Origin of the sequence: Maribacter aquimaris (genome assembly GCF_014596745.1) — a bacterium.
Taxonomy (GTDB): Bacteria; Bacteroidota; Bacteroidia; order Flavobacteriales; family Flavobacteriaceae; genus Maribacter_A; species Maribacter_A aquimaris.
In genome coordinates, this window is the sequence record NZ_JABTCF010000009.1 from 57672 (window position 1) to 173014 (window position 115343).

At 39.8% G+C, this 115343-nt stretch carries 105 protein-coding genes and 1 pseudogene (2 of these 106 cut by a window edge); 49 read left to right on the forward strand and 57 right to left on the reverse strand.

The window, feature by feature from the left end; genetic code table 11:
* A protein-coding gene (glgB, locus tag HPE56_RS13885; protein ID WP_188244359.1) for a 1,4-alpha-glucan branching protein GlgB crosses the window boundary here: on the reverse strand, positions 1-348 show its beginning. Its footprint begins 1548 nt before the window's first position; 348 of the gene's 1896 nt are visible here — the first part of the coding sequence; the start codon lies at positions 346-348; its stop codon lies beyond the left edge, outside the window.
* Positions 349-527: 179 nt separating this feature from the next.
* Between glgB and HPE56_RS13890 the strand changes: the two genes are divergently transcribed.
* The 5 genes from HPE56_RS13890 to HPE56_RS13910 all read left to right on the forward strand — a co-directional run bounded on the left by HPE56_RS13890 (position 528) and on the right by HPE56_RS13910 (position 4298).
* A complete protein-coding gene (locus HPE56_RS13890; protein ID WP_188244360.1) occupies positions 528-1106 on the forward strand; it encodes a collagen-like protein in 579 nt (192 codons plus the stop codon).
* 161 nt (positions 1107-1267) lie between these two features.
* The gene (gene msrB, locus HPE56_RS13895; protein ID WP_188244361.1) at positions 1268-1774 is read left to right on the forward strand and encodes a peptide-methionine (R)-S-oxide reductase MsrB; all 507 of its coding nucleotides are present in this window, start codon (positions 1268-1270) and stop codon (positions 1772-1774) included.
* Between the two features lie 22 nt (positions 1775-1796).
* Positions 1797-2324, forward strand: coding sequence for a DUF1572 family protein (locus tag HPE56_RS13900; RefSeq protein WP_188244362.1), 528 nt, complete (start codon positions 1797-1799; stop codon positions 2322-2324).
* 158 nt (positions 2325-2482) lie between these two features.
* Positions 2483-3874, forward strand: a complete 1392-nt coding sequence (lpdA, locus tag HPE56_RS13905) for a dihydrolipoyl dehydrogenase (RefSeq protein ID WP_188244363.1) — start codon at positions 2483-2485, stop codon at positions 3872-3874.
* 148 nt (positions 3875-4022) lie between these two features.
* Positions 4023-4298, forward strand: a complete 276-nt coding sequence (locus tag HPE56_RS13910; protein WP_188244364.1) for a DUF3817 domain-containing protein — start codon at positions 4023-4025, stop codon at positions 4296-4298.
* Positions 4299-4438: 140 nt separating this feature from the next.
* On the opposite strand, the gene HPE56_RS13915 is transcribed toward HPE56_RS13910, so the two are convergent.
* The 10 genes from HPE56_RS13915 to HPE56_RS13960 all read right to left on the reverse strand — a co-directional run bounded on the left by HPE56_RS13915 (position 4439) and on the right by HPE56_RS13960 (position 12918).
* A complete protein-coding gene (locus tag HPE56_RS13915) occupies positions 4439-6127 on the reverse strand; it encodes an FAD-dependent oxidoreductase (protein ID WP_188244365.1) in 1689 nt (562 codons plus the stop codon).
* Positions 6128-6207: 80 nt separating this feature from the next.
* The gene (locus tag HPE56_RS13920) at positions 6208-6990 is read right to left on the reverse strand and encodes an MBL fold metallo-hydrolase (RefSeq protein ID WP_188244366.1); all 783 of its coding nucleotides are present in this window, start codon (positions 6988-6990) and stop codon (positions 6208-6210) included.
* A gap of 49 nt (positions 6991-7039) precedes the next feature.
* Positions 7040-7657: a GTP cyclohydrolase II gene (gene ribA / locus HPE56_RS13925; protein WP_188244367.1), complete on the reverse strand. Its 618-nt coding sequence runs from the start codon at positions 7655-7657 to the stop codon at positions 7040-7042.
* 47 nt (positions 7658-7704) lie between these two features.
* Positions 7705-8592, reverse strand: a complete 888-nt coding sequence (locus HPE56_RS13930) for an ATP-binding protein (protein ID WP_188244368.1) — start codon at positions 8590-8592, stop codon at positions 7705-7707.
* Entirely contained in the window at positions 8564-9463 is a 900-nt protein-coding gene (locus HPE56_RS13935; protein WP_188244369.1) for an ATP-binding protein, read from the reverse strand. The genes HPE56_RS13930 and HPE56_RS13935 overlap by 29 nt, the downstream gene beginning before the upstream one ends.
* A gap of 95 nt (positions 9464-9558) precedes the next feature.
* The gene (locus HPE56_RS13940) at positions 9559-9924 is read right to left on the reverse strand and encodes a NifB/NifX family molybdenum-iron cluster-binding protein (RefSeq protein ID WP_188244370.1); all 366 of its coding nucleotides are present in this window, start codon (positions 9922-9924) and stop codon (positions 9559-9561) included.
* A gap of 105 nt (positions 9925-10029) precedes the next feature.
* A complete protein-coding gene (locus HPE56_RS13945) occupies positions 10030-10263 on the reverse strand; it encodes a DUF5320 domain-containing protein (protein WP_188244371.1) in 234 nt (77 codons plus the stop codon).
* 5 nt (positions 10264-10268) lie between these two features.
* Complete coding sequence (locus HPE56_RS13950; RefSeq protein WP_188244372.1) at positions 10269-10586, reverse strand: NifB/NifX family molybdenum-iron cluster-binding protein; 318 nt, start codon at positions 10584-10586, stop codon at positions 10269-10271.
* 42 nt (positions 10587-10628) lie between these two features.
* On the reverse strand, positions 10629-11033 hold the full coding sequence (locus tag HPE56_RS13955; RefSeq protein ID WP_188244373.1) for a DUF134 domain-containing protein: 405 nt from the start codon (positions 11031-11033) through the stop codon (positions 10629-10631).
* A 349-nt stretch (positions 11034-11382) separates the two neighbouring features.
* Positions 11383-12918: a serine hydrolase gene (locus tag HPE56_RS13960; RefSeq protein ID WP_188244374.1), complete on the reverse strand. Its 1536-nt coding sequence runs from the start codon at positions 12916-12918 to the stop codon at positions 11383-11385.
* Positions 12919-13183: 265 nt separating this feature from the next.
* On the opposite strand from HPE56_RS13960, the gene HPE56_RS13965 reads away from it, so the two are divergent.
* Positions 13184-13660: a Dps family protein gene (locus HPE56_RS13965; RefSeq protein WP_188244375.1), complete on the forward strand. Its 477-nt coding sequence runs from the start codon at positions 13184-13186 to the stop codon at positions 13658-13660.
* Positions 13661-13794: 134 nt separating this feature from the next.
* Here HPE56_RS13965 and HPE56_RS13970 read toward each other — a convergent pair whose 3' ends face one another.
* Entirely contained in the window at positions 13795-14796 is a 1002-nt protein-coding gene (locus HPE56_RS13970) for a YhdH/YhfP family quinone oxidoreductase (protein ID WP_188244376.1), read from the reverse strand.
* A gap of 138 nt (positions 14797-14934) precedes the next feature.
* Here HPE56_RS13970 and HPE56_RS13975 point away from each other — a divergent pair, with 138 nt between their 5' ends.
* Positions 14935-15255 (forward strand): winged helix-turn-helix transcriptional regulator, encoded by a 321-nt coding sequence (locus HPE56_RS13975; protein WP_188244377.1) that lies wholly within the window; start codon positions 14935-14937, stop codon positions 15253-15255.
* Positions 15256-15309: 54 nt separating this feature from the next.
* Here the strand turns inward: HPE56_RS13975 and HPE56_RS13980 are convergent, their stop codons facing one another.
* The 13 genes and pseudogenes from HPE56_RS13980 to HPE56_RS14040 all read right to left on the reverse strand — a co-directional run bounded on the left by HPE56_RS13980 (position 15310) and on the right by HPE56_RS14040 (position 34453).
* Positions 15310-16404, reverse strand: coding sequence for an SGNH/GDSL hydrolase family protein (locus HPE56_RS13980; RefSeq protein ID WP_188244378.1), 1095 nt, complete (start codon positions 16402-16404; stop codon positions 15310-15312).
* A gap of 70 nt (positions 16405-16474) precedes the next feature.
* The gene (locus HPE56_RS13985) at positions 16475-17689 is read right to left on the reverse strand and encodes a winged helix-turn-helix domain-containing protein (protein WP_188244379.1); all 1215 of its coding nucleotides are present in this window, start codon (positions 17687-17689) and stop codon (positions 16475-16477) included.
* A gap of 74 nt (positions 17690-17763) precedes the next feature.
* Positions 17764-20022 (reverse strand): heparinase II/III family protein, encoded by a 2259-nt coding sequence (locus tag HPE56_RS13990; protein WP_188244380.1) that lies wholly within the window; start codon positions 20020-20022, stop codon positions 17764-17766.
* Between the two features lies 1 nt (position 20023).
* Entirely contained in the window at positions 20024-22339 is a 2316-nt protein-coding gene (locus HPE56_RS13995) for a chondroitinase-B domain-containing protein (protein WP_188244381.1), read from the reverse strand.
* 584 nt (positions 22340-22923) lie between these two features.
* The gene (gene yiaK, locus HPE56_RS14000; protein WP_223170317.1) at positions 22924-23943 is read right to left on the reverse strand and encodes a 3-dehydro-L-gulonate 2-dehydrogenase; all 1020 of its coding nucleotides are present in this window, start codon (positions 23941-23943) and stop codon (positions 22924-22926) included.
* Positions 23944-23945: 2 nt separating this feature from the next.
* On the reverse strand, positions 23946-24611 hold the full coding sequence (locus tag HPE56_RS14005) for an HAD family hydrolase (RefSeq protein ID WP_188244382.1): 666 nt from the start codon (positions 24609-24611) through the stop codon (positions 23946-23948).
* Positions 24612-24829: 218 nt separating this feature from the next.
* Positions 24830-25048, reverse strand: a complete 219-nt coding sequence (locus HPE56_RS14010; RefSeq protein WP_188244383.1) for a dihydrofolate reductase family protein — start codon at positions 25046-25048, stop codon at positions 24830-24832.
* A gap of 82 nt (positions 25049-25130) precedes the next feature.
* Positions 25131-25985: a mechanosensitive ion channel family protein gene (locus HPE56_RS14015; RefSeq protein ID WP_188244384.1), complete on the reverse strand. Its 855-nt coding sequence runs from the start codon at positions 25983-25985 to the stop codon at positions 25131-25133.
* Positions 25986-26244: 259 nt separating this feature from the next.
* The gene (locus HPE56_RS14020) at positions 26245-27108 is read right to left on the reverse strand and encodes an alpha/beta hydrolase family esterase (protein ID WP_317173210.1); all 864 of its coding nucleotides are present in this window, start codon (positions 27106-27108) and stop codon (positions 26245-26247) included.
* Between the two features lie 81 nt (positions 27109-27189).
* Positions 27190-27597 (reverse strand): annotated as a pseudogene (locus tag HPE56_RS14025) (3-hydroxyacyl-CoA dehydrogenase NAD-binding domain-containing protein); the annotation flags it as partial.
* Positions 27598-27805: 208 nt separating this feature from the next.
* Positions 27806-28828, reverse strand: coding sequence for a YeeE/YedE thiosulfate transporter family protein (locus tag HPE56_RS14030; protein WP_188244386.1), 1023 nt, complete (start codon positions 28826-28828; stop codon positions 27806-27808).
* Between the two features lie 176 nt (positions 28829-29004).
* Complete coding sequence (locus HPE56_RS14035; protein ID WP_188244387.1) at positions 29005-33198, reverse strand: phosphodiester glycosidase family protein; 4194 nt, start codon at positions 33196-33198, stop codon at positions 29005-29007.
* A gap of 10 nt (positions 33199-33208) precedes the next feature.
* Positions 33209-34453, reverse strand: coding sequence for a glycosyltransferase (locus HPE56_RS14040; RefSeq protein WP_188244388.1), 1245 nt, complete (start codon positions 34451-34453; stop codon positions 33209-33211).
* Positions 34454-35060: 607 nt separating this feature from the next.
* Here HPE56_RS14040 and HPE56_RS14045 point away from each other — a divergent pair.
* Entirely contained in the window at positions 35061-38540 is a 3480-nt protein-coding gene (locus HPE56_RS14045) for a hypothetical protein (protein WP_188244389.1), read from the forward strand.
* Between the two features lie 239 nt (positions 38541-38779).
* On the opposite strand, the gene HPE56_RS14050 is transcribed toward HPE56_RS14045, so the two are convergent.
* Positions 38780-39547: a DeoR/GlpR family DNA-binding transcription regulator gene (locus HPE56_RS14050; protein WP_188244390.1), complete on the reverse strand. Its 768-nt coding sequence runs from the start codon at positions 39545-39547 to the stop codon at positions 38780-38782.
* 316 nt (positions 39548-39863) lie between these two features.
* Between HPE56_RS14050 and HPE56_RS14055 the strand changes: the two genes are divergently transcribed.
* From HPE56_RS14055 to HPE56_RS14070, 4 genes are read left to right on the forward strand one after another with little or no spacing between them, the layout of a single operon-like run.
* On the forward strand, positions 39864-41423 hold the full coding sequence (locus HPE56_RS14055; RefSeq protein WP_188244391.1) for a glycerol-3-phosphate dehydrogenase/oxidase: 1560 nt from the start codon (positions 39864-39866) through the stop codon (positions 41421-41423).
* 54 nt (positions 41424-41477) lie between these two features.
* Positions 41478-42974 (forward strand): glycerol kinase GlpK, encoded by a 1497-nt coding sequence (gene glpK, locus HPE56_RS14060; RefSeq protein ID WP_188244392.1) that lies wholly within the window; start codon positions 41478-41480, stop codon positions 42972-42974.
* 32 nt (positions 42975-43006) lie between these two features.
* Entirely contained in the window at positions 43007-43744 is a 738-nt protein-coding gene (locus HPE56_RS14065) for an MIP/aquaporin family protein (protein WP_188244393.1), read from the forward strand.
* A 25-nt stretch (positions 43745-43769) separates the two neighbouring features.
* Positions 43770-44537 carry a hypothetical protein gene (locus HPE56_RS14070; RefSeq protein WP_188244394.1) on the forward strand — a complete coding sequence of 256 codons (768 nt, stop codon included), beginning with the start codon at positions 43770-43772 and terminating at the stop codon, positions 44535-44537.
* 180 nt (positions 44538-44717) lie between these two features.
* Here HPE56_RS14070 and HPE56_RS14075 read toward each other — a convergent pair whose 3' ends face one another.
* The 6 genes from HPE56_RS14075 to HPE56_RS14100 form a co-directional block, all read right to left on the reverse strand.
* Complete coding sequence (locus HPE56_RS14075; protein WP_188244395.1) at positions 44718-45566, reverse strand: SDR family oxidoreductase; 849 nt, start codon at positions 45564-45566, stop codon at positions 44718-44720.
* A gap of 5 nt (positions 45567-45571) precedes the next feature.
* A complete protein-coding gene (locus HPE56_RS14080) occupies positions 45572-45772 on the reverse strand; it encodes a hypothetical protein (protein ID WP_188244396.1) in 201 nt (66 codons plus the stop codon).
* A 287-nt stretch (positions 45773-46059) separates the two neighbouring features.
* On the reverse strand, positions 46060-46236 hold the full coding sequence (locus HPE56_RS14085) for a hypothetical protein (RefSeq protein ID WP_188244397.1): 177 nt from the start codon (positions 46234-46236) through the stop codon (positions 46060-46062).
* A gap of 179 nt (positions 46237-46415) precedes the next feature.
* Positions 46416-47702, reverse strand: coding sequence for an alkaline phosphatase family protein (locus HPE56_RS14090; RefSeq protein WP_188244398.1), 1287 nt, complete (start codon positions 47700-47702; stop codon positions 46416-46418).
* 165 nt (positions 47703-47867) lie between these two features.
* Complete coding sequence (locus HPE56_RS14095; protein ID WP_188244399.1) at positions 47868-48713, reverse strand: hypothetical protein; 846 nt, start codon at positions 48711-48713, stop codon at positions 47868-47870.
* 239 nt (positions 48714-48952) lie between these two features.
* Positions 48953-50443 (reverse strand): ArnT family glycosyltransferase, encoded by a 1491-nt coding sequence (locus HPE56_RS14100; RefSeq protein ID WP_188244400.1) that lies wholly within the window; start codon positions 50441-50443, stop codon positions 48953-48955.
* A 526-nt stretch (positions 50444-50969) separates the two neighbouring features.
* On the opposite strand from HPE56_RS14100, the gene HPE56_RS14105 reads away from it, so the two are divergent.
* Positions 50970-52124, forward strand: a complete 1155-nt coding sequence (locus tag HPE56_RS14105) for a N(5)-(carboxyethyl)ornithine synthase (protein WP_188244401.1) — start codon at positions 50970-50972, stop codon at positions 52122-52124.
* Between the two features lie 16 nt (positions 52125-52140).
* Here HPE56_RS14105 and HPE56_RS14110 read toward each other — a convergent pair whose 3' ends face one another.
* From HPE56_RS14110 to HPE56_RS14155, 11 genes are all read right to left on the reverse strand, one after another.
* Complete coding sequence (locus tag HPE56_RS14110) at positions 52141-52458, reverse strand: cob(I)yrinic acid a,c-diamide adenosyltransferase (protein WP_223170318.1); 318 nt, start codon at positions 52456-52458, stop codon at positions 52141-52143.
* Positions 52459-52464: 6 nt separating this feature from the next.
* Positions 52465-52584, reverse strand: a complete 120-nt coding sequence (locus tag HPE56_RS20670; protein WP_394355056.1) for a cob(I)yrinic acid a,c-diamide adenosyltransferase — start codon at positions 52582-52584, stop codon at positions 52465-52467.
* A gap of 64 nt (positions 52585-52648) precedes the next feature.
* Positions 52649-52975 carry a DMT family transporter gene (locus HPE56_RS14115; RefSeq protein WP_188244402.1) on the reverse strand — a complete coding sequence of 109 codons (327 nt, stop codon included), beginning with the start codon at positions 52973-52975 and terminating at the stop codon, positions 52649-52651.
* Between the two features lie 168 nt (positions 52976-53143).
* Positions 53144-53311: a hypothetical protein gene (locus HPE56_RS14120; RefSeq protein ID WP_188244403.1), complete on the reverse strand. Its 168-nt coding sequence runs from the start codon at positions 53309-53311 to the stop codon at positions 53144-53146.
* Positions 53312-53468: 157 nt separating this feature from the next.
* The gene (locus HPE56_RS20675; protein WP_188244404.1) at positions 53469-53804 is read right to left on the reverse strand and encodes a hypothetical protein; all 336 of its coding nucleotides are present in this window, start codon (positions 53802-53804) and stop codon (positions 53469-53471) included.
* Between the two features lie 156 nt (positions 53805-53960).
* Positions 53961-54713, reverse strand: a complete 753-nt coding sequence (locus HPE56_RS14130) for a hypothetical protein (protein WP_188244405.1) — start codon at positions 54711-54713, stop codon at positions 53961-53963.
* 307 nt (positions 54714-55020) lie between these two features.
* On the reverse strand, positions 55021-55434 hold the full coding sequence (gene aroQ, locus HPE56_RS14135) for a type II 3-dehydroquinate dehydratase (protein WP_188244406.1): 414 nt from the start codon (positions 55432-55434) through the stop codon (positions 55021-55023).
* 193 nt (positions 55435-55627) lie between these two features.
* On the reverse strand, positions 55628-56140 hold the full coding sequence (locus HPE56_RS14140; protein WP_188244407.1) for a hypothetical protein: 513 nt from the start codon (positions 56138-56140) through the stop codon (positions 55628-55630).
* 215 nt (positions 56141-56355) lie between these two features.
* Complete coding sequence (locus HPE56_RS14145; protein ID WP_188244408.1) at positions 56356-56514, reverse strand: hypothetical protein; 159 nt, start codon at positions 56512-56514, stop codon at positions 56356-56358.
* Entirely contained in the window at positions 56505-56834 is a 330-nt protein-coding gene (locus HPE56_RS14150; RefSeq protein WP_188244409.1) for a porin family protein, read from the reverse strand. Before HPE56_RS14150 ends, HPE56_RS14145 begins: the two co-directional genes overlap by 10 nt.
* A gap of 164 nt (positions 56835-56998) precedes the next feature.
* Positions 56999-57493, reverse strand: a complete 495-nt coding sequence (locus tag HPE56_RS14155) for an outer membrane beta-barrel protein (protein ID WP_188244410.1) — start codon at positions 57491-57493, stop codon at positions 56999-57001.
* Between the two features lie 149 nt (positions 57494-57642).
* On the opposite strand from HPE56_RS14155, the gene xerD reads away from it, so the two are divergent.
* The 3 genes from xerD (at position 57643) to HPE56_RS14170 (ending at position 61136) form a co-directional block, all read left to right on the forward strand.
* Positions 57643-58539 carry a site-specific tyrosine recombinase XerD gene (xerD, locus tag HPE56_RS14160; RefSeq protein ID WP_188244411.1) on the forward strand — a complete coding sequence of 299 codons (897 nt, stop codon included), beginning with the start codon at positions 57643-57645 and terminating at the stop codon, positions 58537-58539.
* 1445 nt (positions 58540-59984) lie between these two features.
* Positions 59985-60479: an RNA polymerase sigma factor gene (locus HPE56_RS14165; protein WP_188244412.1), complete on the forward strand. Its 495-nt coding sequence runs from the start codon at positions 59985-59987 to the stop codon at positions 60477-60479.
* A 6-nt stretch (positions 60480-60485) separates the two neighbouring features.
* The gene (locus HPE56_RS14170) at positions 60486-61136 is read left to right on the forward strand and encodes a hypothetical protein (protein WP_188244413.1); all 651 of its coding nucleotides are present in this window, start codon (positions 60486-60488) and stop codon (positions 61134-61136) included.
* On the opposite strand, the gene HPE56_RS14175 is transcribed toward HPE56_RS14170, so the two are convergent.
* Together HPE56_RS14175 and HPE56_RS14180 are read right to left on the reverse strand one after the other, a co-directional pair.
* Entirely contained in the window at positions 61133-61948 is an 816-nt protein-coding gene (locus HPE56_RS14175; protein WP_188244414.1) for a lysophospholipid acyltransferase family protein, read from the reverse strand. The genes HPE56_RS14170 and HPE56_RS14175 overlap by 4 nt on opposite strands.
* Before the next feature lie 24 nt (positions 61949-61972).
* The gene (locus HPE56_RS14180; protein ID WP_188244415.1) at positions 61973-62614 is read right to left on the reverse strand and encodes an NUDIX hydrolase; all 642 of its coding nucleotides are present in this window, start codon (positions 62612-62614) and stop codon (positions 61973-61975) included.
* Here HPE56_RS14180 and HPE56_RS14185 point away from each other — a divergent pair.
* Positions 62613-63317, forward strand: coding sequence for a peptidylprolyl isomerase (locus HPE56_RS14185; RefSeq protein ID WP_188244416.1), 705 nt, complete (start codon positions 62613-62615; stop codon positions 63315-63317). The two genes, HPE56_RS14180 and HPE56_RS14185, sit on opposite strands and share 2 nt — an antisense overlap.
* A gap of 893 nt (positions 63318-64210) precedes the next feature.
* Here HPE56_RS14185 and HPE56_RS14190 read toward each other — a convergent pair.
* Positions 64211-64822, reverse strand: coding sequence for a trimeric intracellular cation channel family protein (locus tag HPE56_RS14190; RefSeq protein ID WP_188244417.1), 612 nt, complete (start codon positions 64820-64822; stop codon positions 64211-64213).
* 121 nt (positions 64823-64943) lie between these two features.
* Positions 64944-65660, reverse strand: a complete 717-nt coding sequence (locus HPE56_RS14195; RefSeq protein WP_188244418.1) for an RDD family protein — start codon at positions 65658-65660, stop codon at positions 64944-64946.
* Positions 65661-65693: 33 nt separating this feature from the next.
* Between HPE56_RS14195 and HPE56_RS14200 the strand changes: the two genes are divergently transcribed.
* The 6 genes from HPE56_RS14200 (at position 65694) to HPE56_RS14225 (ending at position 71868) form a co-directional block, all read left to right on the forward strand.
* A complete protein-coding gene (locus HPE56_RS14200; RefSeq protein WP_188244419.1) occupies positions 65694-66659 on the forward strand; it encodes a stage II sporulation protein M in 966 nt (321 codons plus the stop codon).
* Positions 66652-67527 carry a hypothetical protein gene (locus HPE56_RS14205; protein ID WP_188244420.1) on the forward strand — a complete coding sequence of 292 codons (876 nt, stop codon included), beginning with the start codon at positions 66652-66654 and terminating at the stop codon, positions 67525-67527. Before HPE56_RS14200 ends, HPE56_RS14205 begins: the two co-directional genes overlap by 8 nt.
* 69 nt (positions 67528-67596) lie before the next feature.
* Positions 67597-68334: a DUF4129 domain-containing protein gene (locus tag HPE56_RS14210; RefSeq protein ID WP_188244421.1), complete on the forward strand. Its 738-nt coding sequence runs from the start codon at positions 67597-67599 to the stop codon at positions 68332-68334.
* Positions 68327-69544: a DUF4350 domain-containing protein gene (locus HPE56_RS14215; RefSeq protein WP_188244422.1), complete on the forward strand. Its 1218-nt coding sequence runs from the start codon at positions 68327-68329 to the stop codon at positions 69542-69544. Before HPE56_RS14210 ends, HPE56_RS14215 begins: the two co-directional genes overlap by 8 nt.
* Positions 69534-70532, forward strand: a complete 999-nt coding sequence (locus HPE56_RS14220) for an AAA family ATPase (RefSeq protein ID WP_188244423.1) — start codon at positions 69534-69536, stop codon at positions 70530-70532. Before HPE56_RS14215 ends, HPE56_RS14220 begins: the two co-directional genes overlap by 11 nt.
* 4 nt (positions 70533-70536) lie before the next feature.
* The gene (locus tag HPE56_RS14225; protein ID WP_188244424.1) at positions 70537-71868 is read left to right on the forward strand and encodes a DUF58 domain-containing protein; all 1332 of its coding nucleotides are present in this window, start codon (positions 70537-70539) and stop codon (positions 71866-71868) included.
* Here HPE56_RS14225 and HPE56_RS14230 read toward each other — a convergent pair whose 3' ends face one another.
* Together HPE56_RS14230 and pafA are read right to left on the reverse strand one after the other, a co-directional pair.
* Complete coding sequence (locus HPE56_RS14230) at positions 71869-72540, reverse strand: hypothetical protein (RefSeq protein WP_188244425.1); 672 nt, start codon at positions 72538-72540, stop codon at positions 71869-71871.
* A 260-nt stretch (positions 72541-72800) separates the two neighbouring features.
* Entirely contained in the window at positions 72801-74396 is a 1596-nt protein-coding gene (gene pafA / locus HPE56_RS14235; RefSeq protein WP_188244426.1) for an alkaline phosphatase PafA, read from the reverse strand.
* Positions 74397-75828: 1432 nt separating this feature from the next.
* Here pafA and HPE56_RS14240 point away from each other — a divergent pair.
* The 25 genes from HPE56_RS14240 (at position 75829) to HPE56_RS14360 (ending at position 105505) form a co-directional block, all read left to right on the forward strand.
* Positions 75829-76524, forward strand: a complete 696-nt coding sequence (locus tag HPE56_RS14240) for a Crp/Fnr family transcriptional regulator (protein ID WP_188244427.1) — start codon at positions 75829-75831, stop codon at positions 76522-76524.
* A 383-nt stretch (positions 76525-76907) separates the two neighbouring features.
* Positions 76908-77381, forward strand: coding sequence for a DsrE family protein (locus tag HPE56_RS14245; protein WP_223170319.1), 474 nt, complete (start codon positions 76908-76910; stop codon positions 77379-77381).
* A gap of 207 nt (positions 77382-77588) precedes the next feature.
* A complete protein-coding gene (locus HPE56_RS14250; protein ID WP_188244428.1) occupies positions 77589-78809 on the forward strand; it encodes an MFS transporter in 1221 nt (406 codons plus the stop codon).
* Positions 78810-79012: 203 nt separating this feature from the next.
* Positions 79013-79459, forward strand: a complete 447-nt coding sequence (locus HPE56_RS14255; RefSeq protein WP_188244429.1) for an OsmC family protein — start codon at positions 79013-79015, stop codon at positions 79457-79459.
* A gap of 1232 nt (positions 79460-80691) precedes the next feature.
* Positions 80692-81705 carry a sugar phosphate isomerase/epimerase family protein gene (locus HPE56_RS14260; RefSeq protein WP_188244430.1) on the forward strand — a complete coding sequence of 338 codons (1014 nt, stop codon included), beginning with the start codon at positions 80692-80694 and terminating at the stop codon, positions 81703-81705.
* A 172-nt stretch (positions 81706-81877) separates the two neighbouring features.
* Positions 81878-82249 carry a VOC family protein gene (locus tag HPE56_RS14265; protein WP_188244431.1) on the forward strand — a complete coding sequence of 124 codons (372 nt, stop codon included), beginning with the start codon at positions 81878-81880 and terminating at the stop codon, positions 82247-82249.
* Positions 82250-82267: 18 nt separating this feature from the next.
* Complete coding sequence (locus HPE56_RS20570) at positions 82268-82987, forward strand: helix-turn-helix transcriptional regulator (protein WP_317173211.1); 720 nt, start codon at positions 82268-82270, stop codon at positions 82985-82987.
* 46 nt (positions 82988-83033) lie between these two features.
* Positions 83034-83468, forward strand: coding sequence for a PaaI family thioesterase (locus HPE56_RS14275; protein WP_188244432.1), 435 nt, complete (start codon positions 83034-83036; stop codon positions 83466-83468).
* Positions 83469-83769: 301 nt separating this feature from the next.
* Positions 83770-85005 carry a sensor histidine kinase gene (locus tag HPE56_RS14280; protein WP_188244433.1) on the forward strand — a complete coding sequence of 412 codons (1236 nt, stop codon included), beginning with the start codon at positions 83770-83772 and terminating at the stop codon, positions 85003-85005.
* A 264-nt stretch (positions 85006-85269) separates the two neighbouring features.
* A complete protein-coding gene (locus tag HPE56_RS14285; protein ID WP_188244434.1) occupies positions 85270-85494 on the forward strand; it encodes a putative signal transducing protein in 225 nt (74 codons plus the stop codon).
* A 199-nt stretch (positions 85495-85693) separates the two neighbouring features.
* On the forward strand, positions 85694-89767 hold the full coding sequence (locus HPE56_RS14290; protein WP_188244435.1) for a hybrid sensor histidine kinase/response regulator transcription factor: 4074 nt from the start codon (positions 85694-85696) through the stop codon (positions 89765-89767).
* Between the two features lie 159 nt (positions 89768-89926).
* Positions 89927-90532 (forward strand): hypothetical protein, encoded by a 606-nt coding sequence (locus HPE56_RS14295; protein WP_188244436.1) that lies wholly within the window; start codon positions 89927-89929, stop codon positions 90530-90532.
* Positions 90533-90612: 80 nt separating this feature from the next.
* Complete coding sequence (locus HPE56_RS14300) at positions 90613-90768, forward strand: hypothetical protein (protein WP_188244437.1); 156 nt, start codon at positions 90613-90615, stop codon at positions 90766-90768.
* 206 nt (positions 90769-90974) lie between these two features.
* Entirely contained in the window at positions 90975-91457 is a 483-nt protein-coding gene (locus tag HPE56_RS14305) for a YybH family protein (protein WP_188244438.1), read from the forward strand.
* A gap of 191 nt (positions 91458-91648) precedes the next feature.
* On the forward strand, positions 91649-93352 hold the full coding sequence (locus HPE56_RS14310; RefSeq protein ID WP_188244439.1) for a leucine-rich repeat domain-containing protein: 1704 nt from the start codon (positions 91649-91651) through the stop codon (positions 93350-93352).
* Positions 93353-93394: 42 nt separating this feature from the next.
* Entirely contained in the window at positions 93395-95119 is a 1725-nt protein-coding gene (locus HPE56_RS14315) for a leucine-rich repeat domain-containing protein (protein ID WP_188244440.1), read from the forward strand.
* Between the two features lie 60 nt (positions 95120-95179).
* Positions 95180-95797, forward strand: a complete 618-nt coding sequence (locus tag HPE56_RS14320) for a hypothetical protein (RefSeq protein WP_188244441.1) — start codon at positions 95180-95182, stop codon at positions 95795-95797.
* Between the two features lie 81 nt (positions 95798-95878).
* The gene (locus tag HPE56_RS14325) at positions 95879-97483 is read left to right on the forward strand and encodes a hypothetical protein (protein ID WP_188244442.1); all 1605 of its coding nucleotides are present in this window, start codon (positions 95879-95881) and stop codon (positions 97481-97483) included.
* A gap of 34 nt (positions 97484-97517) precedes the next feature.
* A complete protein-coding gene (locus HPE56_RS14330; protein ID WP_188244443.1) occupies positions 97518-99344 on the forward strand; it encodes a M12 family metallopeptidase in 1827 nt (608 codons plus the stop codon).
* A gap of 289 nt (positions 99345-99633) precedes the next feature.
* Positions 99634-100398, forward strand: coding sequence for a methanethiol S-methyltransferase (gene mddA / locus HPE56_RS14335; RefSeq protein WP_188244444.1), 765 nt, complete (start codon positions 99634-99636; stop codon positions 100396-100398).
* A gap of 161 nt (positions 100399-100559) precedes the next feature.
* On the forward strand, positions 100560-100832 hold the full coding sequence (locus HPE56_RS14340) for a DUF4242 domain-containing protein (RefSeq protein WP_188244445.1): 273 nt from the start codon (positions 100560-100562) through the stop codon (positions 100830-100832).
* 73 nt (positions 100833-100905) lie between these two features.
* The gene (locus HPE56_RS14345) at positions 100906-101283 is read left to right on the forward strand and encodes a cupin domain-containing protein (protein WP_188244446.1); all 378 of its coding nucleotides are present in this window, start codon (positions 100906-100908) and stop codon (positions 101281-101283) included.
* 235 nt (positions 101284-101518) lie between these two features.
* Positions 101519-103018, forward strand: a complete 1500-nt coding sequence (locus HPE56_RS14350; protein ID WP_188244447.1) for a pyridoxal phosphate-dependent decarboxylase family protein — start codon at positions 101519-101521, stop codon at positions 103016-103018.
* Positions 103019-103028: 10 nt separating this feature from the next.
* Positions 103029-104693 carry a tetratricopeptide repeat protein gene (locus HPE56_RS14355; RefSeq protein ID WP_188244448.1) on the forward strand — a complete coding sequence of 555 codons (1665 nt, stop codon included), beginning with the start codon at positions 103029-103031 and terminating at the stop codon, positions 104691-104693.
* A 164-nt stretch (positions 104694-104857) separates the two neighbouring features.
* Positions 104858-105505: an SCO family protein gene (locus HPE56_RS14360; protein ID WP_188244449.1), complete on the forward strand. Its 648-nt coding sequence runs from the start codon at positions 104858-104860 to the stop codon at positions 105503-105505.
* A 10-nt stretch (positions 105506-105515) separates the two neighbouring features.
* Here the strand turns inward: HPE56_RS14360 and HPE56_RS14365 are convergent, their stop codons facing one another.
* Positions 105516-106457, reverse strand: a complete 942-nt coding sequence (locus HPE56_RS14365; RefSeq protein ID WP_188244450.1) for an NAD(P)H-dependent flavin oxidoreductase — start codon at positions 106455-106457, stop codon at positions 105516-105518.
* 51 nt (positions 106458-106508) lie between these two features.
* A complete protein-coding gene (gene mnmA / locus HPE56_RS14370) occupies positions 106509-107699 on the reverse strand; it encodes a tRNA 2-thiouridine(34) synthase MnmA (protein ID WP_188244451.1) in 1191 nt (396 codons plus the stop codon).
* 199 nt (positions 107700-107898) lie between these two features.
* Between mnmA and HPE56_RS14375 the strand changes: the two genes are divergently transcribed.
* Complete coding sequence (locus tag HPE56_RS14375) at positions 107899-109806, forward strand: fasciclin domain-containing protein (RefSeq protein ID WP_188244452.1); 1908 nt, start codon at positions 107899-107901, stop codon at positions 109804-109806.
* Positions 109807-110378: 572 nt separating this feature from the next.
* Here HPE56_RS14375 and yidC read toward each other — a convergent pair.
* From yidC to HPE56_RS14405, 6 genes are all read right to left on the reverse strand, one after another.
* Positions 110379-112241 carry a membrane protein insertase YidC gene (gene yidC / locus HPE56_RS14380; RefSeq protein ID WP_188244453.1) on the reverse strand — a complete coding sequence of 621 codons (1863 nt, stop codon included), beginning with the start codon at positions 112239-112241 and terminating at the stop codon, positions 110379-110381.
* Positions 112242-112356: 115 nt separating this feature from the next.
* Positions 112357-113994 carry a CTP synthase gene (locus HPE56_RS14385; RefSeq protein WP_188244454.1) on the reverse strand — a complete coding sequence of 546 codons (1638 nt, stop codon included), beginning with the start codon at positions 113992-113994 and terminating at the stop codon, positions 112357-112359.
* Positions 113995-114057: 63 nt separating this feature from the next.
* On the reverse strand, positions 114058-114291 hold the full coding sequence (locus HPE56_RS14390; RefSeq protein ID WP_109649738.1) for a DUF3820 family protein: 234 nt from the start codon (positions 114289-114291) through the stop codon (positions 114058-114060).
* Positions 114292-114376: 85 nt separating this feature from the next.
* A complete protein-coding gene (locus tag HPE56_RS14395; protein WP_317173212.1) occupies positions 114377-114871 on the reverse strand; it encodes a DUF922 domain-containing protein in 495 nt (164 codons plus the stop codon).
* Positions 114872-114888: 17 nt separating this feature from the next.
* On the reverse strand, positions 114889-115293 hold the full coding sequence (locus tag HPE56_RS14400; protein ID WP_188244455.1) for an OsmC family protein: 405 nt from the start codon (positions 115291-115293) through the stop codon (positions 114889-114891).
* Between the two features lie 2 nt (positions 115294-115295).
* Positions 115296-115343: the 3' end of a LysM peptidoglycan-binding domain-containing protein gene (locus HPE56_RS14405; RefSeq protein WP_223170321.1), read on the reverse strand. Its footprint extends 2145 nt past the window's final position; only the last 48 of its 2193 coding nucleotides appear in the window; the start codon falls outside the window, past its right edge; it ends in the stop codon at positions 115296-115298.

Below are 115343 nucleotides of genomic sequence, written 5' to 3' on the forward strand. Positions count from 1 at the left end.
ATACTTGGCGAAAGGATCTGCCTTTTCAGTGACTATTCCAAAATTATTGGAATGTATATTATATTTATAAAGGGTCCCAGATTCAATTCCGGGTATGAATCCTTCCCAGATACCACTACCATCCCAACGCACGTTAAGCGGATGTTCCAAATCCCTCCAATCATTGAAATCCCCTACCACGGAAACGGAATTGGCCGTTGGTGCCCAAACAGCAAAATAGGTACCTTGTACCCCGTCCAATTCGATTGGGTGCGACCCCAATTTCTCATACAGTTTAAAATGCTTACCCGATTTGAAAAGATCAATATCAAAATCAGAAAAAAGAGAATGTACAATAACTTTAGACATAACCAGGTTATATTTTAATACAAAGCTAATCAACTTTGTATAAAGTGTGTGGGATTAAAGTATTTACTTTGGACCACGATTGATTCGTAAATATAAAAATAAGAAGAATTATAAAAATGGAACACTTTTTGAAGAAATACCAATAAGACTATTGAAACAAACAATTAAAACCAGAATTTATGAAAAAATTTAGCTTAGTACTTGGAGCCTTTTTAACACTATTTATTGTTGCTTGCGAAGGTCCCCAAGGCCCTCCCGGGTATGACGGACTTGATGGATATGACGGATTGGACGGCGAGGACGGAATCCAGGGCCAGGTTTTACAGATTGATGGGGTGGATTTTGAATATGACCCAGATGCGAACTTATATTCAAGCCTTTTAACTTTCTCGGATTATACTGATTTCGAAATATTTGAATCTGATGCTGTTTTGGTCTACAGGTTCGATGGCCTTGTCGATTTCCAAGATGGAAGCGATGCCGATGCATGGAGTTTGATACCCCAAAACTTCTTTTTGCCAGAAGGAATCATACAATACAGTACGGCACACACCTTTATTGATATGGAACTATTTATCGATGGTGATTTTAATTTGGCAAATTTAAACCAGAATTTTACCGATAATCAGTTTTTTAGAATTGTTATTGTTCCGAGTGTATTTTTAGATGGTTCCGATGTGGATAAGTCAAACTTTGGAGCCGTAATGAACTCCCTTCAGATTTCAGATAAGGAGATAAAAGAGATTAGCATAGATTAACGGAAAATTGTGTATCGACAAAAACCTGCCCTGATAAGGCAGGTTTTTTTATTCCTGAATCCTAAAGCCCCATTAACAAAGCGTTAATGCTTTTATACCTTGCATTTGATTATATTTGAAAGGATGGTCGCCTTTCATCGACCTAAGACCAAAAAGAATAGATGATCAAGAAAATGTTTTTTGCATTATGCCTCGTCCTAATGGGGTGCAAAGGTAACTCCCAGGATAATCCGAGTACCCAGGAACCCAATACTTCAGGGGAACCCACTTACCAAGTGACCAAAAGTGATACGGAATGGCGTAAACAACTTTCGGACCTACAGTATTATGTATTACGAAAGGCTGGTACCGAACCAGCGGGCACCAGCGATATTTTAAAGAACAAGAGGAAAGGGGTTTATGTCTGTGCAGCCTGTAATACCGAACTTTTCAAAAGTGAGTACAAATATGATTCCGGTTCGGGGTGGCCCAGTTTTGACCGCGAAATCAAAGGTAATGTCGCCTTCGATGTCGATTACAAAATTGGCTATAAACGCACAGAGGAACATTGTGCCGTCTGTGGAGGGCACTTAGGCCACGTTTTTAATGATGGCCCGCAAAAAACCACAGGGCAAAGACATTGTGTCAATGGGGCCGCACTCAAGTTCATCCCTTCAAACGACCGGTAGCTACAATATAATTGTTTTTGGTATGGAGTTTATCGATCATTATTTAAAGAGCGTACGTTTTGAATTTCACAAGTACAAACAAATGGGTGATAAGACATTTTCCCAACTGTCCAACGATGAAATTCTATGGAAATACAATGACGACGACAACAGTGTTTCCCAAATCGTGAAACATATTTCCGGAAACCTATTGAGTCGGTGGACCAACATTTTTACAGAAGATGGTGAAAAACCATGGCGGGATAGGGATCAAGAGTTCGAAGATCCCTTTACCTCAAAGGAAGACATGATCGGTTCCTGGGAAAATGCTTGGCAATGCCTGTTCAACACATTGGCAACCATTAATGCCACAAATTTTCACGAACAAATAAAAATCAGGGATGAAGAACATTCATTGATAGAGGCCATAAATCGTCAAATGACCCATTACGCAGTCCATGTCGGACAAATCGTGTTTCTGGGTAAGATGATCAAGGGTCAGGAATGGATATCCCTATCGATTCCCAAAGGTCAATCAGAAACCTTTAACAAAAGGAAATTCAACCGTTAATCGCTTTGAGCCAAAACTTTACTTATTTACCGATTTACCAATCCCATTTCAATTTGTTATTTTAAAATGCAATTTTTAAATACCTCGATTTGGTTTTGTATTTTTGCACCTGCTTGTCGGCAGGCAAGCCTCTAATTAAAAAATCAAAGACTATAAATATGAGCAATTTTGATGTTATTGTTTTGGGGAGTGGCCCAGGAGGATATGTTACTGCGATACGTGCCTCACAACTTGGATTGAAAACCGCAATTATCGAAAAGGAAAAATTAGGTGGTATTTGTTTAAATTGGGGCTGTATACCTACAAAAGCATTATTGAAATCGGCCCAGGTTTTTGAATACTTGCAGCATGCCGGTGATTACGGACTTTCCGCTGAAGGTGTTGACAAGGATTTCAATGCCGTGGTCAAAAGAAGTCGTAATGTTGCCGAGGGCATGAGCAAAGGGGTTCAGTTTTTGATGAAAAAAAACAAGATTGAGGTTATCAATGGATACGGTACCCTTAAACCCGGTAAAAAAGTTACGGTAAAGGATGCCGAAGGCAAGGAAACCGAATATAGCGCCGATCATATTGTGATTGCGACCGGAGCCCGTAGTAGGGAATTGCCAAGTTTGCCCCAGGATGGCAAAAAAATCATTGGGTATAGAGAGGCTATGACCTTAGAGAAACAACCCAAGAAAATGATTGTTGTGGGTAGTGGTGCCATTGGTATCGAATTCGCCTACTTCTATAATGCCATGGGTACTGAGGTAACCGTAGTGGAATATTTACCAAGAATTGTTCCTGTTGAGGATATCGATGTCTCAAAACAATTGGAACGTAGCTTTAAGAAAATCGGGGTAACAATAAAAACATCCGCGGAGGTTACTGGCGTAGACACTTCCGGAGAGGGAGTAAAAGCTACAGTTAAGACCGCCAAAGGGGAAGAAGTACTAGAAGCTGACATTGTACTTTCCGCAGTAGGTATCAAAACAAATATCGAAAATATCGGTCTTGAGGATGTAGGTATTGCTACCGATCGCGATAAGATCTTGGTCAACGATTACTACCAAACCAATATACCGGGTTATTACGCCATTGGGGATGTAACCCCAGGACAAGCCTTGGCGCATGTTGCCTCAGCAGAAGGCATTCTTTGTGTTGAAAAAATTGCAGGAATGCATGTTGAACCATTGGATTATGGCAATATACCAGGTTGTACCTATTGTACACCGGAAATTGCCTCCGTTGGTCTTACCGAACAACAGGCTATAGATGCCGGTCACGAAATAAAAGTTGGTAAATTTCCTTTTTCAGCAAGTGGAAAAGCAAAAGCATCCGGCAATTCAGATGGATTCGTTAAGGTAATCTTCGATGCCAAATATGGGGAATGGTTGGGTTGCCATATGATTGGTGCCGGCGTAACCGATATGATCGCAGAGGCTGTTGTGGCCCGTAAATTGGAAACCACAGGTCACGAAATCCTTAAAGCCGTACACCCTCACCCCACTATGAGTGAGGCGGTTATGGAAGCTGTTGCCGATGCCTATGATGAAGTTATCCATCTATAAGATCAACCATTAACGTAAGCCCCAAATGATTTGGGTAGTGATTCCGTATTTTTTCAGGGAAGGTACGGTTGACTTCAAATCATTTGGGGAACGTTGGTTTTAAGATTCCAAAACCAGCAAAAAAATCCAATTGGATATCATCTAAGCTATGCTAAAAACCTTCAGATATACTGCCATTTTAGAGGGCATATCGTACTTGTCCCTATTCGCTATAAGCATGCCTTTGAAATACTTGGCAGGACTTGGTGAGCCCAACAAATACATAGGGTACGCCCATGGTTTCTTATTCATTGCCTATATTATTTTGGCTGTGGTATTGACACAGTCCCAAAAGTGGGGATTTAAAAGATTGATGGTACTTTTCGCGGCTTCACTCCTACCCTTTGCCACATTTTATATTGATAAAAAATACCTTAGGGAGTAAGGAAATAGCCCCCTTACCCATAGTGGGTTTATGTAAGACTTCCTTTCAAAGCAATTAAAGTTGCCATTTTACTAAAGAAAAAGTGGATGGCCAAGAGTTATAAACCCGTAAACCATCCACTCCTTAACAAACAACCACTATTATTTTTCCTTATCAAAAGGCCAAGCCGTAATTCCACCTTCCAGCACTTTTACCTTTGTATATCCATGGGCTTTCAATAGAACAGCCGCCTCATACCCCCGTAAGGATATTTTACAATACGTGATGATTTCCATATTTTTATCTTGAGGCATTTCATCGAGTCGCATTCTCAAGGTCCCCAAGGGTATAAGGGTCTCACCCAAACCTAGGCGTGTTTGTTCATATTCATCCGGACCACGTACATCCAATAAGAAAATATCCTCCTTATTATTTAATTTCTCCATTAAATCGACCCCGGAAATTCCCTCAAAAACACCATTCATCTTATTCTGTAAAATATGCGCAGAGGCTATACTATGGTCAATGGCCAAAGAAAACGGTGGTGCATAAGGAAGATCGGCATTTACCATATCCTCAACGTTTAAATTCCCTTTTATGGCTGTAGCCCAAATGGCCAATTGTTTACTTACATCGCCCGGACCAATACATTGCGCCCCTAAGATCTTCCCTGAATCCTTTTCCGCAATAAGTTTGGTAATAAGCATTTTACCCTCCATAAACCCAGGTTTATCCGGACTCGCATTGATTACTTTCACAAAATCGAAACCAGCTTCCTTTGCCTTGGTTTCCGATAAACCCGTAATACCGATTCCGTAATCGAACAATTTGCATATACCGGTTTGAATCGTACCTGGAAAGGAGGCCACATTCCCCTTGATCACATTTTCCCCTGCGACACGTCCTTCAAGATTGGCCAAGTCACCATAGGGTGCAAGGACATTCTTACCCGTTATGATATTCTTTATCTCACAACAATCCCCCACGGCATATATATCGGGATCCGAGGTTTGCATGTATTCATTTACGGTAATACCCCCAAGGCTACCTATATCGAGGAGCGCTTCTTTGGCAAGTCCAATATTTGGGCGAACCCCAATGGCGACCACTGCCAATTCACAGGGGATTTCAGTTCCATTTTGAAGTTTTACGCCGGTAATTTTCCCGTTTTCCCCTTTAAATTCGGCTACTCCATTTTTGGTAATAACGTTAGCTTTGGTTTTTAGATAATTCTGGACAAGTTTGGCCATTTTCCAATCCAGAAAAGTCAATAATTGCGGTAGAAGTTCAACCATGGTCAACTCAATTCCCGCCAAATGAAGTGCTTCAAGGGTTTCGATGCCGATGAGTCCACCCCCAATAACCACTGCTTTTTTAATTTTGCCTTCATCCCTTATTTTTCTCAAATAGTCAGCATCTTGCATGGATTGCAGGTTGGTGATACCGTCTAAATCCGAGCCGGGTATTGGAGGCATATTGGCAGTTGCCCCTGTGGAAATAATCAACTTGTCATAGGATTGACTCCCTTTCTTTCCAGTCACCAAATCCGTGAATTCAACTTTTTTATGTTGCCTATCTATTCGGGTGACCTCAGTGTTCACTTTGGCTACAATACCTTTGGCATTCCAATAGAACTTAGGATCGCGGACCGCTCCGGCCGGTGTACATAGCAGTTTATTTCGGTCATCAAAAAAACCACCTATGAAATATGGGAAGCCACATGAGGCCATAGAGAGATCCGGGCCTTTTTGAAACATGGTTATTTCGGCGAATTCATCCATGCGGCGAGCCTTTGCTGCCGCTTTAGGCCCCGCGGCGGAACCACCTATCACAATTATTTTTTTACTCATTAGATCAACCTATTATGTTCACATTTTGTTTGAATACACTCCTTTCAATTTATTTTTACACAATGAATTATCTTCCTTGCTTATAGTGTCAAAACCATACCGGTTTTAAGCTGGGAAATTGAAAAATCCTTGGAAAATGCCAGTAAGGCAGGCAGTTCCGTACAGTGGGAGGGAAAAACACTTTGGATATGCAACTTCTTAAAACACCGAATGGCCGCTTCTGTCTGCTTGTTGTCTTTTTTTAAATGAAAACCACCAATGACGGTTTTTACATTATGTACCCCTGTTACTTGAATTGCATAATTAACTATGTTGCATATGCCCGCATGGGAACAACCGGTCACTACATGCAACACATCATCCTCTACTATGGCCAAAGCTGAATCATCAGGGACAAAATCAAGTGCTCCTTCCTCATTAATATGTTCGGACGTTTTAGCCTCAAAATCGGTCAGTCGCGGTATTTCCCCTAGAAATATGATATGTTCATTTATCTTATATGGTTTTTTGGAAGTGATGACCTTGAACTTTTCTGACAGCTCTTCCTTGGACAATTGCAACCCTATCGCCGAATGGTCTTTTTTTCGATATCGTTTCATAAAGGAATCGGGATGGGTTATCAATGTTTTATTACCGATAAACCGAAGTCCATTTCCATGGTCCCAATGCCCATGACTAAGGACAATCGTATTGACCACCTTATCGACATCAATACCAAGTCGTTTCCCATTTTCTAAAAAAACATCGCTACTCCCTGTATCGAATAAAATGGTTTCCCCTTTAACCTCAATTAAATAAGACAGTCCGTGTTCAGCCAAAAAACCAGGTCCGGCAACATTCTCTGTCAAGACGGTGAGTTTCATATTCCCTATTATTTTATTATGTCCTAACTCGTTTCACTAACGTGTCAAATTAACTATGTTTCAAATGATTCAACAGATGGTTCATTCTCCCCTGCTTGGTCGTTAAATAATCCACATTGAATTTATTTTGCTTTATTTCCAGTGGAATACGTTCTTCCACCGTAATTCCGGCCAATTCCATTCCTGATATCTTATCGGGATTATTGGTCATTAGCCGCACTTTACAAACCCCAAGTGCTTTCAAAATATCAGCCCCTATGGTATAGTTCCGCTCATCGGGCTTAAAGCCCAAATGTATATTGGCATCTACGGTGTCATACCCCTCTTGTTGTAGTTTGTAAGCCTTGATTTTATTCATTAACCCGATGCCCCTACCTTCTTGTTGCAGATAAACCAAAAGCCCTTTTCCTTCCGCTTCAATGCGTTGAAGGGCCATTTCCAACTGTTCTCCACAATCACATCGCAACGAACCGAACAAATCCCCTGTGGCACAGGCGGAATGTATGCGGGTCAGTATCGCTTCATTGGGGGTGAAATTACCTTTCACCAATGCGATATGCTCCTCATTGCTATCCTTTTCCAAAAAAGGGATGATTTCAAAATAACCATATTTCGTAGGGAGTCCCACTCTTTCACCTTGTTTGATCTTTCTATTATCAGCGCTCATCTATTCCCTTTTTATTCCATTTCATTTTTTACACCCACCACCGTACCTTATTGAAGTACAACATCTTGACTTACTTTAATCTTATTCCAAATCTCCTGTATCTGTCCCGATATTATTGAAGTTGGATTGTACTCAATAATGGTTTTGCCCAAAGTCATTGATTTTACCATCTCAACATCGAAAGGAATCTTGGCCAACAGGTCTATATTTTCAAAAATCAGATATTCCTCAATGTTCTTGGTCATGGTCAGGTTAATATCATATTTATTGATAACGGCATATGTGGGGATATTGAAAAGCCGAATCAATTCCACCAACCGCTGGGCATCATTAAATCCCGATATCGTGGGCTCTATAATAACAAGCACGGCATTGCTTCCCGAAATTGAGGAAATGGTTGCACAGCCAATCCCTGGAGGGCCATCATTGATTATGTAATCCGATTGGGTGTTTTTAGCTATTTCCATAGCTTTTTTTCGTATCTGGCTTACCAATTTTCCTGAATTCTCTTCCCCCGGGCCCATCTCGGCATGCACAAAATCACCAAAGCGGGAAGTGGATACAAACCATTGATTGTTAGTGTTCTCCACTGCACTTATGGCTTCCTCTGGACATACCCGTTCGCAAAGCCTACACCCTTCACATTGATAAGGATCGATGACCAAGGTACCCTCATTGTTATAATCAATAGCATCAAAACGACAATGATCCATACAAATACCACAATTTGTACATTCCATTGAGTTGATCGAGGCCTTAGTACCACTACTAAAAGGAAATACTTCCTGTATATCTGGCTGAAAAATCAAATGGAGGTCCGCCGCATCCACATCATTATCGCAAAAAACGGCCTTCCCTGCTATGGAGGCTAGTGCCGCGGTAATTGAAGTTTTACCTGTACCCCCTTTACCACTTAATACGGTTATTTCCTTCATGATGCGTTATTTTTTGATTCAGTACGTCGAGTATTTCCGTATAACTTTGGTGAATAGCATCCGGAATAATCCCTGTTATTTCCCCTACTGCATAGAGACTTGCATATTCTTTATCAAAGGGTATTTTCCCCAATACTTCAATGCGTTCTTTATCCAAATAATCATAAATAGCATTGTCTCCCAACCCTACTTTATTAATTACCACACCGAATTCCAATCCCAATTCCCTAACCAAGGCAACCATTAATTTTAAATCGTGCAGACCGAACAGAGTGGGCTCGGCAACCAATATTAAGTAATTGACATCATGAATGGTCTCTACCACTGGACAACTGGTACCTGGAGGGGCATCATAGATTATGATATCGTTTATACCCGGAATGGCTTTCTTGAGTTCCCGGATGAGCATGGTCTGCATCGTAGAACCTATCTTTAATTTACCTTCCACCAACCCATTATTTTCATCGGTTTTGTAAAAATTCAACGTACCGATGGGTTTAGGGTGCTCTGTAATGGCCCCATCCTCACAAGCTACTGAACAGGCTCCGCAGGAATGACACAAACTAGGGTTTATCTCAGCAAAAGGAACTGGCGGTAAGACCACGATTGCATTGAACTCACAGTACTCCACACACTTTCTGCAAAAAGTACATTTTTCACTATCAATAACAGGAACCATTTGCGACACTTCCTGTACATCAACAACTTCTGCATCACAGAAGAATAAGGCATCATTAGGCTCCTCAACATCGCAATCCACCAGTTGCACCTTTTTTCCACGAAGCTCATTGAAGCCCTTAAAAAGATTTACGGAAACCGTCGTTTTACCGGTACCACCTTTACCACTTGCTATGGCAATTTTATAGGACATACTTTAAATGCTTATGGAAGTTCATCTGTTTTAAAAACCAGGGAGTTCATCACAAAATCCCTGGTGGTTACGCTTTGGGGTTGTAGTATTTACGATCAGTGGCCACTACAGCCTTCCTCGTGTTCATGGTCACAATAATTGGCTGTAAGACTCAATGTATTGCCCATAAAACCCTGTACCAATTCGAAGGATGATTTTTGTGGTGCCCCGACAAAAGCATTTACTCCTCTTTGATTGAATAAATCCAAGGCCATTTTCCCCATACCTCCGGTAATAATGTCGGTAACGCCCTTATCCGAAAGCCATTTAGGCAATACCCCAGGTTCGTGGGGTGGGGGTATTATTCTGTCTTGGGCAATAATTTGCCCATTTTCCTCGGTAAAAACCATAAAGAACTTGCAATGCCCAAAATGAGCATCAAGCATTCCTTCCCCATCAACTGGTATTGCGATTTTTTTCATTGTTTACATTTTAATCCCCAAATTGTATTCAGGGTTTGGTTTATCGATTTATTTTATTGTGATTGATTTATCACCGTATTCACTTTTTAAGGGATAAAAGGAAAACTACCCTTCATTGTCGATCGAACTACTTTTATGCTGTCCGCATCCACAGCCGCGACCTTGTCCTCTTCCGCGACCTTGTCCTCTTCCGTGTCCTTGTCCCCTTCCTGAGGTACTAAGACCATCTTCGGCCAAATTGTCGGCATCATTGTTCCTGTTTTTGGAATTGCATTTCCCTAATCCCTTGCCCGTACGTGGACCTTGTCCCTGTGGGCCTTTTCTATTTAATCCTGACATCGTTTTTACTTTGTTAATTTTTCAATAATCCCTTGGACGGTTATATCATTATCCTGAATAATGACCATTTGCACATTAAACTTGTCCAAAAGGTCTTTGGCCTTAGGACCAAAATCACCGGAAATGACTTTTTGGACATTCATGGAGACGATTTGTTCCGCGGCCATTGTGCCTGCCCCGTTGCTTGAATTGATATTCTTGTTCTTTATGAAAATGGTCTGCTTTGTTTCCTCATCAAAAACACAGAACCAAGCGGCCCTTCCAAATCTTTTGTCGAATTGGGCCAAATTATTCTCACCTGAAGATGTTATTACTGTTTTCATCTATTTAAATTTTATTCACCTGAATATGAGGGTGATTTTATATTATGTATTTAAAAGTTCAATTTGCTCCGATTTACACATCGGACATTGATGTTCTTCTATGGTCTTCGGTATGGTAAACCTAGTTTGGCAATCATCACACACATACCAATGTTTATCCAACAGCGCATCCCCGTAAACGGTCTTGATTTCAATGGCCTCGACAAAAGCCTTGGCGATCTTCCTTCTTGCCGTTTCATAAATCCTTGCAAAAGTCGGTCTTGATATTCCCATCAATTTCGAAGCTTCCAAGTGATTCATCAAATCATAATCAGCCAGTTTAATAGCTTCATACTCCTCATATAACAATTCTACGGAATCCTTGGTCCCCGTATGGGTTCCATAGGGCTTATATCCTTTAAAATTGGGTGGTGCGACTACTTTACGTAATGTTTTTGGTCTTGACATACTGTCAATTGGATTATTGATTCAAATTATTGACACAACAAAAGTAATGAGAATATTCTCATAATACCGAAAAAAATAAGAATATTATTGCATTCCTATTTTCCCACATGGGTGTCTGGCATTTTAAAAATCCATGGAACCGGAAGCATGGACAGGATTGATTTTGGAAATAGGGGTTTGTTTCACCAACAGCACCAAAACAACACCCTATTGATAAACAGGGGTTACCCTTGTTATTTGGCAGAATGGCACTTTAGGAATTCAAGCGTCCATTCGAGCATTACCGACAATATTATCCTCCTTGACTATGGTAAAAACATGAAGTATTGTATGGATAAACATTTTCTGTTTATCGTTTATAGGGTTTTAATTCCTCAAAAAAGAAATCATCATTCGGTACGTCAAAATCAAAACCGAGTACCTTTAAATTATTGTCGGTCCTTAATTTGATGGTACCAAAACCAAACCATGCCTGGGGGTGGTCCCAATGTATTTCCCAGACATCATAATGCCAATGGGTGAGTTTTGCGGACAATAAGGGATGATCATCAAAGACCAATCCCAACTCCCCATTGTTTTCTTCAATACTGATCTTGCCACATAAATCAGAAATGTAATCCCCTACCATTTTATCTAACGCTACGGAAGGTTTGGTGTCAAGGACCCTTTTTGCCTTACGGTCGGCAATACGGGTATCGGAGGCTGCATGTTTATTGGTCCTTTCCAGTAAGTCGGTAGACCAATCCTTGCCATTTTCGATACCTAAAAAGGTATCCAAGGCATAATAGGATGCCGCCATGATCGGACTTTTCACTCCGTTCGTTAATACAACCACGCCCAAATTTTCATCAGGAATCAAATTAATGGCAGTGATAAATCCATCATATCCCCCAGTATGACCTACCCGCATTCTCCCATGATAATCGCTAAGGCCCCATCCCAGTCCGTAACCACTAAAATGCCTATCGAAGTCGTTATCGGAAGTATGGTCCACTTTAAAATTGTTGTGGGGTGTCCATACCATATTCCGGGTGGCCTTGGACAAAAGGGTATCGCCGTTATGAACACCATTGTCCAAATTAAAGATCATCCATTTTGAAATATCCTCGACGCTCGAAATGAGTCCGCCAGTAGCCCCCACATTTTCCCAATCTACCCAAGGAATCACATAATTTTCATCATTCTTTCTGGCATGTGGTTGGGCATAGTTGCCCTTACTATCCAGATCTTTCAGGGAATAGATGCTACGATCCATCCCTAGGGGTTCTAAAATGCGTTCTTTTACATTTTGCCCCCAACTTTTACCCGTTATGGTCTTAATGATTTCACCAGCCGTAATATACATTAGGTTGGAATACCCATAACCCGACCTAAATTCGTAGGCCTGTGGCACATATTGGATCCGTTCTATGATTTCTTTGGCTGTAAAGTTCGACTTATACCAAATATTATCACCACTGAAAGTACCCAAACCCACACGATGGCTTAGAATATCCCGAATGGTGATATGTTCGCTCACCCAAGGATCGTACATGGCAAAATAAGGCAAGTATTTTTTTACCTTATCATTCCAGTCCAATTTACCTTCCTGTACCAACATCCCTATAATGGCCGAGGTAAATGCCTTGGAGTTGGAAGCAATGGCATACAGGGTCTTGGCATTGGGCTTTCCTTTCTTCCCTTTTTCCAAAACACCATAGTTCCCGGTAAAAATAAGATTCCCATCCTTTACCACACCTATTGATGCTCCCGGCACATCCCAATCCTTGACCATTTTGGCAAAATAATTGTCAAGGGCCTTAAGATCTACTTGCTTTTCTTCCTGTCCTTGAATACCTATCGAAATAAACAAAGAGAAAATAAAGAGATAAATAAACTTTTTCATGGTATAAAAATTTAGGTATTGTTATTATGGTGACCGCCCTATGGCCCACTACAAGGGTAAACCTATTCCAACCCTTTAAAGTTAACTTATTAGAACGAAATTGGGAACATAACAGAAAATAGGATGTATAGAAATAGATTATACTATTTTCCGTTTACATAGATTTTACAAATACCTAGATAACCAATAATGATGACCTAGGTAACCAAGGTTACACTTGAACATGAGGCTTGAAAGTACCTTTACACCTATAAAACATAAACATATGGAAACCTTGGAAGTAACATCAGTAAAAACACAGGATTATAAAACTACAATATCCAAAGCCCTAAATGCACTCTTATCCGATGCACAAATCTACAATATGAATTTGAGGGGATTGCATTGGAATATAAAAGGAAGAAACTTCTTCTTATTACATGAAAAATATGAGGAATTGTACAATGAGGCTGACGAAATGATCGATGAAATCGCAGAACGTATTTTGGCCGTTGGCTCAAGCCCCCTGCATACCTATGAGGATTATTTAGCCAACAAAACCCTTGAGGTCGCAAAGCACGTGTCCGATGGGGAAGAGGGTGCTGCATTGGTATTGGGAAATTTGAAATTGCTATTGCGAAAAGAGCGGGAAATATTGGAAAAAGCCTCTGAAAGTTCCGATGAAGCCACTGCCAATTTGGTAAGTGATTTCATTTCCACACAAGAGAAACACATTTGGATGCTCGAGTCCTTCTTAAGTTAAGTTAGGAGCGCATCCATAAAAAAAAGCAAGAACAGATTGTTCTTGCTTTTTTTGTTATTTACCTAAGTGCTTCTTAAAAAATTGGGGGGCTAACTCCTAGGTCTTCTTCATTGGTCATTTACATGACTGCCCATCTACACTCCCATATTGATCACCGTTCTTCCCTTTAATTTTCCAGCAAGCATTAGGTCGATCTTTTCATCCAATTCTTTCAATGTTATTTCAGTACTGGTATCCGCCAATGTTTCGGGTTTCCAATCCTTGGCCAATTTTTTCCACACTTGTTCCCGATAAGCCATTGGATAATCCTGAGAATCTATCCCAATCAATGTTACCCCCCTTAAAATAAATGGAAACACTGTCAGTTCAAGCTTGGGCGAAGCCACATTACCGCAGGAAGTAACCACTCCCATCGGTTGGGTCGCTTTGATAATATTCTCTAAAATAACACCGCCCACCGTATCTATACCACCCGCAAACAAAGGTCTTAACAATGGTTTTTTATCAAAATTCTCAATTTCGTTACGCAATAGTATTTCTTTGGCCCCCAATTTATGGAGGTAATCACGTTCCGCTTCCTTTCCGGTAATCGCTACTACGGTATATCCCAATTTACTCAAAATGGAAACACTTAAAGCTCCAACGCCACCCGTAGCTCCAGAAACAACGATTTTACCATCTTCCGGTTTGACCAATTGCGAAAGTCTTAAAACTGACATTCCCGCAGTCAAACCCGCCGTACCAATGATCATCGCCTCTTTCATGTCCAAATTTTCAGGCAGTTTAACCACCCAATCTTCAGGAACTCTAATATACTCCCCAAAACCGCCATCGGTATTCATTCCCAAATCATAACTGGTAACAATGACCTTATCCCCAGGCTTAAAACTTTCGGAGTTAGAAGTTACAACCGTTCCTACCGCATCTACGCCAGGTGTATGCGGATAGTTTCTTGTTACCCCTTTGTTACCACTAGCCGACAAGGCATCCTTATAATTAAGGGCAGAATAATGTACTTTTATCAACACATCCCCTTCTGGCAAATCATCTACTGTCCTCATTTTTATTTCCCGTACATAGGCTCCATCTTTCTCTTCAACTACAAACGCTTTGAACGTAATGGTGTTTAGCTTCATCTTTAGTATATTTAAAAACCCTTATATTTGGCAAATATCAACATAAAAGCATTAATTGTCAACAACTTACAAATTATACACTTACGAACATTTAGTTCCGAATTGAACATTTTCAACGCTTTGAAGACAGAAAAAAAAATGGAAAAAAGTTATTGCCCGATCGATACGTTTGTAAATGTGGTTAAAGGAAAAAGAAAAGCTACCATTATTCTTCACCTTTTTCAAGGCAACAAAAGATATAATGAATTGGCTAAATTGTTGACCGATATTAGTGAACGAATGCTCACCAAACAGCTTAAGGAATTGGAAGAGGATGGTTTAATAGACCGAAAAGCATATCCCGAAGTCCCACCACGTGTGGAATATAGCTTAACGGACCTGGGCAGGGAGATCCACCCGGTTCTAAAAGGAATGTACAAGGGCGGAATCCTTTTTGAAAAAAGTATTGAAAATTCCTGAATCGTTACCTTCGTACTACACGAAAGGTTAGGCAACTTCTTTTTCTAGCCGTACCTACCATTCTATATTTTCATCGATAAACTGAATAAGGCCTTGGGACAACTCCTTCTGCTCGGCTATATTCGGATGCCCGGAAGTATCTTTATATGGTGCAAAATGGGTGTATATCATCGGATCATTCATCATGTCAACAGCCCGTTCAACATATCCGGGCCATTTAGAGCCTTCTTTGGTAGCATCCATACTTCCCAACATACAGATAATATGTGCCTTGGGATATACTTTTCGGATGTTACGTACAAATTGTGCATACGCATCCACTATAAACTCCTCGGAGGGCGGTTGGGTGCCAAATTTAGCCTTGAATTCCGCATGATCAGGCATCCCTACCAACCAGGAATCGTTCTGCATCAAATTGATTACTACAATATCGGGAGTGTAATTTGAAAAATCCCATGTACTTGTCGGGTCTTCGGGATCCAACCTATCATAGATTTCAGGCATTATCAATGGAAACCAACTGATGGTAATCCCAATACCACTTCTGCATATGCAGCTATATTCCGCATCAAAATATTTTGCCGTTAATCGTGCATAACTACGATAATTGTTGGTATACGTACTATCTGGGGAATCCGAACCCGAAGTATCCTCAACAGCATAGCCCGCCGTAATGGAATTACCGTAAAATTCGATTTTTCTTTTCTTGGGTACTGGTTTGGGTAATACGGCCGCTTTCCCTTCTATACTAAAACCATAAAATAGGGTCTTTCCCCGATTCCATTCGGTTCTTTTAAAAATCTCTATGGTATGTTTCCCTTTTGATAATCCAGATGCCAAAGGATAGGGTCTTTTAATCGTATCGGGACGCAAAATAAATGGCGCCTCATCATCAATGATCACGTTGTAATAATTATCCCCTTCTTCATCTTGCATGATCGCTTCGATCGATCTCCCCTCAAAATTCATTTTCATCGAAGTTCCTGACCAATACAATACCGCAGCCCCACTTTTTGTCGTATCGATCCTCCCTTCGTACTGTATTTTTGAATGGGAGTAATCCACTACCTCTACTTTCTTAGTACTCGAACAAGCCGCAATGACCCATAGTCCCAATAATACGAAAATGCTTCTTTTTCTTGCCAACATCCTTTTTGTATGCGTATTTAATTCAATAATCCATTCTTGGAAATCCGTTGTACTCCCTAAAAAAAGCAAGTTACTCCAAAGAAACCATTTGGTCAATCGATTTTTGGAATATGCGTTTAAAATTAGTCGGACTAACGGCGTAAAGCTGTATGGTTTTACATTCATTGAATTGCTTAAAAGCCGTCAACTCCTTAATAAATGCCGCTACAAAATCTTCAATATCAGTAAGTTCTGGCTCTAAAAAAATCGAATGGATATGGAGTACGGAACTTTTCCTGTCCGCCTTACAGTCCATACGGGCCATCAACCTACCCTTCCACAGTATCGGAAGAACAAAATATCCGAATTTTCGTTTTGGTCCGGGCACATAACATTCGAGTAAATAGTCGAAACCAAACAGCTGCTTTGTGCGTTTACGCTGAATAAGAAGATTATCAAAAGGTGATAATATTTTGAGTTTACTTTGACCCAAGGGTCTGTTCAAGAGCTCTAGTGATGTTGCTAAGGCATAGTAAACGGTATTGTTGACCATAATTTGGAGTACTTCCCCATTCAAGGTCATTTCTTCCAAGGTATGGCACACCTGCTGCTTGGTGTTCTTTAACAAATAGGTTATTTCAGAAGCTAGTCCCAAACCGTTTGCCCCAAGGAATCGGGTAATCAAAAAACGTGCATATTCGGCTTCACCCGGCATGGTCGTATCTACATGTTCGGGCAATACCCGTTCGGTCAGGTCATAGATTTTGTGAAAATTATTTCTGGATGAAACCATGAGCTCGCCTTGCATATACAAATTCTCTAAGGCCTGTTTGGCCAACTTAGTCTCCCAAGCCCCTAATTTATTGCCTTTGTGACTAAAGTCCTTGGCCATCAAAGGTCCTTCATCAGCTATTCTACGAAGTATCGACTGCATTAACCGTTCGTTACGTTTATACCAATGGTTCTCCTTTCCCGTTGCAATAGCCTGTTTTCTTGGCAAGCTAAAACGAAAATCCTTCATTGGTAAATAGGCCGCCGCATGGGACCAATATTCGAAAATCCGTTTTTGCCCCATCAACGTTTCAAGGTGGGTTGTTTTATATCGAGGGTTACGACTATACAGGGTATGGTGATGTGCCCGTTGAACGGCCGATATTGTGTCGATCTGTATATACCCAAGATGCTCAATGGCATTTAAGGTTGCATCCAAGGCATTCCCTTGGTGTTTTATCGGTGGGACCCTTTGGGACAGTAACACCAATTTTCTCGCTTGTTGAATCGTAAGTGCTTCCAAATTCTTGGTCATTGAATACTTCTTGCAGTAGCAATATAATGATTGTTATTGCTTCCCGCTACAACTCCAGGCACTTAAACTTGCCTCTAATCCAAATCAACAAAACAATGCTCCCCTGGCACAAGCTCAACGGTAGTCATGTTTTTATTTCTTTTCTTTCCTTTTTTAAAGGTTAGGGTTGTTTTTGAATCCCCCAGCAACCGCGCTTCCAGTTTGTTCCCTTGTAATGAAATATAGAGGTCCGTTTCTTGGGAAGCCTGAATGGTAAGCTGCTCAAGTTTTACTTCCCTTATTCCGAAGAGGAAGGCTTCATCCCCTTTATGGATGACATTTGCACTTGATCCTTCCAGCTGCCATTTACCATCATTCACCACCCAATCATTGAGCAAGACCTGCTGCTTGGTTTCATCAATACGATTACTATAACCTTTGTATGGAAAAATTAGGGTCAGGAAGTTGAAATCCCCTTTCTTAGCTTTGGAGACCACTGTCCAATTCTTACCACGGGCCCCTAAGGTCATTGCCGTATCCACCCCATTCAATTGAAGTATATCACAACCTGCCGCATCCGGAAAAGAGGCCCGTAAGATTTTTGGGGCCAATTCGGTAGTATAATGTCCCTGCCAGATTTGTTTGTAATCGTGGGCTCCATTCGATTGGAAATTGTCCTTGACAATCCAGAATTCATCCTTACAATAAACAACCTGCCTTGTATAGGCAACATCCTTTGTTTCGAACCCATCATGACTTCCCACAAAGAGATCGAACGATTCATTACTTTCCCATGCGATTACTTTCGGATGCGGTAATTCCTTAAACTTACCAAATCCACTCCCTCCTTTATTGGAAGTCCATTGCTTACCCTGTAATTCATCATCAATAAGGGCCACATTTTTCACCATTGAATTTTTGAACAGTTCAAAATCTTCAAGGGAGTAACGTACCTGGTAGTTGGGCAAAACAACCTGACCGTTGGCAATCGCCTGTATTCCCAACATATCGCCATGTTGGTGGTCCGGTTTATCAGCATCCAATCCGGCACTGACCACCATCATTTTATCATTGGGCTCCCACCCTTGCCTCATGATGTAATAGTGGGTATCCTCTAAAGCAAGTGAACCGTAGGATGGTCGATTTTTCCCAATATCCCTTAATTGTTCTACTTGCTGATTACTTAAAAACCAATACATGCCTTCATCGACCTTATCTGTCGCAAAGTATCCGAATTCAGGATCGTTGAACAAAACATACCCGAGTGTCATTGCCCCTGAGATATCATTTTTTTCCGCCCATGGAATTTCAGTATCATCCTGAAGTACAGGAGCACTCTTGTCCGGATACGCAATTTTTACAAGGGTACTGAACAGGGACTTGAGTTTTTGCTCCCAAGTTTCAGCAACGGTTATCTTATTGATTTGAGCCAATTGATACACATAGAAATAATTGTTGATATCGCTCATATGATAATGTACTGACCTTTCGAACTGGAATCCATCCGGATTGATCTCTTTATCCAAATGCTCGCTTAACCTCAACATTGCCCTATCGTACCATTTATCGGTACCTTCAAAATCACGAAACAGAATCGACAAAACGGCTAAACCTGACATTCCCTTGGTTTGGTGATTGCCTGGCACAAACCCTTCATTACGTTCGTATAAATGTTGGCCATGTTGCAATAAGGTCGCAACCGTCTGTAACTGGTCTGCATCGGTATATGCTGGTTCACTTAAGAACATATTATGGATCCAAAGCCAATTCGAGATCCGATAACCAGAACGAAAGGCTTCATAAATGCCATTTCCATCTTCGATTTTTTCATAATCGCCCGACTCCAACGCCGTATTCATGGACTTCATCTGATTCACAAAATACTTGATGTATTTGGGATCCCTACCCTCATTAAAATACAGCAAAGCTAGGTCTACCATTTTATGCTGCCTTGCCAAATGACGTAACGCATACGCATTTACAGGCTCCCCATTCAAATAATCAAAAGGCAATACCCACTGGGTGACGGCAGGGTATTTATTAAAGTGATCCATGGCCCTGGCTTTATGCGCAGCTTCATTCCCATAAAGCGTATTGTAGGTCTCAAGACGACCATCAAACCCTTTGTAATCATAAAAGAAACGTTCCGAAAAACGTTCCCGAAAATATGCGGCCAGCGATTCCGTTGTTATTTCCCCGTTTGCCTGTAATTGTCCACGCGTCTCGGGTTTCAAATAATCGGCAAGCGTTTCGATGTCCAATACCCGTTGATCAGGTAGTACCTGCGCCTTGACTTCTGAATGAACAAGAGTCAAAAAAAGAAGTAAAAGACCTAGTCGTTGATAGCACTTCATATTAATAGAGTAAATTGAGTTTCAGGTTTTCTTCTACCGATATTTTTCCTGAGTTATTGATTTTATTGTTGGACTGCGTATTGTTCTTCGCTCCCCAAAGTTGGGCTATCAGTTTAACATTATTGTCGACAAATGTGTTTCCTGAAATATCCACATTGACGATACCGTAGGTATTCAATAAAATGCCATTTTTCTGCTCTGCCCCACAATTTGAAAACGTACTGTTGTTGACCAACAACGTTCCTCCTACGGTAGACTCATCATAACCTCCCCGGTAATAATCTATTACATTTTCTTTTACCCCATCGAAATAACAATTCTTAATCGTGATATTTTCCGCATTGTATTCTCCCTTATCCTCCGTTTCCTCGGATAATTCCATTCCGTTTTGGCAATTCTTAAAGATGGTGTTGTTAAAGGTAATATTTTCCGCAAAGGAGTATTTATACGCTTTTAGGATATAATCAAACGTTTCGATGTTACAATTTTCAACCGTTAAATCGTATTTGCTGGACATGTTTTCTTTTAGACTGGCAAATGCATATTGTTCCATATCCCCGCTAAGGCTCACTCCTTTAAGTGTAAGGTTTCCTTTAGGATTCATTTGGAACAAGGGTGTTCTCATAGCTCCTTTATACAAAAGTGTGGCACCTCCGTCGGATATACCTGATTGAATGATCAAGGTTTTATCAATATTCAACGAAGAACCGATTTCATAATCACCTGTTTCAAGAGTTATAATATCACCATCTTGGGCATTTGAAATAACATCTGCCAAGTTCATTGAAGGATTCACCACATGTGTTTTTGGCTCCGCTTTAGACGGATTTGCATCATACCACGTTGGACCATAATTGCCATTATCAAAGATAGATGGGGCTTCATTGGGTTTTCCTACGATTGCTCCCACAGCATTATTGTCCTTTCTAGAGACCCCGAACAGGTCTTTTTCGAATTCATCAAATCCAAAACCATTATAGACGGGTACGTCTGGAAAATCCGTACTAGGCACCCAAATATTTTCACTTAATTCAGTTAAAACAAAGGATTTTGCCTCAAGTGCATCACTAGGCTCAAAAGCCACACCCTGATTGTTGATGATATTATTTTTGAATTCGATACCATCAAGAAGGTCATGGGCGACAATCGGGGCTTTGTCCCCTTTCGAATTATAGATAAGGTTATTGGCCACTAGAGTCCTAATTGGTCGGGCAGAACGGATCTCGGAAGCAGGCAATACATCTTTCTGGCTCACATTGGTTCCAACACCAAATTGCCATGGCGAAGTACAATCGACCCATGAATTATAAGCAACAACGACATCGGTCACTTGTATATACCTGTTTAATGGCGACTTGGGTATTCCGTTCATTACAGCCAATGGACTCCTAAAATTTTGCCCTCTTAGATTATAGAAATAATTATTGGTCGCTGTATGCCCAGTACCTATTAACCTAATTCCACCATAATTCGGGGACACTCCGTCTCCAATGAAGTAATTACCATCGATGGTACAGTAATTTCCATGTCTGGTGACCAAAGAGCCTTCGCTCTTATAAAATACGTTGTTCCTAAATTCATTGAAGTTTGTTTTACTGGATATAATCTCAACCTCACCGTTACACTTTTCAAACAAATTATTCGCTACCAGCGTATAACTGGGACACATGGAGGTAAAACTATTACCCAGTTGAATACTCTCGGCGCTGGGTCCTCCTTTCGGTGGTCGTGGACCAAAATGGTTGTTAATGATCTTGTGATGGTTGTTTATATTCTGGTTACCGGCCAAATCTACACGTACCGTTGGCCCTCCATTGGACTTACCTGCCAAATAACTATGGTCCAATTGGTTGTTTCTCCCCTTGAACAAGACCCATAGATCCTTCAGGTTTCGTTGTGGTTTATTAAAGTCTTTGATTACACAATTGGTGACTATGCTATGATTGGCCACGCTGTCTTTACTCACTGCGTACTCTATTACCGCATTGGAGGGGGAATGACCATTGACAAAGTACAATCCGTCAACGATAAGATAATCGCCCCCTAATTTGAGGTCAGACTCTCCTTGAATCAAGACTTGTCCCGATGTTTCGGCCCTTAAGGCAATTGGTTTATCCTTTGTGCCACTGGACGTCATGCGGATTTCAACGTCTTCCCAAACCCCATTGGCGAGTACTATTTCATCACCGGGCTTGGCGTTCGTCAGCGCATTATGCAGCTCGTCTTTGGTAGTGACCATCGAGGAAGATTGGGTTCCTGAATCTTTACAACTGCTGATTAGAAGAAAAACAAGAGAGAGGATTAAAGAATATTTCATGAATTTATATAATTGATTTGTTATGTTTCTTTTTGATGATCGGTGACCGCCATTTAAAGCTAGATGAACAACATTAAAGTCGTAACACCTTCTTTTTAAACCAATAGCTGGTATGGGGCTGCTCGGCAACCGCAAGGGAATGGACTTTAAAACCGATTTATTTACTACGGATATTCTAGAATAAAACATAGGTTTATACGATACACGAAAATTGGTTAACCAATTTTTATTTTATAAATGTACAAACATTATTCAGTTAGCCCAATCATTGGCTAATTATCTTGTCAATTATATTAGAATGTTTATAGGTCGGCACCAAACACCGGTGTACCCTGTGTCCGAAGTTGGCAAAAAGTGAAGTCCAAGTATTAAAAGGCGCGTAGTATAGCTTATCAAAACCCACTTGTTTCCTAATACCCACTTGTTGATTATTGAATTACTTTGCAGTTACAATACTGATGCATGACTGGTTTAAAAAAACATTTAAAACAGAAAAAAACATGTTTCAAAACCCTGGAACAGGTTTTTACATATCACTGTTTACGAATTGTATTCTTGTTTGATATATGATCCGAAAAGTTTTTTTACGCTGACAACTCCATTATCTTTTTCCAAATACTGTTGTTGACAGGGATTCCCTCCTTTAGATTCCGTGTTCGGGTCATTGCACTCCGCTCTCCTGGATAATAGATTTTATCCCCGGGATTCATGGGCGCTACATCATGGGTATATGCTATGATTTCGTCGATGAGCTTTTGCTGTAGGTTTTTATCGCCAAAAACCGCAGGGTAGATACAGAGATACACCTGGGAAATCCCTGTTTCAAATTCCCTTGTCCCGATTTTACTTGTAGAGTCACCTGCTGATAATAAAGTGGCCAGCATATCCAAAACTATGGAAAGGGCGGAACCTTTCCAATAGCCAATGGGCAAACCACGTTCTTTTGTCAGAATCTTTTCCGGATCATTGGAAAGTTCATCGTTGGCATCCCAACCTCCAGGGAAAGGCAGTTTTTCACCCTTTAACCTATAGTCGTTGATCTTACCGAATGCAAATTGTGAAATCGACATATCCAACACCACATGCCCCTGTTCCCTGGGTATAGATACGACAAGAGGATTATTGCCAATACGGCTGTCCTTTCCTCCCCAAGGCGGCATGTTTGGTTGCGTATTTGTAAAAAGGATCGAAATACAATCGGCATCTGCTGCCTGCCTTCCGTATGTACCTCCCCTCATCCAGTGATTGGTATTGCGTAATGCCACCAATCCCATTCCGTTTGATTTTGCCAATGTTATGGCTCTATCGGTACATATCGTTGCATTGACAATGCCTGGGCCAAGATTACCATCCCAGCGTTCCAAACTACCAAAAGTCGCCACCTTTTCCGCTTCGGCATCAATTTTTACCAGCCCTTTTTCGACATAATCAATAAATAGGGGTAGCCTATTGATTCCATGGGAATTTACGCCAACCAAAGTGCTCTCCGTGAAGACCTTGGCCAGCAATTTGGCTTTCCCTTCCGCGAATTCATATTTTACAAACAGTTTGTAAAACACATCCTGCATTTGTTCGGATGTAATTCGCATGGCTTCCTCGGTCATCCTTAAATAGTTTTCAACGTATCTGTATAAAAATAGTTCGTCAATTCATCAAATGAATCAAATCGTAAATTATAATCCTCCGTGTCCCCAAAGCCATAGCTTACAAATCCAAAGGGGATATCCAACAGGTCACATTGCTTTCTGTCCGAATCGGTATCACCAATATATATCGGTGCCTGTAAATGATATTTATCGATGAGGTATTTTATATTTTCATGCTTTGGTCTGTAATTCATACCATGGGCCATGGTATCCGTAATATATGCTCCAATATGGGCCCAATCCATAAAGTATTGGATTGTAAATTCCGGACAATTACTAACTATAAATAGTTTGTGTTTTTCTGCCAGTTTTGATAATCCCGCCTTTACACCCCCATACAATTTACCCCCATCGATTTCAATACGTTTATATTGTAATTCGATTATTTCTTGGTAGACAGCTTTTCTTTCAATGGCTGTGAATTCTGGAAGGATCATCGCCAAAAAGGGTTCTTCTTCCATCCCCATATATTTGAACAAATCCTTTTTTGTGACTGTTCGGTTAATTTTATGGGCCTCAAAGAAATCATTGAATCCTTGTGCATAAGCATTTACACCATCCCATAATGTCCCATCCATATCGAATAGTAAAGCATCAGGTTTCATTATTGTACTCCGTTCATCCATTTCTTTTGTTCGTTATAAATACACAGCCAAGATCACGTACTGCGTATACGATCGGTACGGCTTTGAAAGTAAGGATTCCCCCTTCCAAGAAACAGCCATAACACAAAGTAAGCACAGCGCTGCGAATAAACAATATCCCAACAATAATTTTATTCCTTATTGTGGCCAGGGCTATTTTTCAGGTTTTAGGTTGGGATCTCAAGACCACAATCAAACGATTACTTTTCGATCAGATATCCGACCCATGAGGATTTCGCGTTTCCAAAAAGGGAAATTCCATCCCCGAGTATAATCGGAATCATTTTTAGCTTCAATATATCGATCAATCCAGGGTCTAAAAGCCATCCCGCAAATTGACCACCACCACATAGGGAAACAAATTTGCGTATATCATCATTAATAATACCAGCAATACCCATCCAGGGAGCCCGCCACATAATAAATTACCTTTTGCATCATTTTCCCCGTTTTGATATGAACATTCCCATTTTTATTATAAAGGTACCGGACCAAGGCGTATTACCCTTTGGGGTTATTCTTTTCAGCATAACTTGATTTCACATGTAAATCCACTTGGGGGAAGGGTATTTCGATATGGTGATCCGTGAATTTCCTGCTAATACTTCTTCGTATATCACTTTTCACCTTACCTATTCGGAATATACTTTGGCTAAAAAACAAAACCTGAAAATCCAACGATGAATTTCCGAAATTCACTAATCGCGCCTCTGTTGATTCCCTATCATATACGTCTGGATGTTCAAATGCACTTTCCTCCAGAATCTTTATGACCAGATCAATATCACTACCGTATGCCACGCCTACGTCAATTCTAAAACGTGCCTTCATTGTCTGATGGCTCCAGTTGATAACCTTATTGGTCGTAATCAATGAATTTGGAATAATTATGGAAACATCATCGGTATTTAAAGCCTTGGAGGTTCGCAGTCCAATACTTTCGATCTTTACGATATCCCCATCTATTTCCAAGACATCCTCTATTTTTATGGACTTTTCCGAAAGCAGGATTATCCCCGACAGGATATCGTTGAAAGTTTGCTGTAATCCCAAACCTATACCTACAAGTAAGGCTGCAGACCCAGCTATCAATACTGTTAATTTAATTCCAAGGGTTTCTAAAACAAGGGCAAGGGCAATCACCCACAACACATATTTAATAATCTGAAATAAGGCATAACTGGATCCCTTGTCAAGTTTCCCATACCTACTTCTGAAAAGTGTTTTCTTAATTAGGGATAATAGCAATCTAGTCATTAGAAAAATCATCAAAATGGTTACGAGTGTATACACCCGTAGATTGAATTTCCCTATATGAATCAACTCCAATTCTAAAAAATCCTTTATTGTTTCCATATTGTATTTTGCTAAAGCCCTATCCTGTCCGGGAAAAAACAAATTTATTTCGTTTTACCCCTTGGAAGGATTTTTATTAGGAGTTACCAATGTACTTTAATCGCGCCTATAATCATCTTTTAATCAGAAAAAATCCCTTCCTGAATCAACAGGATGATTCGGGGAAAATACCCGTACCCATACCCCTATTTGCAACACCTCCCATTTCAACGACCCAAAGGTATTCCCTTCTATTTTTAAAAACTGTTGTTGTATAAGATTAAAATCTGCTGAAAAATTGCCATATCAATTCATTTGAATTTAATCCCGAATTATCCATTGTTGGTAAATCATGGCCAAAATCCTCTAATTTATAATACCACACTTCGTTATCGTTTAAACCATTGGTGTAATGATAAGCGTGTATGTTGGGTGAAATCGATAACGTATCCACTTGGCTACACCCATTGAATCGCCCCCAATAATCCATTATGGTATCCATATGCGGTGCCCCACCCCAACCGTATTCCGTTGACATGCTTCCATCTATGGGGACAATGGTATCGGTCATTCCGGATATTTGCAGAACGGGTATGGGGTGAGGTGTTGAATTTCGGTTTTCCCAAATATGACCGGTCATCGTTCCCGTAACGGAAGCGAGTGCCTTAAATACATCCGGGGACTCACAAGCCAAGGTATAGCCCATAAAACCACCATTGGAAATACCACAGACGAAAGTCCTGTTGGAATCAAGGTTATACTTGGTTTGCAAATGCTTTGCCAAATCTGTCAAGAATCCCACATCATCAATTCCGGAAGAAGGCAAACCGCCGGTCCAATATGGTTTTCCTGTATTGACATCAATTGTCCCTTGGGGATAGCACACCGCAAATTTGTTTACCTCAGCGATGCTATCAAGTTGTAAACTTTGCATATGGTCCTTTGCATAACGCCCATAACTATGAAGAACAAAAACCAAAGGTGCGTTCTCCGGCAAATTGACCGGTTTATACAGAAAGTACGTTCTGTCCAAATCATCATGATTGTAAATAGCATGATACACGCGCTTATTGCAAGAATAAAAAAATATCATTACAAAAGCGATACCATAAAGAAACTTCGGTATCAATTGGCCCTTTAACATTATGATTGACAATTTGTGTACAAAACACTGATTATAAGGTATGTTGTATTATAAAACCAAACCACTTCGTTTGTATTAAATTTACTTATTTTTAAATAAACACACCTGTCCAATGCCCTTATTTATAGTTGTGGTCCGCTCTTTATGCAATGGTAGGGTCGACATTCCTATTGCTTTAGCAAAGGTAATAACATCTTCAAAAACCTTAGGATCTGTAACCGGGTACCCCATAATTTCCCCCGTATTATGAATCCAAATACCATTGGCAAAGTGCAATGCTAAAAATTTTGTGGCTCTTCCGGTTACTTGGACAAACTCACTTGGTAAGAGAGCTGAAGAATTGGTAGCGAAAATGGTTTTTTCAGGGGCGACTTTTGCTGATTGTTCATAAAAACTATTTTTTATTTGTGGGTTTTCAGGAACAGCTTCAATCCGTACGTCAGCATTTTTTAAGGTTTCCTTTAAGTTTGAAGTGTAACTTAAATTCGAGAATGTTTGATCTAATTACTTTGTCATTTCTGTACATAATGTTTAAAATTATGTAGCCTTTATTCAGGACGGGTCATTTTATTAGACAACGTTAAATAGTATGTTCAGTGACGGATGGCGTGGTATTTACCTGCGGAAACCCGAAGTAGCTTTAGCGGGCTAAAATATTTTATGTTTGTCACTTTACTCCCTTTACGAATTCAAAGTGCTAACTGTTTTTGTTTAAGTTTGATTTATAAAAAAGCTTACCAGTAACCAAAAGACCCACAAAAGTAAAAACAGCAAAAAACAAACTGCTATACGCCAATTGCATTCCACCAGATAATATATGTCCACTGGTGCAACCTCCTGCCATTCTTGCTCCAAATATTAAAATAAACCCACCAACAAAAGACCAAATAATTCTTTTAAGTTTTGAATCCCCTTTATATCTTCTCCAATTATCATGAATAAGGACAAGTTTAAAGTCTTTTTTAATTACAGAAATAGATAGGGCGGCAATAAATGCTCCTGCTAAAAATATCATTTCCCAGTTCCCTGCACTCTCTATTTTTGTAAAGTAATTATTATGGGTAAGTCCTAAAAGTAAATCGCCAACATATGGAAAAGCTGTAGATGCCCCTATTGGTCTGTTTGTAAGTACTGAAGAAAAAACAATACTATTAAGAATAGCCAATACTATACCCGAGAATATCCATTTTTTACCTTTTACCTTATCTACCTTTTGTAACCAAAATGATGCGGCAATAAAAACAATTGCAAAAATTGAACTTAATATGTAATACATTGTGGTTGAACCAAGTGTTGTGTTTAATGATAGCGCACCCAAATCCGGACCAAGAATTGGCTGAATAAAAGGTAAAACCAAGGAGTAAATAAGTCCTCCTGACAATCCACCAATTATTCCGATTAACGCATCTATAGAACCTTCCCCCAATGATATTGCCAAAGTACCAGGGCAATATCCTAAAATTGCCATACCCATGCCGAAAATCAACCCTCCCAAAATCAATCCACCAACAACAAAAGGTTTTATATGAAAGGATGCAAATCCAAATGCTATTTCAAAATTTAGTAGTATAATCCCAACTCCAATTGCTAATGCTATTGCTTTTACAACTGATAAGTTTTCAAGAATCGCTAAACCACTAATCACATTAAATTTATTCAAACTTGCATATTGTAATGTTAAACCGAATAAAATCCCTAAAACAAAAATCATTATCATCATCGTAATCTCATTTTAAATATTTAACATCATGTTAGTTTCAATCAGCCTTAATAGCAAACAACAAAGTTATATTTATACTTGACCTCCACCTATTAAACCGGACATATAAAAGTAAGATATATCAGGTTTCTTGAATGTTTAACATTACTACCCTTATTTGCCTGAAAAAATCCAACTTATTCTTCAATCCAGCCCATAATGGCATTGGCTACAAAACGAGGTTCTGGTGGCAATGAGTAAATGTCTTTCTCATAATTCTTATTGTAAGGTGATATATTCAAGATCTTACCATCAACGACTAAAGTGCTACTTCCTCCTGGATCAAACCCCATGGCTTTATCCATACCATATTTTAAAAGAATGTCTACCATATCAAAATGGGTCGCACCTACAGATTCCCTAATTCTACCATTCACCATAAGCACCATAAGTTTGCCTTCTTTGGTAATTCCTACTGCTATTTTTGGCCCACGCATATCTGTAAAATCCAAACGTGCAGCTTGTGTTTTAATAGAGTTTGATGTTTTCCAACCTTCATCTTCCATATTCAAAGCTTGTTGTCCTTTATCTATTAACATAGGACCCGCTTCAATAGCATAGGATATCCCATCCCAATTGTAAGGGTTGGTTTTTGGTTCTAATAATTGTATATCTAATTGTATACCTTCTTTAAATATGTCGTTAGAAAATAAATCAGAAGGAATAGACAGGGTAATACCAACGGGAATAACCGGTACAACCTCTTTATCCTTTGTTTTAATAATTTGTTTTACCGTATTTCCTGCTATTCTTATAATCACATTGCCATGACCTATAAGCGTGTCTTTAGAATAAGATAAATCGTAAAAGCAGGGTTCGGAATCACTATGTTTGTTATAGTTGTCCGCATTAAAAACAATATGCTCTTGTTTACCCTTTATGATCAAACCTGCTTCACTGTTTACCTTTCTTATATCCACATTACCATTTTTATAAATTATAAAGGCTGGTTTATTGAATAACGGTGGACAAAAGACCTTATTATTCATAATCAACAAACCCAAAGGCGAGCCAATATATGTTTCAGGCAAACCTAATTTACCGACTAACTCGGGATTTAATATGTAACCACCATTCCAAGCTAATTCAATTTTATTAGGGTTATTACTTTTCTTCTTATACTCCTTAACGAGTGCAGGTACATTTTTCGGTTCCTTATTCGCAATATGTGCTGCAAACTTCCATTGGTGCTTTTTGGTGTCTATTTCAGCCAATACACCACCCCAAGGTAAACCATCATCATAGACGCCTCCAGCAAAGGATGCTTTTACTTTTTTAATAGTCTTGGTTTCTTTTAAACTTTCTTTTATCTGTTCTAAAAGCTTACTAATTGGAGTACCATTTTCAATGGCATCTTTAGAAATAATATGCAACAATTCCTTTTCTCCAATCGTGTTTTTCAATTGCCTATATAAATCGCCTTTCAAAGCCAAATCAAAATCCTTTGCTGTTTGAATAGGTGTTGGATATGCCAAAGTTGTACGAACACCTGCGGGAACAAACTGAATGAAACCACTATCTTTTGGAATCCCCATAATTTTTGCCGTCATTTCATACAAAACCTTACCAATATGGAAATGATCGATTTCGATAATATCCGTCATCATTGCAGCATACTCTCCATTGGTGATTATAAAGCCATTAGACTCTTTTATTCTTCGTAAGATCTTAATTGCCTTGGCTCCCATTTGTGGAAAATGAACGCCTTCCGACCATTGCTTGGTTTCTACTATTTGAACCACACCAGCTTTATAGAGCAATCCTAATTCAGGTTCTTTCCCACTCTCTAGATATTCCTTGATATTAGCACTTGAAAACCATTTTGTTATTCTTGGCTCATGAATGAAAATATATACTTTTTCCAATTCCTGACCTCTTGTATCGAGTACCTCTGCTGTAAGTTCCTCTTCTATTGTAAGTTTCAATTGGGCACGAATAGGTTGTAAAACAAAGTATTCCAACTCGTGTTTTATATAACGCCCAGGAAAATAACCTTTAGGCACATTCTTCTTTAAATTTGTAGTTAATATTTTTCTGTCATCAATACCTAAAAATTTACTGTTGGTCAATTGAAATAAAGCCAATTCCCAATCAGCGAAAAATTGTGGTGCTAATGTTAAATCGGTTAAATATTTTGGTTTGAAAATATCATTGTAAATCATATTAACCAGACCTGTAACTTCCTGGAAAGTAAAGGCTTGATACGCATATGATTTTTTATTCCTATGTCGATATGTGAGCGCATGATCATGTCGGATTGAAATCTCCCCATCAACATATTTAAAAATATCATCAATGGCATTGTAATATTTATGAATGAGTTCTAAATTGGTATTTACCAAATCAGGAATGTCATTTTCCATCATCCTGGCATAACGCATTACTTTTCCTTTAACCAATTGTTCTTCAACCCTGAAAAAGCTTGGATCTATTAAAGATTTCAAGTACAGCATAAAAGACAAACGACCGTAACCTGGTAAGTAATGTCTTGTTTTCTTATTAAGAATCGCATCTAGGTCGTCATTTTCAAAATTTACAGATACTTTGTACTTTTTTAATAGATCGACCACCTGTGGATTATCTTCAACGGTGGCAGAAACCAACTGAAAATACAACCGTTTTAGAATATATTGCATATTTTTTTGCAACGATTCTATGCTGTAACGTTTGTTAATAACACTTCTGTTATGTGTCACATCAACCATTCTATTTTGAGGATAAAATACATGATCACATATTTTTTCAGCCAATTGTTTTGGTACTTTGGAGCCCTTGAACTCTAAAACATTGAGACGAAGGGATTCATCCAAATGGCGACCAATAACTTGGTCATAAACCTCTCTTGGTTCATATTGTCTACAAAATATCGGTGTGCCACAGGCTGCGGCTTCTATAATAGGTAAACCTCGCCCTTCGGTTTGACTTGGCAATAAGATCAGGGAAGCGACGTCGTAAAGTTGTTCAATATCTAATGGTTTCTTATATTTTTTCTTAAACTCATTTTTATCAAACTCACTAAACAAAAACCCAAGAAGTACACTTGACCTAAACTCTTTTGGAAGCTCCTTAAGGAAATTTGAAAAGTCAGTTTTTAAATCACAATAATAATTTTGTTGCCCATGAGGTATTGGGCCGGAAACGATTAAGGATAATGTCAACTGTGGATTTGTACTGAATTTTTCAGCAAATGAGTCATAAGAAAACAATCGTTTTATAAGCTTAAAGTTAAGTTCAATGGACTTTCTGCTAATTACCCTTGTAGGCTGTAAAAAAACAATGTTATTGTTTACAAAATCAAACTGTTCAATTCTTTTATAACCTAATAATATAGGTTTTAAAGAACGCTCACTATCTTTATGATTGGCAGCAGTGTGTACTGTAATCGTATCTTTTTTATTTGCAAATATGGTAGACACTTGCATAAACGCTTTTATAATATCGCGCTTACTCATTTGATGCATTTTGGTATCTACAGCTGTACCTAACAAAGCTACATTCGCCGGATTATGCCCATTGATATTTATAAGGTGGTTTTGTTGAATCTTATTAATATTCACATTCATCCAAGAGCGACTTTCCCATGGGTACACCGTTTCAATAATTGAGAAAAATTCGCCAACATGGGCATTATGAAAAAAGAAATCCCTCGGTCCTTTTTTTAGGCCCTTCTTTTTAATTTCTTCCTTTCTATTACCACCTTCCCAATAAAAATCATGATTATTATTTATAACCGGAATTCCTAAATATTCAGAAATTAAAACCGTAGCCAAAGCCAATGAAACATTCCCTGGATTAGAGCAAACATTAATAAGGTACAACAGGGAAATATCATTTTCTTCAATATAACCCCCTAACTTTTCTACAAGAACCAAAACCTCTTTCCAGAACTTACCAATTAAATCATTATAAGCATTACTCCCTCGTTCCATTTTGATATTAAAGAAGTCATTGTATAATGGCCAGGCATCAAAAGCTTCCATTTCTGGTATTACTTTTTTAATGACATCCTTAGGGATGAGTTCATCAGCCTCCTCTTTGATTTCCCCCGCTACAAAGTGTATAGGGATATTTGGGTATATGTTTTTAAAGGTTTTGGCATACTTTTCTGTTTCTACAGTGATCCCATCTATGGTAAAATAGAATGTAAGGAAGGCTATACCTCCTTTTTCTATTTGCTTATCAAAAGACTGCGCATCACCTTTAAAGGCTGATTTTGAATTTTTATCCTTGAATTTATCGATAAATAACCCTAGATCAAACCAAGTGTTTATTTTTTCGTTTTTCAGTTCCGTTAAAATAGTTGTGATTTTCGCCGTCTTAGTTTTAGTCATTTATGGTTTCTTAAAATGTAAATAGGCTATTTAATTTTTCTTCAAGTACATCAAATGAAAAATATTTTTTACCAAGGTTAAAGTTATATTCGCCAATCTCTAAACATCGTTTTGGGTTATAAATGATGTCGGACATTTGTTGAACTTTTTTGTTTGTGAGAATACCATCCTCTGTCATAACGGTTTCAAACCCTTTATTGCCTATATCTTGCATATACACAGGTTTGTAGTTGTTTACAAATATTGGTTTTTTAGCAAGAACGCATTCTACAAAAGCGTTCCCAAAGCCTTCATAAGTACTAAAATAAGTACAAGCCCTACCGTGTGCATAAATATCAGATAAATCCTTGTGGTCCAAAACTTTATCCGCAGCAAAAATAATTTGACTCGATAGATTCAAATTATGGATTTGATCGATTAATTCATTATAATACTCTTTGTTTTCATCATCATTATTATTTCCCGTAATAACAAGTTTCAACTTTTTATCATCTAGCTTATCAATTAAGGAAATAGCGGTTTCAATACCTTTACGCCTTACAATTCGGGTCACTTGTAATAATGCGATTTCATCTTTTGTTACTCCGATATCTCTCAGGAAAAACTGATTTTCTGCAGTTGGAACACCATAAATGCGATTAAAATCCATAACGTTTGGTACCAAGGTCGCCTCTATGTCAAATCGCTTTTTAAAGGTTTCTACTCCAAAAGTGTTAATGACGGCATGTTTAACGTTAGGCAGTAATAATGGAAAATTGTCATCTACATATTGGTTTATTTCTTTGTGAGTAGAAACATAACGCTTACCGCGTTCCCAATGAAAATCGTGATCATGGGTTACGATTGGTAATCCTGTAGTTTTAATTAACTTTTTAATGGCAACACCCATAGACAGGTGGCAAGGTAATGCTGAAGCGTTTTCTGAAAGTATAACGTCAATTTTCTTTTGTGCAACCCATTGCTGCATAGCCTCAAATATGATATTGGAAGCATTCTCAACATGCTCAAGTAAAGGACCTGGATCTTTGTCGGGTTCATGAAAAGCTTTACGTTGTTCCCACTCTGCTTCTACCGCAAAAAAAGACAATTCAGGAAACAGATAGTCATGTTCATCATCCATATTCCAAGACTCAAATTCCCCAGACATGATAAACACTTCATGACCTAACTTTTTTAAAACATCTATCCATTTCTCCGTTTCAAGGGCTACACCATCAACGCCACCGATTCTTCCAATAATAATACCTATTCGCATGTTTAATATATAAAAGGTTGTATCCTCCACAAGATACATTATTCAAGAAAAGATTAGATTGGTTTTGTAAGAATGTGTTTAATAAATTATATCTACGGAATTATAAGCAAGAATAAATTATGTGTTATAAAATTTAAGACCCTAATCTTGATAAAATGATAATTGTACTTTTAAATTTAATAATAGAATAAGGCTATTTTTCTAAGTATTTTATAAGTTTGATACCTAATTGAAATTTTCTAGCCAAAAAAATATTTTTATTTTGAAATCTCTACATTGAAAATTCATTTAAAATCAACCGTACGTATTAAGTAGGTAATTTGTCATAATTCCTGTTTTTTTGATTCAATTTCATTTACTATTTCAAATTAAAGAATAAAAAGCAGGAGACCTGATGTAAACCCAAATACCGCGCCTCAATTTTGGATCCTTCATTAAACTTTAAAAATCGCACTAAGACTTATCTTTTATAAATACTGTTGGTTAAGGTTATTTTTGTAATTTTAAAAATTGGTTAACCAATTTAGGTGATCAGGTTAAAGATAAGAAGGGTTGTGCATGTTCTTATTTTAACAATCAGTGTAATGCACAATTCAAATCTTAAAAAATGAGTAAAGAAGGCAAATCGAATCCTGAACAGAGCAAACAGAGTAGAAAAGATACCATACAATATATTAACCTACAATTATCGGCACTTGGGCAACCCATTTACCAAGACGACGATAATTCAGAAGAAAAGTTCTGTAATCCGAAATTCCAAGAGTTGACGAACGGATTGATCCAGAATTTTCGCGAAAAATCAAGATTGTTATCAACCCATCTTTCCCCTGCAGATTCCAGGATCCAACAATTCCTGAATGATTATTTGGCCGACGTATTGGTGGGAGACACCCTACGCTTACCCAATAACACCCTGGTTTTAAACCAAAAAGGGCATGCCAGGGAAGTAAGTCTACCTCCTAATGGCACCACGTTTATCAGTGACGATATTTCATCTTACCGTATAAAACAGGGTATTTTAAATAACCCGGTCAATGACAAAAGGACCACCAAAGGAACGTTCCATATCGTTGAAGGTGCACTTCCTGTTCCATTAGACAAAAAGGAAGTGCCCAAAGTAGCCTTCATGCATTTTTTGAAGGCGGCCTTCAACCCCTCGGATAAACTAAAAATATTGCCTTTTACCGCTAATCAAGAAGATCGGGCCAAATTGATGGTTTCACTTTTAATGCGCCCTATGGTATGTCCCGAAGTCAAGGGTGTTATTTCTAAAAAGAGTTTAGAGGTTCGTTTTTTTGCCCCAGGAAGCCTGGTCAGTAATTTGGATTTTGTGGAATCCATTTTCGGAAATGCCGGCGACCCTTATTTGGCAGAGAATGATGCGGCATTGGATACCGAACATTGGACCGGACACACCGGTTGCATCGTACTTGCCCCCCAATTAAAGACCCTGACCAAGAAAGAAGTAGGCTTACCCCATTTTGATGATGCGACGGAGCGTCAAAAAAATGACGGAATGTGTTGGAAGGATGAAAAAGAGTTGTACAACGATGGCAGTGCCTTTAAAATAACATGTAGGGATGATCGAGGTGTGGTCGTTACGCTCATTGCCGACAATTATTTTGGGTATTCCAAAAAGGAAATCAAAACCCAGATCAGCTATTCGGCAAATTTATTCGGTTTGGTCGAAGAAGAACATTCCGGTGGGGCAATAGCCTACCCAAGGGGGGTTATGGGCGACATTGTCGATGGCAGTGCCTTCTCGGAAAAATTCGGGAACAAGTTCAGTTTTGAGGATGTTAAAACATTATTGGGTGATAGGATCGAGGTTAAACCTTCGAATTATGCGATTGACAGGAAATATCCAAACCTGATCTATATCCCTGAAGATGCTTATATCAACACTAATACCAATAGCATTACCTGGACGTACAACAACAAGACCCAAAAACTGATCTTATCACCGCTTAAAACATATATACACCCCACAGGCAATAAATTCAGATTAGAGAAGCACAAGGCAATTTCATTATGGCGAATTGTCAACACCTCTCCCGAAGGGGTCTTTTGCCACAAGCCCTGTACGGTTTCCGGAGGAGGGAAATCAGAGATCTCCAAATCGATGTTGAATGCCATAACCTATAATTCGTTCAATGTCATAAATATAGAGGAGGACTTTAAAAAGGCTGATGAGATCATTGAATATGATTATTCAACACGCTGGAAAGATTACGACCCTACACTTCCTCCTTCCAGATCTTTTTTGGATAAAGGAAGAACCTTGGGGTCCGCCGTTAAATTATTGACACCATCGGATAAGAACAATGATGAGTACAATGCATTCATATCCAATATTCCAGTGCATATCAGGTCCTTGGTCTTATTTGTAAAAAGGCTATATCGACAGGATCACGATGAGTTGAACTGGAAAGACTGCATGTCCGTTCAAATCATTAACGGACAAAAAGGGACCGAACTATGGTATTACAACAATCCGGTTGTCGGTAGCTATGTGCGTATAGGATTCAACCAAGAAGGAAGTTGGATGCTGAACAAACTACGGTCCGACTTCTCCGCTTCAACGAAAATCCAAATGGAGGACGACATCTCGGCCTCGATTACCCTACCTAGGAATCAGCTTAAAAATTTAAATCCGTTATATCCGAACAAAAGTCTTAAAGTCGTTGCCAACTGTGAATCCTATTTGTTTCAACGACCGGATGAGGCTATTGTAAGGGGTTATGATGAGGGTGCGGAACGCGATTTGGTTTCCGACAATGTATTCTTGACCAACTATGAGTTGTTGACTAAAAAAGATGCGATTGAAATTTACGAGGACACGATCAATTTTGACAAATACACCCAACCTGTAAAAGACTTGATTGTAAGCGTTGTAAATAGTCCGAATGAAGAGGAATATTTCGCATTGCCCTCCCATACAAGGATCGTTAATGGCGAACCTACCAAAAACCCCCGGTATTTAGAACCCAATATTTTTATAGATGAAACCGAGGATAGTTATTTAGGCGAAATAGGCGTGCGTTTATACCGAAAAGTAAAATCGGAAGATCCCGTGACCCATGTCGTAAATGCGGTTTTGCCAGGAAGAAGGAACAATCCTGTGGATAAAAAAGCGGGTATACGTCCTTTAGCCGTCTACAACCCCATCCATTACCAGGAAACACCGGAGTTGTTCATGGACTTCATTTGTAGTCTAACCGGTAAATCTCCCTCAACCACTGGTGCAGGCTCCGAAGGTGCCTTAACGAAAGGACCATTTAATATGCTCACCCCTACAAGTGATTTGAACAATGCCCTATTATCCCATATTTTAACGGAGTCCAATGCATTTAGTACGGCCGCCGGTTATGTGGGGGGACAAAATAAGGTAGATCATGACATCAGTCTTTTGATCCCTGAAATCTGGGCGCGCCTAGAAGCCAAGGATAGGGACCCCAAGGCTTTGATTGCGAATGGTTCACTGGAAAAATTGGAGGACTTTGAGTATAACGGTAAAAAAGTATTGGCCAGTAGATTAGGGTACCGCATTACAAGTACCTTCTCTTTACGCTGTTTAAATCGATTGTTCGATGAACCCAATGCCGTGTTCAACGAAAAGATGCTGAAACCTGAATTACAAGGCATGGAAGACTTTGTTGACGGTATTGCCAACATTGTAGAAGCGCAACAGAAAGTTGCACTGCGGTATTTTGAGGATGGCAGTATCGAGGCCGCGATACCTCCCTTGAAAATAGTATTGCATGTCATGGCTTATGGCCATTATGAAGGTAAGGACATGAGTGACCCTGAATTACGGGGATATTTTGAAAGGGAGTATATCATCCATAGCGATTGGTATGCCGAACGGTTAAAGCTAAAACAACAGAAGGACATCCAATTTTATACCAAACAAATCAATTATATAAAAGATTTTATCTCCGACCCCAACAATGAGGTATTGGTTGCGAAGATGGATTTGAACACCCGTTTACAGCATGTAGAAGAATCGCTTAAGGAAGTCAGTTCCCCCACCTACCTGAAAAGCCTGGAAGGTACTATTGGCGCCGATCCTTTATACAGAAAATAGGTTTTTTTTAATAGCATAGGTAGCAAATAGCCCCTTTTCCGGGCATTGTACGCATTAAGCTTAAACGGGGGTTTGACGTTATTAGGGTCAAACCCCCGTTTTATTTATAATAAAAACAATTGAAGTGGATCTTCCTTTGGTTCCTGTATGGGACAATTTAGGCTCCCTACCAATGCTACCCCTACTTTTAAGGCCATAGGCCTACATGTCGCGAGAGTGTGCCTGTATTGGTATTTGGTTTAAACAATCGTTAACTCAACACCCAATTCGACCAATCTGTTCTTTGTTTTCTCATCAATACCATCATCTGTTATGATCTGATCTACCTCATCCAGTCCACAAATCCTTCCAAACCCCTTTTTGTTGAATTTTGAGGAATCGGCCAAGACAATGATCTTATGTGCCGCTTTTATCATTTCCTTATTTAAGGAAGCCTCCATAGAACTTGTGGTCGTGAGTCCATATTCGAGATCAATCCCATCAACCCCTAGAAACAATTTGGTAAACGTAAATTCGGCCAACATTTTTTCACCAATAGGCCCCACAACGGAGGAGGAACTCGATCGAACAATGCCTCCCAATTGCATAACATCAATCTCTTTATGCTCGGCCAAGATGATGGCTGTGTTCAAAGAAGCGGTTAGCACAGTCAATCCCTCAATAGGCCTAATATGCCTGGCAAATTCGATGACCGAGGTTCCAGATGCAATAATAATACTGTCATACGGTTCTAGGGCTAGGGCAGCAGCTATCGCAATCTTGTTTTTTTCCTTGGTATGTATTTTTTCCTTGATATTTACGGGGTGTTCCGTAATGTATGGATTTACCGGAATAGCTTTCCCGTGCGACCTGAACAACAGCTTCCTCTCTTCAAGTAACTTTAAGTCCTTTCGAATTGTCACCAAAGAAACATTAAACTCCTTACTCAATTCGTTAACGTTTACAAAGCCATCCTCTTCAAGCTTCTCCAGGATAAGCCTGTGGCGATCGATAATATTCAATGACATTTTGTTTCGTTTTATACAAAGGTACAACATCAAGTAATCAAAATAAAGCTTGGATATCACTTTTGACCGAACTATCCGTAATCAAAACGAAACCACTATACCTCATATTTCCCTAAAAAAGAAACAATAAATAATACAAAAATTGAAATATTTCGATGAAATACCCATTTTTGGAACATTTGGCTTCGATTTTATGACAAAAATCATGGTTCATAAAAAATAACAATTAATAACTAATAAGAGGTTTTGTTTTGTTTCGTTTTATTGTATATTTATATCCAATTAGAAAGCAATATCAAAAAATAAAAGAGGAATCATGAACAGAAAAGCAATGATCGATAGGTTAAAAGAGGAATCTAAAACGTACGATTTCATAGTTATAGGAGGCGGGGCAACAGGCATCGGCATTGCTCTTGAGGCATCTGCCAGAGGGTACTCCGTTGTATTATTGGAAAAATCGGATTTCACAAAATCCACATCAAGTAAGGCAACCAAACTGGTACACGGTGGTGTGCGATATTTGGCACAAGGTGATATAGGTTTGGTTAGGGAGGCCGTAGTAGAAAGAGGGCTAATGTTGAAAAACGCCCCCCACATCACTAAAAGTCAATCCTTTATAATTCCAACACATGGATTATATGACGAAATATTATATACCGTTGGATTAACTTTTTATGATCTATTGGCCGGAAAATTGAGCCTTGGACGATCTAGACGTATCTCAAAATCCAAAACCTTAAAACGTATTTCGTTGATCAACCCGGATAAAATTTCAGCTGGTGTGGTTTATTATGATGGTCAATTCGATGATTCACGAATGGCAATTAATACCTTGCAGAGCGCTGTTGAGATGGGAGCGATAGTATTGAATTATTGTGCCGTTGATGGTTTGGTCAAAGATAACGATGGCAACCTAACGGGTGTTAAGGTACATGATGAGGAAGAAGATGTATCATTCGAAATCAAAGGAAAGCAGGTTGTCAATGCTACCGGTGTTTTTGCGGATGATGTTTTACAAATGGATTCCCCAGGGGCTGAAAAAACCATTGCCCCAAGCCAAGGGGTACATTTAATATTGGATAAATCCTTTTTACCAGGGGATGATGCGATTACGATTCCAAAAACAGATGATGGCAGGGTCTTGTTTTTAGTACCATGGCATAATAAGGTAATTGTCGGTACTACAGATACCCCGATCGAAAAAGAATCATTGGAGCCCGTGGCACTGGAAGAAGAGATAGGTTTTATCCTTAGTACGGCAAGTAGGTATCTAACCAAGGCACCGAAAAGAAGCGATGTATTAAGCGTATTTGCAGGTTTGCGACCTTTGGCGGCTACGAAAGGCAAAGGAAACAAAACGAAAGAGATTTCCCGAAGCCATAAAATCTATACATCCAAATCCGGACTACTGACTATCGTGGGGGGTAAATGGACAACTTTTAGGAGAATGGGTCAAGATTTGGTGGATAAGGCTGAGAAGAACCACGAATGGAAACACATTCCCACAAAAACAAGACACCTTAAGATCCATGGTTACAAAGAAAATGTAAACTTTGACAACCCTTTATATTTCTATGGCAGTGACGAAGAAGCCATAGTCGATCTTGCCAAAGTGAACGGGTGGAACAAAACCTTAAGTACCTCCTTGGGGGTTATAGAGGCCCAAGTGGTTTGGGCCGTAAGAAATGAAATGGCACGTACTGTGGAAGATTTTCTTGCACGTAGAACCCGTTGTCAACTCTTAGATGCCAAAGAGAGTGTTAGAATGGCTCCTGAAGTAGCCAAAATTATGGCGAAGGAACTTGGAAAGGATGCCGATTGGCAAACCAAGCAAGTTGCTGACTATATTGAAGTAACCACTAACTATATTTTATAAACCACGGTTTTAATTGTCCCCTAGAAACAATTAAAACTACTTAATCAATTAAACATGAAGAACAAACTGATTTTAGCACTTGATCAAGGGACGACCTCCTCCCGTGCGATTTTATTCAATCACGACGGTGAGATTGTTCGAGTTTCCCAAAAACCGTTTGAACAGATTTTTCCTAAACCGGGATGGGTAGAACACAACCCCAATGATATTTGGTCTTCCCAAATTTCCGTTGCGGCCGAGGTAGTGGCCCAGCAAGGTATTTCAGGCGATGGTATTGCGGCCATAGGTATTACCAACCAAAGGGAAACCGTCGTTGTCTGGGACCGTGAAACCAGCGAACCCATATACAATGCGATCGTATGGCAAGACAGAAGAACCTCGCGATATTGCGATGAGTTAAAGGATGCCGGTCATATCGATATGATCAAGAAGAAAACAGGATTGGTGATCGATGCCTATTTTTCAGCAACCAAACTTAAATGGATCTTGGACAATGTAGAAGGTGCCAGGAAAAAAGCGGAAGCAGGGAAACTTTGTTTTGGGACCATTGACACGTGGCTTATCTGGAAACTTTCAAGGGGAAAAATGTTCATTACCGATGTATCCAACGCAAGTAGGACTATGTTGTTCAACATACATACCATGGCGTGGGACAATGAATTGATGGAGTTGTTCAACATACCAAAAGCCATGTTACCCGAGGTTAAAGAAAGTAGTGAGATTTATGGTACTACGGCTACCACCCTATTCTCCTCCAAAATTCCGATTGCGGGAATTGCAGGGGATCAACAAGCAGCCTTGTTCGGTCAAATGTGTACCAAACCGGGAATGGTTAAAAATACGTACGGCACAGGATGTTTCCTATTAATGAATACCGGTGATAAAGCGGTGTACTCAGAAAACAATCTTTTAACCACCGTTGCTTGGAAAATCAACGGTAAAACCACCTATGCCCTTGAAGGAAGTGTTTTTGTTGGTGGAGCCGCTATCCAATGGTTACGCGACGGCGCAAAAATGGTGAAAACAGCCCCAGGCATCAACCATTTGGCAGAAACCGTGGAAGATAACGGAGGTGTTTATTTTGTACCGGCCCTAACGGGATTGGGAGCACCTTATTGGGACCAATATGCCCGCGGTGCCATGTTGGGTATCACCCGGGGTACCACAGATGCCCATATAGCAAGGGCAACGATAGAGGGTATAGCATTTCAAGTATACGACATCGTAAGGGCCATGGAAGCCGATGCAGGTGAAAAAAGTATTGAACTACGCGTAGATGGTGGTGCAAGTGCCAGCGATTTATTAATGCAGATCCAAGCCGATTTGTTCGGATTTAAGATCATACGGCCCAAAACTTTGGAAACAACAGTTATGGGCGCCGCCTATTTGGCAGGTTTGGCCGTTGGTTACTGGGACAGTATCGATGATATCCAATCCCAATGGGTTGTTGATAAGGAATTCTATCCAGAAGCTCCTAAAGAAAAAGTCGACAATATGTTGCATTACTGGCATAAAGCCGTTAAGTGTGCACAGCATTGGATCGAAGAGTAATTAGTCATCAACAACTATAAAAACAGAAAATCATGTCAATTTTAGTAGCAGAAATATTAGGCACCATGCTTCTTATGCTTATGGGTAACGGAGTTGTGGCCAATGCAGTATTGAAGGGCACCAAGGGTAATGGTGCTGGATGGATCGAAATCACCACAGCCTGGGCTCTGGGTGTCTTTATAGGAGTAGTCGTGGCAGGCCCCTATAGTGGCGCGCACTTGAACCCAGCGGTAACCATAGGTTTGGCAACTGCAGGTAAGATTTCTTGGACTGTCGTCCCTGAATATTTAGCGGGTGAAATGATCGGGGCCATGTTAGGAGCGTTTTTAGTGTGGTTCTTCTATAAGGATCACTATAAAATCACTGATGATGAGGAAGGTATGTTAGCTTCTTTTTGTACGGGACCGGCCATTAAGAACACTTTTTCCAACTTAATGAGTGAGATTATAGGAACCTTCGTTTTGGTCTTTGTAATATTCTATTTAGCTGGTCCGGAATTAGATATCACAGGAGATGTAGAAGCTCGTGCCATCATAGGTTTAGGCTCTATTGGGGCAGTACCCGTAGCCTTTCTTGTATGGGTCATTGGTTTGTCCTTGGGAGGAACAACAGGCTATGCCATTAATCCTGCCCGGGATCTAGGGCCCAGGATCATGCATTCCATTTTACCCGTAAAAGGTAAAAGTAATTGGGGTTATGCTTGGATACCCGTAGTGGGTCCTATCATCGGATGTGTAATTGCAGCCTACTTATATATGGCCTTAATGTAGCATATTCCCCTTATAGTAAACTACAATGAAAAAAATACTTATAGTATTCGTAGCGCTGATCACAGTGCAAATGGGCTATGCCCAAAAAACAGAATCGAAAGACAGTCCGATAGACTTTAATGTTGATGTAAAAACGAACCATTTATGGAGGGGTTTGGTCATTACCGATAAACCCATGGCCGCTGTTTTCTCTCAATTGAGATTGAATGAATCGGGTAGTTTCACCACTGGTTTTTGGGGTGGAATGTCGTTCTCCAATGATGCCGACGGTACTTATTACAAAGAAATAAACTACTATATCCAATATGCCGAAAATGGCTTTTCCATTGGTCTGTGGGATTTATTCAATACCCGTAACGTAGCTACCCCTGATGTGTGGAATTACGATAAGAACACCACCACGCATTTATTGGATCTACGCACCTCTTATACCTTCAACGAAAGTTTCCCTTTACGTTTGGAAGCCGATGTGTTATTGTATGGTAGTGGCGATGCCCAATTGAATGATGATGGTGATCTAGAACAGCGCTATTCTACCTATGTGGAAGTGTCTTATCCGTTGATCACAGAATCAAAAGTGAATTTAAGGAGCTTTGTAGGTGGTGCATTCTCTTTTAACGGGGATACGCATTTATACGGTGATGGTAAGCAGAATTTCGATTTTGTGAATGTAGGCTTAACAGCCTCAAAAACCCTAAAATTTTCAGACGTAAACTTCCCGGTTTCAGCAACAACTCTATGGAACCCTTCTCAAAAAATAGCAAGGGTACAATTAGCGGTTGGCTTATTTTAATATTAGGTAGTTTCCCCAAACTTAGCATAAAACCCGTGGTTCGAAGGTATGTTCAAACCGCGGGTTTTTATGTTCATAACTAAAATGACAAGACCTAGTCCAACGCTATTCAATAGGGACAATACAAACAACCGCCTTTTTCAATTTACCCTGAACCGAGCGCTTTAATTTCCTTTTTTCTTATCTGTTTTTAAATAATCCGATCATTTCCATGGGGGATATATGCGGTCTTCCAGAGGCCTTTTCGAAATCAGATGGTACATCATTGGATCCATTCTTGATCCCTTCGTAAATTCCGGTGATGATGGTTCCCATGAATTCCCCCAACTCCTTTTTTCTGTCTTCCGCATAAGCTTCAACTGAAATAGGATTATAAGACAGGCTTGTCCCATACGCTTGATTGATCAATTTGGCCAGGTACTCTTGGGTGATTGGCTCACCTACCAAATTGTACACCAGCCCATTATGCTTTTCATGCAACAGCATTTGTGCATAGGCGTAACCCAATTCCTCCCTACTGGTATAGGCACATTTCCCTGTCCCCGCACAATTCTTGATTTCACCCGCTTTGACATACTGGTCTATGTATTCCAAATCGGGTTCGATATAAATTCCATTTCTACCAATGACCCACGCAAGGCCCGATTCCTGTATATCCTTTTCGGTTTGGCGATTACTTTGCACGACAGGACTAAAGGCCGTTTTATTTTCGTCTCCAATAATGCTGGTGTAAACAATCTTATGAACCCCGTTCAGTTTTGCCGCTTCAATGACATTTCTATGCTGTTGTATCCTTTTCTGTGGGTCATCCATACCTGAAACCAAAAGAACCGCATCAATACCTTGTAATGCTTGATTAAAATGCTCTCGGTTATTGTAATCTCCCTCTCGGATTTCGATTCCCAGACGATGTGCTTTTTCGGGGGTCCGTGCAATACCTATAACATTCTCTTTCCCGATTTCCTTTATTAGTTGCCGTACGATGGCCGACCCCAAATGCCCGCTAGCTGATGTTACTGCAATCTTCATATCCGTTATTTTTGCTTTGACTTAATGATCTCCAACTCCTTTTCAAGTTGCTCTGCCTTTGCTTTGAACTTTTCCATGGCCTTTTTAAGTTGACCTATTTTCTGGAAAGCTTCTTCATCTTGAATTGCCTGATAGGAAACGACCCCATCCTCTTCCTTGATCTTTGATTTACCGCCACATTTGGGGCACAATGCTACTTGACTCATAATTTTATTTTTTACAGGACAAAGTTCCGTTGTGTTTATCCTTTTCAAAAGGTAAATCCTTGCCTAAGAATGGTAAATATGGGAATAATATTCAAAAAATGGGGTTTTGCTCTTCAGCAATGTTTACATACGATAGCTAAACATCCTATACCAACATCATTCCTGAAACCTTTCACTAATGTATATTTTGACATCCAAGTCCTAATCGTGATTTTTTCCTTATATCTTGGATACCACTCCATTTGCATCATCCCAGAAACTAAAACCCAACCAATATTTTGTCCTCCCTATTGATACAGGCTAGGGTTAATGGAATAACAATGTTCTGCTGCCGTTTCCTCCAAAAGGGTTAAGATGGTCGTCGGCAATGCAAAACCATATTCGTTTATTTCAAAATATCGTAATTCAAATTCCTTTTCAAAATAGTTCTTGATCATCTTTCCTTCCCCTATTGAATATTTCACTTATATGATGCAAAAACAATTGTATATCAGTACGATTAGGATGTAAACCATTGATCTTACCAACACCCCTAATTCAATCGATCTTCAAATTATATCGTTGATTTTAAAGCACCGATCCAATGTTTTTCATTGGCCCCATTAGGTACTGCCTCGATGTTCAAAAGGAATTTACGGAATCATTAATCGGTTTTTAAAACGGTTTTTATTTCGTTTAAATCCCCATCGATTTCATTCGGGATTTCAAGACCTAAAATCTGACATACCAAAGGATAGATATGGATGTTTTTTATGGAAGGGATAACATAACCTTCCTTAAATGCGGGGCCATTGGCGTAAAATATACCATGCATGTCCTTATACTTGGGATCGTATCCATGTACTCCAATCGCTGTAATCGATTTTTTCCTCAGGGTTTCAATACGTTCCTTACCCGAAAAATAATATCCAAAATCGGGGATAACCTGAATGCTTCCCCAATCCTTGTTTCGTGGCTTATATTCAAAACCGGGGGTGTTTTCGGTCGTATAGACCTTAAAATGGTCTTCCTTCGGTTTTAGGTATTCTAACATAGTATCCGTTGAAGTATTGTTTTTTGGATGAACGTTGAGAATCGCCCCATTGTCGACCACCGTATATAGGCTATCATTCACAAGATCCCCAACAGGTATCATATTCGCTGTGGGTAATGTTGCCATACCGTGGTCGGAAACTATGATGACGTTTATGGGCAGACCGGTTGCTTCAACACCTTTAAACAACTCCCCCAAATTTTCATCCAAAGCGAACAGGACTTTTTTTAATTGCGCATCATTATCTGGACTAAACTCATGTCCCACATCATCCATATCGGAAAAATACAAGGTTATCATATGTGGTCTTTCCTTTTTGGGCAACGCAAACCATTTTAAGGTCTCGGCTACACGAACCTCATTTTTGATTGCTCCATCGTACACCTGATAATAGGTGGGTCTTACGCCTTGTATATCAGCCTCTGAACCTACAAAAAAATAACTCGCAGATACCATATTCGCCTTATCCGCCTGCACCCAAAGAGGCGTACCGCCGTAAAAGGTGCCATCCTCTACCATTTCCCTATTGCCAATCTTATAGGTGACATCCTTTTTATTACTATAAAAAGAATTCCCGATTATGCCATGCTTATCAGGGTACATCCCGGTTGCGATGGTGTAGTGGTTCGGAAATGTTTTGGAAGGAAACGATGGGATCAACGACTCGGACCGTACCCCTTTCCCAATAAATTCGGTAAGATGGGGAGGTTTGTATTTATCGACATAATCCCAACGAAAACCATCAAGGGAAACCAAGATCACATAGGGTTTTTGTAGTGAAGCTTTTGAATTCCTGGTCAATGTTGGTTCCGTTAGATTGGAACTGGATTTACAGGATGAAAAATTTAAGGTAATCAAAATTACGATAAGGGGGTATATGAAATTTCTTTGTGCCATTCAATTCAGTCTTTATGGTTTCCAGCGTAGTGGAAAGATTTGTTGATGTAATACACGGTTCGAAATAAATCCTGATTTCGACACCGCACATGTAGTTGATTTTTAAAAAAACCAAGGCAATTTAATTCAGGGTCAGGCCTTTCTTATGGTCAGTCCATAGCCCGTTCAATTCCCATACCGATCAAAAAATTCCCCAACATCCTTGATATCCCCGATACCTAAAATGGAGCAAACTTCAGACAAGTCGGAGAAATCCAATCCGCCTGCGGAAACAGCATGATTATTGTACCTCCCATCCTTTCCATTGTATTGATTTGACAAATCTGTGGAAAGCCCCCATATTTCTTTCAATTTAGGATTCCCGACGTTATCTTTCCAATTGGTATAATCCGCATCACGAAATCCTGGGGTTCCATTTCCCACTGCATTACCATCCGGTATTTTCCAATAATCCGTGTTTTTCTTTACGAAATCGAGGTCCTTTGGGGAAGTTGATTTTTCATTCCAATCACTGTGCTGCACGACATGTATGCGCTGTAATGTGTTTATTTTAGGCAAATCCTGTTGAATGGCCTTGACAAGTTCAGCCGTAAAATCGGATTGGCCCGCCTCCGCTATCCAGACATCCCCCTTACGTCTAAGGATTTTCTTTACTATGTCCTTGACTTTTTGAACGGCTAAATCCCTATTCTTATGGGCATCTGTCCAATTGTTTCCAAAAGAGAGCTGCATGAGATCATTTGGCGGAACGTATAAACCCTCTTGAATTCCATAGGTTCCCGCAACCGCATGGTACTTCAATTTTGAAAAATCGGAATCAGCCACTAAAGTTGCCAATGCCGCCGCCGTATGAAGATCATCTACATCGGTTTTACAATCCAACTGTACCAATAGCAAGTCCTTTTTAATATTAAAGTCCTTCGATTTTATTTTCATGGTATTGATACTATGGGTTGTAAAGGATAATAACGTAGTTGCCATTGCAACGATTAGAAGCGATTTTGATTTCATACGTATTAAAAATTGAAATTTTGAAATAGATTTTATAAAGTTAAGACGTTGTAGGGAAAATTGACATCCAATGACCAACAAATATTGGTGCCTGAAAATCCTTTTTAATAACACCACTAATTTAATAGATTTTTAAAATATCCCTCAGGTTTTAAAGCACGGAACAGTGCCCTTTTTTAAGACATTTTGTTGATTGACCATAATACCTTCACTTTAGTCTTTAAGGATAAATTATCATATCAATCAAAAATATGATCCTCGTAGGCTTTCCACCATTTTTCAATATCGACTTTTGGTTTTCTACAAATATAAAGTGGGATACCGTTCTCTTCGTCAATGGCATATTTGTGGGTGATTATCTTAACCAATTCAACGTCCTCAAAAACATGTTCCACAGATGGTTTTTCGTTGCCTAAACTGATCCAAACCTTGGCATCCTTATTGCCATAACCCCATGTCCAGAAAGTTCCGTGCCTACTAATGGGATCGGGTAGTCCATATTTTTTGCCCAATATTTTCAATGCGCCGGCCTCCCCATAATTTTCCGCCCAGAGTACACAATGTTCCCTTTCATCAGCGCCCAAAGCGCGGTACACACTATCGACCAATCTTACTTGTTCTTCCCAACCGAACATATCGGCATAGTCACTGGTCAATGCTATCCGCCCATTTTTATCTTCCTTAAGGCCCTTATAGGCCACATATTGTTCTATGGGCAATACAGGGGTTAGTTGTGGTATAAAATAAAGGGAAGGCGCTAAAACAAACGTCGCAATCACATACATCCAGATCGGTTTTTTTAAAAGCAAGGCCTCCAATTTGACCGCCCCGGCCGCAAAAAGGACCGGATATATACCAAACACATAATACGCCTTGGAATGTAGCGCCCATAGGGTGCAAAAAACAACCAAGACGCCTACCCCTACCCCCCTGTATTTGCTTAGGTTTTTACCGAATATCATGGCCCCTAAACCAAAAAGACCTACTATCAGGGTGAACGGAAAGTCCAATTGCCCCAAACCGAAGGCCATCGGGTCCATATCATTCAATTGATAGACATTAAGGGCCTGTAAATGGGCTAAAAGCGGAAAGTCGTGCTGCACCTGCCAAATAAAATTGGGCAAGAAAATAAGCAGTGCGATCAAAGCCGAAATATAGAACCATTTGTTTTTAAAGAGGTTGCCTTTTTGATAGAAAAACAGCCCGATCAATACCCCAAAGGCCCAAACGAACATGGTGTATTTGTTCAACAGCCCCAGACCTAAGGTAATGCCTAAAAGAATCAGGAACCTTTTGTTTTGGGAATTGATAAACCTAATGATAAAGTAAAAACCCATGGTCCAGAATAATTGGTCAAAGGCCACGGGTTGAAACAAGGTGTGGTTGCGGTAAAAAGGAAGAAATGCCAATACACAGATTCCTGCAAGAAACACGGCCTTAAAACCACCTCCGAGTTCCTTGGCCATAAGACAACAAAGAATAAGGATGGCAACCCCTGCAAGTGTAGGAAATAGGCGTACACCCAACAGGGCGTAATCGAAAAACCAGTACGACAATTTACCAAGGAAGGCGATAAGGGGCGGAAACTCCATAAAGCCCCAATCGAGGTGCTCACTCACCGATAAATGCAATAATTCATCACGATGGAAGCCGTAATTCCCATTCCCCATCCATTGAACAATGAACTTAAACAATGCAAGAATCAGGATAATCGGTGCATATTTTTTCATGGATAGGTTTTGCCGTAAAATACAGTACCATGGATTTGGTCTTTATTATACCGTTATAAATATAAGCGATTCATTTGTGAAGGGAAAGGGGAACAAAGGTCATACTGGAAAAGTTCTATCAAGAATAAGTATTGGATGGTCTTAGATGACCGGGCAAAGGTTTTTTATACAGCAGGCTGTTGGGACTGCTTATTACCGAACTTCGACTTCAAAACCTTCAGTACTTTTTCCTAAAAAAAGACTTATACCTCTTGTGTTACAAGGCTATGGATAATAACTGATATTCTGTTAATTGGGTTTTAATAACCTATCTTTGGAATAGAATTGTTCATCTGTTGATATTAATTGTCTCTTCGCTCCACTTCAGCGAATTGCCGAGGCTTTTTGTTTAAGCCCTTATTTTGGATTAATGAAACCCTAGTAGCTACTTAATGCCTGATTACTAGCATATAACTATCTGATGTATTTTTAATATTACGATTTGCAAACGTCATTACCCTGCAACTCGTTTCAATTCCAAGAAGATATGGCTTTATTAAAAATGGGTGTTATTGGAACTTCCAAAAAAGAAGATGAAAGGCGGGTACCTATCCATCCAGAACATTTAAAAAGAATTCCGGAAACCATTCGAAGACAACTGATTTTTGAGAAAGGTTATGGCGCACCTTTCAAAATAGAAGACGAAGAAATCAGTGCCTTAACCGGTGGCATAGCCACACGGAGTGAGATATTATCAGACATTGGTTCTGCCATAATCGCCAAACCTATCCTATCCGATCTGGAAGAGCTGAAAGATGGCGGCACTATTTGGGGATATCCGCATTGTGCACAGCAAATGCAAATTACACAAACGGCCATAGACAAAAAATTAACCTTGATTGCCTTTGAGGATATGTATGTGTGGTATCCCACTGGACAAATGGGAAGACATACCTTTTACAAAAACAATGAATTGGCCGGATATAGTGCCGTGAATCACGCATTGCAGCTAAGAGGAATAAATGGTCATTATGGAAACCAAAGGAAAGTGATCATCTTTAGTTTTGGAGCAGTAAGTAGAGGAGCCATTTATGCCTTGAAATCACAAGGCTTTAGGGATATTACCATCTGTATCCAAAGACCGGATCATGAGGTTAGGGAGGAAGTCCTTAATGTACACTATGTCCGAATTAGAAAAGGAAACGAAAATGAACCTCGACTGATAGTTGTGGAGCACGATGGTTCAGAGCGACCTTTGCTGGATTTAATAAACGAATCTGGAATAATAATCAATGGCACATATCAGGATACGGATGACCCCATTGATTATGTCCAGGAACATGAAAAATCCATGCTTAAACCTGGGACACTAATCATAGATGTTAGTTGTGATGAAGGGATGGGATTTTATTTTGCAAAACCTACAACGTTTAAAAACCCGATCATAGCAATCGATAAAATTGATTACTATGCCGTGGATCACACACCAAGTTATTTTTGGGAAAGTGCTTCCCGATCTATTTCAGCCGCATTAATGGTTCATGTGCCAGCTGTGGTATCCGGCCGCGAAAGTTGGGATGAAAATATGACTATTAAAAATGCCATTAATATTGATAAAGGCGTCATCTTGAAAGACACTATTCTAAGGTTTCAAAATCGCGATTCCAATTACCCGCATTTAATAAATGCCCCATTGAATTAACATAGTCGTTTTAACACTAAAGATAGAGTCCTTCACGTACCCGGCCCTCAAAAGGATATTTAATCCCTATTCTTGCCTGAATTCCTTTGGTATAGTAATGATTTATTTCTTTCATTTCAGTAACCAGATCAGCAAATTCAATCAGCTGGTCAGGAGCGTATCTTCCTGTAATTATTACCTCCAATCCTTCTGGTTTTCCCTTCAATAAATCCATCAGTTCTTCAACACCGAATAATCTGTAGTAGTTAGCAATATGGGCTTCGTCTAAAACCAAAACATCATATTTTCCGGACAAAATGATTTCAGAAACTTCAATAAACCATCCCTTTAACAAATTGGGCTAAGAAACTTTCTTGTCCGCACCAACTGCGCGTATGGCAAGCCCCAAGGCAGCCGTTGTTTTTACTTTTCCATTACCTGGATCAGTAGAAAAAAGGCTAAAAGAACCTCGTTTTTGAATCTATGGTTTTAGAACAATAATATCCTGGATTACGAAAGAATTTGTTTGCTTTTAATTCCATCGGCTAATGTGAAACGGCTTTTAACCCAACAATTGAGATAATCAAGGTCGTCAGAAACAACAGCCTTAAAAATGTTGTAGGTTCTTTAAATACAAAAATCCCAACCAATACGGTTCCTACCGCCCCAATCCCTGTCCATACCGCATACGCAGTTCCTATTGGTAAAGATTGGGTGGCCTTGATTAAAAGCACCATACTAAAACTTAGGGCTATAAAAAATCCGACATACCATAGGTACATTTCATTTCCGGTTGACTCTTTTGCCTTTCCAAGACAGAAAGCGAATGCGACTTCAAAAAGTCCTGCAATTGCCAATAGTATCCAATTCATAATTTTGTTCAGGTAGCAGCTAACGTTTTTACATAGGGTTTGTTGCGTATTTCAAACACCAAATTTAGCAATTATAAACGGAATGGAAGTCCACGAAACCCAACGCTTCAGGGCTTATAAGAAGGCTTGTGCCAGCAATGGGTTTTAAACGGCCTAAGTCGGGATTGGTTATTTATTCCCCTTCCCCGATCCATCTTCCAATTCCATTTTGATAAGATGTATGATTTGTTCGCCTTCTGATTTAACATTTTCAATATAATCCCTTACTTTATAGGCATATGAAGGTTCAAGATTAACCAATTTCCTGAATTCAACGGACGTAAAGGATTCCATCATTTTGACTTTTTCGAACTTTGAAATAAAACTTGGGTTTTTAGTATCAAAGGGACGTAATCCTGAGGTATGGTTTGAAAAGTTACAAGCGTTTATTTTCACCCTTTCTTTCACCGCATTTAAATATCCATAGTAATTTGCGACAGCGTTTTTTATTGTATCATTTTCTAATGAGCTGTAAATTCCCAGTATTTACCAGTTCATCATAAGTACTTCTCTTACCAAAATCATATCCACCTGCCCCCCCACCATAGGATACACGATTTAAGAATTCCAATGTATCGGTCACTATTATTTCATTCTCACAATATTTTTTTGCCAATGTAAGGCCTTCCACTTTTTTGGGTAACCTACTGATAATTATTGACTGGTTTAGGTAATTATTATATATCAACTCCTTATCAATACTCTTCAAATACTTTGTTTCCGCTATCCGGTCTAGCCTGCTTTGGTTCCAATTATTGATTTGCAATGCAATTAAGATTCCAATAACCACAAGCACAATTTCCCCTATAGCGTATTTCAGATACTTTCCTGTTTTTCCTTCAGAAAGGAAGTGCTGGCGGATACCCCTAAAAAATATTATCCTCTTTTTTACCTTTAATTCCAGCGCTGCAGGCTGGCTCGTTTGTTTAAAATACTACCCAGCTGTTTAACCTTGTTGAAGTTGCCTTAAGATCTGCTCGTCCAGTTTATTCAACGATTCAATTATTTTCTTGTAGGATTTAATATCCAGTGTTATACCCTCCATTTTTAAAGTTACGTTATTCCATAACTCGAGGTCATTGAAAAGAAGTTCAAAATTTGTTGGGGTACCTCCTGGTATAAGCCCCTTTCTATATAAGGGTAGTGCAATTTCACTATAGTTCAGGTTTTTGATGATATATGGCTCTATACGATCATTGTATTGACTGGAGGTGAATTTTTCCATGATATCAATTTCCTTCATTGAATATACATAGTAATTGAATGCCAGTTTAACACTGTCATTTTGAACTTTTGATAAATAACCTTGATTTAAAAATTCTTCTGTCACCGGAAAATTCACGTCTAATGTCCAGGAGGTTCCTAGAGCACCCAAGGTTTCTTTTAAAACAGGAATGGAATCATAGTTTTTAGAGGCTAAAACCTTCAACGTCCTTTTGTTTAAAGACCCAATGTACTTCGCTTTTTCCGTAAACGATTCCACGGTCTTGATACCCTCTTGAATTTCGCTATGAATACGCTTATAATAATTAGCTACGGTCGCACGATCTATCCTATCTGAATTCCAGTTGTTTATCTGGAGCGCCATCAAAATACCGATGATGACCAAAACAATCTCCCCTATGGCGTAAGTCAGATATTTCCCGAATTTGTTTTCTATTAAAAGCTGTTGCCTGATTTTTCTAAAGAATTTTATCATTTGGTTATTGGTTGGTCATCATAAAGCATAACGGCTAGCCCCTATGTTCGGTTATGGATTTAAAGATAAGATAAAAGTGACTTTAGGGAACTGGACTAAGACTTTGCATAGGAGGTTGTTGTTGTAAAGCGCTTAATATAATGCTAGGTATTTACCTTCGCCAAAATCTTTCTACGTTAATATTTTAAATTTCATCTATTATTGATTCTGTCTTTTAATGCAACACAACTTGTTTATATAGCTGTAAAATACACCTTTACACCCCTCTATGGGCATACTATGGTTTATTCACTATATCCTTTACCTTCTACAAAAAACTCTGTATGGCCAAATCATAACTCTGCAGGCCAAACCCTAAAATAACGCCTTTGGCCGCTGGTGAAATATGCGATACATGACGAAAGGCCTCCCGACCGAAGGTGTTGGAAATATGTACTTCGATAACTGGGGTGGTAATACCCCGGATGGCATCGCCAATACCGATCGAGGTGTGGGTATAGGCCCCGGCATTCAAAATAATACCATCATAGGAAAAACCGACTTCCTGGATCTTGTCAATAAGCTCCCCCTCGATATTCGATTGGTAATAGGCCAACTCTACCGTTTTGAACTTGGTTTGTAATTCGGTAAAATATGCCTCAAAAGTAGTACTTCCGTATACTTCAGGTTCCCGTTTGCCCAAGAGGTTCAAATTGGGTCCGTTGATGATCATTATCTTCATTATCCTTGTTTTTATGGGCCTTATGACCCTCGATACTACTACAGCACGTGTAACAGCACCCTCAGCAGCATACCACTTGGAGCCTGTGTGTGGCTTTCATTGCATAAATGTATCGATTTATGCGAAATAAAAAAAGGGAAGCATGATCGCTTCCCCTTCCCTATGGTTATTTTTATGGTATCATCGGTTTAGATCATCGACTGCGTTTCGATTTAAAGGTATACAAGACACCGAGATTCAAGGTGTTCCAAGAAGCCCCATCGAGCTCTACTGTTGAATATGAAAAATTGACCTCGGTACTGGGGCCCATAAGATACCCGATAACGGGTCGGTAATAGAGTCCACCATCATTACCGTCATTAATACCTACGGCATACCCCCCATCTACACCAAAGGAGAACGAATTGGAGGTCCATATACGAACCGAGGCGGCCAAAGGAATAAATTCCACATTGGGAAAATCGGCTTCTATAGCCTCTGAACTGAAGCTTTCGCCAAAGCCATGTATAAATCCCGTGGCGATACCGATATCGATTGTTTCGTTCGCAGCATACATATAGCCCGCATCCAAAGCGAGGGTCAAGGTTACGGCATCATTAAAGTCGTTGATGGGAAAGCCCCCGTGAAACCCGAGTTTAAAGCCTTCTTGGGCAAAAATTCCGGTTCCCATTAAAAGAAAGATCAGGGCGAATAGGTTTTTGTGCATTGTGGTTTGGTTTTATAAAAGTGATTGGTTTAAACTACCTACGAAAACGCAATGCATCGATTTTTGTTGCAAACCAACCAATTTTAATTCGGGCAAAAGACTTGGCTTCCCTTATAAATTCAAAAGAAAACGACCCGTTTCGGGGTCGCTTTATACCTTTTAATATCGTATTGGTAGTCCTTCCATCGGAAAACAAAACCGGTTGTATCCTTACATTAAAACATAAAGGCTACACCGACCTGTAATGCAGACCCCTTAATATTGAGTACGCCACCAGCGGGATCAGAATACCTATCGGTCAGTTCGAAGGAATAACGTGCCTGGATCGTAAAATTATCGGTAACATCGAAACCGGCCCCCACGCCTAAATCCACCCCGAGGTACGGAGTACATCATCAACATCGCCATTGGTACCCAAAAGTTCCTCGGCATCGCGAATGGTATTTTTAATATCGTCGAGATTTGAGGAGAAATTCAATTGGGGTCCGGCCTGTATGTGAAATTTAGGGGCTACATAATATTTGGCCATGATGGACAAATAGACAAATGAAAGGTCTTCGGACTTCCCATAGGTCAGTTCTGGCTGTAGATGGAATTTTTCGGTAGCGGCAATATCGACCAAGGCCCCTATATAAAAACCGATATTGTTGATGTTCCCGTATTTTTTTCGACCCCGACAAGGTTCAAAAGGCAATCAACGGAAGAAGTAATGATTTTTTCATAATCGTATAGTGTTTAGTTCATAAAACACGAATCGTGTACACTACCTAATACAAATACGATGTCTAATCCAAAAAAGGGCATAAAAAAAGCGAAAACTGGATTTGTTTTCGCTTTTCGTATGATTGAAAATATGTTCTATAGATTGAATAGTACGCCTAGGTTGATTGTAGACCAAGTACCACCATCCAAACTAATTCCGGTATAAGAGGCATTGATTTCCACACCATCACTAACGGCATAACCTACGGTTGGTCTGTAATAAAAACCACCATCGTTACCATCGTTGATACCTAAGGCATACCCTAAATCGGTACCGATAGATAATTCTTCGCTAGCTTTGTACCTGGCGACTCCTGCCAATGGCAAAAATTGCACATCTGGGACTTCATAAGTATATTCGCCTTCCCCGATTTCCTTACCAAAAGAATTGGTATAACCGGTAGCGACCCCTAAATCGAAATCACCTGCAGTCTCGAACATGTACTGGGCATCCAAACCAATACTAAAGCCTGAAAGATCACCGGCATCACCAGTGGGCAAACCTAAATTGGCCCCTAGTCTAAAGCCGTCTTGGGCATTCATTGAAAATCCGATTAGCGCAAAGGCCAATACTGCTACTACTTTTTTCATAATTGATTGTTTTAAATTGATGGGGCAAACTTAGAATGACTTACATCATTCGACTAATTTTCGTTGTGTAATAATCCAAATATGTTGTGTAATATTGTTTTTTCAGCTTTTTGGAATCGTTTGACGCATATAAATTGAATATTTGTAAAATGAAATGGAAACAAGCTTTAGAAGATTACCAAGACTATCTTAAGCTAGAACGCGGCCTGTCTGACAACTCCATTAAAAACTACCTTTTGGATGTGGCCAAATTAATTGGCTTTCTTGAAGCCAACACACTCTCTGTAAGTCCTTTACTTATTGACAAGGAAACCATACAACGGTTTATCTATGAAATCGCGCAAGACGTAAATCCCCGATCACAGGCCCGTATTATTTCGGGCTTAAAGAGTTTCTTCAACTACTTGACCTTTGAGGATTACCGCACCGACAACCCTATGGATTTGCTTGAATCGCCCAAAATCGGCAGAAAATTGCCCGATACCCTTTCTGAGGACGAAATCGATAAGATCATTGGGGCCGTAGACCTTTCCAAACCCGAAGGGGAACGCAACCGCGCCATGCTAGAGACCTTATATGGGTGTGGACTCCGGGTTTCCGAACTCATAAACCTACGTATATCGGACCTTTTTTTTGAGGAGGATTTTATAAAGGTAACGGGCAAGGGGGACAAACAACGCTTTGTACCGATCAGTGATTTCAATAAAAAATATATCAATATCTACCGAAATGAGGTTCGGGTGCACCAAAACATACAGAAGGGGTTTGATGATATCCTATTTTTGAACCGCAGGGGCAAACAACTTACCCGTGCCATGATCTTTACGATCATCAAACAACTCGCTACCAAAATCGAATTGGGCAAAAGTATTAGTCCACATACCTTTCGGCACTCCTTTGCCACCCATTTGTTAAAAAACGGGGCCGACCTTAGGGCCATTCAACAGATGTTGGGCCATGAAAGCATTACCACCACTGAGGTGTATGTGCACGTCGATCGCTCCCACTTGACCGAGGTCATGGATAAATACCATCCGAGGAAATAGTTGGTAGTTGCTGTTCGCTGCTGGCTAATCGCTGTTCGCTAATGGCTAGTGGCTAATGGCTTTGCGCTTTGCGCTTTGCGCTGCTGGCTGTTCGCTATTCGCTTTGTGCTAATTGCTAATTGTACATTGTTCACTGCTTACTGTTCACTGTACACTGTTCACTGCTTACTACTATGAACAAAAAACTTTTAACTTATAACTCCCAACTTGGCTGTTCGCTTTTCGCTGCTGGCTAATCGCTGTGCGCTATTCGCTATACGCAGACCGCTTATTGCTAATGGTTAATGGCTAATGGCTGTTCGCTTTTCGCTGTTCATTGTTAATTGATCATTGCCCACTGCCCACTGTTCACTGTTCACTGTTCACTGTTCACTGCTTACTGCTTACTGCTTACTGCTTACTGCTTACTACTATGAACAAAAAACTTTTAACTTATAACTCCCGACTTATAACTTCCAACTTGGCTTTTGGCTTTTGTCCCTTGGCTGTTCGCTATTCGCTTTGTGCTAATTGCTAATTGCTAATTGTACATTGTTCACTGCTTACTGTTCACTGCTTACTGTTCACTGTCCACTGTTCACTGCTTACTGCTTACTGCTTACAGTCCATTGCTTACTGCTTACTACTATGAACAAAAAACTTTTAACTTATAACTCCCAACTTGGCTGTTCGCTTTTCGCTGCTGGCTAATCGCTATTCGCTATACGCAGACCGCTTATTGCTAATGGTTAATGGCTGTTCGCTGTTCATTGTTAATTGATCATTGCCCACTGTCCACTGCCCACTGTCCACTGTCCACTGTTCACTGTACACTGCTTACTGCTTACTGCTTACAGTCCATTGCTTACTGCTTACTGCTATGAACAAAAAACTTTTAACTTACCCCTTATAACTTCCAACTTGGTTTTTGGCTTTTGTCCCTTGGCTGTTCGCTAATCGCTTTGCGCTGTTCATTGTTAATTGTTCATTGTCCACTGTTCACTGTTCACTGTTCACTGTCCACTGTCCACTGTCCACTGTTCACTGTACACTGTACACTGTTCACTGCTTACTGCTTACTGCTTACTGCTTACTGCTTACTACTATGAACAAAAAACTTTTAACTTACCCCTTATAACTTTAAACTTGGCTGTTAGCTGTTTGCCATTCGCTGTTCGCCAATTGTTAATTGCTTATTGGTCATTGTTAATTGCTCACTGCCCACTATTTACAGCTCACTGTCCACTGCCCACTCTTTACTGCTCACTGTCCACTATCCACTGCCCACTGTCCACTGCCCACTGTTCACTGTTCACTGTTCACTGCCCACTGTTCACTGCTTACTGTTCACTGTCCACTGTCCACTGTTCCCCCATCCTTTTCGCCTAAATCCTTTTTTTTCTGACCAAAGTGTAACATTTTTGTAAAACGGACTACTTATAACGTAACAACCACCAAACAAAATCGTGAATAAAAAACTGGAGCATCAATTTGTGACGGAGCTTGAGAACAATCAGAATATTGTTCATAAGGTCTGCACCCTGTACACCAACGACAGGCATTCACACAATGATCTGTTCCAAGAAATAACCATACAGCTTTGGAAGGCGTACCCGAAATTTCGGGGAGAATCAAAATTCAGTACTTGGATGTACCGGGTTGCGCTGAATACAGCGATTACACTATACCGAAAATCCAAAAGAAGTATACGGACACAGGATTATGACTCGGTCATTTATAAAATCACGGCCAATGAGTATGATCCCCATGAAGAGGAACAACTGAAACTCATGTATGCCGCTGTAAAGCAATTGGGAGATATAGAAAAAGCGTTGGTCTTCCTGTACCTGGAAGACAAGGATTATCGGGAGATTGCGGAAACCCTAGGTATTACCGAGGTGAATGCGAGAGTGAAGATGAACAGGATAAAAAAGAAATTAAGAACCATATTGAATCCATGACGATATATGATTGACGAACTCGATTTATTAAAAAAAGATTGGCAGAAAAGAGAAGAACACCTTCCTAAGTTGTCCTTTGATCAAATCCATAATATGATCTGGAAGAAATCTTCCTCAATCGTACGATGGATATTGATTATCAGTATTCTGGAGATTACATTGCCTAATTTAATCTACCTATCCCCCTCATTTAGGGAAAATCCCCTATTGCGCGATGCAGGAGGGTTCAATACGATTTATATTGTATTGAATGTATTTTATTATGCGGTTGTTCTTTATTTTATCTTTCAATTCTACCGAAGGTATAAGGAAATTTCAATCTTGGATAGTGCTAAGAATTTAATGCGACAAATAATCAAAACAAGAAAAACAGTTAAACACTATATCATTTTCTGTCTTACAATGAGTCTTGTTTTTTTCGCATTGTTCATCGTCGGTATCTATCTAAGTGATGACGTTTTATTGGCTTTCGATGGTATCGCTGAAAAAAGCAAGGAAATTCCTTTGGAAAAAATCAGAACCACGACCATATGGATCCTATCTATTGGAGCGGTTGTCTTTACTGCTTTTATTGCTGGAATCTACTTTCTGCTCTACGGCTTATTGTTACGAAAGCTTAAAAGGAATTACAAGGAATTGAAACAATTGGAGGTTTAGATTTTCTTACTATTGCGAAATCTACGTAGTTCATTCTCTTCTTCCAAGGCCAGCAGATCTTTTTGGGAGATTACCTTTAAGAAGGAAGGATGTTGCTCTATGGCATATTCCAGCTTTTCAATGATCGCTTCATAGGATTCATTTTCATAATCGATATCCAATGGTTCCTTGATCACCATATTCTGTAGGATACCCTTTTTCTTAACCCGTAGGCCTTTTTTATCAAAGGAACGTCTAAAACCATCAATAACAACAGGCACAACAATCGGTTTGTATTTTTTAATGATATGGGCCGTACCTTTTCGTATCGGTTTCCAAGGGGTAGTGGTCCCTTGGGGAAACGTAATGACCCAACCATCGTTCAGTGCCTTTCCGATATTCGAAATATCGCTCATTTTTACCTGTCGTTTTACGTCCTTACCCTCGGCCCTCCACGTACGTTCTACACTGATCGATCCGGCATAAGCGAAAATCTTGGTCAACAGACTTTTCTTCATGGTCTCCGCAGCCGCAACATAATACACGTTCAATTTGGGATTCCATAGGTAACCTACATTCTTTAGGGAATCATCCCTACCGCTTAAACTAGCATTGAATACATGGAACATGGCAACGACATCGGCGAAATACGTTTGGTGGTTACTGACAAAAAGTACATTTCTATCCGGAAGGTTTCGTATAATCTCGGAACCCTCAATCTCCAAAGTGTTGAAGCCTTTATAACGTTGGTGGGTGAATACACCCAAAATACGGATTAGCCATCTTTTTAAGAAAAGAATGTGACCAAAAGGATTTTTTTTGAATATACCCATAGCTACAAAACTACAAAATAAGCATTATAAAACTTGCTTCAAAAGCTCCTTGATTTCGTTCAGCATCATGGCCGTTGCCCCCCAAACCGTGTAACCATTTAATTTAAAGGCGGGTACATCCATGTTTTTCGCATAAGATGTCGATAATTTTTGGATAAATACCTTGGAGTCATCCATGAAATCAATCAAAGGTACCTCTACCAATGCTTCAACTTCGGACTCTTGCATGATAAAGGGACAGGGATTCGCCATGAGTCCCATAAACGGCTTTACCTCAAAATTACTGGGCGGAATATAGATTTCACTCAATGATTTAATAATCGATACCTTTTCGGGAGGCACGCCTACTTCCTCATATGTTTCCCGCAATGCGGTATGCAAAATATCAGCATCCTCTTTTTCGGACTTCCCCCCGGGGAACCCTATTTGGTTCGAATGTACCCCCTCATAGGTCTTACGAAGGATCAACAGTAAATGGGTAAGGCTTCGCTGATCGGGGTAGAACAAGGCCAAAACAGCGGCTTTTTTCGCATTTTGTTTTTTAATCTCACCGGCTTCCAACTCCTTTAATCGAATTGAAGGGGCCATTTTATAGTGGGAAGCACTACCTGGTAAGGGCAGATTTTTTATTTTTGAACTACGTAAGGCAAAATCATCAAAATTCATGATATCCAAAAAATTCTATTCCACTACAATATTACTACTTATATTTTTGGTTGCCTGTAAGGAAGAACCTAAACCTACCACTGAAAAAGTAACAATTGTAACACAGGATTCCGTAGCACCAAAAGAAGAAATAAAAAAAGAGGAAGAACCTTTTAAACTGACCGATGAAAACGCTATTGATTTCTTCTTTAATTACAATAAGACCCTAAAAGATGACAAGGTAAGGATCACGACCACCTTGGGCAGTTTCACGGTTCAGTTGTATGATAATGTCCCTTATCACAAAGCGAACTTCATCTACTTGACCAAAAAAGGTTATTTCAACAATACCCAGTTTCACCGTGTGGTGAAGAATTTCATTATTCAGGGTGGTAATTCCGACGATAAGGCCACGGCCCAAAAGCGTAATGCTATAGGTAGATATCTACTACCGCCTGATGCGAAAAAAGGATATAAACACCATCGAGGTACCATTTCCATGCCCAGTAGTGAAGTGGATAACCCGCATATGTTGGCCTCTCCCTATGAATTCTTCATTGTGGTCACCAAACCGGGATCTTACCATTTGGATGGGGAATACACGCCATTCGGGAAAGTAATACAAGGTATGGATGTCGTTGACAAAATCAATGCGCAACGTGTCGGAAAGGGCGATTGGCCGTATCAAAACATTTACATTACCAAGGCGGAGGTGGTGAAGTGAATAATTGGCTTTTCGCTTAGCGCTGTTCGCTGTTCGCTAAACGCTTTGTGCTAATTGCTAATTGTACATTGTCCACTGTTCACTGTTCACTGCTTACTGTTCACTGCTTACTGCTTACTGTTCACTGCTTACTGTTCACTGCTTACTGTTCACTGCTTACTGCTTACTGCTTACTGCTTACTGCTTACTGCTATGAACAAAAAACTTTTAACTTATAACTCCCGACTTATAACTTCCAACTTAACTTTTCGCTTAGCGCTTGACGCAGACCGCTAATCGCTTTTCGCTAATGGCTAATGGCTGATGGCTACTGGCTACTGGTTACTGGTTACTGGCTACTGGCTACTGGCTTTCCGCTAATCGCTAAACGCTTTGTGCTAATTGCTAATTGTCCACTGTTCACTGTTCACTGCTTACTGTTCACTGCTTACTGCTTACTGCTTACTGCTTACTACTATGAACAAAAAACTTTTAACTTATAACTCCCGACTTATAACTCCCCACTTGGCTTTTGAAATTTGGAATTTGCTAATGGCTACTGGCTACTGGCTACTGGTTACTGGTACTGGCTACTGGCTACTGGTTACTGGCTACTGGCTGTTCGCTAAACGCTTTGTGCTAATTGCTAATTGTCCACTGTTCACTGCTTACTGTTCACTGCTTACTGTTCACTGCTTACTGCTTACTGCTTACTGCTTACTGCTTACTGCTTACTGCTATGAACAAAAAACTTTTAACTTATAACTCCCGACTTATAACTTCCAACTTAGCTTTTCGCTACTGGCTACTGGCTATTGGCTTTCCGCTAATCGCTATTCGCTTTGCGCTAATTGCTAATTGCTAATTGCTAATTGCTAATTGCTAATTGAAATTTAGAATTCACCTTTCCCTTACTACTTCTTCACCTTATAAATATTAGGCAAGGCGATATGAAACTTTACAGCCAATAAACGGAATACAATAACTATCATAATAGCAACGATATAGGAATACGCGGAATCGATTGGGGTCATAGCCAATAAAAAATACGATACCCCTCCCAAAATACAGGCTGTAGCATAGATTTCCTTTTGGAATATTACTGGAATCTCATTACAGAGGATATCCCGAATCACCCCTCCAAAGGAAGCCGTTATGGTTCCAAGGATAATACATATGGGCGGTGCCAATTCGGCTTCAAGTCCCTTTTCTATACCTACCATGGTGAACAATCCTATACCGATGGTATCGAATAAAAAAAGCGTTTTCCTTAAAAATTTCAATTGGTTTACGAACAATATCGCCAATATGACCGCCCCCAATATCGTAAAGAGATAGATGGGATTCAGCATCCAGAATACAGGCTTATTCCCAATAAGCACATCACGCAGTGTTCCTCCCCCAGTAGCCGTCACAAAGGCAATGATAAGCACCCCGAACAAATCGAGTTTCTTTTCCATGGCCACCAAAACCCCAGAAATTGCGAAAGCTGCCGCACCTAAAATATCAATAATCAAATAAAGCATCGAAAAATAATTTGGAGCGCAAAAGTATGTAATTGCACTGAACTATTTTCAAAAATTTTTAGGTAAAAAAATCACCTAAGTATTTAAAGGACAAAGGAATAATGGAATGCTTTTTTGGAGGCTAAAGTTGCTGGGTATAATAACTGTAATCCTTAATTATGGAGTCCACAAAATCGAGAGGTTTTTCCGCTGTTGTAATCTGGGTCACTTTCTTGATCTGATTGCTCAAGGATAGAATGACTTGGTGATTTCCATTCCTTCTCGCCTGATCGTACAATTCCTTGATTGTCTGCATTTCCCTATCCTCAAAAATCGTAACCTGGGGATACTTGGGTGCATAATCCTCAGGAAATTCCCGTAAGAGGGTGTCTTGCAATCCTACCCGTTTCTTTTCACTAATGACCGTTGTCCCTGCCGCAATATCCCCGACACGTTGACCGTTGCCACGAATCAAAATCGTTAAGACGGCCAACCCCCCAGAGGTTAAGACAACATCAATAACACGAAGGATCCACCGAATGAAATAACTGGAAAAGCCCGGTTTGGAGCCATCCAATTTCACTACCCGTATTTTCATCAACCCCTTACCAATGGTTTTACCATCCATAAAGGTTTCAAATAAAAGATAATATAAAAACGCCGGTAAACCCATGAGCATATATAGGGCCCACATATCCTCCATATCAATGTCCATGCTTATGAGCATAATAATCATCAATATCGTATAGGCCATGATCACAAAACTATCGATCAGGTAGGCCAACATGCGGTCTCCCAAGTTGGCCGTATTTTGACTTATACTTATATTTTGGGCAGTTTCTATTTGAAATTGTTCCATATTTTAGTTCCTTTGGATAAAATCCGGTATTAAATGCGAGAGGCCGCCTTTGTTAAGCAAAATAAAGACAAATGGATAACTTTTGAAAACGCCCTGTCGAACAAAACGAAGATAGCACCTGATGTATTGTCCAATCTGTACATTGAAATAACGGATCATTTGAGTTATGCCAAAACATTTTATGCTGGCAGCAATACGGAATTCTACCTCAACGCACTTGCATCCCAGGCCCACCAAAAGATCTACAAAACCAAAAAAGAACCCAAGAACCGTATCATTTCATTTTGGAAAACGGAATTCCCTACCCTATTCTATCACCATCAAAGAGAGCTTCTGATCGCCTTTCTGGTTTTCACCTTCTTTACGTTGGTCGGGGCTTTCTCGGCCGCCAATGAGGGTGATTTTGTGCGCTCCATTCTTGGTGATGGATACGTGAATATGACGATGGACAACATTGGAAAAGGGGATCCCATGGCCGTTTATAAGGAAATGGGGGAATTCAATATGTTCATGGGTATTACCATCAACAACATTCGTGTAGCCATGATGGCTTTTGCCTATGGGATCATGCTGGGCATAGGAACCTTATGGATCATGATGCAAAATGGGATTATGTTGGGTAGTTTTCAATATTTCTTTTATGAAAAAGGATTACTATGGGAATCCGCACGTACCATATGGATCCATGGGACCATCGAAATCTCGGTCATTATCATCGCAGGCTGTGCCGGACTGGTTCTTGCCAACGGTATGCTGTTCCCAGGGACTTATACCCGGTTGGAATCATTTAAGAGAGGGGTTAAGAACGGACTTAAAATCATGTTGAGTACCGTTCCCTTTTTTATCATCGCGGGGTTCTTGGAGGGTTTTGTGACCCGACATACCGAAATGCCCGATTGGTTGGCCATATTGATCATTTTAACCTCTTTGGCACTAATTCTATTTTATTACGTTATATACCCATATCAATTACATTCAAAACCCAACCAAAATGAATAATTATATCCATTTTAAGAAACAGCGTGAATTAGGTGAGATCCTTTCAGACACCTTTGCTTTTCTTAGATCACAATTCAAACCTTTTATCGCCACCTACTTTAAGATCGTTACCCCCTATCTATTGATCATGTTGATCGCCGTAGGATTTTATCTTTATGCATTCAGTTCGGTCTTGAATATTGGGTCCAGTTCCGGTTCGCTTGTTAGTGGTGTCACCATGATGATCAGCGGCCTCGTTTTCTTGGTAGCCATGATTTTGGTATATGCCGTTTCACAATCAACCGTATTACACTATATAAAATCCTACACAGAACTTCAAGGACAGACCGACTTTGACAAAATAAGAAGGGAAGTCTATGATTCATTATGGAGTTTCATTGGCTTGGGAATCATCGTGGTGTTATCCATCGTGGTGGGATTTATCTGTTGTTTCCTTCCTGGAATCTACTTGGCCGTACCCCTTTCACTCTCCTTTAGCATAATGATCTTTATGAACAAAAGTGTTGGGGAATCTTTCAGTTATGGCTTCACCTTGGTAAAGGACGAATGGTGGATGACCTTCGCCACACTTTTGGTTGTAGGTATCATCGTAGGGGTTGCAGGGTATGCCTTTAGTTTGCCTGCCCAAATATACCAGATTGCAAGTATGGGTATCTTTTCCGGTGAAATGGATGCCTTGGACGTGAACTCCGGTTTTATGGATCCAGTGTATATCATCCTATATATGATAAGTACCTTGGCCCAGATGCTTTTGAATACCATCTCTATTATTGCCGGTGCCTTTATTTTCTTTAACCTCAACGAAAAAAAGAATTTTACCGGCACCTTTGAACGCATTCAGAACTTAGGAAAAACCAACGAGGAATAATCAAATGTAAATTAAAAACACCTGTGGATAGCCCCTTTTTGAATTTAGACCCAAGAACAACGCCCGATCATGCTTAAAAGGCTGTTCTTCACTCTATGTATGGTACTGGCCGCTCCTGTTTTGGGGCAGCAAGACACTACCTTGCTGCGATATGACAATAGGGAGTTAGAGGTGCAGACGATTACCGAGGAAGACCTTGGGCCTTACCGGAACAATCCCGATTTCGATTATGAGGTCGTTGAACCTGACATAACTTGGTGGGACAATTTCACAACTTGGCTCGGTAACCTCTTCCGTCGTTTTTTCGAATGGTTGTTCGGGGCTGAAAAAGCCATTGGCTTTTTTGCTGATTTCCTGCGTATACTGCCATATATTCTAATTGGCATCCTTCTTTTTCTATTGATCAAGTTCTTCTTGAATGTAAATTCAAATGCACTATTGTATTCCAAGTCCAATGAGGCCGTGGTATCCCTATCCGAAGAGGAACATATTATCAAAAATGAGGATATAGACCAATTAATACAAAAAGCGCTGAACGAAAGGAATTACCGCTTGGCCATTCGCTACCAATACCTGTTGATCCTCAAGCAAATGAGTGGAAAAGAACTGATTACTTGGGAAATCCAGAAAACCAACGACGATTATATCAATGAATTGAAAAAGGAAGAACTAAAAACACCTTTCAGGGTCATCACATGGTTATACGACTATGTCTGGTATGGGGATTTCCCCATTGATGAAGCCAAATATTCAAAGGCCGAAAATAAATTTACGTCCCTTCGTAAAACCTTGGAAAACTATGCGTAAAAAAGGCTCCATATACTTGATCATTGGCGCGGTCACCCTAGTGATCCTTATGGTCTTTCAATATAGCAAACCCAAGGAAATCAATTGGTTCCCGTCTTTTGTGGCCCAACATAAAATTCCATACGGCACCTATGTCCTTAATGATTTAATGGAAAAAAAATACAAGGACAACCTCAAACAAATCACCCAGCCCCCTTTTGAAGTACTTCAATCAGCGGATAGCCTTCGCGGCACTTATGTCTTTGTGAACAATGATGTCTTATTCGGAAAGGCCGAGCTCAATAGCTTATTGGATTGGACGTCTAAGGGAAATACGCTTTTTATCGCTTCTAGCAGTTTTGATGAGCAGTTACAGGACACCTTGAATTTTGAGACCTCGGCGTTATATGCAGACTTTGGCGAAAACCCAAAGCAAGTGCATGAATTACTGAATCCAAAATTTAAGAGCGATGCCACCTACACCTTTAGTAAAGATGACTATGCCACGTATTTCAGTAAGATAGATACCCTGAATACCACGTTAATCGGACAAGTAGACTACCCTGTTGAGGATGGTTCCGACACACAAAAACATTTTAATGTCATTCAACAAAATTTTGGCAAGGGAACCATTCTCCTCAATGCCTTTCCGAATGCCTTTACAAATTATTTCATCCTAAAGGACGACAACCGGGATTACATGGCCGGACTCCTTTCCTATATCGATGGGGATCGACCCATTTATATGGACAACCATCATAAATCGGGAAAATCATTTTATACCTCACCCATGTATATCTTCCTTAACAACAAGGAATTGAAATGGGCCTATTACATTGTATTGATCGGGGCACTGGTCTATGTGATTTTTGAAGGAAAACGCAAACAAAGGGCGATTCCCGTTATTGTACCCTTAAAGAACCAAACCCTTGCCTTTACACGTACCATTGCCGATATGTATTTTGAAAAAGGCGAGCAAAAATCGATCACCGAGCATAAAATAGCCTATTTTTTGGAATATATACGTTCCCATTTCTACATGGATACCATTAAGCAAGATGAAGCATTCTATCGCAATTTGGCTGCCCGGAGCAATCATTCCTATGACGAAGTGAAAGACTTGTTCCTGTATATGGAAAAACTAAAGAAAGGTTCGGTTATCACCAATGCCGATTTAATAAAATTGAATACAGAAATTGAAAAATTCAAAGTGAAAGCCCATGGAAAATAACGAGCAAACCAACAACGACCTCAACTTCGATAATAGAATTCCGCTTGAAGAACTAAAAAATGCGGTTTCCAACATTAAAGCCGAACTGGCGAAGGTCATTATCGGGCAAGAAAATTTCATCGAACTAATGATCGTTTCCCTTTTGGTGGATGGGCATGTCCTTATCGAAGGGGTACCCGGTATTGCCAAGACGATTACCGCCAAGCTTTTTGCCAAAACCCTTAAAACCGATTTTAGCCGTATACAGTTTACCCCTGACCTCATGCCCAGTGATATTTTGGGCACCTCGATTTTCAATGTAAAAACATCGGAATTCGAATTTAAGAAAGGTCCTATTTTCTCCAATATCATATTAATCGATGAGATCAATCGCGCACCCGCAAAAACCCAAGCGGCCATGTTCGAAACAATGGAAGAACGACAGGTGACCATGGATGGCACCACCTACAGCATGGATACCCCTTTCATGGTACTTGCCACCCAAAACCCAATTGAACAGGAAGGCACCTACGCCCTACCCGAAGCACAGTTGGACCGTTTTATTTTTAAGATCAAAGTGGATTACCCTTCGGTTGAGGAAGAAATAAAGATCATACAGACCCACCACGAACGGAAAGGAAAAAACCCACAGGAAAAAATTAGTGGTGTGCTGACCCCGGAACAACTGGCCGACTATAAATCGAAGATACAGGATGTCGTGGTCGAGGAAAAATTAATTAAATACATTGCCGATATCATAACCAAAACGAGGAATCATCCCCATTTGTTTTTAGGGGGATCCCCGAGGGCCTCCATCGCTACCCTGAACGCCGCGAAAGCCTTTGCCGCAATCAAGGGAAGGGATTTCGTGATACCGGAAGATGTAAAAAAAGCACTGGTGCCCATTTTAAACCATAGGATAATCCTAACCCCTGAACGTGAAATGGAAGGTATGACCACCGAAAGCGTGATAAACATGATCGTAGAGTCCGTAGAAATACCCCGGTAGTGTTATGCAGTTTCTAAAATCACTCTACATACACAACACCTTTTTTAGGTATATCGCAGTCCTTGCCGGCTGTTTTATGCTTTCCTTCTGGATTCCCGTCCTCTATCCCACTGCTTGGATATTGACCCTATTACTGTTGGGATTGTTCCTGTTCGATATCTATCTACTATATACCCATTCCAAAGGTCTTGTGGCCAATCGGGTATTACCCAAAAAACTATCGAATAGCGACCCTAATCCTATTTGCATAGTCTTTGAATCCTTCTATCCGTTTAAAACTTACATCTCCTTGATCGATGAATTGCCACAACAGTTTCAAAAGCGTGACTTTGAATATAGAACGAGTTTGTTTAGAAACGAAAAAAAAGAGTTTGAATATACCGTCCGTCCCGTGGAACGAGGGGAATATGTTTTTGGAAACTTGAATGTTTATGCATCCTCGGCCCTGAAAATCATAAAAAGGCGTTTTGTGTTCCAAAAAAACCAAATGGTGCCCGTTTATCCAAGCATCATCCAAATGCAGCAGTACGACTTTTTGGCCATTAGCAATAACCTAACCCAGATCGGACTCAAGAAAATAAGGCGTATTGGTCATACCCAAGAGTTTGAACAAATAAAGGAATACGTCGCAGGAGACGATATTCGCACCGTAAACTGGAAAGCCACCGCAAAACAAAACCAGTTGATGATAAACCAATTCCAAGACGAAAAGTCACAACCTATCTATTCCATCATCGATACGGGAAGGGTAATGAAAATGCCCTTTAACGGACTCAAATTGTTGGATTATGCGATAAATGCAACCCTCGCTTTTTCGAACGTCGCCCTTAAAAAGAATGATAAAACGGGAATGGTTTCCTTTTCAAAAAAAATAGAAACCTTTGTGCCTGCCGTTCAAAAACTGACCCATCTCAATACGATACTGGAAAAACTGTACAACATCACCACGGAATACACAGACTCCGATTTTGGATTGCTCTACGCCCATGTAAAACGAAAGGTAACACACCGGAGCCTATTGCTTTTATACACTAATTTTGAACATATTTCGGCATTAAAAAGACAATTGCCCTACCTAATGGGTATGGCCAAAAAACATGTCTTGGTAGTTATCTTCTTTGAGAATACCGAGCTGGAAGAACTCATTAGTGCTGATGCCGAAGACCTACAGACCATATATCATAAGACCATTGCCGAAAAATTCTCATTGGATAAAAGATTGATGCAAAAAGAATTGCAACGTTATGGTATTCAGACCATCCTCACCAAACCCGAAGAACTGACCATTAATACCATAAACAAGTACCTCGAAATCAAATCGCGCGGTCTTCTTTGATCATTGCATGTCCGGTAATTGAAGAATGCGCTGGGATCGCAATGTCGAGGTTATATTCCTGGATGCAGAAATTGTGATATCCACATAGCGGAAATTCCCTGTTTTAGGCAAAGTCAACAATGCTGCATAACAATTACAAGATCTGTATTTTCTTCTTTTCTTAGTCTTTTTCAATAATAGATCAAGGGCAAATCCAGAAACTATCCCGCCAAGTACCGTAAACACGATATCATTGTTGTCCCAACCACCATAATCTGCCTGATCTATCGCCTCCTTCACCACTCCAGCAGCCAAGCTACTTCCTACTGCCCCAGTCCACATCCAATATGGGTCACCATCGAACATATGATGGGCCGTATAACCTCCAACAGTCCCAATGATAAATCCGGCACCAAAGTGTAAAGGCTTATCCTTTGTTATTGTTGTTTGTGCGCTGACCATACTGCAAACAATGCACATTACAATAAGTAAAAATCCTTTTTTCATAAAAAGTGTTACCCATATCGCACAGCTTAAATGGCACATATGGTGATGAATGCGCAAAATACCTGTTTTAGGTAGTATGAAACCATAATCATCCTTATTTTCGATATAACGGTTATTTATACTGTTTTTTGATGCATCCCGAATGAAGAACTTGTATTTATTGTATGGATTACGTATTCCGGCCATTATATTTACGGAACACAGGATGCTATCACGCCCTATCCAAACCCAGTGTTCAGCCTTCGTCAACAACCGACCTACTACCAAAAAAGTTATACGCCGTATCCATTAATTCCCTTAACGGATACGACGCATAACAAATATGTTGGAATTCCTTGGTTTCAGAAACATCGGAAATCCGTTAGAATTTATTTTTCAGCCTCCCAGCAAATCCACCGGGAAACACTTTTCTTTCCATCTTGGTTGAGGATGGCCCCCAAGTTTGGTTAATCTGTAATCTCGGTAATCACGTGTCCAATACTTCCACTGGGTTGTTGTATGTTCAAGATTGCCGCAAGCGTAGAGGCAATATCGGTCATCCCAACCAACCTATGCGTTTTTCCTGGGCGTATACCTGTTCCCATCCATACAAGTGGGATATGAGCGTCATAAGGGTTCCAATCGCCATGGGTGGCTCCTGTCCGTGATCCACTTTTCCATCCCGAGGATTTAACAATTACAATATCCCCACTGCGTTTGGGGTGGTACCCATTGATTAACATGGTCTTTATAGGTTCGGGATAAGTGGCCGATGCAAGAGCTTCATTCAAGAATGCCGTCTCAATACCGGGAACCTGCTTCAATTGTTCTATAATATAATTCGCAACGGTAATCTTATCAATTCCCGCTTTAGAAATCACATCGTAATCCAAGTAAATCTGATAGCCATTTCTGGTTAGGATAAGACCGGGGATTCCGAACTTTTTCTCTAATTCCGTATCTAAGTTCTTAAAAACATCATTGGTCAAAACACCCGTGGGAAGCTTGTTTTCTTCCAAGTATCCCGGTGAGTGATTGGCGCCATGGTCTGCTGTTATAAAAAACAGATAACCATCCTTGCCATATCTTTTATCCAAATAGCCAAAAAGATCTTCCAAATCCTTATCCAACCTAAGGTAGTTGTCTTCCACCTCAATTGAATTGGGTCCATAGGCATGGCCGATCTTATCGGGACTGGAAAGGCTGATAGCAAGCAAATCGGTAAATTTACCTTGACCCAACTTGTATCCCTCCATGGCTACTTTTGCAAATTCCAGGGTCCAGGTATTTCCAAACGGAGATCTACTTATCGAAGGTTTATGGGGAAATACCGATTTTTTTTCGCCCTTATAAATCGTTTCATAATCCTTGTCATCCTCGTCACTTAACACATAGGTATCAGCAGGGTATAGTGTTTTCCAACCCTTTGGCATCAATAGTTTATCCCAATCTTTTTCGTTGAATTTCCTTGCCCATTCCGGCAAGGCATCCATATAATACGTACTGGTGGTGAATTTCCCGGAATCTTCCCAAAAAGCTCCATTCGCAGCATGTCCGCCAGGAAGAATGGCTCCCCGATCTTTAATGGATATCCCTACTACTTTACTCTGATAATTGGTTGCGATTCGCAATTCATCACCAATAGTGGTGGTAAGCAGATTACGGGGAGATTTATTCTGCTTGGCATTTCCCCCTACCCCGGTTACCGTGGAATCCTCGACGTTGGATATTTCACGGCCCCAAGAACGATCATACCAGGAGTTACCTGCAATACCGTTTATTGCTGGGACCGAACCTGTATAAACCGACGAATGGCCACAAGCTGTAACCGTTGGAGCATGTTGTATCATCGTATTCTCGCAACTGAAACCTTGATCAAGAAGCCGTTTGAATCCACCATCCCCATATCTATCCTGGTATTTGTATAAATAATCCCATCGCATCTGATCCACCATAAGGCCTACTACTATTTTAGGCTTTTTTACAGGTGCAGTTTGGGCCACACATGGATTGGAGAATACATGGAATGTCATTAGAAAAAGAAGAAGCACTATTTTTTTCATGATATGCATTTTGGAAATATGATTACTGAATATTACGTTTTGCCGAATAGGTTAAAGTTTGATTTTAATGACTAAGATCAAAGGGTTTGATTCTTCATCAAAACTATCCTCTTTTACAATCAAAATCACATAGTATCTTATTGAAAACCTATATATTTTTGATGATTTCTGATAAGATTATCCAAATTTCGGAATTTCAGGTTAATATGCCATTAGCAAAATCATAAGTTTTATCGATTCAATATTTACTTTAAATCACAGGAATTAATCAATGAAATAAAAAGTATGGTCAAACCTGGGTCAATCCCAAAATAGGCCGTTCCTTTTTTAGGACCCCGTTCAGGGGTGTGAAAAATATAGCATTCTTCCTTTATGGATTAACCACAATTTTTGCATAAACACAACAATTGATCCTGATCCTCAAACCTTACCCCCGGTCCTGGCCATAATTTTGAAATATTATCGGTAACGATCTTAAGAAAATGGGAGATATTCCCTTGGGCTGGAACAAATGGACTATAATTACTAGGTAGACTTCCCCTGATTGGGTACAAATCACCTTCAGCACTACAAAAAGTAGGAACAGGAACTGAATTTTGGAATAAAATAGGGGATTGGGGACATTTACTCTTGGGCGATAGTGTTTACCAGACCTTTTTGACCGGCAAATTTGACAGGGATAAACCTTTAATCAATCGTTGAAAAGTACTTTTCGAGAAAAAACCCTTCCCTTTTGACACCCGATTTTTTCAACGGATTATGTCTTAGAAAGTCCCCCAAAAACAGGTTATAACAAAAATCTTTCCTTTATCCGCACTGAAAACTGAACACTGAATGTAATCTTCTTTTGGCTATCATACATAAATACACTCAGTATCCAGCATTCGTCAACAACCTATCAACTACTAAAAATCTTATACGCAGTATCTTTATTTTCCACTAACCGATACAACGCATAACAAATAACAAATATGTCTAAATTCCCAAGTTCAGGAACGTGGAAATTTGTAAGGACCTTATTTTGATTTAGACCTAAACCGCAAAGATTTTATATCCTTTATCATAGTGATGCCCAATAATAAAAAGGAGCATCCAAACACCGATTTTCCAATCGTACAAAACGCACATTCAAAATAATTCAATGAACATCCCATATAATGACTGACACAACCAACGATAATCATAATGAGGTAATCAACCATTACGAAAACCGATAATAAGAACAACGATTTTATAGCTATATCTTTCATGTCCGTACTATTTAAAATCTTGGATTACTTCTTTATTTAAAGGTAAATAGCAAGTACAGCTTCACAAAGTACTTTAGATAACCATTTCTTTGCCTTACTAATGGTATTTTTAACATTCTATGATGTAATTTTACATTTTATGCCTTGAAACACAAAAAGATAGAACAAACATTCCAGATATAATGCCTGATTTTTTAACCCAAAAAAGCAATCTAAACAACGAATTTTTAAATGCCCAAGCATGCCTGAATGTTTTATCCGATGAGGAAAAACAGGAACTGATCGACGGCAAGACCGATATCGAGTTTGAAGCTGGCGAACACATTGTCAAAAGAGGGGTTTTGGCCAATAATGTGCTCTATTTGACTGAAGGTCTTGTGAAATTGGAACTGGCCAATGATTCAATACCCTCAACCATCGCCATTCTTGAACCCCATTCTTTCATAGGTATCGTTTGTTGTTTTGCCTTTAAAAAAATAGATTTTACCGCAACTGCTTTAACAAAAACCAAAGTCAGTTTTATCGGGATGGATGTTTTTGAGCGATTTATAAAGGACAACGGTGAATTTGCCTTAAGCCTGATCAAGCATATGTCCGGGATCAGTAATCAATTGTTACATCGCCTTACCGGACTGTCCAAAAAGCACATTGATGGTGCTTTAGCGTATATTTTGCTCGATTTTATGGCTATTTACAAGGCCGATGAATTCGAGTTGCCCATGTCAAGGGTTGAATTGGCCAATATGCTGGACTATTCCAAGGAAAGTGTCATCAATACCCTCTCAAAATTCAATAGGGAAAAGATCATTAAGGTCAATGGCAAAAAAATCAAGATTTTGGATCGTGAAAATCTAACGCAAATCTGCAAACTAGGATAAACCACACTACGCCGGTATAACTGTTTGTAAGGCAGTTGGATGCGAATTGCTTATCAATGGGACTAGTGGTCAAAAAGCCAAGCCCGAAAACGAAGCCATTCACCATAAGTGACATTGAACCTAAAGTAACGTTATCCCAACGAATTACCGGCCACCTTCTATCGGGTTTTATTTCCTATGCCTGGTTATACCATATAGCATACATTCTTACGTTCCATGACCAGTTACCTATGTAACGAAAACTCTTTGTACTATGATATTCGTCATTAGATCTATGATTTTTTGAACTTAAATTATAGCCCTTAATCTAATAAAGCAACAACCTTACTTACAGTATTGAAACATTCATAACAAGTAATTAGTTTAATTTAAAAATAAAGAAAATGAAGAATCTCGGACTGTTATTTATTTCAGGATTAATGATGTTTAGCTGTAATCAAATGCCAAAAACGGCTAGTGACATGAACCAAGAAAAAGAAAGTGTAGTGCTGGCCAAACCGGTCAAAAATGGAATGTTGATTCACATCACAAAAGGTTATGACGACCCCCATAGGGTATTAATGGCCTTAAAAATGGCGACAATGATGGCTGAGGACAAGGATGTGCTTGTTTATATGGACATTGATGCGGTTGGTTTATTGGTCAAAGAAGCGAAAGACTTAAACCATCCTGGTTTTGAATCTGCCCACACTTACATAAAACAACTCGTTGAAAAAAATGTGGGGGTATATGCCTGCCCAACCTGCATTAAAGTTGCAGGTTTCACCCCTGAAGACCTAATGGAAGGTGTTCAGGCAGCCCAAAAAGACAAATTTTTTGATTTTACTAAGGGACGAATTATCACCTTGGATTATTAATACGATTTAACACGAACTCAATTTTCACAATAGCTATCCATTTGGGTAGCTATTGTTTCTTAAGGCAACAAAATGCAGCTGAAGGATGAAATACCCAAAAGAAACCTCCTTCGTACGTATGCTGGGGACATGGTGACTTTTGTAACAGTGTAATTATGATTTTGCCATTACTTTTGAACACTTCCCTCTAAATAAAATCGAACCTAAATGGAATTATCACCATCTACTTCAAAACGCAATTTTAATTCATTGTTGTGGCATGCAGCGTTCTTATCCCTGGCACAGGTTTTTATGGATGTGGACACCATAATCCCGGCCATGCTCGTCGATGCCGGTGGAAGTGCCATACAAATCGGTATTCTAACGGCAATTATGCTTGGCGGGTCCAGTTTTTCGCAATTGCTTTACGCCCCTTTTGTAAGTAATAATCACTTCAAGAAAAAGTTCTTGCTCATAGGAATCAATTCAAGGATCTTCGCCTTACTTGGCTTGGCACTAATGCTTTATTTTTCTTCTGTGGTCGATGAATCGATGACCATCTGGATGATCTTTATCTTGATTTCCATTTTTTCATTTGGCGGGGCTTTTGCCAATTTAAGTTATACGGACATATTGGGTAAATCGATCATACAGGACACCCGTAAATCGTTCTTCTCATCGCGACAGGTCATTAAAGCGATTATCTTGTTTTTTGCCGCCCTGATCGCTAAAAAGATTTTCAATCTAGCTGACTATCCGGTCAATTACGGATATATGTTTTTTATCGCCTTTGCCGCACTTTTAATTTCATCCCTAGGTTTTTGGAACATTAAAGAGGTTACCCCTTCACGCCTATCCGTAAAAAGTCCGAAACACTTTTTTCAATTGATCACAACGGAACTACAACAAAATAAAAAACTGAAATATTTTCTAGGTTACATCAATACGATGGGGATCAGTATTGCCCTGCTCCCATTTGTAGTCCTTTATGCCAAGGAGTTCTACCTAACTGATAGTGCCGATACAGGCTCGTTTCTGCTCTATAAGATTATCGGTAGCATAATTGCAGGTTCGATCTTATTCGTTTTGGCAAAAAGGTATAAATACCAATATCTACTGTATGGAAGTGCGGTATTGGCTTTTGCCCTACCGTTATTCATTTTACTATCTACCGAAATGCCTTCCTTCGTTCTCGTTTTTTTTATCGGGGGCATCATTTATACCACCTATACCATTTCAATGAACGGGGTCCTCTTGGAAGTTTCAGGGACTGAAAACCGTACACTATACACGGGAATAACCGGAATCGGCAATATTCTACCTGCCCTATTCCCAATCGCGGGCGGATGGATCATTCACCAATTCGGGTTCCAGTTGTTCTTTATACTTTTTATGTTCATTATTTTATGTTCTTTATTTTTCATCTATAAACTGGACTGTAAGAAATAAAGACTACCCATCCAGCACCCAAGACCCCAAATCTTGAACTCCAAACCTCAAACTTTAAATAAGTACCTCTTGAACAATCAAACAGCCATAAACATGTGAGTGACCTATGTTACAAAATAGTTCGATTTTTGATTTTAACTTGCCGTTTTTTAAACACTGAACTTATATTGGAATCTAGAAAACCAACTAAAAGAAACTGAACTATGGAACCTCATTTTTTTAACGTAGATGTAAATTGGAAAAAGGATCGTATGGGAGTTATGTGCTCCCCAGAATTAAACCTTGAAACCAACAATTGTATAGAAATTGCCACTCCACCGGAATTCCCCAAAGGCATGCCTGGAAAATGGTCTCCAGAACATTTATTTACCGCAGCAGTGAATAGCTGTTTAATGACCACCTTTTTGGCGATAGCCGAAAATTCAAAATTGGAGTTTTCAAGTTTCAGTTGTAAATCAAAAGGGAAAATGGAACGTGTCGAAGGTAAATATCTAATGACCGAAATTGTTTTGGAACCATCTGTGACTATTTCCGATGAACAATACAGGGGGAAAGCAGAAAAGGTCTTACAAAAATCAGAGGCTGCATGTTTAATTTCCAATTCGATAAAATCGAAAATAACCATGGTTCCGACCATTCATATCGCCTAAACCAACCCATAACATCAGGTAAAGGTAGACTGTCGTACAAATTGAAATCATGGGTTTAATATACCTAAATCCTTTAGCCATCCGTATGACTTTTATTCATTTATCGCTATTCGCTTGGCGCAAATCGCTATTCGCACATCGCTTACCGCCAATTGCTCATTACTAACTGTACATTGTTAATTGTTCATTGTTCACTGCTTACTGTTCACTGCCTACTGTTCACTGCCTACTGCCTACTGCTTACTGCTTACTGCTTACTGCTTACTGCTATGAACAAAAAACCTTTTAACTTATAACTTCTCACTCATAACTTCCAACTTGGCTATTCGCTGCTCGCTAATCGCAGACCGCTTATCGCTATTCGCTTGGCGCAAATCGCTATTCGCACATCGCTTACCGCCAATATCTCATTACTAACTGTACATTGTTAATTGTTCACTGCTTACTGTTCACTGCCTACTGTTCACTGCTTACTGTTCACTGCCTACTGCTATGAACAAAAAACCTTTTAACTTATAACTTCCAACTTTGCTATTCGCTGATGGCTGCTCGCAGACCGCTTATCGCTATTCGCTTGGCGCAAATCGCTATTCGCACATCGCTAACCGCCAATTGCTCATTACTAACTGTACATTGTTAATTGTTAATTGTTCACTGCTTACTGCTTACTGTTCACTGCTTACTGTTCACTGCTTACTGTTCACTGCCTACTGTTCACTGCCTACTGTTCACTGCCTACTGTTCACTGCCTACTGCCTACTGCTTACTGCTTACTGCTTACTGCTATGAACAAAAAACCTTTTAACTTATAACTTCTCACTTATAACTTCCAACTTGGCTATTCGCTGCTCGCTAATCGCAGACCGCTTATCGCTATTCGCTTGGCGCAAATCGCTATTCGCACATCGCTTACCGCCAATTGCTCATTATTACTAACTGTACATTGTTAAATGTTCTCTGCTTACTGATTACTGCTTACTGCTTACTGTTCACTGCTTACTGTTCACTGCTTACTGTTCACTGCTTACTGTTCACTGCTTACTGTTCACTGCTTACTGTTCACTGCCTACTGTTCACTGCCTACTGTCCACTGTTCACCCCCCTATACATTACCCACCGTCTTTCCCCCAAAAATTAGTTAGGTATTCCGTTGTCATATGGTCGCTAAATTCGTAACTTACTCCTTGAATTTTTTTCTAGTAAACCAATCAAAATTAATACCTAATAATTACATGAAAAACAAGATGAATACCTTGGCCTTCGCATGCAGTGCGATTTTCCTTTTCTCAACAACCATCGGATGTAAGAATAAGGAATCGAAACCCTCAGAAGCCGAAGCTACGGAAGTTCAGGCAGAAGCTGAACCAGACTTTAAAATTTCCTTGGCCCAATGGTCCCTGCACAAAACCTTTTTTGGAGGTCAAATCGACTGGGAAAATTTTGGGAAAACACTAAAGGAATCACCCGATGATCTACTGAAAGGCCCGGATCCCATGGAATTTCCTGCAATGGCAGCGGCTTATGGCATAAACACCATCGAATTGGTCAATACCTTTTACTTCAGTAAAGGCGATGACATGGCGTATTGGACAGCCTTTAAAAAGAAATGTGATGAGGCCGGGGTAACGGTCGGTTTGATCATGTGTGATGCCTTGGGCAATCTTGGGGATGCTGATCCCGAAAAGCGTAAGGCTACGGTTGAAAACCATTACAAATGGGTCGATATCGCCGAATTCCTAGGGGCACATTCCATTCGTGTGAACGCAGCCGGTGAAGGTACCGCCGAAGAAGTAGCCGAACATGCGGTCGCCGGACTTAAAAGTTTAGCGGAATACGGTGCAACTAAAGGCATCAACATCATCGTAGAAAACCATGGTGGTTATTCTTCCGATGGTACATGGCTCAGTGGGGTCATGGATAAAGTAGGTATGGACAATGTAGGTACACTCCCCGATTTCGGGAATTTCTGTATCGAAAGGGGTCCCGATGGTTGCATCAAGGAATATGACCGCTATAAGGGAATCGCGGAATTAATGCCCTATGCCAAAGGCGTAAGTGCCAAATCACATAATTTTGATGAAAATGGCAATGAAGTGGATTCCGATTTTCTACGTATCATGAAAATTGTAAAGGAATCCGGATTCAAAGGCTATGTCGGCATCGAATATGAAGGTACCGAACTTTCCGAAGATGAAGGTATCAAGGTAACAAAAGCCTTGTTAGAGAAAGTATTTGCTGAATTGTAATATATACGTAAAGAGAATCAAATCTTTTTATCGCCATTTTCCAAAACAAGGCGGGTACACTAAGAAACATTAAAGGGAGGACAAAAAAGTCCTCCCTTTTTTTACCCCTGACAACATCTGACATCCTCCAAACTATCTTTGTTTCATTGTTAAACCTTAAAATCAGTAAACAATGAAAAATGCAGTCAATTGGTTTGAAATACCAGCAACAAATTACGAAAGGGCGAAAAAATTTTATGAAACCATGTTGGGAATAACCATAACGGATATGCACATGCCAAATGTCAAATACGGTATGTTCCCATATGACAATGACAACAATGGTGTTGGGGGTGGTATTGTGGAAATGGAAGGAGCAAAACCTTCTGCAGACGGTATAACCCTTTACCTCAACGCGGGGAACGACCTTATTGAGCCCTTGGGTCGGGTAGAATCCGCCGGTGGTAAAATACTTATGCCCAAGACCGATATTGGCGAAAACGGCTATATGGCCCAATTAATGGATACCGAAGGAAATAGAATAGCTTTACATTCCTGGAATTAATCAATAAACCAGTAGATAGTGAATCTTGATAGGTTCACTATCTTTACTATTGTGACCCAACTATCTAGACTCATAAACATTCTCACGCTTTTAAAATCCCGCAGGGTTTTAACCGCTACGGAACTGTCTATAAAGTATGAAATAAGTGTACGTACCGTTTACCGTGATATTCAAAAATTGATTGAAGCCGGTATTCCGGTGATTACCCTAGAAGGTCGCGGGTATACTTTAATGGATGGTTACACCATGGCTCCCGTGCAATTCACTGAAAAAGAAGCCAATGCCTTGATTACCGCCCAGCATCTAGTGAATAAAAGCAAGGATTCTTCCTTTGTTTCCGATTTCGGGGAAGCGATGATTAAGATCAAATCGGTCTTTAAGTCCTCTGTTTTAGAGAAAAGTGAGCTACTGAACAAGAAAATCTTCATTTTTGACCAGGCCAATGAGAATGTCGCGAGCAATGCGCTGTCCGAAATCCAGTTGGCAATTACCCACTTCAATTATATCGAAATCAATTACCGAAAAGCCGAAGACCCCAATATCACCTTCCGAAAAATAGAACCTTATGCCATTTTTTCGACCTACCAAAAATGGATCCTTATTGCTTGGTGCCATTTGCGTAAGGACTATAGAGCCTTCCGCATAGACCGTATTCAACACTTTAAAATATTGCAGGAAAAATTTGAAGATCGTAAGTTTAATATAAAACAGTATTTCAAGAATTGCTCTGTGAACTAATGTCAATTAGTAGTTGCATTGTATATTTGAAGTAAATTCGATTCCTATGAACAAGCCCTTAGCTTATCTCAAAGAACATCTCGGTAAAGACTCGACCCAATCCCCTTCTCCCCTTATGCGATGGTTGAATCCGACATTGGTCAGTGCCCAAGCTGGTGAACTCGAGTTTTCATACTTGGTACGGGAGGAAATGACCAACCCTTTGGGCATAATACATGGCGGAACCACAGCAGCCATTATTGACGATGCAATGGGGGCCGCAGTTTTCTCTTTGGGGGTTACCCATGCCTACACCACGGTAAACCTTTCGGTAGATTATTTCAGTCGTGCCAAAGCCGGTGATACGATTATTGCCAAAACCAATATCACAAAAAAAGGACAACAGATCATCAATGCCGAATGCGAAGTATGGAATGCCGATAAGACACGAATGATCGCCAAAGGACATTCAAACCTTATAAGGACAAAAATAGAAATCTAAGTCCTATATGTCGTTTTCCCTTCTATCCTGCGGTACCGAATAATTTTTACCGAGGTATTCCTTGACCTTGAGCATTAGTAATTTCCTCTAAAGCCAATTTTTTAAAACTCCACAAAGCTTCCTTCAATTATCGAGTACCCTATAAAAATGAGTATCTATTATAAATTTGCCTAATAGTGTTGATTCTTTTAAGAATTATCAAATACTATACCCCTTAAAAGTACGTTTAAGTCACAAAGTAAGCCTATTCCTACTTTCTAATATAAGCGTTTTTACCAACTAGCACTCCAATTAATTCACTATGATAGCACCAATAGATCATATTAAGGAAAATGAGCGATTAGCCTCCCTGAATTCTTATTCCATTCTGGATACGCTCCCCGAAGAGGACTATGATAATTTAACGGCTATTGCTGCGGAGATATGTGGGACCCCTATAAGTTTAGTAAGTTTATTGGATGATAAAAGACAATGGTTTAAATCGCATCATGGTGTCGATGCAACAGAAACCCCGAAAGAATATGCCTTCTGTGCGCATGCCATAAATGAGGACGATGATATCTTCGTGGTTCAAGATTCACGAAAGGATGAACGCTTTTACGACAACCCATTGGTAACCGGTGATACAAATGTTGTTTTCTATGCTGGTATACCATTAAATTCAGATAGTGGTTTACCCTTGGGAACATTATGTGTTATTGACCATAAACCAAAATTATTAAGTCAAAGCCAGATCAATTCCCTTAAAATCCTTGCCAAACAAGTAATCAACCTTTTACAACTCCGTAAGAGCAACCTTCAATTGGAAAAGAAAGTTGAGGAACTTGAAGAAAAAAATATAGAATTGGATCGTTTTGCCTATATCGCAGCGCATGACCTTAAATCACCTTTGAACAACATAAGCTCCACCGCTGAGATATTCTCGGAATGTTATGCCGCAAATTTTGATGAGGATGGTAAAAAAATGTTAGGATTTATTAAATCATCAACAAACCAATTAAAAGGTCTAATTGACGGTCTACTCGAATATAGCAAAAGTGAATCCATTTTGAATGAAAAGGGAACACCTATAAAAATCGAAGTACTTAGAGATGATATCGGTGGTCTTTTTTCCTTCGACAATGCATTGAACCTAAAGATCGATTCATCACTTCAAACAATCAATATCAATAGAACGGCCCTGAACCAAATATTGATCAACCTTGTTTCCAATGCCATAAAATATAATGATAAGGAGGAAATTGAAATACAGATTTCAATAGACAAAAAAGAAAATCATTACGAATTTTCAGTAAAGGACAATGGCCCGGGAATCGCCCAGGAGCACCAGGACAAGATCTTTCAAATATTCAAGACCTTGACCCCCACAGATAAATTTGGGGAAAGAGGCAATGGTATTGGTCTTGCCACCGTAAAAAAAATTACCGAAAAAATGGGAGGAACAATTTTCCTCGAATCGACCTTAGGGGAAGGTTGCAAATTCAATTTCACCCTTTTAAGTGCGGATTGTGAAACCAAAGAATTGCAAATGATCTAACCCACACAATAATTATCGAATCTTATCAAGCCATAATATTGAATATTATGGCTTCATTGTTTCCTATAGCCTGTCGGACATCGATAATTTATATAAGATGGAATGACTTCTTTTATAAACCAATAAAAAATAGCTTCTTCAAATTCGAAACAAGTCCATAGGAATTTAAGATTATAAAAGTTCTTCCTCGAAAAGGAATAATCACACAAATACATTGAAACATGCAAATTGTTACGTATCTTTAATAGTATAAATCAGGTACCCATGACATCAAATTATAAAAAGATTTTTACCGGGGATTCCCTTGTTGCACGACAGATTGTTAGCCAATTACACGGTTTGGGTATTGAGGCCATCATCAAGGACGAAGCTGAATCGGCGCGTTTGTCAGGTTTTGCCTCATCGATGTTAGGACAAGTGGATCTATTTGTAAATAAGGACGAAGTAGCCAAAGCAACTCCTGTTGTAAATAAAATCACCCAAAAATAAAATGTAAGAAAACCTCGATTCCATTCTTACTGAATATAGGGCAGTAATTGCCGATAAGGTTTATTTTTGTTCTATTTACACAGAATTCCGTTCATATACATCCTGTTTGCTTATCTTAGATAATTGCAAATTTCAACAGCCATCATCCGTTTTGGATTTTGGGATGGATTCTACAAATATTATCAACTAAGAATTAGGGATGCGAACAGTAAGTAGTCTTAAAGTTCCTATCTGCAATTTTTTATTGCTACTCCTCCCCTATTGTTGTGTTTTTTCCCAAGAAACAAACGCCCCACAAATTAGGTTCTATACCCTGGAAGATGGACTTTCACAGGTTTCCTCAAATGATCTATTACTCGATAGCTCGGGATTTGTATGGATTGCAACACAAGACGGGTTAAATAAGTTTGATGGAAACAAATTTGAACAATACAAATATGATAAAAAAGATTCGTTAACGCTTTCCGGGAACCTCACCAACAAACTCCTTGAAGATTCGGATGGTAAAATTTGGGTGGGAACGATAGGCAACGGATTGAATTTTTACGACCCAAAACTGGAAGTTTTCCATCGAATAGAATTAGAAGCATCCCCCCACGTTAATGAGATTATATCTGGCTTGGCTGAAGATGATCGGAAAAATATTTGGGTAGCTTCCCGATTGTCCGGACTCTACAAATTAGGGTATACAAGTAATGGCAATCTCGTACAAGACCATTTCCTTGAAAAAGAAATATCCGGTTTGCTTATTGATGACAAAAACACCCTATGGGTTGGTGATACCCAGGGGTATATTTACAAAATAGACCCTACTTCGGAGATTAAATCGAATGCCAGACCCATTACACAGGTCCAAGGCAACGCACAGGCATTTTACCCTACGGAAAACCAACTCCTGATTGGCGGGGACTTTGGCTTACATATTCACGATATCGCAAATCAACAGACTGAAATATACGATCTAAGTTCAGGAATGGAATTACCTACCAAACATGTCTTGGCTTTTTTAAAAAATGATGGGCAGAGTGTTTGGATAGGAACAGGAAATGGCATTTATCTTTTCGATTGGGTCAACCAGCGTATCTTAAAGAAGATTCTTTATTCGGAGGATAAGACAAACGGACTTAGTAATGGCACCGTTCAGGCCCTATTGAAAATCTCCAAGAACCAGATTTTGGTGGGCACTGCCAACTACCCTAATTTAATCGATTTAGCCGCCCCCCCTTTCAAGAATATCTCTAAAAACCAAAGAGGTGACCATTTGTTGAATGACAATGTTATTTTTTCCATTTATAAAGAGAATGATGACCTGTGGGTCGGGACGTCGGACGGCGGATTAAACCTCATCAGAAAGGGTCGGCCCTACTATTTCAAATTCAACAAGAACACCCCCAATGGGTTCACCGGTACAGTAGTGAGGGCTATTGTCAAGGATGACACCAATCAACGATTGTGGATTGCGACCACTAGGGGCATTAATATGATCGATTTAAAAACATTCAATCCCCATAACCCAAAATTCGTAGTGTTCCAATACGACCCGGGGAATGACAATTCCATAAATGGTGATTTTTTAAAAGATCTTGTATTGGACCACAATAACAATCTTTGGGGGGCAACCTATGGCCATGGTATTTTTCGTTTGGAATATTCCGATGAGACGAACTTTAAGATCTTTAGGTACAAAAACAAAGTTTCGGACAAAAACTCCCTATATAATGACTTTTCGGATTGTATAACAGTCGATAAGGAAAATAACCTATGGATTGGGACGCAATCTGGACTCTCCAGGCTAAGCTTTGACAATGTGGATTACCAAAACCCGGTTTTCACCAATTTTTCCAAGAAGGAGAATGACCCTTCTTCCCTGGTTCACAATTCGGTATATGATATTCTCATCGATAAGAAAGATCGTATATGGCTAGGCACCCGTAGTGGTTTTAGCCAATACCTTGGCAATGGCAAGTTTAAATCCTGGACACAGCAAAAGCAGTTTAGCAATGATGTCGTATATAGCATTCAACATGACCAAAACGGTGATTTATGGCTAGGAACCAATGATGGCTTGATAAAGTACAATCCGGACAGCGATTCCTTTAAACAATTCAATATAGAAGATGGCATTCAAAGTAAGGAGTTTGATATTCATGCCCGGTTTATAGACCCTAATGGCACTATCTACTTTGGAGGGATTGGAGGCGTTACCTATTTTCACCCTAACGATCTAAAAGAAATAGATAAACCACAACATTTGTACTTTTCAGATTTACTTGTAAAAGGTAAAACCGTAAAGATCAAAAAAGAAGTAAATGCAATTTTGAACCAAGGTTTAAAAGAAACTACGCATCTTAAATTCAAGCATAATGAATTTCCGTTTTTTCTTCAGTTTTCCTCCATAGATTACAGAATCAATAAAAATGTGGAGTATGGTTATAAATTATTGCCTACCGATACGGAATGGATTTTTCTAAAGGAACCTGAAATTCAATTTTTGAACCATCCTGCCGGCAACTATACTTTGTTGGTAAATGGTTTTTCCCGTGGCAAGGAATGGGCACAGGCACCTTTGCAAATGAACCTTGACATCTTGCCGCCATGGTGGGCCACTTGGTGGGCCTATATCGTTTATATTGGGATTGCCGTGGCCTTTGCCGATAGGTTTTACCGCTTTCAACTTTCAAAGAGAATGGCAGTGGCAGAAAGCACACGATTAAAGGAGTTGAATGAGTTTAAAAACAGTTTATACGATAATATCACCCACGAGTTCCGTACTCCATTGACCGTTATCCTGGGAATGGCTGACACCTTGGATACCAACGTGAAACACAAGAGTTTTGAAGGGGCTGAAAAATCCTTGGAAATGATCCGCCGCAATGGCAATAACCTTTTGCATCTGGTGAATGAGTTATTGGACCTTGCAAAGATAGAGAGTGGGAATATGGAATTGAATTTGGTGCAGACCGATGTCATCCCGTTTGTAAAATATTTGAGTGAGAGTTTTCATTCTTTGGCGCAGTCGAAGCATATCAATCTTACGGTTTACTCGGAAATCGAGACTTTGGAAATGGATATTGATGTAAACAAAGTAGCTTCGATCATTTCAAATCTACTTTCAAACGCCATAAAATTCACTCCGGCCCATGGCAAAATCGTCGTCCATTTGAACAAAAGCAAAATAACGGATAACGAATTATTTACCATAAAAGTGCAAGACAACGGTCTGGGGCTGGCCAAAGATGATATGGCCCATTTATTCGACCGTTTTTATCAGGTAAACAATGAATCCATGTATAAACAGGAAGGGACGGGCATAGGACTTTCCTTAACCAAGGAATTTGTGGAATTGATGAACGGGACCATTGGAGTAGAAAGCACCCTAGGAAAAGGGAGTACTTTTAGCGTACAATTACCCATAACCAATGCTGCAACTAAAACTGATGATGCCAACATAACGATTGCGGCACCCCTTAAGATTCCATTTCCAAATCAAAAAGAACAAATCGATCTTTCCGAAAAGTCGTCCGAATTTCCTCTTGTACTTATTATCGAAGATAATGACGATGTTGCCCATTATCTCGAAACCTGCCTAAAAAGCAACTATCAGACGATTCATGCAAAAAATGGTGATGCTGGAATAAAAATGGCCATGGAGCGCATCCCCAATATTATCATTTCTGATGTAATGATGCCTGGCAAGGATGGTTATGAAGTGTGTGCCACCCTAAAGGCTGATGAACGCACCGATCATATCCCTATAATTCTCTTAACGGCAAAGGTCACCACTAAAGATAGACTTACGGGCCTTACCCATGGTGCGGACGCCTATTTGGCAAAGCCTTTTATTAGAGAAGAATTGTTTACGCGGTTAGATCAATTGATTTTGGTGCGTAAAAAATTGATCGGTAAATTGGAGAAAAACGGATTGGCCTCCCTGTTAAAGGATAAAGTTAAAAATCCACAAACCAAATTTTTACAACACGTCATAAAGATCATTCATGAGCATTTGGATGACACTAATTTTGGTCCCGCACAATTGGCCCAAGAAATACATTTAAGCGAATCCCAGACCTATAGAAAATTAAAAGCCATTACCGACAGATCCACAGCGGTTTTTATTCGTTCCGTTCGTCTTCAAAAAGCCAAGGAGTTGATCGAGACTACCGATAAAACCATCTCCGAAATCGCCTATGAGACCGGTTTTAACGATCCCTCCTGGTTTAGTAGAGCCTTTAAGGAAGAGTTTGGGATTACACCTAGTGATTTTAATAAATAATTAATAATCAAGTATTTAAACATGTGCTATTGCATGCTATGCAATAATAGTGCTTGATTTTTCTTCCCAATTCCCAAATACTTCAAGTGATTGAAAAAATGGTAAATGCCATTTTTTGGAAAGCACCATATCATTGTATCATAATTAAATCGAATAGTTATGAAATCTACAATGAAATTTTTTACCTACGGGATACTGATTTTCGCCTTGGTATTTTCTTCTTGTTCCAAAGATGGGGATGTAGGACCAATCGGCCCAGCAGGTACTGATGGTGTTGACGGAATTAACGGCGAAGATGGAAATGCCAATGTTCAAACCTTTGTATTTAAAAATGCCATAGGGAATAATGGCAGATTAACTTTAATGATACCTGAAATTACCAAAAATATTTTTGATGATGGGGTGGTTTTAGGCTTCGTTCAACCAGGTGAGGGTTCCTTGGCTGCCATTCAAATGCCATATCACAATGGTACTAATCAAATTATAGGAGGATTTTATCAGATTGGATCTTATTCTTTTCAAGTCTATGACGAAGGCAATAGACAAGTTGGCTTTGATGGTGATGTTCTTTTGAATTCTATACATGCTTACAGAGTTGTCATAATCCAACCTAGTAACACTACTACCATAACTGGCAATGGAAGTGGAAAAACATTTTTACCTAAAAATGGCAAAGAAGCTATTCTTGATGAACTAAGTAAAGCACAGGTTGATATTCATGATTATTATGCTGTCTGCGAGTATTATGGGGTTTGTAAGAATTAAAACATAATGGGCATTTTATCAAAATGTATGGACACAGTTGTCTAATATGAATACTTCTCTTCACTCTAAAAATAAAACATATGAATACAATTAAAACACTTCGGAAAAGAACGCCCAAAATCAACCTTATCATTTACTTATTATTTGCAGTTGTACTAACCGGCTTTAGCAAAGATGACGGTATGTTCATAATTCTCGAATCTACCCATGGGACCAATCTAATTGAATATCAGTAATACGCTATAAGAGGAAATCAATTTCGATATATCATAATTCCTTCAGGAACTTCCTGTAAATCCTCGTCTACTGACTATTATAAACTTACCTATGAAGAGGTAATTGAACATTTTGGTTTCGAAAAATAAAGTTTAATACCAGGAATTTTTACACTAACGCTTTCAAGTCATATTTCAATAAATCGAACTTATTAAAAACAAATATTATGAAAACAAGATTAACATATTCATTACTTATAATTATTGGTTTTGCATTTACAAATTGCAAAGCTCAAACAGACTTAATAAATGATGAATTTCCAGAAGCTAAACAGGAGGTAATGGAAACTTTCGGCGCCATAGCACAGAGTATTAAAGATAAGGATTTAGACAAACTAATTGCATTCCATGCCTATGGCCCAAAGTTTACGGAATTTAAAAATGGTGAGCCTAGAAATGGATCGGAAGCAAATGAAACTCACGAACGCAATATTTTCGGTTCTGTAAGTGAAGTTGTAAAGTTCGATGCGAAAGATCTTCAAATTGCAGTTTATGGCGATGTCGCCAACCTAACTTTCCATTCTGATTTTCATCTAAAATTCGGGAAAGACCTTGTTGTAGTCAACGACCAAATTACGCTACTCTTTGTCAAAACTACAGATGGATGGAAAATGGCACATGAGCATCATTCTCCTTTAAAGAATGAATAAAACTAAAGAAGGGCCATTTACCGGAAGACTAGAGTACACCCCTACCTCATTCAATAACAAAATATGGTAATAGGTGGGGCAACTGGTTCCGCTCTTTTAACTAACACATGGGCTATTGATCAATACGTATCGAAGAGCTCTGCAACAACTGGAAATCAACAAAATCAAGCTTAATTTTTAAAAAAAGAGTCATGAAAACCATACAAACAGGCTTTAAGGTAAACATAGAGGTTATCATTATTATCCTTCTATTTCTTATGATTGGTTTAACGGGGTGCAGCAAAGATGACGACTCAGGCTCTAAGGAAATTGCAAAAAGCAGCGAGAAACAAATCACCAGTTTTGTTTTTCGATCTGCCAACACCTTTTTCCAAACCGATTTGGTGGCAACCATAGATAAAGAAAATAAAACGGTCGATGTCACCGTACCACCAGATGCGGACGTTTCAAGCCTACTTCCCGAAATTAAAATATCAAAGGGGGCCACTATTGATAAAACCACGGCCCAAAACTTTACCCAGCCTGTTATATACGTGGTTACCGCCGAAGATGGGTCTACGGCCACTTATACGATAACTGTTCATTTCCCATTAACACAACGTCAGATTTTACAGGCCATTCTAGATGTCAACCCCGGCAATACCATTTCCTGGGATTTATTGAATACCGATGATTTAAATGATCTTGATGGCGTAGTTACAAATACAGAAGACAAAATCACTCGTTTAACCCTTGGAGAATTAGGCATAACTGCTTTACCCAAGGAAATTGGCCTATTAACCGAATTAACCTATTTATACCTTGGCGAATCCGAACTCAGGGAATTACCAAGTGAAATAGGGCAATTAACCAACTTGGAAGAATTGCATCTACATGATAACTTTATTACGTCCTTACCCAAGGAAATTGGCAATTTAAGTTCTTTATTGTTTTTAGGTCTTGATGGAAACACACTGACAACATTACCTGATGAAATCAACAAGTTAAAAAACCTGGAAATACTTTATTTAGGGGGCAACCGGCTCACCGCTATACCTCCAAGTATGGGTGAAATGGTAAATCTCAAACAACTTACCCTATCCAGCAACCTATTGACCGAGTTACCTGTTGAAATATGTTCATTGGTAAATTTGACCGTATTGGATTTGAGTATCAATGATATTATATCGGTTCCCCAAGAAATTGAACAGCTGGTTCATTTAGAAAGGTTCTTCTTGACTGGTAATGAACTTACTACGATCCCTAAGGAATTGGGGAAATTGGTACATCTTGAAATTTTATCCTTAAACAATAATCAACTTACTTCTGTTCCTCCTGAAATAGGGTTTCTCATAAACTTAAACATATTGCGTTTATCCGAGAACAACATAACTGCCTTACCATTATCGGTTTATTATATTAAGAATTTTCATAATCCTACAATGACCATCACCCATGATCTGGTCCAATTGGGAAATGACACTCCATTAGACGCACTCATTGGAATTTACACTGCTAACCCCGGAAATACCTTGGGGTGGAGTGTGGACCACTATCCTGAAGTTACATTTCATGACAATGGTAACCCTAAAACCATTACCATGAACAATAAAAACCTGACAAGAATACCTGAAAACATCAACCGTATTAATTCCTTGGAGACTTTGGATGCAAATAGCAATAATCTAGAAAGCTTACCCCCATCCCTTGGTAGTCTAGAAACCTTAGCCGTTTTGACTTTGGCCAGTAACCAACTCAATACGGTTCCGCCAGAATTAGGGCAGTTAACCAATTTAGCCCTATTGAGTTTAACCAACAACCCTATAAGTAGCATACCCCAAGAAGTTTGTGATCAGCAAATATCGAATGGTGGCATACTTACAATTTTAACAGATCCTGGGAAGGGTTGTGACTAAAAACCTTTTTTTCAAATTATAAAAAGTTTTAAAACAATAGTTATGAAAACACTTAAAACCGTTTATAAAAACACTTTTATAACAAAGCTTATCATCGTACTCCTTTTAGTAACATTTACTATGGGCTGTAGCAAAGATGATGCCCAAGATCCTGTCGTTATAGCAACCCCAAAAGAAGAACCAGAACTGAGCGAAGCTAAAGAAATCACCAGTTTTGTATTTCTATTGACCAATAACCCTATAGAGGTAAACGTGGTGGCAACCATTGATGAAGAGAATAGGACCATTACAGCTGCCATGCCACCGGGTACTGACCTTTCAGGACTCTTACCAGAAGTGAAAATTTCTGAACTCGCAACCCTAGACCTTGATACAGCGCAGGACTTTACCGACCCCTTAGCATATACGGTGACTGCTGAAGACGGTAGTACCACGGTATATACCGTTACCATTACCGCACTTTTAACCCAACGCGAAATCTTACAGGCCATTTTGGATGCCAACCCTGGAAATACACTTACCTGGGATCTTAATTTAACAGAGAATTTAGGAGATATAGACGGGATTACTTTAAATACCCAAGGCGAAATTATTGACTTGACCTTAGACGGAGGTGCTATCTCCGTCATCCCTGTAGAAATAGGGCAATTAACTAGTTTGGAATTTCTAAAACTAAATCGAAACCCACTTACAACGTTAATTCCTGAAATAGGGCAATTAACTAATTTAATAGAACTGAGCTTATATGGATGTGATTTTTCACAACTACCTCCGGAAATAGGACTATTAACTAATTTAAAATTTTTGGGAATAGGTGTTAATAATCTCTCCTCAATACCTCCAGAAATTGGGAAATTAAAAAAATTGGAGAAATTGTATTTACACTCGAACCAAATTACTTCATTACCCGCGGAAATAGGACAATTAACCAATTTGGAACAATTAAGGTTAGATGTTAACGAACTTACTGAAATACCCCCAGAAATAGGGCTCTTGACAAAATTAAAAACGTTACTTATAGGTAGTAACCAACATACTGAATTACCTCCGGAAATAGGACAATTGATTAATTTAACTTGGTTATATTCAGCCAATGGCCCGCTTACTTACCTTCCTCCAGAAATAGGACAATTAAGAAATTTAACAGAATTGGAGGTTTATAATACCCAACTTACTTCCTTACCTCCGGAAATAGGCTTTCTTGGTAAATTGGAAAAGTTAAATTTGACTCAAATAAATAGTATATCCACATTACCTGAGTCTATCTCTTATTTAGTCGAATTGCGAAGTCTTATTGTTTTTTCAGATAATACGATTCCGTACGAAACTACCTCCCAAAAAGATGCCCTCATCAGTATTTATAGTGCCAACCCTGGTAATACGTTGGGGTGGGGCGTTGATAATTTTCCCGAAGTTACTTTTCATGCCAATGGTAACCCTAAAACCATTACCATGAACAATAAAAACCTGACAAGAATACCTAAAAACATCAACCGTATTAATTCCTTGGAGACTTTGGATGCAAACAGCAATAATCTAGAAAGCCTACCCGCATCCCTTGGTAGTATAGAAACTTTAGCCGTTTTGACTTTGGCCAGTAACCAACTCAATACGGTACCGCCAGAGTTAGGACAGCTAAACAATTTAGCCTTACTGAGTATAACCAATAACCCCATTACAAGTTTACCGCAAGAAGTTTGTGATATGCAAACAACAAACGGTGGTATACTCACCATATTAACAGATCCTGGAGAAGGGTGTGATTAAATGAAGGGACAGAATGATCTTTAAAACAATACCATTTCAAAATCATATAAATCAAAAATCATGTATACGGATATCACAGAAGGGCGTAAAAGAAATTTCATTTACTTAATTATATGCCTTTTGATATCCGTTTATCTTTCCCCTGTACTCGCCCAGGATACACGCGATCATCGAACAAATAAGAAGGCCTCTGTCAATAGCCAAATAGTCTATTTTGATGAAGCCGATGCCATTTTTGGTAAAAGAACAGAGGTTAAAAAAGCATATCCCACATTTAAATATACAGGTAAGGTACCTACAATCAGCGTAACCCAAGCATTGAAGGACGGGGTGAATTCGATTTATGGATTGAAGTCTGGCCACACCTTATATGCCATTGTACAAAAAGGAAAGATCATTCGATTTGAAGGGGCCAATGACGGGTCCTCCAATACATTACTTTTTTCAGAAACTGACAATAACAAGTCTTGCTTTACTTGTACAGAACTCTGTTTTAATACGGCAGATGGCGGCGTACAAGATTGCTGGACGATTTGCGAAACGGTTGATTGTTCAACAGATTACAATGCCCAAAAACAAGGACAATCGGCACCAACCCCTTCACCGTCAGGGCCAATTCCCATACCCTATCCAAATAGCTCAAAGTTGGATAGCACGAACCGGTTTAACCCCAATTAAATACGTGTAGGTCCATTACCTGCATTTTGATAAGGGGACTTTATTAAAATTTTAGAACAAATAAATTTAAAGTCAAGTATCATGAAGACAGCAACGATATTGAAGTTTATAAAGAACCCGATTTACCCATTTATCGTGTTTTTTACAACGGTTTGCATTTGGCCCGTTCAGGCGCAAACTGTCCGCGACCATAGAAATAAAACGAAAAAAACCGTCGTACGTGACCACAGAAATCAAACCACCTTTAAACCCTTAAACCATTATTGGAATGATAGTAGAAAGGACAACCAGCTTACTGCAACAATCGAAGGTAAGAATGGGGCATTGGGCGCGGACTATCGTTTTGTGCGACAAGATGGATATGTCTTGGAAAAAGCTTCTAGCATAGAAGGACAAGCTATACCCCTTTACTTGTACTATAATAAAACTCTTGAGGATAATTTTTCAACGGCTTCCCCAGAGGGAATTAAAGCTGCTAAAGCGGCGGGATATAAAAAAGTAAGAGTCCAAGGGTATATTCTAAAAAATGTAAAACCAAATTATCAACATTTATACAAGCCGCTTTGGTTGTATTACCATGACACCCGAAAAGACAATTTCACAATTGCTACAGCAGAGGGTATGAGCGTAGCAGAAGCAGGAGGATATCGAAAGGTAAGGGTCGAAGGTTATATTTTAAACGCTTTAGACGACAACCATCAAATAGAAATTACAACAGCATTAAGTGCAAGGTACTTGAATAATTATCCAAGCGATCGAGGAAATGGTTGGAGTGACAAACTGCAAGGTGTTGGCCATGATGATACTAATTGGTTTTTTACGCAAAAGGAGCGGTTGTGGAAGTTTCCTATATCACACGACCTGAACAAACATGTAAGTCGAAATAATTTGCCTTCTGGAGTCAAAACCGTATCAATTCCAAACGTATTAAAAAAACTAGGTTATAACCATTTTGGCGATCTGGTCGAACATAAGGGTTTTTTGTTTATCCCTTTGGAAGCTGAGCACAATAGTTATAGGAAAGCAGTTAGTTATGTAGGTATTGAAGTAGACAGTCCTAAGAACGGAACGAATCCATTAATTGCTGTATTTAGGGCCTCTGATTTATCTTATGTTGGTTCAGGGGCTTTACCAGCCCAGACCAAAGCTGGTTGGTGCGCTATACACCCTCAAAATGGCATGTTGTATACGTCTAACAATAGTATGAATATCGACAATAAATTACTGGTCTATACCATGGATTTAGAAGCTTTGAAAGAGAATAGGAAATGGCTAAAGTATAGTGGTTCTAAAGATTTGTTGGATGAGAATGGAAATATTATTACCATAAAAGGATATATGCAGGGTGGGGAATTTTCAGATGACGGTAAATTTCTGTTCATCATAAATGGTAAAGGCACTGATTTCAATAAAAAAGATGGGGGTATATGGGTTTTCAATTTTAAAACTAGAAGAAAGGCACTAAAATCGGAAACCAGCGGAGTCTTTAAATATGAATTTAATCCAGGTTATAATATGGAAGAACCGGAAGGTCTTACCTACTGGGATTTAGACAACTTAAACGCGCCAGGAATCAAGGGGAAACTACATGCTATCCTATTGAACAGCGATGCCACTAGTAGTGATGAATTTTGGTTAAAACATTATGATCTTAAATCAATTAGAGTCCCTTTATATGGGAATTGAAGGCAAGATTAAAATAATTCTAAAAAATAAAGTTATGACACTGAAAATAAAATCTAAAAGAAACCTAATCTGTTTGACCATAGGCATTCTCAGCTTAGTATTCAGTTTGCCCATTCAAGCGCAAATTGTACGTGACCATAGAAACAAGAAAAAAGCCGAAAAATCGGAAATCGAAATGTTTCATCCGAAAAGTACAGAACGGATAGAGAAAAAAGTCAATGCATATTTACCTTTTCACCAAGCGTCTAAACTGGTCGCTATGGAATTTGTAGATGGTATGGCGGTCATGGAAGGTGATATCGTATTAGGGCCAAGCCTTCTATATTCCGGTGAAAATCAATTTGCCGTTGTCATTGATGGTGATACGTATCGTTGGAGAGATGGCATAATTCCCTTTACCATTGAAAGTGGACATCCCCAAAGTGAATTAATCCTACAGGCCATTCAACATATTCATGAACAAACCAACCTTAAATTAGTTTCACGCACCAATGAAAATGATTATGTCACATTCATTACAGGAGATGGTTGTTGGTCCAGAATAGGCCGATGTGGCGGAAAGCAAAGCATCAATATAGGGGCTTGTGGTTTTGGCAGTATTGTCCATGAAATTCTGCACACTGCAGGATTATGGCACGAACAGTCTCGCGAAGACCGGAATGAACATGTCACCATACTATGGGAGAATATAAAACCGGACAAAAAAAACAATTTTGAAAGACATATTTCTGATGGCATTGATATTGGGCAATATGACTGTAATTCCATCATGCATTATCCGCCTTACGCTTTTAGCAAAAGTATTTTACCAACCATCACGAGTACAAAATGCACCTCTTTTGGTCAACGGAGCGGCATGAGCTCGGGAGATAAAATGGCAATCAATGAATTGTATAAAGTTAAAGTCCCTGAAAATTTAACCAATAGGCCTTGGTATTTGGTGGTAAGGCATAGTGGAAAAGTTGTGAATATCCACGGGGGTCGCTTAAACCCTAAAGCCAATGTGCTGCAATATGAACTGAACCATAAAGATTCACAAAAATTCCGTTTGTTGAACGCGGGAAATGGTTATTACTATATCCAAAATTTGGGAAGTAACCTGGTACTGGATGTTGAGGGTGGCAATGCCTCGGCCCCGACAAATGTATGGCAATACCCAAAAAATGGTACAGATGCCCAAAAATGGCAATTAATAGATGCAGGAAGTGGCAACTATTATATCCGTTCAAAATTAGGTGACTTGAATTTAGATGTAGAAGGGGGACTTAAGGACAATGGAACCAATATCAGGGTAGCGGCTACAAAAGGAGGCCCGGCGCAACAGTTTAAATTAAAGGAAGCTGCCTACTCTCCCCCACCAAAAGACAGTTACACCAAACCTTTAGAGCATTATTGGAACGGTACACGAAAAGACAACTTCAGTACAGCGAGTATTGCGGGTAAAAACAATGCCTTGAACGGGAATTACCGATTTGTTCGAGTAGATGGTTATGTGTTGAACAAACCTACATCCACTGAGGGTACGGCCGTACCACTTTACTTGTATTACAATAACACCCGGAAGGATAATTTTACGACGGCCTCCACCGAGGGTATTAGGGCTGCGGAAGCAGGAGGGTATCGCAAAGCAGGAATTGAAGGGTATGTTTTAAGTACGGTCAAAACAAAATACAAGCACTTATACAAACCCCTTTGGCTGTATTATCATGATGTCCGTAAGGATAATTTTGTCACGGCAACCAAACAAGGCATGGATGTGGCCGAGGCAGGCGGCTATCGCAAAGTAAGGATTGAAGGCTATGTTAGAGTAGATCAAACCTCAAATTTAGCAACAAATCTAAACAATAAAGCAAAAAATTAGTGGGTGCAAAGACGTGCTGGCACAGAAACCGGTTGGTCTTTGCTACGCGTGTTAAGTTAGACCAACAATCCCATGGCCTACCCTTAGAAGTTTGCAATTTGCATTCTTACGGATCCCATTCACTAATACTACTAGTATTTGCACAAATAGTGAATGCTTATCCTTTATCGATAAACTACTATTGTATTCCAATTTGATCATTGAGTCCGCAATTTCTCCCTAGTGGGCCAATCCATGCCTTTACAAAAGGCATAACCATTTATTTTTCAATAACCTTAAACCTAATAAAATGAAAAAAGTACTTGTTCTCCTTTACGGGATTGCCGCCTATGTTATTTTTTTAATCGCCTTTTTATATGCCATCGGCTTTGTAGGCAATTTGATGGTGCCTAAATCCATAGATTCGGGTGAGGAGGCACCCTTAATGCAATCCATTTTAATCAATATTGGACTTCTTAGCATATTCGCGATGCAGCATAGCATTATGGCTCGACCTGCTTTTAAAAAATGGATCAAACGGTTTATCAATCCAGCTATTGAGAGAAGTACTTATATTCTATTATCGAGCCTAGCACTCTTACTAATTTACTGGAAATGGCAACCCATGACGACTATTGTATGGGAAACAGATGGTGCAATCGCTATGCTATTGACCGTAGTTTTCTTTTTAGGTTGGTTGGTGGTATTCCTGTCCACTTTTATGATCAGTCATTTTGAGCTTTTTGGTCTTACACAGATCTATGAGAATTTCAAAGATCAAAAATTAACGTATCCAAAATTCCAGACGAATTGGTTCTATAAAATCGTAAGACATCCAATTATGTTAGGCTTTATCATTGCTTTTTGGGCAGCACCGACCATGACACTTGGACATTTGTTGTTCACAGTAGTCACTACTGCATATATTTTGATAGCAATCAAATTTTTAGAAGAAAAAGATTTGAAAAAGATAATTGGCAAAGAATACGTAGAATATCAAAAACAGGTACCTATGATCGTTCCTTTTTCAAAAATCGTTAACGTAGAAAACACAAATAGTCCCCAAAAGGTTTAATAGTGATTTCTATAAAGGAAACCTTAAAACAAAACCTTTATCAATACAATCTTGGCGATACACCATAAAAGTTTAAAATATGAAAGTGGAGACCAGCGACCATTCCTAAAAACGGGGCGACACCGAAAAGCCATACGAGTAGGAAAACTAATTTAAAAATTATGCCAAAATATATAATCGAAAGGGAGATCCCTGGAGCCGGAAATTTAACTGAAGAACAATTAAAGGGTATCTCACAGACATCTTGTGGAGTCCTAAGTAATATGGGACCACAGATCCAGTGGGTACACAGTTATGTGACTTCAGACAAAATCTACTGTATTTACAATGCACCCAATGAAGAGATGGTTCGTGAACACGCAAAACAAGGAGGGTTCCCTGCAAATTCAGTGAGCCAAGTAGCCACAATCATTGACCCCACAACGGCGGAATAAGCAGTATCCAAAATTTAAAACAGGTGGTATTCCAACCCTTGGGATTTATTGTTTAACTTATAAAAATAAAATCATGAAAATCAAAAAAGAAGATCTTCCAACCACAATGCAGGACGGAAATTTGCATATGCGTGCCCAATCCGATTGTGGTGGCATCACCATAGGGTTCAATGAACTACCCGCAGGGACCGATTTCACACCTTTGTTAAAGGGGTTGAATCACGACAGTTGCCATTGTCCCCATTGGGGCTATGTCATAGAAGGAAAAATGCTGATCATTTACGATGACGGAAAAGAAGAATTGGTCACCGCAGGTGATGTCTACTACTGGCCAGCGGGCCATACGGCCATTGTAAAAGAAAATCTAAAACTGCTTGAATTCAGTCCGACCAAAGAACTAAACGAAGTACTTACCCATGTGGGAAAAAGGATGGCCGAGTTATCCGAATGAAGACTCCCCTATTACTTTTTTATAGGTTAGCAGATAGTTACTTATTCGATTTCGCAAATTTTGTTAGGACTATCAGGTTGAGCGAAGTCGAAACCTATGTGGTGCAACTAAAAAGTTCTCGACTGCGCTCGAACGGACAGAAAGGTATTTTTTAAACATTGATAGCCAATATCATATGATGTTGTTTTGGCATATATTTATCCACTGACCTCAATACTATTTTTAAAATGCAAAAATGAGAAAAACACCAATGCATATCGAAAGGGAGGAATTCAAAAAATTGGGATATCAATTGGTGGATACCATCGCTAGGTTTATGGAAAATATTGATGAATATCCGGTTACCAAGGGTGAATCCCCCTTGCAGGTTCAAAGGGCATTAGGGGATTCCAATTTTCCCGAACAAGGTAAAACCGCCCAAGAGATATTGAACAGGTCAACTGAACTATTACTCGAACATTCCCTGTTCAACGGACATCCCAAATTCCTAGGATATATTACCTCTTCCCCTGCCCCTATCGGAATCTTAGCGGATATGCTTGCAACTGCGGTCAATCAAAACGTAGGTGCCCAAATCCTAAGTCCAATGGCCACTGAAATCGAAAAACAAACGATAAAATGGTTATGCCAGTTCATAGGGGTTTCTTCTGACTACGGAGGTATCCTCGTCAGTGGCGGCAATATGGCGAACTTCAACGCTTTCCTGGTGGCAAGAACAGCAAAGGCCGATATGGCCTTAAAAGAAGACGGACTCTTTAATTCCCATTCGAAGCTGCTTACCTATTGCTCAAAAACCACCCATGCATGGGTCGAAAAGGCTGCCATACTCTTTGGTCATGGTTCAAAATCGGTACGATGGATTCCCACAAATCCGGAAAACCGAATGAACAATGAAATTCTGGCACAGACCATAGAACAAGATATAAATAACGGATTTCAACCTTTCCTTGTCGTAGGTACGGCCGGTGATGTCAGTACCGGTGTAGTCGATAATCTACAAGAGATTTCAGCAATCTGTAAAAAACACAATTTATGGTTCCATATTGATGGTGCCTATGGCGCACCCGCAGCGATTATCCCCGAATTGAAAAATATATTTAAAGGGATTGAAGAAGCGGATTCCATAGCACTGGACCCCCACAAATGGCTGTATGCACCGTTAGAAGCCGGTTGTACATTGGTTAAAAACCCCAAGCACCTGACAGACACCTACAGTGCCCATCCGGAATATTACAATTTCAGTAAGGACGAAGAAGGACAGTCGCTGAATTTTTATGAATATGGATTACAAAATTCCCGTGGATTTAGGGCTTTGAAAGTTTGGATGGCATTACAGCAATTGGGTAGGGAAGGTTATCAAAGGATGATTGCCGACGATATCCAACTATCCCAGTATATGTTCGATCTGGCCAAAAAGCATCCAGAATTGGAAGCAATGACCCAGAACTTGAGTATTACTACGTTTAGATTTGTTCCGAAAGACCTTATCCCAGATAACCCAAAAGACAAGGAAACCTATTTGAACGAACTGAATGAATCCTTGGTAGATAAACTACAACATGGAGGAGAGGTCTTTTTGTCCAATGCCATTGTTAATGGAAAATACGGTTTACGAGGTTGTATCGTAAACTTTAGAACTTCTAAAAAAGATATTGGGGAGATTATTGAAATTGTAGTTAGGGAAGGGCGAAAAACACATCAAAAATTCATGGAAGAAATTCCATTGAAAAACTAAAAGAGAAACTATGGAAATTTTCCTCAAATACTCGTTAATACTTGTGTTGTGCTTCATTTTAGGGTGCAAAAACAAATCAGCGCCAGATTTAGCTTCCTTGGATCTGATTAGAGGCGACCTTCAGCTATGTGGAAATGGCGAATTCGGCGATGTTAGTTTTTCGGAATCCTGCAGTTATGAGACTAAGGCAACCTTTAATCTGGCGATCGCCCTGTTACATTCCTTTGAATATATTGAGGCTGAAAAAGCGTTTGTTCAAGTTATTGACCAAGACCCGGAATGTGCAATGGCCTATTGGGGTGTGGCCATGAGTATTTATCACGGATTGTGGGCACCACCCCCAAACGAAATTCTCATAAAGGGAAGCCGCTTATTGAATGTTGCGAAAAAACTATCCAAATCAACAAAGGCCGAGCAGTATTTGGCAGCCATCGGTGCGTTTTATGAAGATTGGGAAACCGTCGACAACCAGACCAGAAAAAACCGCTATGCACAAAAAATGAAGGAAATGTACCAAGCCAATCCCGATGATACTGAAATAGCCGTTTTCTATGCCTTGGCCCTTCGGGCATCGGCAGTACCAACTGACAAGACCTACAAAATACAGCGGGAAGCAGGTAAAATATTGGAAGTTTTGTTTGAAAAAGAACCCAATCATCCAGGAATAGCCCATTATATCATTCATTCGTATGATTACCCAGAACTTGCCGAATTAGGCTTACAAACCGCCAGAAGATATGCCGAAATAGCCCCTAATTCCGCACATGCCCAACATATGCCTTCGCATATCTTTACGCGTTTGGGACTTTGGGAAGAATCAATACATACCAATATCAAATCAGCTGCATCTGCCGTATGTTATGCTGAGAGTACTGCCCCAGGATCGCATTGGGAAGGGGAAGTACACGCGATGGGATACCTTGTTTATTCATATCTGCAAATTGGGGACAATACCAACGCCCAGGAACTGTACACTTATTTAAAATCGTTTAAGGAGGTTTTTCCGGTCAATTTGAGTATTGCATATACCGCTACCGCGATACCCGCCCGCATTGCCATGGAGAATAAAAATTGGGAGGCCGCAGCTACTCTTGAGTTACCCAAAAACCTTGGATTACACTGGGAATCGTTCCCATGGCAAAAAGCCAATCTGCACTTCACCCGTGCGATGGGTGCCATACATACCGAAGACCTGAAGGCCGCTGAAATTGAATTGAATACCTTAAGATCCTTCCAAGAAGCCCTGATAGCATTGGATGAAGGGTACAAAGCCAATAAGGTTCGTATTCAGATTAAAATGGCGGAAGCTTGGCTGGCATTCGCAAATGGAAATGAAGAAGAAGCCATATCATCAATGGAAATGGCTGTTGCTATGGAGGGTAAAACCTCTAAGCATCCCGTAACCCCGGGTGAAATCGTACCGGCCGATGAATTATTGGGCGATCTGTACTTGGCTTTAAATAAACCGATTGAAGCCTTGACAGCCTATGAATTGAATTTAAAAATTCATCCGAATAGATTCAATGGGGTATATGGCGCAGCCGTTGCCGCCAAACAATGTGGCAATCAAAAAAAGGCCACATACTATTTTAAACAACTGATCGAAATGACCAAAAACTCGAACAGTGATCGACCTGAGCTCGAAGAGGCGTTAAAATTCATACAATCATCTTAAAATTATATGGTAAAAGAACGTATTTGATTGCTAAAAGCGATAGTAAAGTAGGGTTTAGATACAGCTTGGGAACAAATAAACAGTATTATTAAAACCAGTGCAATGAATCCATAAGCATAAAAACCAACTGGCGCGTAGTTGTTGCCAAAAACCAAATGTTACACATGGGTAAAAAAATACTCCTATCGATTTTCTTGGCTGTATGTGTAGTGATTGCAATTTATTATTTTGGTTGTAACCAGAATAACAAATTGCCTGTTTACAATCCCGCTGATTTCAACCCCAAATTAGTGGATGCGACTTTACGCCATATAGTAAAGGAACATACGGTTTCCGATTTCAATCTTATCAATCAGAATGGACTGACGATCACACAAAAAAATTACGAAAACAAGATTTATGTGACCGATTTCTTTTTTACCAGATGTCCAAGCATTTGCCCTATCATGTCGAACCATATGGAGCAATTGCAAGAAATATTTCTGGAGGAAGATGATGTTATGTTCCTATCACTATCAGTTACACCAAAATTGGATAGTGTACCTATATTAAAGGAATATGCCAAAAAACATGGAGTCCAGGATCATAAATGGAATATTACCACCGGAAATAAAAAACACATTTATAACCTAGCCCGTAAGAGCTATTTTGCCGTTGTAGAACAGGGTGATGGAGGCCTTCAGGATTTTATCCATACCCCAAACTTCATTTTGATCGATAAAGAAAAACGAATTCGAGGAGTATATAATGGCACCCAAGAGGAAGAAATTGAACGTATTGCAATCGATATTAAAAAGCTTCTCAAAGAATAAGGCAATGCATCTAGAGTAGGTTAACCTTATTTTTTGCTTCCTCGAATTCCCCGACCAACTCAGCGACGATTTCATCTGCGGGTTTTATTCCATGGATCAAGGCCGATACCTGACCAATTTCCAATTCACCTTCCTCCATATCCCCTTCAAACATTCCTTTTTTGGCCCTTGCCCTACCTAACAGTACTTTCAATTGCTCTTTGGTTGCCCCATCTTCGTATGCCTTCTGTACATCGTGGTAGAATTTATTCTTGATCAGTCGTACCGGTGTCAATTCCTTAAGGGTGAGTTGGGTATCACCTTCCCCGGCATCAACCACGCGTTGCTTGAATAATTCATGGGATGACGCCTCATCACTAGCGACGAAACGGCTTCCTATCTGTACCCCATCGGCCCCCAATACCATTGCCGCCAACATGGCCCTACCCGTAGCAATACCGCCAGCGGCAATAAGTGGAATGTTTATTTTTTCCCGTACGGCAGGTATTAGTACCAGTGTGGTGGTCTCATCCCTTCCGTTATGACCCCCAGCTTCAAAACCTTCGGCAACAATGGCATCTACCCCAGCCTCTTGTGCCTTAAGAGCAAATTTGACACTGCTGACCACATGTACCACGGTTATCCCATGGGATTTCAAGTGTGCTGTCCATGTTTTGGGGTTTCCTGCGGCCGTAAAAACGATCTTGACCCCCATCTCAATGATGAGTGCCATGAGCTTATCAACATCAGGATACAACATGGGAATATTCACCCCAAAAGGTCGATCGGTTGCTTTCTGGCATTTTTGAATATGTTCCCGTAAAACATCAGGATACATACTTCCTGCCCCAATAAGTCCTAAACCACCCGCATTGGAAACGGCAGAAGCCAAACGCCAACCACTGGCCCAAACCATACCGGCCTGAATAATGGGATATTTAATTCCGAAAAGCTGTGTAATGCTATTTTCCATATTGATACTGTATATTCAAGACTGCCGACTTCGACCGAGTCACAAGATAAATTAAGATATTACCCCCGAGCCCAACAATTCATCCCCTACATACCAGGCCACGAATTGTCCTTCGGTAATGGCGGATTGCTTGTCCTCAAAATCCACATAAAGCCCACTATCTACCTTATAGAGCATTGCTTTTTGCAAAGGTTGGCGATAACGTATTCTTGCCATAACCTCCATCGTCCCGCCATCTTTCAATGCCAAATCCGTTCGTATCCAATGTAATTCATCATTGGACACAAATAAGGTTCTACGGTACAATCCAGGATGTGATTTCCCCTGACCGGTATAAATAACATTGGCCACCACATCGGTTTCTATGACATACAACGGTTCCTTGGTTCCCCCTACGTCCAACCCTTTTCGTTGTCCCTTGGTAAAATAATGTGCGCCTTGATGTTCCCCTACCACTTTACCATCTTCAACCGTATAGACAGGTTTTTTGGAAAAATAGGCCAACTCATCCTCTTTGGTACAGAAATCAGGAATCTGCTGTTGATATGGCCCATAGGTATCCGCTACCTCAACAATAACGCCTTTTTTGGGTTTTAGTTTCTGCTGCAAAAAATCGGGCAATCGAACCTTACCGATAAAGCAAAGTCCTTGGGAATCTTTCTTATCCGCTGTGATCAAACCATTCTCCGCAGCAATTTTACGTACTTCAGGCTTTGTCAGTTCCCCTATCGGAAACAATGTATTTGATAATTGTTCTTGGGAAAGTTGGCATAAAAAATAGGACTGGTCCTTATTACCATCCAATCCTGATAAGAGCTGAAAGGTATCTTCCCCGTTTTCATTTGTGAACGAACCCTTTCGACAATAATGCCCGGTAGCGACATAATCGGCCCCCAATTGCATCGCGATCTTCATAAAAACGTCGAATTTGATTTCACGGTTACAAAGAACATCGGGATTTGGGGTCCTCCCTTTCTCGTATTCGTCGAACATATAATCCACAATACGTTCCTTGTATTCCTCACTCAAATCAACCGTTTGAAAAGGAATACCCAATTTTTCAGCAACGATCAAGGCATCGTTACTATCCTCCAACCATGGACATTCTTCAGAAATGGTAACGGAATCATCGTGCCAATTCTTCATAAATAGGCCAATAACCTCATACCCTTGCTCCTTTAAAAGATAGGCAGCCACACTTGAATCCACTCCACCAGAAAGTCCTATTACTACTTTTTCCATAGTTATTAAAAAAGACTACAAAAATACGAATTTAGGGCTTGCACTTCCAAAATCATGGTTCATCCTTCTTCGATATAAAACATATTTTGTTAAACTTTTTACAATTTTAATTAAACAAAACAGAATCTTTTGTATTATTGTTTAACTTTTAAATAAATACCTTAAACAATATTAATCATAACCTTTAAAACTTCTAGAGATGAAAACAAAAATCCTTAATCGATTCTTTATGTTGCTGATGGCAACATTCGTACTATCCTGTTCCGATGATGATGACAATGGTCCTGACCAAATGGAAGCTGACCCAATGATGATTGAATTGAACATTGTTGAAACTGCCCAAGACACAGAAAGTGTCAGTATTCTTGTAGCTGCATTGGCAAAAGCTGATGAAAGTGCTTCCAACGACCTGATTACCACCCTTAGTGATGAAACAACGAATTTCACTGTATTGGCCCCTACAAATGATGCTTTCGCTGATTTACTAGCACGTTTGGATGGTTTTGACTCCCTCGATGACTTCAATACGGAACAATTACAAAACCTCTTGGCAACTGTTCTGACATACCACGTAGTGGGCGGTGCAGCAGTAGCTTCCAGTGCCTTGACCGAAGGACAGGTTATTACTACGGTTCAAGGAGAAGACCTTACTGTAAGTTTAAGTGGAGGTGTCTATTTTATGGATGCTGCCGGTGAAACGGCCCAAGTCACCTTGGCTGACGTGGAAACCACCAATGGAATCATCCATCTAATCGATAAGATTCTCTTGCCCCAGGCTGCTATTGATGCCTTGAGCGACGTGTTACTATCATCGATTACCGATTTGGCAATTGCGACTCCTACCTTAAGTAATCTGGTAGCCGCCTTACAAGCCGCAGACGGGGATCTACCTGCTGTACTGGCCGGTGAAGGACCTTTTACGGTTTTCGCCCCAACGGATGATGCCTTCGCAACCTTCCTTTCTGACAATGGTTTTGCTAGTTTAAGTGATGTTCCGGTTGATATCTTGACCCAAGTTTTATTGAATCATGTGATCAGTGGGGCTATTTACTCCACCGATTTAACCGCAGGTTATATTTCTACACTTTCCACTGCAGGAGTAGGAGGAAATAATTTGAGTATGCTGGTAGACCTCTCTGATGGAGTTACTCTAAATGGGAATTCCTCTGTCTCAGCCGCTGATGCTAAAGCTCTGAACGGAGTCGTACATATTGTGGATGCTGTTATTGGCCTTCCTAATATCGTAGATCATGCTGTGGCAAATTCAGATTTAAGTGAACTTGTTGGCGCATTGACTGCTGATGGCAACACTACCTTCACAACGTTGCTTTCTGATACTGAAACTGATTTTACCGTTTTTGCTCCTGTAAATGCCGCTTTTACCGCATTTATGAATCCTAACACCAATGACTTGAACACTATATTATCCAATCATGTCATTGCAGGTGCTGCCGCATTCTCTAGTGGATTAACGAATTCTTATGTTACTACTGCGGCAACAAATGCCGACGGTGACAATATAAGTATGTACATCAATACCGATGATGGGGTTACCATTAATGGGGTAAGTACTGTTGCTGCCGCCGATATTGTTGCAACCAATGGTGTTATCCATGCCGTCGATGCGGTAATAGACCTACCCACTGTCGTTACTTTTGCTGTTGCAGACCCTAATTTCTCAACGCTCGTAAGTGCTTTGACAGAATTAACCCCGGCAACGGATTTCGCTGGAATCCTTTCAAGAGCTGAAGGAGGAAATACTGACGGAATAAATCCGGACTTCACAGTGTTCGCACCAACAAACGCAGCATTTGAAGCCTTGGCTGAAATTCCCGGGGAAGACGTATTGACGCAAGTATTATTGCATCATGTGGTCGCCGGCGCCAATGTAAGGTCCACAGACCTCACTGCAGACGGAGATACTATGGCTACAACCTTAGAGGGGGATAGTATGACCATAACACTTCCTGGTACGGGAGACCATAAAGCAGATGTAACCGATGGCGCAGGAAATTCTGATATCGGAATCATTGCTGTGGATGTACAAGCCAATAACGGTGTAATCCATGTCTTGAATAAAGTCATGTTGCCCGATACAATGAACTAAACAAGCTATCTTGTAATTAGGAAAAGCCGTTCATCACGGCTTTTCCTTCTTTAGGCTATTAAAAACAAACATTCAAGTTCAATATTTATGGTCTCCAAAAATTGAATATTTTCATAACGGTCATATCAAATTGAAAGAAAAGTATAATACAATGGCCGTTAGGTCAAAGATCTAAATTTCACAAAAGCTATGATAGCTTTAATTCCATTAGTCAGGTAGTATTTTTTATTTGTGATTGATTATTGGTTATTTCAAAACTTCCTCGTTTTAAATTTGAACATACTTCAAGTTTGGACTTGGAAGTTTTTTTATGGCGTATTGAGCTTCAAAGGAACCAATCAAATCAACAAACAACACCACAAGATCCTTTAACATACAAAACTGGACGCTTTACAACTTTTTATTCTGTAAACTAGTAATATGCTCCATATTTGTAATCCCAAATCTTACCAAACTAAATCAATTGAATGCTAAAAGCCCCGACGTAATGTCAGGGCTTTTTGTTTTTGGTCTATTATCCATCCCTTTATCGACAGGGAAGTTGTATTGCAGCGATTATTTTGAATCAACAGTTATCTTTTACCTGTTTTTTTCTGTTCTTCAGCCTGCTCCATCATTTCACGCATCTTACGCTGAAATTTATTCTCCTTTTTAGGCTTGGTTTTATTCACTTGTATTTGTGCGTGTATTTTATTATCGTCCAGTATGAATTTCTTAATGACCATCATGATACCTATGGTAATCAAATTCGATACAAAATAATACAAACTCAAACCACTCGCATAGTTGTTAAAGAAGAACAACATCATAAACGGCATTAAGTACATGATAAATTTCATGTTGGGCATTCCCGGTTGTTGCGGCATATTCTGCCCTGTGGTCATCATCATATAAAAGAAGATGGCAATAGAGGCTAAAATAGGGAACAAACTTATATGGTCTCCATAAAAAGGAATTGAGAAACCTTCCGGGAATTGATAAATCGTATCAAAGGAAGAAAGGTCATCTGCCCATAGGAATGACTTTTGACGCAATGCGAAAGATGTTGGGAAGAACATGAACAGTGCATAGAATATCGGCATTTGCAAGAATGCAGGCACACAACCGCTCATAGGACTAACCCCAGCCTTATTATAAAGCTTCATAGTCTCTTGTTGCTTTTTCATGGCATTGTCCTTATACTTTTCACCCAGTTCGGTAATCTCAGGTTTAAGTACTTTCATTTTAGCCTGTGACAAATACGACTTGTACGTTACCGGTGACATGGCCAAACGAACCAAAATGGTCATTATCACAATGGCAATCCCATAAGGGAAGTACGTGCTTAGGAACGAATAAAAAGGCGTAAATACATACCTATTGATCCATCCGAATATTCCCCAACCAAAAGGAATGGAATCCTCAAGACCCAATTCCTCATAATGTTTTAAGACATCAACATCGGTAGGTCCGTAGTACCAATGCATGTTTTGGGAAAGTTCCCCCCCATTTACCTCCAAGGGCACCTTGGCACCAAAGACCTTGGTAAAACCGAATGTTCTACTTTCTTCCTCGACCAAGTTCTGGGAAGACAATTCGGCTTTTTTAAAGTGCTCTTCAGTGGCTAGGATGGAACTAAAGAAATGTTGACGGTACGATAACCATTTTACATCAGTTTCAGTCTCTTCATCATCCTTCCCTTCAGAGAGTTTACTGATTTTACCATCTTCATGGCTATACGTCAGTCGTGTATATCGGTTTTCATATTGAATACTTTTCGAATGGCGGATCCCGTTTAATTTCCATTCCAATTGAACAGGCTTACTGCTATTGATAATCCCATTCAATCCTTGGGAACGAATCGTGAAATCGACCAAATAATCATTCGGTTTCATTTCATAGCGATACTCCAAATATTTGTCGGGCCCAACCTTGGCTTTCATCGAGAGCACTTGGTTTTCACCATTATTACCCATCGATGGTTCAAAATAAAGATCCCTCGTATTGAGTGCGCGATTATCGGATGTTGTAAAATTCAATCCAAACGAAGCGTTGCCATCCTTAACCAAATATACCGGAACGGAATCAAAGGTGACGAAATTTCGCATTTTGGCCTCTACAATCGCTCCTCCTTTATTGTCTATCTTGAGGGTAACCAATTCATTCTCCAAAGTGGTAACACCTTCTGTAGGGGTGGTATATCCAAAGGCACCAATCGCACCTTTATAATTGGCAATAGCGGTGGAATCCTGAAGATTTATGGCTAGGGGAGCCTCTTCCTCCGTCATTAATGGTGTTTCTTCTTCCTTTTCTTGGGCTGCTACCTGTTCCTGCTTTGCTTTTTGGGCTGCTAGTTCTTCGGGAGTCGGCCTGTTTTGGTAAAACATAAAAATAAGTATCCCAAAAATCAGCACAAAGCCTATAATAGAATTAATATCTAACTTCTTTTCTTCCATTTAATTATTTATCAATATTATAATATGTAAATAGTATCCCATATGCCACTATAACCCTAAACGCTTACTCCATAAAGAATTAGTCAGTCAGCAAATATATGCCCAAATGTGCAGTTTATGCCATACTGGCATTACTTTGTTCTTTTTTGTGATTTAATGCCGCTTTGACCAATCCTACAAATAAAGGATGTGGATTTGCAACGGTACTTTTATATTCTGGGTGGTATTGCACCCCAATAAACCAAGGATGGTCGGCCAATTCAACGATTTCTACCAAACCAGTCTCCTTGTTGATCCCTGAAGTTATCAACCCTGCATTTTCCAATTGTTCCTTATACTTGTTATTAAACTCATAACGGTGGCGATGGCGTTCGGAAATATCGGTAGCCCCATGATAAACCTTTTGTACCAAGGTCCCATCTATCAAATGACAATCCCAGGCCCCCAATCGCATAGTACCTCCTTTATTGGTAATGGTCTTCTGTTCTTCCATAAGACTAATAACCGGGTGTGGAGTACTTCCATCCATTTCGGTAGAATTGGCATTTTCCAACCCCAATACATTACGGGCAAATTCTATCACTGCCATTTGCATACCCAAACAGATTCCCAAAAATGGAATATTATTTTCACGGGCATAGCGAACAGCTTCTATCTTACCTTCGATACCCCGTTCCCCAAATCCCGGAGCAACCAAAATACCGTCAAGTCCTTGTAATATTTTCCCATTGGTTTTCTTCGAAATATGTTCCGAATGGATAAATCGCACATTGACCCGCACCTCGTTACTTGCCCCAGCATGTATAAACGATTCCAATATGGACTTATACGAATCCTGAAGTTCTACATATTTACCGACCAAACCAATGGTCACTTCATGTTTGGGATTCTTATGACGGCGTAAAAACTGATCCCACTGCTTTAAATCGGGTGGGGTGGTATCGGACAATGCCAATTTTTTCAATGTCACGGTATCCAAGCCTTCTTGTTGCATCAGGATCGGCACATCATAGATGGTAGAGGCATCAATGGATTGAATGACCGCCTCACGTCGTACGTTGCAAAACAGCGCCAATTTGTTCTTTATTTCATCAGATAACTCGTGCTCTGTCCTACAGACCAGAATATCCGCTTTGATTCCACTCTCCATCAAAGTTTTGACAGAGTGCTGGGTTGGCTTGGTTTTCAATTCCCCCGCTGCTGAAAGATAAGGGACCAAGGTAAGGTGGATAACGATGGCATTATTATCACCCAATTCCCATAACAATTGACGAACAGCTTCTATGTAAGGTAAAGATTCAATATCCCCAACGGTACCCCCGATTTCAGTGATTACGATATCATATTCACCACTTTTGCCTAAAATCTGAACCCTTTCCTTGATTTCATTGGTGATATGTGGAACAACCTGAACGGTCTTGCCCAAGAACTCTCCCCGGCGCTCCTTTTCAATGACACTTTGGTAGATCCTACCGGTGGTTACATTATTCGCCTGTGAGGTCTTAACATTCAGAAAACGTTCGTAATGCCCAAGATCCAGGTCGGTCTCGGCCCCATCATCGGTCACATAACACTCGCCATGCTCATACGGATTCAGGGTTCCCGGATCAACATTGATATAAGGGTCTAATTTTTGAATGGTTGTTTTGTAACCCCTCGCTTGAAGTAATTTAGCCAAGGATGCGGCAATAATCCCTTTTCCAAGGGAGGAAGTAACCCCACCGGTTACAAAAATATATTTGGTTTGTGACATGAAGCGTTCGATTGTGTTCGTAACGCAGGCAAAAATACAAATTGCAATAAGAAATCGCAGGGATTACTTGGGAAATTCTTTCTGAATTTTACGAACCAAGGGTTCCAATCCGTTGATTTTGATCTCTAACATAGATCTCATCAAATCCCCAAGCTTCCCATCAGGAAACCCTTTTTGATGAAACCACACCAAATAAGGCTCTGGCAAATCCAACAAATAGCGATTTTTAAACTTCCCTATAGGCATCCTATAATGGGCAAGCTCAATAAGTTTTTTATAATCCGGTTTAACCTCCATGGCATAAAACTAAATGAATTAATATTAAAGACATCCCATACATCGATACGAAAACCAAATCCTGGTGTAACCAGAGGTTGTGGACTCAGTTTTTCAATTCCTCCCTTACCTTGTTTTCCCACAAGGATTGTTGTACGCTATCCCTGGAAAAATTCGTCTGTATATCATAAAGATCCTGATATGCATCAAGCTCTTCAAGAATTTCCCGATATATCGATTTTACCTCAGCCTTTACATTATGGGTGAAATCGGCGGCTTCCAATCGTTCCCTCATCTTTTGGGCATACAATTCCGATATATCAAAATGAAGCTGTTCATGTCCCAAAATAAAAGCATCGCACAAATGAGGCTGGTACCATGATTTATTGGGATAGAAAAGTGTTGTTACCTTAAAATCGATTTCCATACCAACTTTAGTGCCCTGGGTTGAAAATTGATAAGTGATGCCACTGGCCGTGACAGCAGCGGCGCGATTATTTTCCGGGACCTCCCCTTTAAAATCTTCCCATACTAGTTTACGCACAGGACTCCATGCAATGGTTTCATACTCCTGGGCACGACCAATACCCATGGCTATCACAAATAACAAAAAATAATTTAAAGTACCCAATTGAAGGAAATCACTTTTTCAATTTCAGGATGCAAGCTATGCAGTACCGGGCAGGTTCTGGCCGTATTTTCCAAAATCTTACGTTGTTTATCCGAAAACTTGGAAGGCACACTTAGAGCTACCTCAATCTTGCAAATCCTTCGGGGATCCGCAGCCATATGTTTGGTTACCTCCGCTGTCGCATCGACCAAATCCATATCCATATCCCTCGCTTTGATGCCCATCATGGTCAACATGCAACTCGCCAAGCCTGTCGCCACCGTATCGGTAGGTGAAAATGCCTTTCCCAACCCATTATTGTCCACTGGGGCATCCGTGATAAAAGAATCCCCCGAACGCAAATGAACGCATGTGGTTCGCAAATTTCCCGTATAGGTTACTTTTGATGTCATATCTAATCTGTTATTTGGACTACCCTCAAGTTATCTATGGTCATAATATA

What these genes read in the sequence shown, in the direction of transcription:
- HPE56_RS14300 (WP_188244437.1), top strand. Translation starts at nt 90,613, where the DNA reads ATGAATACAATTAAAACACTTCGGAAAAGAACGCCCAAAATCAACCTT.
- HPE56_RS14155 (WP_188244410.1), bottom strand. Translation starts at nt 57,493, where the DNA reads ATGAAAAAAGTAGTAGCAGTATTGGCCTTTGCGCTAATCGGATTTTCA.
- HPE56_RS14040 (WP_188244388.1), bottom strand. Translation starts at nt 34,453, where the DNA reads ATGCGAATAGGTATTATTATTGGAAGAATCGGTGGCGTTGATGGTGTA.
- mnmA (WP_188244451.1), bottom strand. Translation starts at nt 107,699, where the DNA reads ATGGAAAAAGTAGTAATAGGACTTTCTGGTGGAGTGGATTCAAGTGTG.
- HPE56_RS14180 (WP_188244415.1), bottom strand. Translation starts at nt 62,614, where the DNA reads ATGAATTTTGATGATTTTGCCTTACGTAGTTCAAAAATAAAAAATCTG.
- HPE56_RS14055 (WP_188244391.1), top strand. Translation starts at nt 39,864, where the DNA reads ATGAACAGAAAAGCAATGATCGATAGGTTAAAAGAGGAATCTAAAACG.
- HPE56_RS14225 (WP_188244424.1), top strand. Translation starts at nt 70,537, where the DNA reads ATGCAGTTTCTAAAATCACTCTACATACACAACACCTTTTTTAGGTAT.
- HPE56_RS14015 (WP_188244384.1), bottom strand. Translation starts at nt 25,985, where the DNA reads ATGGAAACAATAAAGGATTTTTTAGAATTGGAGTTGATTCATATAGGG.
- HPE56_RS13900 (WP_188244362.1), top strand. Translation starts at nt 1,797, where the DNA reads ATGGAGTTTATCGATCATTATTTAAAGAGCGTACGTTTTGAATTTCAC.
- HPE56_RS13930 (WP_188244368.1), bottom strand. Translation starts at nt 8,592, where the DNA reads ATGAAGGAAATAACCGTATTAAGTGGTAAAGGGGGTACAGGTAAAACT.
- HPE56_RS14315 (WP_188244440.1), top strand. Translation starts at nt 93,395, where the DNA reads ATGAAAACACTTAAAACCGTTTATAAAAACACTTTTATAACAAAGCTT.
- HPE56_RS13975 (WP_188244377.1), top strand. Translation starts at nt 14,935, where the DNA reads ATGGAAAAAAGTTATTGCCCGATCGATACGTTTGTAAATGTGGTTAAA.
- aroQ (WP_188244406.1), bottom strand. Translation starts at nt 55,434, where the DNA reads ATGAAGATAATGATCATCAACGGACCCAATTTGAACCTCTTGGGCAAA.
- HPE56_RS14070 (WP_188244394.1), top strand. Translation starts at nt 43,770, where the DNA reads ATGAAAAAAATACTTATAGTATTCGTAGCGCTGATCACAGTGCAAATG.
- HPE56_RS14130 (WP_188244405.1), bottom strand. Translation starts at nt 54,713, where the DNA reads ATGATAAAATTCTTTAGAAAAATCAGGCAACAGCTTTTAATAGAAAAC.
- HPE56_RS14320 (WP_188244441.1), top strand. Translation starts at nt 95,180, where the DNA reads ATGTATACGGATATCACAGAAGGGCGTAAAAGAAATTTCATTTACTTA.
- HPE56_RS14400 (WP_188244455.1), bottom strand. Translation starts at nt 115,293, where the DNA reads ATGACATCAAAAGTAACCTATACGGGAAATTTGCGAACCACATGCGTT.
- HPE56_RS13940 (WP_188244370.1), bottom strand. Translation starts at nt 9,924, where the DNA reads ATGAAAAAAATCGCAATACCAGTTGATGGGGAAGGAATGCTTGATGCT.
- HPE56_RS14005 (WP_188244382.1), bottom strand. Translation starts at nt 24,611, where the DNA reads ATGGATGAACGGAGTACAATAATGAAACCTGATGCTTTACTATTCGAT.
- HPE56_RS14265 (WP_188244431.1), top strand. Translation starts at nt 81,878, where the DNA reads ATGAAAAATGCAGTCAATTGGTTTGAAATACCAGCAACAAATTACGAA.
- HPE56_RS14140 (WP_188244407.1), bottom strand. Translation starts at nt 56,140, where the DNA reads ATGCACAAAAACCTATTCGCCCTGATCTTTCTTTTAATGGGAACCGGA.
- HPE56_RS14080 (WP_188244396.1), bottom strand. Translation starts at nt 45,772, where the DNA reads ATGAGTCAAGTAGCATTGTGCCCCAAATGTGGCGGTAAATCAAAGATC.
- glpK (WP_188244392.1), top strand. Translation starts at nt 41,478, where the DNA reads ATGAAGAACAAACTGATTTTAGCACTTGATCAAGGGACGACCTCCTCC.
- HPE56_RS14305 (WP_188244438.1), top strand. Translation starts at nt 90,975, where the DNA reads ATGAAAACAAGATTAACATATTCATTACTTATAATTATTGGTTTTGCA.
- ribA (WP_188244367.1), bottom strand. Translation starts at nt 7,657, where the DNA reads ATGAGCGCTGATAATAGAAAGATCAAACAAGGTGAAAGAGTGGGACTC.
- HPE56_RS14290 (WP_188244435.1), top strand. Translation starts at nt 85,694, where the DNA reads ATGCGAACAGTAAGTAGTCTTAAAGTTCCTATCTGCAATTTTTTATTG.
- HPE56_RS14360 (WP_188244449.1), top strand. Translation starts at nt 104,858, where the DNA reads ATGGGTAAAAAAATACTCCTATCGATTTTCTTGGCTGTATGTGTAGTG.
- HPE56_RS14260 (WP_188244430.1), top strand. Translation starts at nt 80,692, where the DNA reads ATGAAAAACAAGATGAATACCTTGGCCTTCGCATGCAGTGCGATTTTC.
- HPE56_RS14010 (WP_188244383.1), bottom strand. Translation starts at nt 25,048, where the DNA reads ATGTGGCGGGCTCCCTGGATGGGTATTGCTGGTATTATTAATGATGAT.
- HPE56_RS14115 (WP_188244402.1), bottom strand. Translation starts at nt 52,975, where the DNA reads ATGAATTGGATACTATTGGCAATTGCAGGACTTTTTGAAGTCGCATTC.
- HPE56_RS13970 (WP_188244376.1), bottom strand. Translation starts at nt 14,796, where the DNA reads ATGAAGCTAAACACCATTACGTTCAAAGCGTTTGTAGTTGAAGAGAAA.
- HPE56_RS14105 (WP_188244401.1), top strand. Translation starts at nt 50,970, where the DNA reads ATGGCTTTATTAAAAATGGGTGTTATTGGAACTTCCAAAAAAGAAGAT.
- HPE56_RS14355 (WP_188244448.1), top strand. Translation starts at nt 103,029, where the DNA reads ATGGAAATTTTCCTCAAATACTCGTTAATACTTGTGTTGTGCTTCATT.
- HPE56_RS13990 (WP_188244380.1), bottom strand. Translation starts at nt 20,022, where the DNA reads ATGAAGTGCTATCAACGACTAGGTCTTTTACTTCTTTTTTTGACTCTT.
- HPE56_RS13910 (WP_188244364.1), top strand. Translation starts at nt 4,023, where the DNA reads ATGCTAAAAACCTTCAGATATACTGCCATTTTAGAGGGCATATCGTAC.
- HPE56_RS14030 (WP_188244386.1), bottom strand. Translation starts at nt 28,828, where the DNA reads ATGATGATAATGATTTTTGTTTTAGGGATTTTATTCGGTTTAACATTA.
- mddA (WP_188244444.1), top strand. Translation starts at nt 99,634, where the DNA reads ATGAAAAAAGTACTTGTTCTCCTTTACGGGATTGCCGCCTATGTTATT.
- HPE56_RS14185 (WP_188244416.1), top strand. Translation starts at nt 62,613, where the DNA reads ATGATATCCAAAAAATTCTATTCCACTACAATATTACTACTTATATTT.
- HPE56_RS14200 (WP_188244419.1), top strand. Translation starts at nt 65,694, where the DNA reads ATGCGAGAGGCCGCCTTTGTTAAGCAAAATAAAGACAAATGGATAACT.
- HPE56_RS14215 (WP_188244422.1), top strand. Translation starts at nt 68,327, where the DNA reads ATGCGTAAAAAAGGCTCCATATACTTGATCATTGGCGCGGTCACCCTA.
- HPE56_RS14340 (WP_188244445.1), top strand. Translation starts at nt 100,560, where the DNA reads ATGCCAAAATATATAATCGAAAGGGAGATCCCTGGAGCCGGAAATTTA.
- HPE56_RS13915 (WP_188244365.1), bottom strand. Translation starts at nt 6,127, where the DNA reads ATGAGTAAAAAAATAATTGTGATAGGTGGTTCCGCCGCGGGGCCTAAA.
- HPE56_RS14275 (WP_188244432.1), top strand. Translation starts at nt 83,034, where the DNA reads ATGAACAAGCCCTTAGCTTATCTCAAAGAACATCTCGGTAAAGACTCG.
- HPE56_RS14095 (WP_188244399.1), bottom strand. Translation starts at nt 48,713, where the DNA reads ATGAAATCAAAATCGCTTCTAATCGTTGCAATGGCAACTACGTTATTA.
- HPE56_RS14045 (WP_188244389.1), top strand. Translation starts at nt 35,061, where the DNA reads ATGAGTAAAGAAGGCAAATCGAATCCTGAACAGAGCAAACAGAGTAGA.
- HPE56_RS14245 (WP_223170319.1), top strand. Translation starts at nt 76,908, where the DNA reads ATGAAGAATCTCGGACTGTTATTTATTTCAGGATTAATGATGTTTAGC.
- HPE56_RS14065 (WP_188244393.1), top strand. Translation starts at nt 43,007, where the DNA reads ATGTCAATTTTAGTAGCAGAAATATTAGGCACCATGCTTCTTATGCTT.
- HPE56_RS14190 (WP_188244417.1), bottom strand. Translation starts at nt 64,822, where the DNA reads ATGCTTTATTTGATTATTGATATTTTAGGTGCGGCAGCTTTCGCAATT.
- HPE56_RS13980 (WP_188244378.1), bottom strand. Translation starts at nt 16,404, where the DNA reads ATGTTGGCAAGAAAAAGAAGCATTTTCGTATTATTGGGACTATGGGTC.
- HPE56_RS14295 (WP_188244436.1), top strand. Translation starts at nt 89,927, where the DNA reads ATGAAATCTACAATGAAATTTTTTACCTACGGGATACTGATTTTCGCC.
- HPE56_RS13890 (WP_188244360.1), top strand. Translation starts at nt 528, where the DNA reads ATGAAAAAATTTAGCTTAGTACTTGGAGCCTTTTTAACACTATTTATT.
- HPE56_RS14075 (WP_188244395.1), bottom strand. Translation starts at nt 45,566, where the DNA reads ATGAAGATTGCAGTAACATCAGCTAGCGGGCATTTGGGGTCGGCCATC.
- HPE56_RS14250 (WP_188244428.1), top strand. Translation starts at nt 77,589, where the DNA reads ATGGAATTATCACCATCTACTTCAAAACGCAATTTTAATTCATTGTTG.
- HPE56_RS14120 (WP_188244403.1), bottom strand. Translation starts at nt 53,311, where the DNA reads ATGATGGAATCCTTTACGTCCGTTGAATTCAGGAAATTGGTTAATCTT.
- yiaK (WP_223170317.1), bottom strand. Translation starts at nt 23,943, where the DNA reads ATGACCGAGGAAGCCATGCGAATTACATCCGAACAAATGCAGGATGTG.
- HPE56_RS14310 (WP_188244439.1), top strand. Translation starts at nt 91,649, where the DNA reads ATGAAAACCATACAAACAGGCTTTAAGGTAAACATAGAGGTTATCATT.
- HPE56_RS14255 (WP_188244429.1), top strand. Translation starts at nt 79,013, where the DNA reads ATGGAACCTCATTTTTTTAACGTAGATGTAAATTGGAAAAAGGATCGT.
- HPE56_RS14175 (WP_188244414.1), bottom strand. Translation starts at nt 61,948, where the DNA reads ATGGGTATATTCAAAAAAAATCCTTTTGGTCACATTCTTTTCTTAAAA.
- HPE56_RS14325 (WP_188244442.1), top strand. Translation starts at nt 95,879, where the DNA reads ATGAAGACAGCAACGATATTGAAGTTTATAAAGAACCCGATTTACCCA.
- HPE56_RS14345 (WP_188244446.1), top strand. Translation starts at nt 100,906, where the DNA reads ATGAAAATCAAAAAAGAAGATCTTCCAACCACAATGCAGGACGGAAAT.
- xerD (WP_188244411.1), top strand. Translation starts at nt 57,643, where the DNA reads ATGAAATGGAAACAAGCTTTAGAAGATTACCAAGACTATCTTAAGCTA.
- HPE56_RS14100 (WP_188244400.1), bottom strand. Translation starts at nt 50,443, where the DNA reads ATGAAAAAATATGCACCGATTATCCTGATTCTTGCATTGTTTAAGTTC.
- HPE56_RS14280 (WP_188244433.1), top strand. Translation starts at nt 83,770, where the DNA reads ATGATAGCACCAATAGATCATATTAAGGAAAATGAGCGATTAGCCTCC.
- HPE56_RS14195 (WP_188244418.1), bottom strand. Translation starts at nt 65,660, where the DNA reads ATGGAACAATTTCAAATAGAAACTGCCCAAAATATAAGTATAAGTCAA.
- HPE56_RS14385 (WP_188244454.1), bottom strand. Translation starts at nt 113,994, where the DNA reads ATGTCACAAACCAAATATATTTTTGTAACCGGTGGGGTTACTTCCTCC.
- HPE56_RS13920 (WP_188244366.1), bottom strand. Translation starts at nt 6,990, where the DNA reads ATGAAACTCACCGTCTTGACAGAGAATGTTGCCGGACCTGGTTTTTTG.
- pafA (WP_188244426.1), bottom strand. Translation starts at nt 74,396, where the DNA reads ATGAAAAAAATAGTGCTTCTTCTTTTTCTAATGACATTCCATGTATTC.
- HPE56_RS14390 (WP_109649738.1), bottom strand. Translation starts at nt 114,291, where the DNA reads ATGGAGGTTAAACCGGATTATAAAAAACTTATTGAGCTTGCCCATTAT.
- HPE56_RS14365 (WP_188244450.1), bottom strand. Translation starts at nt 106,457, where the DNA reads ATGGAAAATAGCATTACACAGCTTTTCGGAATTAAATATCCCATTATT.
- HPE56_RS14330 (WP_188244443.1), top strand. Translation starts at nt 97,518, where the DNA reads ATGACACTGAAAATAAAATCTAAAAGAAACCTAATCTGTTTGACCATA.
- msrB (WP_188244361.1), top strand. Translation starts at nt 1,268, where the DNA reads ATGATCAAGAAAATGTTTTTTGCATTATGCCTCGTCCTAATGGGGTGC.
- HPE56_RS14035 (WP_188244387.1), bottom strand. Translation starts at nt 33,198, where the DNA reads ATGACTAAAACTAAGACGGCGAAAATCACAACTATTTTAACGGAACTG.
- HPE56_RS14285 (WP_188244434.1), top strand. Translation starts at nt 85,270, where the DNA reads ATGACATCAAATTATAAAAAGATTTTTACCGGGGATTCCCTTGTTGCA.
- HPE56_RS14170 (WP_188244413.1), top strand. Translation starts at nt 60,486, where the DNA reads ATGATTGACGAACTCGATTTATTAAAAAAAGATTGGCAGAAAAGAGAA.
- HPE56_RS14230 (WP_188244425.1), bottom strand. Translation starts at nt 72,540, where the DNA reads ATGGCCGGAATACGTAATCCATACAATAAATACAAGTTCTTCATTCGG.
- HPE56_RS14090 (WP_188244398.1), bottom strand. Translation starts at nt 47,702, where the DNA reads ATGGCACAAAGAAATTTCATATACCCCCTTATCGTAATTTTGATTACC.
- HPE56_RS13995 (WP_188244381.1), bottom strand. Translation starts at nt 22,339, where the DNA reads ATGAAATATTCTTTAATCCTCTCTCTTGTTTTTCTTCTAATCAGCAGT.
- HPE56_RS13945 (WP_188244371.1), bottom strand. Translation starts at nt 10,263, where the DNA reads ATGTCAGGATTAAATAGAAAAGGCCCACAGGGACAAGGTCCACGTACG.
- HPE56_RS13955 (WP_188244373.1), bottom strand. Translation starts at nt 11,033, where the DNA reads ATGTCAAGACCAAAAACATTACGTAAAGTAGTCGCACCACCCAATTTT.
- yidC (WP_188244453.1), bottom strand. Translation starts at nt 112,241, where the DNA reads ATGGAAGAAAAGAAGTTAGATATTAATTCTATTATAGGCTTTGTGCTG.
- HPE56_RS14210 (WP_188244421.1), top strand. Translation starts at nt 67,597, where the DNA reads ATGCTTAAAAGGCTGTTCTTCACTCTATGTATGGTACTGGCCGCTCCT.
- HPE56_RS14240 (WP_188244427.1), top strand. Translation starts at nt 75,829, where the DNA reads ATGCCTGATTTTTTAACCCAAAAAAGCAATCTAAACAACGAATTTTTA.
- HPE56_RS14205 (WP_188244420.1), top strand. Translation starts at nt 66,652, where the DNA reads ATGAATAATTATATCCATTTTAAGAAACAGCGTGAATTAGGTGAGATC.
- HPE56_RS14020 (WP_317173210.1), bottom strand. Translation starts at nt 27,108, where the DNA reads ATGTTAAAGGGCCAATTGATACCGAAGTTTCTTTATGGTATCGCTTTT.
- HPE56_RS13935 (WP_188244369.1), bottom strand. Translation starts at nt 9,463, where the DNA reads ATGTCCTATAAAATTGCCATAGCAAGTGGTAAAGGTGGTACCGGTAAA.
- lpdA (WP_188244363.1), top strand. Translation starts at nt 2,483, where the DNA reads ATGAGCAATTTTGATGTTATTGTTTTGGGGAGTGGCCCAGGAGGATAT.
- HPE56_RS13965 (WP_188244375.1), top strand. Translation starts at nt 13,184, where the DNA reads ATGGAAACCTTGGAAGTAACATCAGTAAAAACACAGGATTATAAAACT.
- HPE56_RS13960 (WP_188244374.1), bottom strand. Translation starts at nt 12,918, where the DNA reads ATGAAAAAGTTTATTTATCTCTTTATTTTCTCTTTGTTTATTTCGATA.
- HPE56_RS14050 (WP_188244390.1), bottom strand. Translation starts at nt 39,547, where the DNA reads ATGTCATTGAATATTATCGATCGCCACAGGCTTATCCTGGAGAAGCTT.
- HPE56_RS14350 (WP_188244447.1), top strand. Translation starts at nt 101,519, where the DNA reads ATGAGAAAAACACCAATGCATATCGAAAGGGAGGAATTCAAAAAATTG.
- HPE56_RS14220 (WP_188244423.1), top strand. Translation starts at nt 69,534, where the DNA reads ATGGAAAATAACGAGCAAACCAACAACGACCTCAACTTCGATAATAGA.
- HPE56_RS13950 (WP_188244372.1), bottom strand. Translation starts at nt 10,586, where the DNA reads ATGAAAACAGTAATAACATCTTCAGGTGAGAATAATTTGGCCCAATTC.
- HPE56_RS13985 (WP_188244379.1), bottom strand. Translation starts at nt 17,689, where the DNA reads ATGACCAAGAATTTGGAAGCACTTACGATTCAACAAGCGAGAAAATTG.
- HPE56_RS14375 (WP_188244452.1), top strand. Translation starts at nt 107,899, where the DNA reads ATGAAAACAAAAATCCTTAATCGATTCTTTATGTTGCTGATGGCAACA.